The sequence below is a fragment of the Monashia sp. HAY1-11D genome (assembly GCF_056868035.1).
This window is the reverse complement of record NZ_CP200320.1, coordinates 1,879,761-1,991,450: the sequence shown is the minus strand read 5'-3', so window position 1 is coordinate 1,991,450 and position 111,690 is coordinate 1,879,761. Positions and strand designations below refer to the sequence as shown.

Here is a 111,690-nt window from a genome sequence, read left to right as displayed (position 1 = left end):
GAGCGTCGCAGCCGCCACCTCGGTGTCGAGGCGGGTGGCGCCGACGGCCTCGAGGGCGCGGGCCCAGTCGAGGGTCTCGGCGACGCCGGGCACCTTGATGAGCTCGCCCGACGCGCGCAGCCGTTGGACGACGGCCACGACCTGGCCCGCCAGCGCCTCGGATACCTCGGGCAGCCGGGACCGCACGATCTCGAGCTCGCGGGCCAGGCCGGGGTGGTCGATCCAGTGGTAGAGGCAGCGACGCTTCAGCGCGTCGTGCAGCTCCCGGGTGCGGTTGGAGGTGAGCACGACGAGCGGCGGGGTGGCGGCACCGATGGTGCCGAGCTCGGGGACGGTGACCTGCCACGTCGAGAGCACCTCGAGCAGGAACGCCTCGAACTCGTCGTCGGCGCGGTCGATCTCGTCGACGAGCAGGACGCAGGGCGCCGAGCGCAGGGCCTCGAGGACCGGCCGCGCGAGGAGGAACCGCTCGTCGAAGAGCTCCTCCTCCAGGGCCCGGGCGTCGCCGCCCGCGTCGCGCGAGACCGCCTCGACGGCCCGCAGGTGCAGGATCTGGCGCGGGAAGTCCCAGTCGTAGAGGGCCTGGGTCGCGTCGATGCCCTCGTAGCACTGCAGCCGGATCAGCCGCAGGCCGAGCGCCTCGGCGAGGGCCTCGGCGAGGGCCGTCTTGCCCGTGCCCGGCTCGCCCTCGAGCAGCAGCGGACGCGAGAGCCGCCCGGCCAGGAAGGTGACGGTGGAGAGCGCCTCGTCGGCGAGGTAGCCGGTGCGGGCGAGGGCCGACGCGACGTCGGCGGGGCTGGCGAGGGCGGGCTCCATGCCCCGAGCATCGCCGATGAGCGGCCCCGGTGGAAGCGGGGCGGGGCGTCGACGGCCCGGCAGCTGCCGGGGAACGGCGTCAGGGGCTCGCGTCGAGCTCGCTCCAGGTGTCGGCGTCGCGGCCGGTCGCGAGGTCGCCGCACTCGACGAGCTCGTGCGCGTGGGTGCGGAAGTGGTCCCGCGCGCCACGGTCGCCCACCGCGGTGGCGACGACGCTCTCCCAGTGGTCGCGCCCGATGAGGGCCGGGTGGCCGGGCACGCCGTCGTAGACGGCGCGGCGCAGCACCGCCCGGCGGTGCCCGTCCGCGGCGTCCGGGGCCAGGGCGTGGCCGGCACCGACGACGGTGCCCTCGTCGGCGCCGAGGACGCGGGCGACGACCTCGGCCGTCAGGTCCGGCAGGTCCACGAGGCTGACGAGGACCGCGTCGACGACGCCGGCGCCCTCGTGCGCGGCGCGCGCGAGGGACGTGAGCCCGGCCCGGAGCGAGGCGCCCATGCCCTCGTCCCAGTCGGGGCAGCGGACGACGTCGACGTCGTGACCGAGCCTGCCGACGAGGACGGCCACCTCGTCGGCCGCGGCGCCGACGACCACCGTGACGCCCGAGCAGCCGCCCGCGAGGAGCACCTCGACGCCCCGCTCGACGAGCGTCGGCTCGTCGGGCGTGCGGCGCACGAGCGCCTTGGGGCCGCCCATGCGGCGGCCGGCGCCGGCCGCGAGGAGCAGGCCGCGCACGTGCGGGACGGTGCTCATGCCCCGACGCTACGGGACGCGTGCCAGCGACGGGTGCCGTGACGCGTCAGGAGATGGCCGCGAGGTCGACGGTCCACACCGGGTTGGCCGGGACCCGGTGCACGCGCGGCCCGGTCGCCACGTGCGTCATCGGCTGCAGGAGCGGCACGAACGGCCCCCGCTCGTTCATCGCGACCTGCCAGGCTGCGTAGGCGCCCGGGCGGTCGTCACCGACGGACTCGCGCGCCGCCTCGGTCAGCCCGTCGACGAGGGCGTCCTGGCCGCGCTGCCAGCCGGCGCGCAGGCCGACGAGCTCGCCCGGGGCGAAGGCGAGGTAGCTTTCCGGGTCCGGGTAGTCGGGGTTCCAGCTCCACAGGCCGAACGCGCTGCGGCCCGACCGGTACGCGGTGAGGGCGCTCGACGAGGGCTTGGGGTCGAGGACGACGCGGATGCCGACCTCGGCGAGCTGGTCCCGGACCTGCGCCGCGATGGTGCTGCGCTGGATGCCCGCGATCGGCACGTCGACGGCATAGGTGAGCGGGACCGGCTCGCCGCGGTAGCCCGAGCGACGCAGCGCTGCGCGGGCGCCCGCGAGGTCGCGAGGTGCGGCGGTGCGGACGGCGGTCGGCGGCGGGAAGGCACCCGTCCGACCCGGGGCAGGCGTGCCGGTGCCACCGGTGTGACCCGTGTCGCCGGTGCCGGGCGCCGACGGCGTCGCCCCGGGCGGGGCGGGGGTGCCGGTCGGGGTGGAGTCGCCCGTGTGCGTCGGAGCGGGAGGCACCGTCGGGACGGCGCCGTCCTCGAGCGAGCCGACGATGCCCGAGGGCACGAGGCCGGCGGCCGGGTGCGCGTCGCCCGCGGCCCGGGCCAGGGCGTCGACGTCGAGACCCTTGCGCACCGCCTCGACGAAGGACGGGTCGGCGGTCCACCGGTTGACGCGCGGGTTGCGGGAGAGGGAGAGGAAGGCGAGCGTCGAGGACTTCGACGCGGTGACGGCGACGGGACGGGGCGCGTCGCCCGTCGTCCCGTTCGTCGTCGTGCCCGTCGCCGTGCCCGTCGCCGTGCCCGTCGTCCCGTCCGGCCCCGGCGCCGCCGTGCCCGACGCTGGCGCGGTGCCGGTGGCCGCTGTGCCGCCCGTGGAGGTGGACGTGGAGGTGGCGGTCGCCGCGGCCGTCAGGGCCGCGGCCTGCGCCGGTGAGAGGTCGAGGGCGACGTCCGCGCGTCCGGACCGGACGTCCCCGACCTGGTCCCGGGGCGCGACGTCGCGCAGCACGACCTCGGAGAAGGCAGGGGGCGCGCCGGTCCACACGGGGTTCGCCGCGAGCGTGACCCGGCCCGACGTGGCCGAGGTGAGCACGTAGGGACCGGAGCCGGCCGAGTGCCCCGACAGGTAGCGGGCCGCGGTGTCGCCGGGGCCGATGGCGCCGCCGTTGGCCTTGACCGCCGCCGAGTTGAGGATGCCGAACGCCGGGTTGGCCAGGATCGCCGGCAGCGCGAAGTTCGACCGCGGCGAGCTGAGCGTGAAGGTGCGGTCGTCGACCTTGACGATGTTGACGGTGCCGAGGATGGCCGACGCCGTGCCGCCGAGGCCCTGCGCGCGCTGGAGGGTGAAGACGACGTCGTCGGTGGTCACCGGGGTGCCGTCGGAGAACACGAGGCCCCGGCGCAGGCGCATCGTCAGCCACCGGCCCTCGGGCGAGAGGGTGTACTCGGCGATGCCCGGGACGACCTTCGTCGGGTCGGTGCGGTCGAGGTCGGTCAGGGTCTGGTAGACCGCCTTCGACACGAGCAGGCCGCTGCGGTCGAACTGGCGCGTCGGGTCCAGGGTCGCGTGGTCGAAGACGGTGTCGACGACGAGCGGCTCCCGGGTCGTCTCCGTCGGGGCGGGCGCCGTGGCCCGCGACGTGACGGCGGTGCCGGTTGCCGTCGGGCCGGCGCCCGGCGTGGCATCGGTGCAGGCGGACGCGAGCAGCGCGACGAGCCCGGCGACAGCGACCGCTGCGTGGCGGGCGACGCGTCGAGGCACGGGGGTTCCTTCGCTGCTCGAGGGGCCGACCCGTACGGGGACCGGCGAGGCGGTGGACGGTGCCGGCCCGGCCGCCGCGCCTGCCGGACGACGCCCGGTACTGTGCGGCGCAGTCTATCCGGCCCCGCCCACGGCCACCGTCGACGTCTGCGCCGGGCGGCGGACGGACCGGTACGGACCCGGTCCGCTCAGGGCGGCGCCCCGGCGAGGGTGACGGGCCTCAGGCCTGCCCGGTCGCGAACCATCCCGCGACGTCCGCGTCGAGGCCCGGCACGTCGACGGCCCCGCCACCCGAGCGCAGCGACGCCGTCGCGCACACCGCGGCCGCCACGGCCTCGCGGGCGGCGACCGGTGAGGTCATCGTCGGGCCGCCCTCGCGGGCGAACCGGACGAACTCGGCCACGAGCAGCGGGTCGGCGCCGCCGTGCCCGGTCGCGTCGGCCGCCGGGATCTCGATCACCTCGTCGGCGTCCTCGCGGTAGGTGTCGGTGCGCCGGGTCCACACCTTGACGCGCGCGCCGGGGCCGTCGCCGAAGTTCTCGAGGCGGCCCCTCGTGCCGATGACCGTGTAGTTGCGCCAGTAGTCGGGCGTGAAGTGGCACTGCTGGTAGCTGGCGAGCACGCCGCCGTCGAGGACGAGGTTGGCCATCGAGATGTCCTCGACGTCGACGACGGGGTGCAGCTCGCGCTGAGCGGTGGGTGGCCAGCTCTCGAGCGAGTACCAGTCCGCCATCCGCCGGTCGGAGTTGTCGCGCCGGTCGGTGATGGCACCGTAGACGGCGAGGTCACCCACGGCCGCGACGCGTCGGGTGTAGGCCCCGGCGAGCCAGTGGATGACGTCGATGTCGTGGGCGCCCTTCTGCAGGAGCAGGCCCGTCGTGCGGGTGCGGTCGGCGTGCCAGTCCTTGAAGTAGTAGTCGCCGCCGGCCGAGACGAAGTGGCGGCACCAGACCGCCTTGACGGCCCCGATCGTGCCGGCCTCGACGACCTCGCGCATGGCCCGGACCACCGGCAGGTGACGCATGTTGTGCCCGACGTAGAGGCGGGTGCGGCTGCGCGCGGCGGCCGCGAGGATGCGGTCGGCGTCCTCGACGGTCGTCGCGAGCGGCTTCTCGACGAAGGTCGGCAGCCCCGCCTCGAGGGTGCGCACGGCGTGGTCCGCGTGGAGGTGGTCCGGCGTGAGGACGAGGACGGCGTCGACGTCGGGCCGCACCTGCGGCGAGAGCAGCTCGTCGAGGCTGTCGACGAGGCGGACCCCCTCGACGCGCTCGGCGGCGTCGCGGCGTCCGCGCTCGGCCGTGTCGCACACGGCGGTGACGCGGCTGCCCTCGCCGGGGCGGTGGGCGTACCGGACGAGGCTGGCACGCAGGCCGAAGCCGATGACGGCGAGCCGCAGGTCCGGGCCGGACGTCATCGGTTCCGTCATCGGGTGGGCCGCCTTTCGCGGGGCTCGGGTGTGGTGCGCGTTGGTGATCGGCTGCAGATGGTGGCGAGCATAATCCGTCACGGACTGCCCGCCGGTGCGGATCGTCGGAGCCCGCGATCCCGGGTTCCCGCGCGCCAAAGTTTGCGCGCCGGACCCACGTTTCGCGCGCTTCGTTCAGCAGCGCGCGAAACATCCGGGCACGCGGGAGGACTCCTCCTGGATCGACGCCGAAGATCGCCGCCAGGGTGCGGATCGTCACGAGCGCGCGATCCAGGGTTCCCGCGCGCCAAAGTTTGCGCGCCGGACCGACGTTTCGCGCGCTTCGTTCAGCAGCGCGCGAGTCGGGGTCACAATGGCCGGGTGCCGATCCTGCCGACCCAGCGTGACCCGCGGTTCATCACGATCCGCCGCGGCGGCACCCTCACCGACGAGGACCACCGGCTGCTCGCCGAGTGGGCGCTCGCCTGCGCCGAGCACGTGCTGCCGCTCTTCGAGGCCGCCGGTACCGGGGACCGGCGGGTCCACGAGGCCCTCGACATCACCCGGTCGTGGATCCGCGGAGAGGTGCCGATGCGTGTGGCCCACCAGGCCGCCTTCACCGCCAACGCCGCCGGACGCGGGCTGCCCGACCCGGCGCGGTTCGCCGCCCTGTCGGCCGGCCAGGCCGTGGCCGTCGCCCACGTCGCCGCGCACGAGCTCGGCGCGGCCGCCTACGCGATCCGTGCCGCGTCGGCGTCGGTCCCCGGTGACGAGGCGGAGGTCGCGCGGCTGCGAGAGCGGGACTGGCAGCGCGACCGGCTCCCCGATGCCATCCGCGAGCTCGTCCTCGACGACCAGCGCCTGCGCAGCCCGATCTGCTGGAACACCTTCGACGACTGACCGGGCGTGGCCCTCAGGCGCGGAGGACCTTGCCCAGGGGCTTGCCCCTCGCCAGCTCGTCGATGAGCTTGTCGAGGTAGCGGATCTTCTGCATGAGCGGGTCCTCGACCTGCTCGACCCGGACGCCGCAGACGACCCCGGTGATCTTCGCCGCGTTCGGGTTGAGCCGGGCGTCCGCGAAGAACTCCTCGAAGGTCGTGCCGGCCTCGAGGTGCTCGCGGAGCCTGGCGTCGTCGAAGCCGGTCAGCCACTCGATGACCTCGTCCACCTCGGCCCGGGTCCGGCCCTTGCGCTCGGCCTTCGCGACGTAGAGCGGGTACACCGACGCGACGCTCGTCGTGAAGATCCGGCTCACGCTCGTGAGCGTACCGAGGACAGCGTCACGGCGTCACGGCGTCACGGCGTCACGGCGTCACGGCGTCACGGCAGCAGGTCGTCGAGGTAGGTCGGCAGCATCTGCCACCACGTCGGCCAGTCGTGGTCGTAGGTCGGCCCCCAGTCGTCGACCCGGTTCGGGATGCCCTTTGCCCCCAGGACGTCCGCGACCGCCCAGGCCTCGCCGACGTCCTCCCACCGACCGCTGCCCGACGCGAGGACGACCATCCGCTGGCGCAACGCCTCGAGGTCCGGCCCGTCGAGGTCGGGCAGGAAGTGCAGCGGCGAGCTGAAGTAGAGGTCCTCGGTGAAGCGGCCCCCGATGAACTTCTCGATGGCGTAGGTGCCGCTCATGCAGACGGCGGCGTCGACGAGGTGCGGGTAGCGGCACGTGACCGCGAGCGCGTTGAAGGCGCCGATCGAGGCGCCGGCGACGACGACGCGCATCCGGCCGCCGCTGTCGGAGTGGATCGCCGGGATGATCTCGGAGGCGACGGCGTCGTGGAAGGCGTTGAAGAGGGCCATCCGGTACTCGGTGGACCCGCGGCGCTCGGCCATCGCCTGGCCCGCGACGCTGTCGCACGAGTACACCTTGGCGCGTCCGGCGTCGACGAGCGGCATGAGGTGGTCGACGAGCCGGTGCCGCTCGACCTCCTCGGCGTCGCCGCCCGCCGTCGGGAACAGGAGCACCGGCGCACCCCACGTGCCCCAGCGGGCCACCGTGATGTCCTGCCCGAGCCGGTCGGAGTACCAGCGGTCCGTCACCTTCATGCGTCAGCTCCTGCCCTCGGCGTGTGTCGTCACTCGTACACGAACTTCTGCGGCCCCGGGAAGACCCACGTCAGCGCGTCGCCGAGGCGGTCGCGCCAGTTCTCCCAGTTGTGGCCGTCGCGGGCCTCGGTGTACCGCACCCGCATGCCGGTGTGCCGGAACACGGGCACCATCGACCGGTTCGGCGTGATGAGTGGCTCGTAGACGCCGCACGACATGTGGATGCGGTCCACGACCGCCGTCGGCCGGGCCCGGTACCGGTTGACGAACTTCACGACGGGGTCGAACGCCGGTCCGCCGCCGTGGTCGAACCCGATGTCGGTGAAGACGAGGGATGCCGACTGGAGCACCAGAGAGCCGAAGAGCCCCGGGTAGCGCACGGCCGTCGACAGCGACGCGATGCCGCCGAACGAGGAACCCATGAGGCAGCGGGCCTCGGGCGCGTCCTCCAGCGGCAGCCGTTCGGTGAGCAGGGGGACGAGCTCGCGCGCGACGAACCGGGCGTGGGGCGCGTGGTTGGGGTACTCCTTGAGCCGGTCGCGCGGCGCCACGAAGGCGACGACGAGCGGGTCGACGTCGAGCCGGTGGATGAGGTTGTCGAGCACGGTCCGCATCGCCGCGTACTCGAGGTAGTCCGTGCCGTCGTGGACGACGAGGAGCGGGTAGCGCTGCGCCCGGTTGAACCGCGCGGGCAGGTAGATCTGGACGGGCTGGTCGCGGCGCAGGGCCTTGCTGCGCACGACCTCCTCGACGAGGGTGCCCTGCCGCGCCTCGGGGTCGAACGACACCCAGTCCGGGACCCGGTAGCCGACCGCCGCGCACACCGACGAGGACCCCATCGGGCTGTGCGCCATACGGGGGTTGAGCGGGTCGTTGAAGCGCTCGTGGTGATCCCCCTTGCGGATCTCGACCTGGTACTCGACGCGTGAGCCCTCGGGCAGCACGGTCGTGACGGCCCACAGGTCGGACTCGCCGATCCGCTTGAGCGGCAAGGGGTCCGGCAGCCCGACGACGCGGTGGCGGATCCACGCCTCGTCGACGTCGCCACGGTAGAGGAAGGTGGCGCGCTCGCCCTCGATGATCGGGCACCCCCACCGGGCGATGAACCGGTCGATGGCCGGGCCGTCCAGCGGGACGCGGTCGCGCAGGCCGTTGACGGCCAGGCGTGTCGGGGTGCTCATGCGGCCCCCTCCACGGCGACGTGCCCCGTGACGTCGAGGTAGCGCGTCCCCTCCGGCAGCGGGTCGGCCGCCGGGGGCGCACCGGCCTTGAGGCGCACCACCGCGCCGTCGTCGAGCAGCACGAGCCGGTGCTCGGGAAAACGCCGGGCCAGCACGGACATGCGCTCGTGGTCCTCGAGGCGCAGCCGGCGTCGGGCGTGCGGCAGGACGAGCAGGCCGGGGACGCGTCCGAGCCCGGTGTCGTGCACCTCCGGGGCCGTGACGCCGTGCGGGGTGTGGTCGTGGAAGAGCACGACCCGGTCGGTGAGGACCATCGCACCGGCCGACCACGCCACGACGTGCTGCTCGGCCCGCAGCGTCACGTCGAACAGCCGCAGCGTGCGCAGCAGCGTCCGCACGTCGCCGCCGGCGACGACGAGCGCGCCGCATTCGTCGAGGACGGCGCCGATCTCGCCCCGGTGCCAGCCGATGAGCTCGCTCTCCTCGCGCGGCGTGCGCTCGAACGTGGCGGCGTACAGGCCGGCGAGCTCGGCGGAGTACCAGCGGTCGACGTCGCGCACCGCCTCGATCGCCGCCTCGACGGCCACCGGGCCGACACCGTGCAGCGAGGTGCGGTGGGCAACCGCGTGGACGGCGTCGACGGCGCTCTGCAGCCGGATGCCGTAGAAGGCACGCAGCTCGTCCTGGCGGTCGCGGAAGGCGAGCGCGGCGGCGGCGACCCGCCGGTCCTTCGTGAGCACGTCGATCATCCGGTGGTACAGGCGCAGGTTGACACCACGGCCGTCGAGCAGGCCGTTCAGCTCGGCGTCCTCGGACTCGCGCTCCTCCCAGCCGGCGTTGACGACGGCGACGCGCCCGGGCACGTCGAGGGACCGCACGACCGGTTGCACCGTCGTGGTGAACCGCTGCGGTCCGAGGAGGATCGTCTCTGGCACTGGTCTCCGGTCGCCGCGCGCGACGCTCAGCCGGCGTGGACGCGGATGGTGCGCCCCACGTCGTCGAGCATGGCGCGCGTCGTGTCGTAGTCGGGGTGGCGCATCCGTACCCACGCGTTGGCCATGTATCCCGCCTCGACGGGCTGGGTGCCGTGGCCCTGCGGCGGGAAGTGGCCGTCGATGACCCACTCGCCGTAGCGCGCCTGGATCTCGTCGATGCCGGAGTAGCCCCGGATGACGCCGTCGTGGTCGGGCCGGAGGGCGACGATGCCCGCCGAGTAGGTCCGGCGCATCGGATGCTCGGGACGCCCGTGCGTGATGACGTGGGCCCACTCGCGGTAGACGTCGACGTCGTTGGCTGCGGAGTAGAGGTCCCACGCTCCCACGCCGGGTGGCCGACAGCCGATCTCGCTGAACCGCAGGCCCTTCGGGCCGTAGAACCACTCCATGTGGGTTGCCGACGTCTCGATGCCGAGCGCGGCGATGACGCGGCGGCCGAGCTCGCGCACCTCCGCGTAGAACGTGTTGGCGGGGTCGTCGATGCGGTTGGTCGTGATGAACTCCGGCGAGATCCAGCGGTGGCGCATGGCCTCGAGGACGTTCGGGTAGTAGTGCGTGGCCCAGTCGTGCACGACCTCCCCACCGAGCGTGATGGTGTCGTAGAAGCCCTCGTGCCCCTCGACGAACTCCTCCACGGCGATCGAGGTCGACCCCTCGGCCCCGAACGCCCCGAGGGCGGCCTCGAGCTCGCGGTCGTCGTCGACGCGGGTCGTGCCCTGCGCGCCGGCCCCCGCGCGCGGCTTGAGGATGAGCGGGTACCCGACCCGCTCGGCGAACTCCCTTGCCTCCGTAGCGGACTCGACCGCGGCGCTGGCCGCCGTGGGCACCCCCGCCTCGCGCAGCGCGTCCTTCATCGACGGCTTGTCGCGGCACAGCCACGTCGTGCGCACGCTCGTGCCCGGGATGCCGCACGCCTCGCGCACCTGCGCCGCCGGCATCGTGTGCGCCTCGACGACCGCCTCGAGGGCGTCGATCCACACCTTGTCCTGGAAGAAGCGCACGGCGTCGACCATCTGCCCGACGTCGGTGACCGAGCCGACGCGGTAGTACCCCCGCAGCGAGCCGAGGAGGTCGTCGCCGAGGTGCCCCTCCTCCGACTCGCCGATGCCGTAGACGTTCGCCCCGACCGACGCGAGCGCCTGCACGAAGCGGCGCTGGTTGGCCGGGAAGGACGGCTCCACGAAGATGATGTTCACGGGCCCGACGCTAGCGGGCCGGGCGGAGGGGCGCCACGGGTCGACGCGGCGGTCCGGGGGTGTCAGCGCCGGTCGACGCGCGTGGTGTCCCGGCTCAGGCGTCGCGGCTCAGGTCCCGGCTCAGGCGTCGCGGTGGCCCTGGGCCGCGTCGATGACGTGGGAGCCCTGCTGCTCCTGGATGTCCGCGGGGAGGTCCTCGAACTCCATGACGCGCCGCACCTCGACGGACACCTCGGGGAACAGGTCGGCGAAGCGGGTGCCGAGCTCGACGGCCTCGTCGCGGGAGGCCACGTCGATGACGGCGAACCCACCGACGACCTCGCGGGCCTCGGTGAACGGGCCGTCGGTGACCGACGGGGTGCCGCCGGACCGCTTGGTGATCATCGCGCCCTCGTCGCTGCGGTGGACCCCCTCCGCGGCGAGCAGGACGCCGGACTCGGCGCACTCGGTCATGAAGGCGCCCATCTTGTCGATGAACTCGGGGCTCGGGTTCCACGCCTCCGGCCGGGTCTCGTCGAGACGGTGGATGAGCAGGTAGCGCATGGGTTCTCCTCTGGTCGGTGCGATCTGCGTGCGGCCGGGCCGGGTCGGCTCCAGCCTCCACCACGACGTCGCTCGGTGGCGACGCCTTTCGACACGGCAGGCCGTTCGGATCCCGCAGGACCCCGGACACGCGGCGACGCCGCCCACCCGGAGGTGGACGGCGTCGGGGCGTTCGTGCGGTGACGCGTCAGGCCGTCGCCGGGGCGGCGCCGGACTCGATGCCCTTGGGGTCCGCGCCGTACTGGTTGGCGCCGCGGTTGCCCTCGGTGGCGAAGAAGACGATGAGGACGATGGCGCCGACGACCGGGACCAGCCCGATGAGCAGCCACCAGCCCGTGCGGTTGGTGTCGTGCAGGCGCCGGATGCCGACGGCGATGCTCGGCAGCAGCACGGCGAGCAGGTACAGGACGTACAGCACGTAGAAGATCGACGAGTGGGTGGCCGAGTAGAGGACGTTGAGGATGCCGCCGATGATGACGTTGAACAGCGTGAACATCCAGTACTCGGTGCGGCGGGCGCGGCCCGAGAACCCGACGTAGTTCTTGAGCACCTTGGTGTACCAGTCCATGAGTGAGACTCCCTGTGGATTCAGTGGAGCGCAGGATCGCGCGAGCGGACTCTAGCGTCGGCGACCCGCGCCGGAGCCCGTTCCCGGGCACGGGGCCGGACACGAATCGGTCACGGCTTGGTGGCTGCCGTGTGTCCGTCTCGCGTCCGGCCCCGTCGCGGCGTCAGTCGTGCGAGGAGCCGTGGACCGACTCCACGGACGCGATCGTGCCGTCCGTCGGGTCGAGCAGGACCTTCGGGGCCTTGGCGTTCGGGAAGTGGAACAGGTGCTCGAGCGACCCGGCCCGGGCGTCGGCGGAGTGGTCGCCGATGAGGCCGGTGCTCCAGTTGTCCTCGATGAACCGCAGGATCGAGGCCTGGTCGGTCTGGGTGTGGTCCACGAAGTTGGTCCGCGCGTACGGCGACACGACGAGGAGCGGCTGGCGCGGGCCGGGACCGCACCGGTCCAGGTAGCCGCCCTCGACGGGGACCCCGGCCGCCGCGGCGTCGATGCACCAGGCCGCGTCGTCGGTGCCGTCGGACGCGTTGGTCAGCCGCGCGGCGACGTGGTCGTACCAGCCGTCCGAGTCGTCGTAGGCGAGGATGACCGCGGTGTCCTTCCAGTTCGGGGACTGCTCGATCGCGTTGACCTCCCGGATGACGAAGCGCTGCTCGTCGACCGGGTCGGAGTAGTCCGCGTGCCCGTCCTGGTAGTTCGCGGCCTTGAGGAAGCTGACGGCCGGCAGCCGGTCCGTGCCGACGACCTGGTCGAAGTCGGCGAGGTCGTACTGGTGGTTGGCGCGCCCGTCGTGGCCGATCTCGGCGACCGACGCCGGCGCGAGGTGGTGCGGGTTGGCCGTCGACGCGTAGTACTGGAACGGCTCGTGGTGCGGGTTGTAGTCGGTCGAGCTGAGGCCCGCGGCGTTGGTGTGCGTGGCGAGGCAGGCGGCCGGCGTGCCGGTGGTGGGGTCGTAGGGCGTGGTGGGTCGGAAGCCGCCCTGGAACCAGCCCCAGCTGACGCCCTTGGCGCCGAGCAGGTCACCGACGTTCCGGTTCGAGGCCTGCATGCCGGCGAGCGTGTTCCTCGTCGTGTGGCTGGCGTTCGAGCAGTCGTCGTAGACGGGGTCGGGGTCGTTGATCATCGTGCCGACGCCGTTCGCGTCCGGGAAGCGGACCGTGTAGTCGCTCGAGGTGGGCAGGACCGGCGTGGGGTGGGCCGGGTCGCTCGCAGCCGTGTACTCGCGCACCCCGTGCGTCTGCCCCGACACGAGGTTGATGGCGCCGGGTGAGCTGGGTCCGAAGGTGGTGCTGTACGAGCTGTCGCTCATCGCGTACTTCTGCGCGTAGTTCCACAGGGCCGTCACGGTGTTGCCGTCGTAGTAGTCCATGGTCAGGCCGGGGGACGCGAAGTGTCCCGGCTTGCAGGCGTCACGGCTGACGAACTCGACGAACTTGTCCATGGCTCCGCCGTCGTAGGCGCGCTGCTCGTTCCGGTACGTGTGGTCCTGGTCGCACGTGACCGCCTGGCCCGGGGTGAGGCGCGTGGGCTGGTCGGCGTTCGGGTTGTTCGGCGCGAGCAGGCCGTCGTGCGCGAGCGTGGCGATGTCGCGCGGGGTGTTCGGCGCGGCCGTGAACGCGGGTGCGGGGGTCGAGGTGCCCTGGAGGGTCTCGCCGGGCAGGTTGGCCGCGTGCGGGTAGGTGGCGAAGTAGTGGTCGAAGGAGATGTTCTCCCCGAAGATGACGACGACGTGCTTGATCGGCGTCGTCGTGCCGGGGTGGGAGGACGGGGCCGCGGAGACGGCCGCGGAAGCGGTGCCGAGCGCGAGCGCGGACACCGCGAGGGTGGTCGCCGCGCCGCCGGCGAGGGCCAGTCGGGTGGGTCGGGACATGGAGGGTCTCCTGGTGAGAGGACTGTGCCGGTCACGACCGGTCGGCGAGCCCGGCCGCTCTCCCGACGTTAGCGACGCGCAGTCGCCACCGGGCGGTTTCCGGGCGCCGGTTTCGCGCCGTTCTCCCGGTTCCGGCACCCCGGCCCCGGAGGCTGCCTTTCGGACCCCTAGAGCCAGCCGCGGTCCTGCGCGACGCGGGCGGCCTCGGCGCGCGTCGAGGTGCCGGTCTTGCCGATGGCCGAGGACAGGTGGTTGCGGACCGTGCCGGGCGACAGGTGGACGAGCCCGGCGATCGAGGCGACGGTGCCGCCGCGCAGGGCGACGGTGAGGACCTCGCGCTCGCGTTCCGTCAGCGGGTTGGCGCCGTCGACGAGCGACTCGGTGGCGAGGGACGGGTCGACGACGCGCAGCCCTGCGTGGACGCGTCGCACCGCCTCGGCGAGCTGGCGCGCGGGCGTGTCCTTGACGACGAAGCCGGAGGCCCCGGCCTCGAGGGCACGTCGCAGGTAGCCGGGCCGTCCGAACGTCGTGACGACGAGCGTCCGGACGCCGGGCAGCGCGTCGCGCACCGCGGCCGCCGCGGCGATGCCGTCCCGGCCCGGCATCTCGATGTCGAGGAGGCACACCTGCGCGCCCGACGCGCGTGCGGCGTCGACGACCTCGTCGCCGCGCCCGACCTCGGCGACGACCTCGAGGTCGGTCTCGAGCGCGAGCAGGGCGGCGAGCGCCCCACGGACGAGGGCCTGGTCGTCGGCGAGCAGCACCTTGATCGGGTCGCTCACAGCGTCACCTCCAGCACGGTCCCGTGTCCTTCCGGTCCGGTGGCCAGCGAGAGCCGGCCGCCGGCCGCCCCGACCCTCTCACGGATGCCGCGCAGGCCGTTGCCCTCGGGCCGGTCCTCGAGGCCGCGGCCGTCGTCGCGGACGGTGAGCCGGTTGGTGTCGAGCTCGACCCAGCACTCGTCGGCGTCGCTGTGGCGCACGACGTTGGTCGTGGCCTCCCGCAGGACCCAGGCGAGCACGACGCGGTGGCGCGGGTCGACGACGGCGTGGTCGGCAGGGACGTGGCCCTCGATACCGGCGCCCGCGAGCGCAGCTCTGGCCGAGGCGAGCTCGGCGTCGAGGCGTGCCGCCCGGAGCCCACCGACGGTGGCGCGGATCTCGGCGAGGGCCTGGCGACTCAACGCCTGGATCTCGGCGAGCTCGGCGCGGGCTCGGGCCGGGTCGAGGTCGACAAGCCGCTCGGCGAGCTCGGCCTTGACGGTGACGACGGTGAGCGAGTGGCCGAGGACGTCGTGCACGTCGCGGGCGACGCGCTCGCGCTCCTCGACGAGGGCCAGCTCGCGCGACATCGCCTCGTAGGCACGGCCGCGGTCGCTCATGAGCCGGATGCCGGCCGTCATCGCGCTGACGGCGAACACGATGGCGACGACGACCCAGGCGCCCTCGTCGGGCTCGACGAGCACCGCGACGAGGACCGAGCCCACGACGGCGACGACGGCGATGCCGAGCGACCACAGCAGCGGGAGCGCGAACATCGCGAACGAGACGACGAACGGCACGAAGCTGAGGCTGTCGGTGCCGATGATCGCCAGCGTTCCGAGCGTGCAGACCACGAGCCCGGCCAGGTACAGGGCCCCCACGCCGTACTGCGGCAGGCACGCCTTCCGGAGCACGTCGAGGTGGCGTGAGCCCGTCGCGTAGAGCGCGCCGAAGACCACGGTGAGGACGAGGCCCACGACGCGCTGCCACCACGGCCCGTCCGCGGAGACGATGGCGAAGACGGGGAAGAGGAGGAAGACGAGCCACACCGACTGGACGACCCAGCCCCACCGCTCCCACGGGTTGTGGTCCGGCGAGGGCGAGGTGGTCACTGGCGCTCCCGGCCACGCCGGACGAACCACGTCGCCAGGGCGCCGAGGACCAGCGTCCACACGACGACGTTCGCGATCGGCAGCCACAGCGGGTCGCGCGACCCGTCGGTCAGCCAGCCCTCGGTCAGGGGGTAGCGGGCCAGCGCCGCGTACCCGTAGAGCGGCGTGAGCTTGGCGAAGGCGAGGAGTCCACCCGACAGCGGCACGAACAGGTTGCCGAGGAAGGCGAGCACGACGATCGAGCCCGATGCCGCCCCGACCGACGCCTCGGACTGGAACGCGGTACCCATGAGGAGACCGTAGACGGCGAAGACCGCCGAGCCGACGAGCGTCAGGAGGGCACTCAGCAGCCAGGCCGTGGCGGAGCCGTGGGCGCCGGTGGCGGCCCCGAGGAGGTACGTGAGAGCCACCGGGATCGCCGCCACCGACATCGCAACGAGCGCCTTGCCGGCGATGTAGGAGGAGTCGGCTAGCGGCGTCAGCCCGATCTGGCGCCCCCAGCCCTGGACCCGCTCGACGGCGGCGTTGGCGCTGATGCTCGTCGTGGCGGTGACGGCGCCGTAGGCGGCCATGGTGATCATGACGTACATCGCGACGTTGCCGTTGCCGATGTCGGCGCCCTTGGCGTCGACGGTGGCCCCGAAGATGAGGTAAAAGAAGGCGGGCAGGACCGCCGTGAAGAACATCGAGCTCCAGTTGCGCGTGATGCGCCGGAGGTCGAGCAGGACGAAGGTGGCGTTCATCGGACGAGCTCCTGCAGACGGTCTGTGGGGGTCGTGGTGAGCGGGGCGGTCTCCGGTCCGGTGCCGCCGGTCAGGGTCATGAAGGCCTCTTCGAGCCCGGCACTGGTGATCTCCAGGTCGCCGGCACCGAGCTCCACGAGGAGCACGCGGGCGACGGCGTCGGAGTCGGCCGCCGAGACGACGACCCGGTTGCCGCGCTCGACCACCGAGCGGACGCCCTCGAGGGCGCGCAGCCGCTCGACCGAGGGGGCCAGCATCGACGCCGGCAGCGCCGCGGACACCGTGCGCCCGGTGGCGCGAGCGCGGATCTCGGCGGTCGTGCCGTCGGCGACGACCCGTCCGCCGGCGACGAGGACGATCCGGTCGGCGAAGGCGTCGGCCTCCTCGAGGTAGTGCGTCGCGAAGACGACGGTGCGGCCGGTGTCGGCGTCGGCGTGCATGGTGTCCCAGAAGTCGCGGCGGGCCGTGACGTCCATGCCGGCGGTGGGCTCGTCGAGGACGAGCAGGCGCGGGTCGGGCAGCAGCGCCAGGGCGAAACGCAGCCGCTGCTGCTCGCCGCCGGAGCACTTCGAGACGCGCCGGTCGGCGAGCGCCGTCAGGCCGGCGCGCCCGATGACCTCCTCGACGGGCGCGTGGGCCGCGTACGTCGAGGCGATCATCCGGACCGTCTCGCGGACCGTGAGGTCGCGCAGCAGGCCACCGGTCTGCAGCACCGCCGAGACCTGGCCCGAGACGACGGCCGCGCGGGGACGGCGGCCGAAGACCTCGACGGTGCCGCTCGTCGGCTCGGTGAGGCCCAGGACCATGTCGAGGGTCGTCGTCTTGCCGGCACCGTTCGGGCCGAGGAACGCGACCACCTCGCCCTGTCCGATGCGCAGGTCGAGGCCGTCGACGGCCCGGACCTCGGAGTCGGCGCCTCGGCGTGGGGCGAAGACCTTGACGAGGGAGCGCAGCTCGATGGCTGCGGGGTCCGGGTCATCGCCCGGGGACCACATCGCTGATGTCATGCCATCACTGTCGTGCCCGGCACCCCTCGCGCGCAGCGGCAGTCGTCACGAACCGTCCATGACAGGTGTCACGAGCCTCGTGGACCGATGGGCGCGGCAGGGTCGCTGGGTACGGTGACGGCACGGCGTCGATCGGAGCCCCTTGGACCGCTACCAGTACCTCCTCCTCATGGCCGGCTGCCTCGCGGTGACCCTGCCGCTGGAGTTCGTCCTCCGCGCCCGGGTGTACCGCCGGCCGGGCCTGCTCGTCATGGCCCTCGTGCCGGTCGTCGTCGTCTTCTCGGCATGGGACCTCCTCGGCATCCACCGGGGCCACTGGAGCTACAACGCGGCCTACGTCACCGGCATCGACCTGCCCGGTGGGATGCCGCTCGAGGAGCTCGTCTTCTTCGTCGTCGTGCCGGTCTGCGGGCTGCTGACGTACGAGGCGGTCGGGTGGGTGCTGTCCGTGCTGCGACACCGCGTGGGTCGGGCGCGCGATGCCTGAGTACACCGTCCTCGCCGTCGTCGCGGTGCTCGCGACCGTCGCGCTCGAGCGCTGGTCCGGCACGCGGGTCTTCGCGCGGGCGCAGTTCTGGCTCGCCATGGCGATCGTCTTCGCGTTCCAGGTGCTCGTCGACGGCTGGCTGACCAAGCTGTCCGCGCCCATCGTGCTCTACGCGCCGGGACAGCACCTCGGCCTCCGCTGGCCCTGGGACGTCCCCGTCGAGGACTACCTCTTCGGGTTCGCCCTCGTCGCGGGCACCATCGTGCTGTGGGAACGGGCCAAGCGGTCCCGCGCCCGTGCGGAGGAGGAGGACCCGTGGGTGCAGCAGTGACCCGGCCCGACGTCCCCGAGGCCTTCGACGCCGTCGCGGACCGGTACGACCTCATGGTCGGCCTCAGCCCCGGCTACCACCGCCAGCTGCGCTCGTCCGCCGGGCACCTCGTCCGCGGCGCGCGCGACGGACGCGGCCGGTCCGGATCGTCCCCCGAGGCGGCCGGACCCCTCCGGCTGCTCGACCTCGGGTGCGGGTCGGGGGCCTCGACGCGGGCGGTCGTCGACGCGCTCGGGTCGGCCCCGGCGTCGCTCCTCGGCGTCGACGGGTCCGAGGGGATGCTGGAGGTCGCCCGGGCCAAGAGGTGGCCCTCGTGGGTGCGGTTCGCGCGGGGGCGGGCCGAGGAGCTCGCGTCGCAGCCCGAGCTCACGACGGCGCGTGAGGAGGGCGGCCTCGACGGCGTCCTCGCCGCCTACCTCGTGCGCAACGTGCCCGACCGTGACGCCCTGCTGCGGTCGGTGCGCGACGTGCTGCGGCCCGGCGGGCTCCTCGTCGTGCACGACTACTCCGTGCGCGGCCGGCCCGTGTCGACGCTCGTGTGGACCGCCGTCTGCTGGGCCGTCGTCGTGCCGCTCGGCTGGCTCACCTCGCGGCACACGGCGATCTACCGCTACCTCTGGCGCAGCGTCCTCGACATGGACTCCACGGCACAGCTCGAGGAGCGGCTGCGTCGGGCCGGGTTCGAGGAGGTCGCGACGCACCCCGTCCCCGGCTGGCAGCGCGGCACGGTGCACACCGTCGTCGGCCGGCGACCCCGGCGATGACGGCGCGCGCCCGGCGCGGCCCGGGGCCCCGGAGCACGTGGGGACCGTGGCCCCCCTGGGGGCCCGGGCACCCGTGGCGGCCCGGCCTCGACCGGCGCGCCGAGCTGCACCGTGCGGCCTCGGGCTCCCCGGCGCCGCAAGGCCGCCCGGGGCGGGTCCTCGTCGTCGGTGGCGGGATCGCCGGCCTCGCCGCCGCCACCGGGCTCGCCGAACGCGGGGTCGAGGTCGTGCTCGTCGAGCGCGAGGCGACGCTGGGAGGCCGGGTGCGCTCGTGGCCGGTGGGCACCGGTGCCGGTGACGCGGCCGGCGGCGACACGCTGACGATGAGCCGCGGGTTCCACGCCTTCTTCCGGCAGTACTACAACCTGCGCAGCCTGCTCCGGCGGGCCGACCCGGGGCTCGAGCGGCTCGTGCCCGTGCCCGACTACCCGCTGACCCTCGCCGACGGTCCGACCGACTCGTTCGCCCGGATCCCCCGGACGCCGCCGCTGTCGATCGCCGCCTTCGTGGCGCGCAGCCCGAGCTTCCCCTTGTCGGCCCTGCGACGCGTCGACGTCGGGGCGGCCCTGGGCCTGCTCGACGTCCGGTTCCCGCAGACGTACTCCGAGCTCGACGGACGCAGCGCCGCCGACGTGCTCGACGAGCTGCGCTTCCCGGACGAGGCCCGGCACCTGGCCCTCGAGGTCTTCGCCCGCAGCTTCTTCGCCGACCCGCGGGACTTCTCCGGCGGCGAGCTCGTCGCGATGTTCCACACGTACTTCACCGGCTCGGCCGAGGGCCTGCTCTTCGACGTGCCCGACGACGACTACGACACCGCGCTGTGGGGCCCGCTCGCCGGCTACCTCCGGCGGCTCGGCGTCGACGTGCGTACGGGCACCTCGGTGACGCGGCTCGACGACGATGGCGGCGCCGTCCGGGCCCAGCTCGACGACGGCGCGTCGCTCGTCGCGGACGCCGTCGTGCTCGCTGTCGACCGGACCGCGCTCCAGCGTCTCGTCGCCGGTGCCGCGTGGCTGGGCGACGGTCCCTGGCGTGACGCCGTGTCTCGCCAGCGGTCGGCCCCGGCGTTCGCGGTGTGGCGTCGCTGGCTGGATCGACCTGCGGCAGAAAGCAGTCCGCTGTTCCTCGGCACGAGCGGCTACGGCCCCCTCGACAACGTCACGTTCGTCGACCGCATGGAGGCCGGCGCGTCCGCGTGGGCGCGCCGGACCGGAGGGTGCGTCGTCGAGTTGCACGCCTACGCCTTGCCGCCCGGCACGCAGGAGGGCGACCTGCGCGCCGAGCTGGGACGCCAGCTGGACCGGCTGCACCCCGAGCTGTCGGGCGCGGCGGCGCTGCACGAGGAGTGGCTGCTGGCCGACGACTGCCCGCTGGCGGGGACCGACCCGTGGGCGTCCCGTCCCGGCGTCCTGACCCCCGACCCCAGGGTCGTGCTCGCGGGTGACGGCGTCCGTTGCGACCTGCCCGTCGCCCTCATGGAACGCGCGGCGACGACGGGCTGGCTCGCCGCCAACGCCCTGCTCGCGGCGCGCGGACTGCCCGGGCACGACCTCTGGTCGGTGCCGACGCGGGGGCTGGGACAGCCCGTCGTCCACCGGCTCCGCCGCGCCCTCGCGGCGAGGCGTCAGTAGCCGTAGGTCTCCCCGCGGTCGCGCAGCAGCCACCGGCGCTCGGCGTAGGCCATGTCGTCGACCCACAGCCGGCGGGCCGTCGCGGCGACCGCCGGCCGCAGCAGGGCGGCCGCACGCCGGGCCACGGCGAACCCCGGCCGGTCCGAGTGCGCGATCGTCGCCTCGGTCATGACGGTCGTCGGCACGCCCGAACGGTCACGTCCGACGAGGGTTGCATGGGTCTCGACGACGCTGCCCGCGCCCTCTCCCTCCACGATCGTCATGACGATGGACCGGGCGTCGGGACAGGTGAACTCGGCGCGCACGGGGACCGCATGCCGGCGCGTCACGCGGAAGGCGACGTCGACGACGAGGCGGTCGTCGCCGGACGCGTCGTCGTCGACGGTGAGGTGGCTGAAGGCGTACGGGTGGTACCACGTGCCGTGCCAGGGGTCGAGGCGGTTGGCGACGACGTCGGCCGGCTCGCACGTGCCGCGCACCGCGACGACGGTCGCGAACGACCGCGCCGCCGGAGGGCGCACGGGCAGGGCCGGGGCGTCGGTGGCCTCCTCGCCCTCGGTCGGCAGCCGGACCCACAGCAGCACGCCGTCGTCGAGCGCGGGCAGGGTGAGCCAGTCCCGGCGCACCCCGGGACCGAGCGCGAGCCCGTGCCACCGGCAGTACACGCGGTCGTGCATGACCTCGCAGTCGTCGAGCAGGGCACCGAGGTGCGGACAGGCACCCGGCCCGGCGAGCAGCGTCCCGTCGGCGGACCGCCACAGCACGACCTCGCGGCCCGCGACGGTCCGGGTCAGCGACCGCGTCGACCCGACGTCGGCCGACGCGCCGACGACGTGCCACCCCCCGGGGTCGCGGCCCTGGGCGTCGAGGAGGGAGCGGTGGATCCGCGACGGGCGCGCCTGGCGCCACGTGCCGGCGAGGAGGTCGCGCGGCTCCTCCGGGAGCACGCGCAGAGGGTTGACGGGTCGACGCGGCGAGGGCCGGGTGGCGTCGGGGCTGGTGCGCAGGGTGCGGAACGTCATGGGGTGACCGCCGATCGCCGGGTCGGGCCGAGGGTGGGGCCGAGGGTCGGCCCGAGGACGAGGATGCGCGTCGACAGGGCTGCCTTGTGCCACGTGGGCACGCGTGCGCGGCCCGTGAAGACGTCGTAGTCGCGGGCCTCGATCCGGTCGAGGATGCGCGCGTAGAGGGTGCGGGCCGCCGCGACGCACCGTGCCGAGGACGGCGGCAGCATCGGGATGCCGGCGTCGGCCAGCCGGTAGAGCTCGCGGTTGCGGGCGATCTCGAAGCGCATCAGCTCGCGCCACGACGGTGACACGGCGCGCTCGTGCGGGTCGGCGCCGAAGCGACGCAGGTCCTCCCGAGGCACGTAGACGCGGCCGCGGTCGAGGTCCTCGCCGACGTCGCGCAGGAAGTTCGTCAGCTGGAAGGCCAGCCCGAGGGACCGGGCGGGGGCCAGCGCCGCCACGTCGCGCGGCCGCAGCACGGGCAGCATCATCTCGCCGATAACGGCGGCCGAGCCGTCCATGTAGGCGAGCAGGTCCTCCCACGTCTCGTACGTCGACCGGGTGAGGTCCTGGGCCATGGCGGCGAAGAAGCGCTCGAAGCACTCGTCCGCGATGCGGCAGACGCGGACGCTGTGCCGGATCGCGGCGAGGACGGGGTCGTCCGTCGGCTCGCCGCGCACGACCGCGCGGAACCGGTCGGCGAACTCGGCCAGCCGGGTCGTCGTGGCGGCGACCCGGTCGCCGTCGGTGGCGCCCGGGTCGTCGACGATGTCGTCGGCGAGCCGGCACAGGGTGTACACGGCATGGACGTGACGACGCCGTTCGGGCGGGAGCAGCAGCGTGCCCCAGTAGTAGGTCGTGCCGTGCTCCCGGGTGACGCGGGCGCACCGGCGGTAGCCCTCGACGAGCACCGCGTCGGCGGGACGCGACGCCGCAGTCATCGCGCTGCCCCGGCCCGGCTGGCTCGCCGGGGGCGGCCGCCCGGTGCGCCGGCGCGCGGCGGCAGGTACGCGTCGACCCGCTGCGCCGCGAGCTTGCCGCTGACGAGCACCATCGGAACGCCGACGCCCGGAACCGTCCCCGACCCGGCGAACACGAGGCCCGGCACGCGTCGTTCGACGTTCGAGGGCCGGAACGGCCCGGTCTGCATGAAGGTGTGGGCCAGGGCGAACGGCGTGCCGAGGTGCATCCCGAGGCGCTGCCAGTCCAGCGGCGTGACCAGCTCCTCCGTGACGACGTCGCTCGGGTACCCGGCCGACTCGAGGAAGCGCAGCAGGCGCTCACGCGCCGGGCCCCGCTCGCGCCGCCAGTCGATCGGCGCCGACAGGTTCGGCACCGGCTCGAGGACGTAGAGCACCGAGTCGCCTTCGGGTGCCAGGCCCGGCTCGGTGACGGTCGGGACGGTGACGAGGCGCGAGGGGTCCGGCATGAGCCGACCGTCGTCGACCAGGGCCCGGAACGCACCGTCCCAGTCGGCCCCGAAGTGGATGTTGTGGTGCCCGACGCCCGGGCCGGGTTGCCCGAGCGCCCCCACGTGCCAGACGACGGCGGACGGCGAGTACGTCCCCGTCCGGGTGACCCGCGGGGCCCGCAGCTCAGGGAGCAGCCGCTCGTACGCCATGGGCAGGTCGAGGGTGCAGACGACGGCGTCGGCGGTGATGCGCTCGCCGGACTCGAGCTCGACGCCCGCCACCGCGCCACGGCGGTCGAGGACGAGCCGTGACACGGCGGCGCCGAACCGCAGGTCCGCCCCCGCGCGCGACGCCGCGTCCGCCAGTGCTGCCGGCACCGCGTCCATGCCGCCCCGGGGCCAGTACACGCCCTCGACGGTGTCCATGTACGTGATCACCGCGTAGAGGGCGAGGGCGCTCTCCGGCGACAGCCCGGCGTACAGGGCCTGGAAGGAGAAGAGCCGGTGCAGCCGCTCGTCGCGGAACCGTTCGCGCACGACCGGTCCGAGGCGGCGGAAGGCCCCGAGCCGGACGAGCTCGAGCGCGGCGCGGGGCGAGGCGAGCAGGTCGAGCGGCGAGTCGAAGTTGGCGTCGATGAAGTGCGGCATCTCGACGCGGTAGAGCCGCCGCAGCCACGCGACGAAGTCGACGAAGGCCGCCGCGTCACGCGGCCCGCACATGGCGGCGATCTCGTCGCGCATCGCCTCGACGCCGTGGCGCACGAGGATCCGGCTGCCGTCGGCGAAGCACGCACGGTAGGCGGGGTCGAGGCGACGCATCGGCAGGGCGTCCTCGAGCGAGCTGCCGGCGGCCGCGAGCGCGTCGCCGACGAGGCCCGGCATCGTCAGCACGGTCGGTCCCGTGTCGAACGTGAACGCGTCGCGCACGAGCCGGAGCCCGCGTCCGCCCGGGGCGTCGTGGCGCTCGACGACGGTGACCTCGTGGCCCCGCCCGAGGAGGTGGCAGGCGGCGGACAGCCCCGAGAGCCCGGCGCCGATGACGACGACGCTCACGAGTCCCTCCAGGCGATCGACGCTGCGACCTCGCGCAGCCCGGCCGCCGCGTCCGCGTCCAGCGACGCGTCGTCGAGGGCGGCGTACGCCTGCTCCACCTCGGCACGGATGCGGTCCTCGACGCGGGCCTGCACGCCCGCCTCGCGCATCAGCTGCTGGACGACGGGCACGTCGTCGGGGGTGATGGAGCCCGCGTCGCCGAGGTAACGGGAGACGACGTCGGCGGGCAGGAGCTGCGTCGCCTCGGCGAGCAGGACGGTCGGCTTGGCCGACAGGAGGTCGTCCCCGACGGGTTTGCCCGTGCGGCGGGGGTCACCCCAGACGCCGAGGACATCGTCGCGCAGGGCGAACGCCTCGCCGAGGTGGGCCCCGAAGGTCGACAGCGCGGCGACGGCCTCGGGCCTCGCCCCGGCGGCGAGCGCGCCGAGATCGAGCGGCCGCTGCACCGTGTAGGCCCCCGACTTGAGCCGGGCCACGAGCCGGGCGCGTCCGAGGTCGCGGCTGCGCCCCGCAGCACCGGTGACGTCGAGCAGCTGGCCCTGCACGAGCTCGCGCAGCATGTCGGCCCAGGCGTGCCGGACCCGGGCACCGACGCCCGCGACGAGCGCCCAGGCCTCGCTCAGGGCCAGGTCGCCGAAGAGGATGGCGACGCTGTCGCCGAAGAGGACGGGGTCGCCGAGCGCGCCGGCGCCGGCATGGGCCTTGGCCGCCTCGACGTGCACGGCGACCCGGCCCCGGCGGGTGTCCGACCGGTCCATGACGTCGTCGTGGACGAGCGCGAAGAGGTGGACGAGCTCGAGCGCGGCGCAGGTGGCGACGAGGTCGTGGCGGGTCGCCGTCGAGCCGCCCGCGGCCGTCCACCCCCAGTGGCACAGCACCGGGCGCAGGCGCTTGCCGCCCGGCGGGGACAACCACGCGAGCAGCACCTCCGGCAGGTCCTCGTGCAGGACCGGCACGGCCTCCGGCGACCGACCGCGCCACTGCTCGGACAGCCGAGCACAGACGTCCGCGAGGAGCGCGTCGGCGGCAGCGAGGGTGCGGGCGACGTCGGCTGGCGCGACGTCGGTGCGGGTCGGCGACACCCTCCCACCCTCGGTCACGGGAGGGCCCCGGGCAAGGGGGCTGTCGAGGGTTGCCGGCCGCTCGAGGTCGACGCGTCCGGAGCCGTCACGCCGCTGGTCCGGGCCGGGACGTGCGGGGGCCGCAACGCCGGCGGAAGCCGGCGGGCGTCACCGCGCCACGACGCCGGCTTGCCGAGGTCGGCGAGTCGTGCGACCTGCTCGACGCACCACGGCGACACCGTGCGTCGGCCCGCGACGACCTCGTCCGCGAACTCCCGCCACGGCACCCACTCCCACTCCTCGACCTCGCCGGCCAGGGGAACGAGGGGCACGTCGGCCTCGACCCGGACCGTCGTCACCGGGCACAGCTCGAGCTCGACGACGCCGCCCGTCTCCGCGCGGTACCGGAAGTCGGGCAGGACGACCGTCACGGGACCGGCCTCGAGGCCCAGCTCGTGGGACGCCCGCCGTCGCACCGCCGCGGCGAGCGGCTCAGCGGGCAGTGGGTGGCCGCAGAACGAGTTGGTCCACACCCCGGGGAAGGTCTGCTTCGACGTGGCCCGGCGCGTGACGAGGAGGCGGTCGTCCGCGTCGAGGACGTAGCAGGAGAACCCGAGGTGCAGCGGGGTGTCGGCGTGGTGCACGTCGCGTTTCGGCGCCGACCCGACCGGTTCACCTCGCTCGTCGAGCAGGACGACGCACTCCAACCCCACAGCACGTCCTCCCATCGGATCACGACAGGCCTTCAGTACCCGCGGGGGCCTGCCGGGTCACATCCTGCCTGCGGCGCAACCTCGGGCGGTCCGCTCCGTCGTGGGCCACACTGGCGGCATGGCCCGGTTCGAGGTGACCATCGACTCGCCACTGCCCGCCCCCGAGGCCTGGCGACGCGTCCTCGACCTGCGGACGCACGGTGCCGTCATCCCCCTGACGACCGTCTCCGGCGAGGTGCTGGAGCCGACCCGGCTGAGGGCGGGTGCGCGCTTCGTGGCCCGCACCGGGCTCGGTCCGATCGGGTTCGACGACCCCATGGTCATCGAGAGCTACGCGCCGCCCACTGCGCACGACCCCGGCATCGCGCGCATCCGCAAGGAGGGCAACGTCGTCACCGGACGGATCACGCTGCGCGTCACCCCGAGCGCCACGGGCAGCGTCGTCGGCTGGCGGCAGCGGATCCGCGTTCGGGGTGTGCCGGACGTGTTCGGGCCGGTCGTCGCGCGGTTGGCCGAGGCGGCGTACCGGCGGGCCCTCGAGGAGCTGCTGCGCCGCTCCTGACGAGCGGCGCTCGAGGACATCTCCTCCTAGGGTGGGGGCCATGCGCGTGGACGACGTCGTGCGGGTCGGGCTCGGCACCTTCGTGCGTCCACCGGAGGAGACGGGAACGGGCAGCCCGCGGGTCGAGGCCGTGTACGGCTACCTCGCCCGGACGCCGGCGGGGCTGCTGCTCCTCGACACCGGGCTCGGCGCGGCGGACGCCGAGACCGACGCGTGGTACCGGCCGCGCCGCGTGCACGTGGCCGACGCGCTCGCCACGGTCGGCGTCCGGGTCGACGACGTCGCCATCGTCGTCAACTGCCACCTGCACTTCGACCACGTCGGCGGCAACCCGATGTTCGCGGGCCGACCGATCCACTGTCAGCGACGCGAGCTCGAGACGGCCCGCGCCGGCGACTACACCGTCGATGCCCTCGTCGACTTCGAGGGCGCCCGCTACGAGCTGCTCGACGGCGAGGCCGAGATCGCTCCCGGCGTGCACGTCGTGCCGACGCCGGGGCACGTCGACGGGCACCAGTCGGTCCTCCTGCGCTGCGACGACGGCACCGTGGTCCTCGCCGGTCAGGCCCACGACACGGCCTCGGCCTGGTCGGCCGACGCGCTCGCCGCGCAGGCCGCCACGCTCGGGCACGAACCCCCTCTGCCGGAGCCGAGCCCGTGGATGGCGCGCATCCTCGAGCTCGACCCGCGGCGCGTCGTCTTCGCCCACGACGCCGCTGTCTGGGAGCCCTGACGAGGAGCTCGACGCGGATCTACCTCAGCGCCAACCGAGTCCGGGCGCCACGTGCGTCAGCACGCTTTCGATGACGTGTGCGTTGTAGTCGACGCCGAGCTGGTTCGGCACGGTCAGCAGCAACGTGTCGGCTGCCGCGATCGCCTCGTCCTCGGCGAGGTCGCGGACGAGCTGCTCCGGCTCGCCGGCGTACGTCTTGCCGAACCGTGCCGTGCCGCCGTCGATGACCCCGACCTGGTCGCGGCTGGCCGACTCGCGGCCGAAGTAGGCACGGTCCAGGTCGCTGACGATGGGGAACACGCTGCGGCTCACCGAGACCCGCGGCTCGCGCTCGTGACCGGCCGCCTTCCACGCGTCGCGGAAGCGCTGGATCTGCTCGGCCTGCAGCTGGTGGAACGGCACCCCGGTGTCCTCGGTGAGCAGCGTCGAGCTCATGAGGTTCATGCCCTGCTGGGCGGTCCACTCGGCCGTGGCCCGGCTGCCGGCACCCCACCAGATGCGCTCGCGCAGCCCCTCGGAGTGTGGCTCGACGCGCAGCAGGCCCGGCGGGTTGGGGAACATCGGACGCGGGTTCGGCTCGGCGAAACCCTTGCCGGACAGGACGTCGAGGAAGATCTCGGTGTGCCGGCGCGCCATCGCGGCGTGGTCGCCGCCCTCGGGCTCGTGGCCGAAGTAGCGGAACCCGTCGACCACCTGCTCGGGTGAGCCGCGGCTGATGCCGAGCTGGAGCCGGCCGCCGGCGATGAGGTCGGCCGCGCCGGCGTCCTCGGCCATGTAGAGCGGGTTCTCGTAGCGCATGTCGATGACGCCCGTGCCGATCTCGATGCGGCTCGTGCGGGCACCGACCGCCGCGAGGAGCGGGAACGGCGAGGCGAGCTGGCGGGCGAAGTGGTGGACCCGGAAGTAGGCGCCGTCGGCGCCGAGCTCCTCGGCGGCCACCGCGAGGTCGATCGACTGGAGCAGCGCGTCGGACGCCGACCGCGTCTGCGAGTGCGGCGTCGGGCTCCAGTGGCCGAAGGACAGAAAGCCGATCTTCTTCACGTGCCGTCCAACGCGTGGGAGGCGCAAAGCCTTCCACGCCGCCCGGACCGTCTCGGCGTCGGCGCGTCAGGCTGCGCTTCCGGGTCCGGGGAGCACGTCGACGTCGCGGGCGTGCATCGCCTCCCCGCAGTGCGCGCAGCGCAGGTCGACGCTGCTGACCTCGCCGCACGCGTGGTGCCGGTAGAGGACCGGGGGGCCCGCTGTCCCGGCGAGCCACCGGTCCCCCCAGCCCACCATGACCATGAGCAGGTCGACGAGCTCCACGCCCCTGTCGGTGAGGACGGCTACATCACCGGGCGCGACCCGGAACCGGTCTTCGTCGGCGCGCAGGGCGACGCGGTCGTCGTCTTCACCGGGCCGGACTCGCGCAAGGCCCGCAACCTGCGCCGCGACGCCCGGGTCGCGCTGTCCGTGGCACCGGCGGACGACGCATTCACCCCGGTCGCCATCCGGGGCCGGGTCGTCGAGTGGCTCGAGGGTGACGAGGCGTGGACGATCATCGACCGCCTCGCCGTCGCCTACACGGGCCAGCCGTACGATCGGCGCCTGCGCCGCGTCGTCGCGCTCATCGAGGTCGAGCGCCAGACCGTCAGCGTCCACTGACCGGGGGGGTTCGAGGCCCCTTCGCTACGTCACTGCTCACTCAGGGTGAGCAGTGACGTAGCGAGGGAGGGACCACCGCCGCCCCGGTGGCCCGGTGGCCCGGCGGCCCGGTCGCCCTGAGGCCCGGTCGCCCGGCGGCCCGGTCGCCCGGCGGCCCGGCGGCCCGGCGGCCCGGTCGCCCTGAGGCCCGGTCGCCCGGCGGCCCGGTCGCCCTGGCGCCCGGTGGCCCGACGCCAGCGGCGCCGGTCCTCGCTGCGAGACTGCCGACATGCTGGAGCTGCGACCGAACTGCGAGTGCTGCGACGTCGACCTGCCACCCGAGTCGACCGAGGCGATGATCTGCACCTACGAGTGCACCTGGTGCGCGCGGTGCGTCGACGCCTGCCTGGGTGGGACGTGTCCGAACTGCGGCGGTGACCTCCAGCCCCGACCGCACCGCCCCTCAGCCGGGCTCGAGACGCATCCGGCGTCGACCCGCCGCGTCGTCCAGCCCGGGCTGCACCGCGGCTGACCGCAACCCGCGGGGGAGGATGGGGCATGGCCGTCCGGTCGCTGTCCGAGGAGCGCGCAGCCGCCCTGCGGGCTGCCGACCTCACCTACCCGCGAGACGTGGTCGTCGCCGACCGGCCTCCACCGGGCTACCACGCCCTCGAGGTCTCGCGGTGCCTGCGGCGTCGGGACTTCGACGCCGCGGTCACGGACCTCATGGGATGGCGGGTTCACGACCGGGCCGGCCTGCGCGTGCGGGCGTCGGAGCCGTTCGCGCAGCTCGACTCCGTCGTCGAGCTGCGCCTGGGAGCGGGTTGGCTCGGCATCCGGATCCCCTGCCGGGTCGTCGAGGTCTTCGACGAACCCGGGAAGCGCGGTTTCGCGTACGGCACGCTGCCCGGGCACCCCGAGAGGGGCGAGGAGCGGTTCGTCCTCGAACGGCACGCCGATGGCAGCCTCCGGTTCACCGTCTCCGCGGTCTCCCGGCCCGGCTCCTCCGCGGCGAGACTGGGCGGCCCCGTGGCGCGGGCGGGTCAACGGTGGATGGCGCGGCGCTACGTCGCGGCCCTCGACCACATGGGGCCGGACGACTAGCCCCACCTCTTGCGGTGCCGCAGTAACTGCGCCTACCGTGGGTGGATGAGCGACGACCGGCGCCCACCCCTGCCGATGGAGACGGAGCAGGCCCTGCGCACGACCATCGAGGCCGCGCGCGAGGCGCTCGACCGCACCGACGCGTCCCGACCGCTCGAGGCCCTGCCCCTGCTGCGGGCCGCGCAGGAGCACCTGACCGCCGCCGTCGACGAGGCGATGGCCGCGGTGCTCGTCGCCGAGGGCGGCACCATCCGGACGGCCGGCGCACTCGCCGGCCTGTCCGAGAACGCCGTGGGCCCCCGCCTGGCCCGCACGCACCTGCTCGGCGCGTACGGGTCCGCGGCCGGACGCGTCACCGCCGCCGGCGTCGAGCGCGCCCGCTACGACCTCGAGGAGGGACGCCATCGTCCCGCCCCCGACGCGTCCGCCGGCCCCCTGCGGTTCCGCGCCCGCCGCAGCACCGACTGAGGGGACCACCCGACCACCCGACATCGAGCCGAGGAGCCCGCCATGACGAACCCGACCCTCACGCACCTCTACTTCCTGCTCGACCGCAGCGGGTCGATGCAGTCGATCAAGGACGACACCGAGGGCGGATTCGACGCGTTCATCGCCGAGCAGCGCGCCCAGCCGGGCGAGTGCCGGGTCACCCTGGCGCAGTTCGACGACCGGTACGAGGAGGTCTACCGCGACGTGCCGGTGGCCGACGTGCCGTCGCTGCGGCTCCAGCCGCGCGGCTCGACGGCGCTGCTCGACTCCATCGGGCGGCTGCTGGGCGAGGCCGGCGAGCGGCTCGCGGCGCTCCCGGACGACCAGCGTCCCGGCGTCGTCATCGTCGGGATCATGACCGACGGGCACGAGAACTCCTCGCGCGAGCTGACCCACGCCCAGGTCAAGGCCCTCATCGAGCGGCAGACGTCCGAGTACTCGTGGCAGTTCCTCTACATGGGCGCGGACCAGGACGCCATCGAGGTCGGCTCGAGCATCGGCGTGGCGGCCACCCACTCGATGACCTACGGCCGCGGGCGGGTGGCCGCCGCGATGGCCGCGACCTCGCGCAACATCGGGCTGACCCGGTCGGCCGTCGCGGCGGGCGCCTCGGCCAAGGAGGCGGGTCTCCACCTGGCCTTCGACGAGGAGCAGCGTCGCGCCGCCACCGAGTGAGCCGCCGGAGGTACGTTGAGCGCATGAGCGACGCCGGCGACCGGCCCGACCGCACCACGGCCGTGTGGGACGAGCAGTTCACCGTGCCGGTGCCCGCCGGACCGGCGGCCCCACCCGCGCCGCCCAACCCGTACGCCGGCCGCCCGGCCTGGCCGGCGGACCCGGCGCGTCCTGCAGCCCGCACGGCAGGCCCGACCGCCGACCCGCTCCTCGGGCAGCTCGGCGTGGCCCTGTTCTGGATCGCGGTCGGCTGGTGGGTGTTCGTCATGCTCCGGGTGCTCGGGCAGTTCACCCGGCACGGCATGACCGACACGATCCTCATCCGCACCATCGACGACGGCCCGGAGGAGACCGTCGTGGCCGCCGTCCTGTCCGTGCTCGCTGCTGTCCTGCTGCTGCTCGGTCGAGGCCGTGGTGGGCGCACGCCGCTCGGCTGGTCCTCGCTCGGGCTGGCGGTGGCCACGGTGTCGGTCGCGGTCTGGCGACTCGTCCCCTGACCGTCCGACCAGCCTGCGGCACAGGGGGATCGCCATGATCGAGGGCTCCGAGGGTGACGCCATCGCGGCAGCGTTCGGGCTCGCGCGTGCTGGCGAGCCCGTCACCCTGAACGGCCCGGTGGCCCGGGGACGGCTCGGCCGCGTCTGGCGGCTCGACGCCGGGGCGCGCTCGTTCGCCGTCAAGGAGTGGTACGCCGCGCCCAGGCTCAACGACGTCGGTCGGGACGCCGAGTTCGTCGACGCCGCAAGGGCACTCGGCGTCCGCACACCCGAGGTGCTGCGCACCACGGACGGTCGGGTGGCCGCCGAGGTGGCGGGCACCGTGGTGCGTGTCTTCGAGTGGGTCGGCCTGCGTCCGAGGACGCGCTCGCTCGACCCGGGCGCGGTCGGGCGGACCGTCGCGCTCCTGCATCGGGCGGCACGGCGCACCGAGGACCCGGTGGACAACTGGTTCGCCACCGGAGCCGGTGAGCAGAGCTGGCGCGACCTCGCCCGACGCGTCGCCGACGCGGGCGCCCCGTTCGCCGGTGAGCTGCACGCGCTCCTCGACGACCTCGTCGCCGTCGAGCGGGTCATCGAGCCGCACGAGGCGCCACGGGTCTGCCACCGGGACCTCTGGGCCGACAACGTGCTCGCGACGACCGACGGCGACGTCTGCGTCATCGACTTCGAGAACCTCGGCCCGGCCGACCCGAGCCAGGAGCTGGCCATGGTGCTGTTCGAGTTCGGCGCCGACGACCCGACCCGGGCCCGCCTGCTGCACGACGCCTACCGCGCGGCCGGTGGCCCCGGCAGGGTCACGCGTCGGGGCCACTTCTCGATGCTCGTGGCCGAGCAGGCGCACATCGGACAGCTGGCGTGCTCGCGGTGGGTCGGGGCCGGTGAAGGGCCCGAGCGCGACCGCCTCGCAGCGTGGTTCCTCGAGATCCCCGAGGACCCCGTGACCCTCGCCCGGATCGACCGGATCCTCGCCGCCGTCAGCTGATCGACGTGGTGAGCGGGTGGCCGGCGTTGGTCAGGCTGCGGCTCGTGAACCCGCCGCGGCCGTTGCCCGGGTAGAGCCAGAGCCGTCCCGCGGTGTCGAGTGCGAGCAGGTCGGCACTGCCGTCGCGGTCGAGGTCACGCCCGGTGAGCAGCGTGCGCATCGGTCCCCAACCGGTGCCGACCCGCACCGGCGCGGCCAGGCCACCGTTGCCCTTGCCGGCGTAGAACCACAGGGTGCCGTCGGGCCGGACGACGTGGAGGTCGGCGAGCCCGTCGCCGTTCGCGTCACCGAGCGTCACGATGAGCCGCGCAGAGCGGAAGGCACTCGTGGCAACGACCTTGCCCGCGGCCAGGCCCTGCCTACCGCGGCCGGCGTAGAACACGAGCTCGCCGGTGGAACGCCGCGCGAAGAGGTCGGCCGAGCGGTCGCCGGTGAAGTCGCCGCCGGCGACGAGCAGGTTCATCGCGTTCCAGCCGCTCGCGCCGATCCGGACCCGGTTGCGCACGAACGGGTAGAGCCAGAGAGCTCCCTTCGAGTCGCGGGCCAGGAGGTCGTCGCGCCCGTCGTCGTCGAGGTCCCCGGCGAGCGAGATCATGCTCATCGACCGGGTCGGCAGGTACGACGTGCTCAGGGGTTCGCCGAAGGAGAAGGAGCCGGGCCGGCCCCGGTTCAGCCAGAGGTCGGGCATCCCCGGCCAGAACTCCCCCAGGTCTCGCAGCGCGTCGTTGCCGAGCAGGGACACGAGCGCAGGAACGCCCGGGACGGTGAGCTTCGACGACCAGAACGTCTGCGACAGGTAGCCCGGGCTCGAGCAACGCGTCCGCACCTGCAGCGTCGTTCCGCGCTCCATCGTGTGGACGTAGTGGTACTGCCCCGTCTCGCCGTAGAGGGCCGCGCCGTCGCGGTACCACTGGTGGTCGCACGTCAGCTCGGGGACGACGGTCGGGTCGCCCGGGTACCAGGAGGTCGGTCGCACCTCGACGGCGAGCGTCTGGCCGGAGGCGCCGGAGCCCGTGGCGGCGTAGGCCGCCTTCACCACGCCCACCGGTGGCGTCGGTGCAGCCGCCCACGTGCTGCCGGCCCCGGTGGCTGCCTGGTGCGAAACCACCGCGACGCCGAGCGTCTGACCTTCATCTGCCGCGACCCGGGCGTGCACCCAGGGGTCGACGCCGGGGTCGGCGGGGATCGGAGTGCCCGACCGCGACCACTGGTACGAGACCGAGACCGTGCCGAGCTCCGCGTCGAAGGTGGCGGGCAGCTGCGGCGAGTACCAGACGAACCGGCGGTCGGTGGCGTCGTACTGCAAGCCACCGACCAGCCATCGGGTGGCGACCACGGGCGCGCTGTTCTCGGTCTCGGTGGCCCCGCCCGGGGCGGTGGCCGTGATGCTGAGACCGATCGTGCGCCCGAACTTGGCCCGTCCGATGGGCGTCTGGGCGACGTTCGCGGTGGTGGTGGTTCGGGCCAGCTCGCCCGTCTCGTCCGACCACACGTAGGTGTACGACGTGCCCGCCGGGGTGTCGGGCTGCGGGACGACCGCCCCCGTCGCCTGCGCGTCGAGAACGACGTACAGCTTGACGCTGGAGATGAGGTCGGCGGTGTCCGCGGCATCGGCGACCGGGGCGGGCACCACCAGGGCGAGGACGGCGGCCACCATCGCGGCGCGGCGCCACCGGATGCGCCGTTGCGTCCCGCCGGCGCGGTGGTGGGCAGGGCGCGGTGCGGACGAGCTCATGTGGTTCCCCTGTCGGACGAGCCAGCTTCGGCACCGGCGGTTCGCACTCTAGGACCAGGCGGACTGCTCCGGGGCGGTACAGCCCCGACGCGTCGGCGCCGAGATGCGAGGATCGGTCCGTGACCAGGGGTTCGGGAGCACGGACGGACGACGAGCAGCGGCGACGCGACCTCGCGCTGCTGCGACGCGTACGGGACCGCATCGACCGCGAGTACGCGCAGCCGCTCGACGTCGAGGCGCTGGCCCGCGGGGTCAACGTGTCGGCCGGCCACCTGAGCCGCCAGTTCAAGCTGGCCTACGGCGAGTCGCCGTACCAGTACCTCATGACGCGCCGCATCGAGCGGGCCATGGCGCTGCTGCGCCGCGGCGACCTCAGCGTGACCGAGGTGTGCTTCGAGGTCGGCTGCTCCTCGCTCGGCACGTTCAGCACCCGGTTCACCGAGCTCGTCGGGGTCCCACCGAGCGTCTACCGGCAGGAGCAGGCAGGCGCCACTGACGGCCTCGTCCCGTGCGTCGCCAAGCAGGTGACGCGACCGGTCAGGAATCGAGAAGCATCCGCGTCGCCGCGGGCCTAGCGTGGGCGCCATGGACCTCAGCATTCACTCGAGCTTCCTCCCACAGGACGACCCCGACGCCGCCATCGCCTTCTACCGCGACGCGCTCGGCTTCGAGGTGCGCATGGACGTCGGTCACGCCGGCATGCGGTGGATCACCGTCGGCCCGCCCGGCCAGCCCGGCACGTCGGTCGTGCTCTACCCGCCCGAGGCGACGCCCGGCCTCACCGACGACGAGCGGCGCACCATCGGCGACATGATGGCCAAGGGCACCTACGGCTCGCTCCTGCTCGCCACGCCCGACCTCGACGAGGCGTTCGCGAAGATCGAGGCGACCGGTGCCGAGGTCGTGCAGGAGCCGACCGACCAGCCCTACGGCGTTCGCGACTCGGCCTTCCGCGACCCGGCGGGCAACCTCGTCCGGATCCAGGAGCGACGCTGAGCGCGCCGGAGTCGGCGGCGCCCGCCCGGGACCGGGCCACGCGCGTCGCCGACACCCGTCGCCGGCTCGAGCAGGACGTCGACCTCTGGGTCGCCACGGCCGACGCCGGTGGTGGCGTGCCGGGGCTCGTGCCGCTGTCCTTCGACTGGGACGGCACCGAGATCATGGTCGTGACGCCGGTCGGCTCCCCGTGCGGGCGCAACCTGCGCGAGACCGGCCGGGCCCGCCTGGGAATCGGGGAGTTCCGCGACGTCGTCATGGTCGACGCGTCGGCCCGCGAGGTGTCGACCGACGACGTCCCCGAGGAGCAGTGGCAGCGGTACATCGTCCGCACCGACTGGGACCCGCGCACCGAGCGACCGGACTACGCGGTGTACCTCCTGCGCCCGGAGCGCGTCCAGGCCTGGCGCGAGGCGAACGAGATCCCCGGTCGCACCCTGATGCGCGACGGCGTCTGGCTGGCCTGACCGGAGGGTCCCGAGCGGGAGCGATGACGGACCTTCGCCGGTCCGACGCGGCCGGTCCGTGCTCAGCAGGTGGGTGCCGGCGCGCGAAGCTCCGTCATCGGTCCCGGTACGGTCCGGGGAAGGTGTGCCTGACGCGTCAGGCGGGCTCGCCGGCCCACGCGGGTGCGAGTCGCACGACGTCCCCGACGACGACGACTGCGGGCGCCTCGACGCCGACCTCGGCGGCCCGCGCGGCGATCGTCGCGACCGTGCCGACGGTGACGCGCTGGTCGGGCGCGAACCCGCGCTCGACGACGGCCACGGGGCACTCGGGCGAACGGCCGTGGGCCGCAAGGAGATCCATGGTACGAGCCAAGTTGGTCACGCCCATGAGGAGCACGAGCGTGTGGTCGCCACCGGTCGGCAGGACGGGGACGTCGTCGTGGCCGGTGACGACGGTGAAGCCGCGGGCGACACCCCGGTGGGTCACCGGGATCCCGGCGGCCGCGGGGACGGACACCGCCGACGTGACGCCCGGGACCACCTCGACGGGGATGCCGGCGGCCTCGCACGCGGCGCGCTCCTCACCGCCGCGGCCCAGCACGTACGGGTCGCCGCCCTTGAGCCGCACGACGCCGAGGCCGCGCTGCGCCTCCTCGACGAGCACGTCGTTGATCCGCGACTGCGGCACCGGGTGGTGGCCGGGCGTCTTGCCGACGTCGATGACGCGCACCGACGCGGGCAGCCGGTCGACGACACCACGCGGCGCGAGACGGTCGAGCACGACGACGTCGGCCGACGCGAGCAGCTCGTACCCGCGGGCCGTGAGGAGCCCGTCGACGCCGGGGCCACCGCCGACCAGCGCGACCCAGCCGAGGCGTCCGTGCGTGCGGGTGCGGCGAAGGTCGAGGCGCCCGGTGGCGAGCGCCTGCTCGACGCCGTCGCGGACGGTCACGGCCAAGCCCGGGTCACCGGCCGCGTAGGCCGACACCGTGACCCGACCGTCGGGAGTGGTGACGTCGGTACGGGCCGCGACGCTGGCCGTCGTGCCCGCGGCGTCGGTGGCATCGACGCACCACAGGCGCAGGGCCTCGGCGTCGGCGGCGACCTCGCGGTCGACGGACGGCTCGCCCGTCGCGGTGTGGACGAGCCAGGCGCCGTCGAGGTCGGCCGGTCCGGCGTAGTCACGCTCGACCCACTCGACGCGGCCCGACGCCGCGGCACCGGCGGCGGACACGGCGCGAGCGCGAACGAGGTCCCGCAGGTCCTCGCAGACCCACGGGGCGACGACGCGCACGACCGCGCCCTCGTCGAGGAAGGCGCGGACGCGTCGGGCCGCGACCGGACCACCGCCGACGGCCACGACGAGCCGGCCGGTGAGGTCGAGGACGACCGGCAACGCGGACTTCACCGACGCCACGGCCCGGGCCTCAGATGTCCCAGTCCTCGTCGCCCTCGGGCGACGACGGCGCCTCCGGCGCGGTGGGCAGGGTCGCGCCGACCATGCCCGCGGCGAGCGTCCGGCCGTCGTGCGCGTCGATGAGCAGGAAGGCTCCGCTGCGACGTGACACGGCGTACGGCTCTACCGGCAGCGGCTGCGACACGCGTAGCGTGACCAGGCCGATGTCGTTGAGCGACAAGGACTCTGCCGGCACGGCGTGCAGGTCGTCGAGGTCGAGGGCACCGTCGATGCCACGCACCGCGGTCTGGACCGTCCGCGAGCCGTGCTTGAGGAGCAGCCGCTGACCGGGGCGCAGCGGCGCGTCGCCGAGCCAGCAGACGACAGCCTCGATGTCCTGCGTCGGCTCGGGGGCGTCCGCTGCGGCGGCGATGACGTCACCTCGGGAGATGTCGATCTCGTCGGCGAGGCGCAGGGTCACCGACTGCGGCGCGAAGGCCTCCTCGAGGGAGCGGTCACCGAGGTCGATGCCGACGACGGTCGTGCGGCGGCCGGACGGCAGCGCGACGACCTCGTCGCCCACGCGGACGACGCCCGAGGCCACCTGACCGGCGTAGCCGCGGTAGTCGCGGTGCGCGGCGTCGAGGGCCGCGCCCTGCGGGCGGATGACGAGCTGCACCGGCAGGCGGAACGACTCGTGGGCGGGGTCGTCGGACGGCGGGAGCGCCTCGAGCAGCTCGAGAAGGCTGGGGCCGCCGTACCAGTCGGTGCGGGCCGAGCGGTCGACGACGTTGTCGCCGTCGAGCGCGCTCACCGGGATCGTCGTCACCTCCTCGACGCCGAGCTCGCGGGCGACGGCGCGCACCTGCGCGTCGACCCGCTCGTAGACCTCCTGGGAGAAGTCGACGAGGTCGATCTTGTTGACCGCAACGACGACGTGCGGGACGCGCAGCAGCGCCGTGACGGCGAGGTGCCGACGCGTCTGCTCGAGGACGCCCTTGCGGGCGTCGACGAGGAGGACGACGACGTCGGCGGTCGAGCTGCCGGTCACGGTGTTGCGCGTGTACTGCACGTGCCCGGGGCAGTCGGCGAGGACGAAGGAGCGGCTCGCCGTCGCGAAGTAGCGGTAGGCGACGTCGATGGTGATGCCCTGCTCGCGCTCGGCGCGCAGGCCGTCGGTGAGGAGGGCGAGGTCGGCGGCGGTGAGGCCGCGGTCACGCGACACCCGCTCGACGGCGGCCAGCTGGTCGGACAGCACCGACTTCGTGTCGTGCAGGAGGCGGCCGACGAGCGTCGACTTGCCGTCGTCGACGGAGCCCGCGGTCGCGAGGCGGAGCAGGGTCCCTGCGGTCGTGGGGGCGGTGGCGGTGGCCATCAGAAGTAGCCCTCCTTCTTGCGGTCCTCCATGGCGGCCTCGGAGATCCGGTCGTCGGCGCGCGTGGCACCGCGCTCGGTCAGGGTCGAGGCGGCCACCTCGACGACGATCTCCGCGTTCGTTGCGGCCGGCGACTCGACGGCACCGGTGCACGACATGTCACCGACGGTCCGGTACCGCACGAGGCGCGTCTCGACGGTCTCGTCCTCGCGCGGCTGGCTGTACGGACCGACGGCGAGCCACATGCCGTCGCGGTGGAACACCTCGCGCTCGTGCGCGTAGTAGAGCGGCGCGAGCGGGATGTCCTCGCGCTCGATGTAGCGCCAGATGTCGACCTCGGTCCAGTTGCTGATCGGGAAGACGCGCACGTGCTCGCCGGGGCGGTGCCGCGGGTTGAAGAGGTTCCACAGCTCGGGGCGCTGGTTCTTCGGGTCCCACTGGCCGAACTCGTCACGGAGGGAGACGATCCGCTCCTTGGCGCGGGCCTTCTCCTCGTCGCGCCGGCCGCCGCCGAAGACGCCGTCGAAGCGGTGCTCGTTGATGGCGTCGAGCAGCGGGAGGGTCTGGAGCGGGTTGCGGGTGCCGTCTGCCCGCTCGCGCAGGCGGCCGTCGTCGATGTAGTCCTGGACGCTGGCGACGACGAGCCGCAGGCCGAGCCGCGCCACCGTCTCGTCACGGTAGGCGAGCACCTCGGGGAAGTTGTGTCCGGTGTCGACGTGCAGCACCGGGAACGGGATCGGCGCCGGCCAGAAGGCCTTGGCCGCGAGGTGCAGCATGACGACGGAGTCCTTGCCGCCGGAGAAGAGCAGCGCCGGACGCTCGAGCTCGGCGGCCATCTCGCGAATGACGAGGATCGACTCGGCCTCGAGCGCGTCGAGGTGGCCGAGGCGGCGCTCCGACGCGTCCGGCGAGGCGGGCGTCACGGCATCGGTCTGGGTGTCGAGGGTCGTCGTCATGTGTGGAGTCCGCACTCGGTCTTGGTGAAGCCGGCCCAGCGGCCGGCGCGGGGGTCCTCGCCGGGCTCGACCCGGCGGGTGCACGGTTCGCAGCCGATGGACAGGTAGCCGTCTGACAGGAGCGAGTTGACCTCGACCTGGTTGTCGACCGCGTAGGTCTGCAGCTCGTCGAAGGTCCAGGCGGCGAGCGGGTTGATCTTGACGAGCCCGTTCTTGTCGTCCCACGTGACGAGCGGCGTGTTCGTGCGTGTCGGTGCCTCGTCGCGGCGGACGCCGGTCACCCACGCCTCGTAGGTCGGCAGCGTGCGGGCGAGCGGCTCGACCTTGCGCATCTGGCAGCACAGGGCCGGGTCGCGCTCGTAGAGGCGGGCGCCGTACTTCTCGTCCTGCTCGGCGACGGTGAGCTCGGGCGTGACGTTGACGAGCGTGATCGGCAGGTCCTCGGCGACGATGTCACGCGTGACGAGGGTGTCGGAGAAGTGGTAGCCGGTGTCGAGGAACAGCACGTCGACGCCGGGCGCGAACCGCGAGATGACATGCGGCAGAACGGCATCGGCCATCGAGCAGGCCACCGCGAGGGATCCCTCGAAGTGGAAGGCGGCCCAGGCCGCGACCTCGTCGGCGGTCGGCTCGCGCTCCGGGTCGGCACCGAGCGTCGCGTTGAAGTCGTCGACGATCGCCTTGAGCTCGGCCTCGGAACGACGCCGGCGCGGCACCTTCGGGGTGGCGAGGGGGACGGCGGTCACTGGAGGGCTCCTTCCTCGGCGCGGTGCGCCCACGCGGCGAAGGTCTCGCCGGCGGCACGCTGGGCCACGTAGGTGCGCACGACCCGCTCGACGTAGTCGGGCAGCTCGGTGGACGGGACCTTGAGACCGCGCACGGTGCGCCCGAGGCCCGGCTCGTCGCGGTCGGCTGAGGCCAGGCCGCCGCCGAGGTGCACCTGGAAGCCCGGCACCTGCACCGGGCCGTCCGGGCCGTCGACGGTGATGATCTGGCCCTTGAGCCCGATGTCGGCCGTCTGGATGCGGGCGCACGAGTTCGGGCAGCCGTTGACGTTGAGCAGGATCGGCGTGTCGAGCGAGCCGTCGGCGACGAGGTCGGCCAGGCGCGTCTCGAGGGCGGTGATCGCGGCCGCCGCGGTGTCCTTGGTGTCGACGATCGCCAGCTTGCAGAACTCGATGCCGGTGCAGGCCATCGTCGTGCGGCGGAAGGGGCTCGGCCGGGCGCTGAGGCCGAGGCCCTCGAGGCCGGCCACGAGGGTCTCGACGCCGTCCTCGGGCACGTCGAGGACGACGAGCTTCTGGTGGGCCGTGAGGCGGACGCGACCGGCGCCGACCGACTCGACGAGGTCGGCGAGGCCGGTGAGCGTGTGGCCGCCGACGCGTCCGACGACGGGGGCGGCGCCGACGTAGAAGCGGCCGTCCTTCTGCGCGTGGACGCCGACGTGGTCGCCGGCCCCTGTGGCGGGCGCGGGCGCCGGTCCGTCGGGCAGCGCGTACCCGAGGTACTCGGTCTCGAGGACCTCGCGGAACTTCGCCGGACCCCACTCGGCGAGAAGGAACTTCAGGCGCGCCTTGTTGCGCAGGCGCCGGAACCCGTAGTCGCGGAAGATCGAGACGACGCCGTACCAGACGTCGGCCGCCTGCTCCTCGCGGACGAAGACGCCGAGGCGCTCGGCGAGGCGCGGCGTCGTCGAGAGGGCGCCACCGACCCAGAGGTCGTAGCCGGGCCCGAGCTCGGGGTGCACGACGCCGACGAGCGACACGTCGTTGATCTCGTGGACCACGTCGAGGCTGGGGTGCCCGGTGATGGCGGTCTTGAACTTGCGGGGCAGGTTGGCGAGCTCGGGGTCACCGATGTAGCGGCGCTTGATCTCGAGGATGACCGGCGTCGGGTCGATGATCTCGTCGGCGGCGATGCCGGCCACCGGGCTGCCGAGGAAGCCACGGGGGGTGTCGCCGCAGGCGGTCGTCGTCTCGAGCCCGACCGTCTCGAGGCGCCGCCAGATCTCGGGCATGCTCTCGACGTCGATCCAGTGGTACTGGATGTTCTGCCGGTCGGTGATGTCAGCGCTGCCTCGCGCGAAGTCCTCGGAGATGCCGCCGAGGACCCGGAGGGCCGCGGGGTCCAGGGCCTGGCCGTCGGTGCGGACCCGGAGCATGAAGTAGCGGTCCGACAGCTCGTCGTCGCTCAGCTGGGCCGTGCGGCCGCCGTCGATCCCCGGCTTGCGCTGGGTGTACAGGCCCCACCAGCGGAACCGGCCGGTGAGGTCCTGCGGCGGGATCGAGTCGAAGCCCTCACGGGCGTAGATCGTCTCGATGCGCTCGCGGACCGCGAGGCCGCCCTCCTCCTGCTTCCACACCTCGTTGGCGTTGAGCGGTGCCGGGCCGTCGACCTTCCACTGGCCGTTGGAACGGTCGCCGCGGGGCGGGCGGGCAGCCGGACGGGCGGCGGGCCCGGTCGACGTGTCGGTGACGGTCATGTAATCGAATGTATAACCACCGATTATTCGACGTCAGGGCCGGTCCAGAATCCGGCCCATTCCCACCGGCCGCGTGGGAATGCGGGACGCGGAAGCCCTTGCCGCACGCCGCCTGCCGCCTGCCGCCGTGAGCACCGTCAGCGCCGGGCCCAGCGCAGCCGGACACGGTCGCCCGGACGGAGCTGGGCCGCCCGGTCCAGGTCACGACGCGTCACGACCGCGACGACAGGGTAGCCGCCGGTGACCGGGTGGTCGCAGAGGAAGACCACGGGCTGACCACCGGGCGGCACCTGGACCGCACCCGCCACCATGGGCTCGCTCGGCAGCTCGGCCTCGGCGAGGGCGTCGACCCGCCGGACCGGGTGCCCCTCGAGGCGCAGCCCGACGCGGTTGCTGCGCGAGGACACGGTGAAGGTCACCTCCGGCAGGTCGCCGAGCTCGCACCAGTCGACGCGGGGGCCCGGCGTCACCTCGAGGAGCGCCTCGACACCGGTGGGCGCGAGACCCTGCGGCGCCTCGTCGACGACGGGGAACAGGGCCGGCGCCGGGCCGACCGGCAGGACGTCGCCCGGGGCCACCGGCGCGGGACCGAGCCCGGAGAGCGTGTCGCTCGAGCGCGAACCGAGGACGGGGGCGACGTCCAGGCCGCCGCGCACGGCGAGGTACGTGCGCAGCCCGGCCGACGGCGTCGCGACCTCGAGCACCTGTCCGTCGGCGAGCCGCACCGGCGCGGCGAACCCGACCGTCCGTCCGTCGACCGTCGCAGCCGCCGGCGCGCCGGTCAGCGCGACGAGGAGGTCGCCGCGGGCGCGCACCGCCAGTCCCCCGAGCAGCACCTCGAGCGAGGCCGGCTCACCCGGCGAGGCCGGCGCACCCGGAGACGCCCTCGACGTGGGGTCCGGGTCGTCGACCGCGTGACCGACGAGACGGACGCCGAGCAGGTAGGCGCTGCGGTCGGCCGCGCCGGACCGGCCGACGCCGACGTCCCCGAAGCCGGGACGGCCCAGGTCCTCGACGAGCACGAGCGGCCCCGTGGCGCGCACCTCGAGGGCGCGCCCACGGTCCTCCGCGACCGCGCCTGCTCGGGGTGAGGTGGCTGAGGGGGAGGCGCCTGACGTGGAGTCGGCTGGGTGGGAGGGGGCGGCGGGCGGGGCGTCCGACGCGTCGAGGAACCGGACGGTCGTGCCCGGGCGCAGGAGCGCGGGCGGGTCACGGTCGGGGTCCCAGAGCACGGCGTCGGTCCTGCCGACCAGCTGCCAGCCGCCGGGGGAGTCCTGCGGGTAGACGCCGCTGAACTCACCGGCCAGACCGACGGACCCGGCCGGTACGCGAGGTCGCGGCTCGGACCGCCGCGGCACCCGCAGGCGCGGGTCGCCGCCGACGAGGTAGGCGAAGCCGGGCGCGAAGCCGCCGAAGCCGACCCGCCACGGGGTGCCGGTGTGCGCGCGCACGACCTCCTCGCGGGTCAGGCCCGTCAGCTCGGCCACCTCGTCGAGGTCCGGGCCGTCGTAGACGACCGGGAGGTCGACCACGCCGCCCGCGTCCGACGCGCCCGCCGCGTCCGACGCGCCCGCCGCGTCCGACCCGTCCCGGCGCTCGTCCGCGTCGACGTCGAGCGACCCCGCGAGGTCGAGGCAGGCCCGCCGTACCGCGTCCAGACGCGGGGCATGGGCCCGGACGAGCACCGTCCGCGCGGCCGCGACGACCTCCCGCACGCCGTGCCACGGCCCCTTGCCACCCTGGACGAGGATGCGGGCCCGGTCGCGCAGGGCGACCGCCTCGGCGGTCCTGCTCACCTCGACGAGGACGGCGTCCTCGCCCATCGGCAGCAGCCGGGCCCGCACGCGTCAGCCCGCGAAGGGGCGGATCTCGACGCCGGCCGCCTCGAGCGCGGCCCGGACGCGGCGCGCCATGACGACGGCCCCGTGGGTGTCGCCGTGGAAGCACACCGACGAGGCCGCGACCTCGATGTCGCGCCCGTCGACCGCGGTGACGACCCCTTCGAGCACGAGCCTCAGCACCCGTTCGGCGACCGCCTCCGGGTCGTGCAGGACGGCGCCCGGCTCGGTCCGCTGGAGCAGCCGGCCGTCGGGGGTGTACGCGCGGTCGGCGAAGGCCTCGGTGACGACGGGCAGCCCCGCCTCGGCGGCGAGGTCGAGCAGGACGCTGCCGGGCAGGCCGAGCAGCGGCAGGGTGGGGTCGTACGCCGCGACCGCCTCGACGACGGCCGCCGCCTGGGCCTCGTGGTGCACGACGGCGTTGTAGAGCGCCCCGTGGGGCTTGACGTAGGCGACACGCGTGCCGGCGACGCGGGCCATCGCCTCGAGCGCACCGAGCTGGTACAGCACGTCGGCGGCGAGGTCCTCGGGCGCGACGTCGAGGAACCGGCGCCCGAACCCGGCGAGGTCGCGGTACCCGACCTGCGCGCCGACCACGACGCCACGCTGCACGGCCTGGCGGCACGTCGTGCGGAGCGTCAGCGGGTCGCCGGCATGGAACCCGCAGGCGACGTTGGCGCTCGTGACGACGTCGAGCACGGCGGGGTCGTCGCCGAGGGTCCACGCGCCGAACGACTCCCCGACGTCGGCGTTGAGGTCGATCCGCATGCCACCGATCCTGCCCGATCCGGCACGGTTCGTGGACCGCTCGCGGGGATCCGCCCGCACCGCGGCGAACGGGGTGCGGGTGCTCCCCTCCCCTCCTGGGGAGCACCCGCCCGTCCACGGTCGAGGCCCCGTCGGCGCCCGACCGCGCGGTGAGCCCGGGCGCAGTCCCCCAGCGCCACGGGCTCACACCGGGAGGGACGCCGCACCTGCGGGACCATGTCGCGAAACACCGTGAACGGCCCGAATCGGTCGCGGCCTCTGGTCAAGGTCGGCGAACCGCGACATGATCCGGTCCCTCGGGCGTCTTCCCACCTGGGCCCTCGGACGAGCGGCGGCCCCGGAGACGCGGGACAGGGAGCGGCGCAGGACGTGGCAGGACCTCAGGAGGAGCACCGCGAGGAGCCGACCGACGCCGTGCTCGTCGACCGGGTCCGGGCCGGTGACGACGCCGCGTACGAGGCACTGTGGCGCCGGCACGTCGACGCGGCCCGGCAGCTCGCCGGCCGCGTCGCGGGCCCGAGCGACGCCGACGACCTCGCCAGCGAGGCCTTCACCCGGACCCTCCGGGCCATCCGGTCCGGCGGTGGGCCCGACGCCGCGTTCCGGCCCTACCTGCTGAGCACCGTGCGTCGCCTCGCCATCGACCTCGGCCGCCGCTACCGGGCGCGCGTCGTCCTGAGCGGGGAGGAGCAGGACCTCGACGCCCCGGACGAGCCCTCCGCCGAGGAGCTGGCCGTCGGCGCCGCCGACCGTGACGCCGTCTGGGCCGCATGGCAGTCACTCCCGGGCGAGGCCCGCGACCTGTTGTGGCGCCTCGTCGTGCACGAGCAGCGCCCGGCCGAGCTCGCGCCCGTGCTCGGCACGACCGCGAACGGCGTCGCCAGCCGGGGCAAACGGGCCCGCGAGCGCCTGCGCCAGGCCTACCTCGGTGAGCTCCTGGTGCGGGCCCCCGAGGGCGAGTGCCGTGCCGTGCGACGCCTGCTCGGCGGGTACGTCCGCGACGGGCTGTCGGCCCGCGACCGTGCCCGGGTCGATGACCACCTCGACACGTGCGAGCGCTGCCGGGCGGCGGTCGTCGGGCTCGTCGACGTCAACGAGACGATCCGTTCGGGCGTCGGTCCGCTCCTGCTGCCGGGTGTCTTCGGCGCCGCCGGTGTCGTCGGTGCCACCGGTCGAGGCGCCGCCGGTTCGGGAACGGGGGCCGCCGGGGGCGCCGCCTCCGGCGCCGCCGGGGCTGGGACTCTCGCCGCCCAGCACGGGGTCGAGGGCCGGCCGGCGGCCGCGCCGTCGGCGTCCGACGCGTCGGAGGCCTCGGGCACCCGACGCGTCGACCTGCCCCTCGCCCTCGTCGGGGGCGCGGCAGCGGTGGTCGTGGCCGGCCTCCTGGCCGTGCTCGGGCTGCTCGGACGCGGCACGCCGCCGGCCCCGATGGCCGCAGGGGTCCGGCCGCCGGCGTCGGCCTCACCCCCGGTCGCCGACTCGGCCACGCGGGCGTTCCCCGGCATCGTCCTCGGCGTTCCCGGCCCCCGGGCCGGGCGCACGGCGGCCGCGGCAGCCGTCGAGACCATCAGCGAGGCCGAGCTGCTGGTGGGCTCGCGGGGAGCCGTCGTCGACGCGTCGAGGCTCGCCCTCGCGACGCGGCCGGCACGCCAGCCGCGGGGCACGACGACCGGCCCGACGATCCCGACGTCTCCGCCGACGACGCGTCCGGGACCGGGGACCCTGTCGACGACCCCGTCGACGACCCCGGCGACGGCCCCGCCACCCACGACCGTGGTCGCCGGCGTGACCGTGGTGCTGACGTTCGAGCCGAGCGCCGATCGCGGGTACCGGGCCTCGATCGTGGCGCCCACCGGCTGGCTGGTCACCTCCGTGCGCGACCTCCACGGTGGGCGTCCGTTCGAGCACGTGTCCAGCCCGGTGAGCACCTTCGACCACACCCTGCGTCCGGGACTGCTCGTCGTGGAGGTGACGCCCCAGCCAGGTGCCGCGCCCGCGACACTGCTCGTCTCGTTCACCGAACGCAACGGCGTTCTCCTGCCGGGCTCGGGCACCTACCGACTGCCCTGAGAGCCGACGGCAGCGGACGAGAACGGGCGGCGGTCAGCGCAGCGCGTCGTAGAAGCGGGGAAGCCGGCGGCGGTAGCCGTCGAGCAGCTGCCACGCCACGGTGACGGAGTCGACGAGCGGGTGCAGCGCGAACGCCTCGACGGCGAGCCGCGCCGACCCCTCGCGAGCGGCCCGCACGACGAGCTCGTCGACGGCCTTGACCTGCTGGGCCAGGCCGAGCGCCGACCCGGCCAGCGGCGTCACGGGCAGCGGCCGCGGGCCGGACGCGTCGACGGCGCAGGGCACCTCGACGACGGCGTCCTCGGGCAGGCCGGGCAGCGTCGTGCCGTTGCGGACGTTGAGGATGAGCCGGGCCGGCTCGTCGCGGGCGATCGCCGCCATGAGCGCGAGGGCCACGCCCTCGTAGCCGCCGCCCTCGACGTCGGATTCGTCGCGCTCGTCGCCGTCCTCGGTGCGGGTCTCCTGCATGTACGTGGCGTTGCGCTCGCGTCGAACGGCATCCCAGACGGCGAACGGGTCCACCGACTCGCTTGCCGCCGTGTAGAACTGCGCCTGCTGACGGACGAGGTACTCGCCGCGCGTCTCGGTCGCGGCCGTGATCAGCGCGACGGCGTCGCGGGTGAAGTAGTAGTACCAGAGGTACTCGTTGGGCAGGGCCCCGAGCGTCTGGAGCCAGTCGACGCCGAAGAGGTGGCCCTCCTCGATGCCGCCGAGGCGCGCCGGGTCGGCGAGGAGGTCGGGCAGCACGTCACGCCCGTCGACACGCAGGCCGGCGAGCCAGCCGAGGTGGTTGAGGCCGGCGTAGTCGATCTCGACGTCGTCGAGCCGGTGCCCGAGCGCCCCCGCGGCACGCTTGGCGAGGCCGAGCGGGGAGTCGCAGATGCCGACGACGCGCTCGCCGAGCACCTGCTGCATGGCCTGGGTGACCAGGCCGGCGGGGTTGGTGAAGTTGATGACCCAGGCGTCCGGCGCGAGGCGGGCCACGCGCTGGGCGACGTCGACCGCGACCGGCACGGTCCGCAGCCCGTAGCCGACGCCGCCCGGACCGGTGGTCTCCTGGCCGAGCAGCCCGAGGTCGAGGGCGATGCGCTCGTCGGCGGTGCGCCCCTCGAGCCCGCCGACCCGGATCGCCGAGAACACGAAGTCGGCGCCGTCGAGCGCGGCGTCGAGGTCGGTGGTCGCCCGGACGGTCGGCGGGGGCGCGCCCTCGGACGCGCCGGACCCGCCGGACGCAGCGGTGACGCCCGCGCGGCCCCGCGCCTGGGCGTCGAGGACGCGGCGCACGACGTCGAGGCGCGAGGCGTCGGTGTCGTGCAGGACGACCTCGGTGACGCGTCGGGACGCGTCGGCCGTGCGGTCGCCGAGGAGCGCGCCGTGGACGAGCGGGACGCGGAAGCCCCCGCCACCGAGCACGACCAGCCTCATCGCGTCCTCACCGAACCGACGCTAACAGGGTCGCCGTGGATGGCAGCATGGTTCCGATGCCGACGAGCTCCGCCTTCGACCCGCTCGCCGCCCGGCGCGCCGCCACCGGGCCGGACGTCGACGTCTTCGTCTGGGGGACGGTCTTCCTCGACATGATCTTCGCCGGCCTGCCGACGGCGCCCGCGCCGGGCACCGAGGTGTGGGCCGAGGGGCTCGCGTCGTGTCCCGGCGGCATCGCCAACCTCGCGGTCGCGACCCGTCGGCTCGGCCTGCGCACGTCGCTGGCCGCCGCCTTCAGCGACGACGACTACGGCGACTTCTGCTGGCGCACCCTCGAGGAGCAGGAGGGCATCGACCTGTCGCGCAGCCGGCGGTTCGCCGACTGGCACAGCCCGGTCACGGTGTCGATGTCGATGGACCGCGACCGCAGCATGGTCTCGCACGGCCACCCCTCGCCCGTGCCCGCGAGCGAGCTCATCGGCACCCCGCCGCGGACGCGCGCCGTCATGGTCGACCTCGCCGAGGACGAGGCGTTCGGCGCGGCGAGCACGTGGGTCGACCGGGCCCGCGCCGACGGCGCGCTCGTGTTCGCCGACGTCGGCTGGGACTCCAAGGAGCGCTGGTCGCCCGAGGTGCTCGAGCGGCTGGGCCGGTGCGACGTCTTCATGCCCAACGCCGTCGAGGCGATGGCCTACACCGGCACCCGGTCGACCGTCGAGGCCCTCTACGCGCTCGCCGACCGCGTGCAGGTCGCGGTGGTCACCGACGGGGCCAACGGGGCCGTCGGCATCGACCAGCGCACCGGCGAGGAGGCGCGCGTGCCGTCGCTGCGCGTCGAGGAGGTGGACCCGACCGGCGCCGGCGACGTCTTCGGCGCGGCCCTGCTCGTCGGGACGCTCGCGGAGTGGCCGCTCGAGCAGCGGATGCTGTTCGCGACGCTGTGCGCGGGCCTCGCGCTGCAGCAGTACGGCGGCTCGCTCGCGGCCCCGGGCTGGGGCGACCTCGCCGACTGGTGGACCGCCCTGGCCGCCGACGCGACCGACGACGCGTACCACCGGTCGCTGCGGCGCCGGTACGGCTTCCTCGACGACATCGTGCCGCGGGTGCCGACGATGGCCTGCCGCCGGGCGACCGCGACGATCGCCCGCCGCGCCGACGTCCACGACCTCGACTGACGCCGGCCCCCGTTCCCCGTCCGTGCACCGGTTCCACGCCGGTGCCTCGGTGCATTCTCCGGAAGCGGTGCACCCTCGACGCAGGAGTGCACGCTTCCCGCAGGGGTGCAGCTCGCAACGCACATCGCTGGAGGATGCGCGCCCCTCTGGGGAAGGCGGACCGTCGACGCCAGGGCGCAGCGGTGACAGGGTGTGCCCATGGAGAAGTCGTCGCTGACCGCCCTCGCCCGGGAGCTGCTCGAACGCGCCGCCCAGGCCTCCAACGGCCGCAGCGCCGACACGGTCTACGGCGGCCACGAGCACGTGCTGCGCCAGACCGTCATCGCCCTGACGGCCGGGCAGTCGCTGGCCGAACACGAGAACCCCGGCGAGGCCACGGTGCACGTCCTGCGCGGACGCGTGCGCCTCAGCACCGACGGAGCCGCGTGGGAGGGGGCGCCCGGTGACCTGCTCGTCGTTCCGGACGCGCGGCACTCGCTCGAGGCGCTCGAGGACTCCGCGGTGCTCCTGACCGTGGCCAAGGTCGGCTGAGGCCGACGGCCCCCGAGGTCAGTCCAGGCAGAACTCGTTGCCCTCGACGTCCTGCATGACCTGGCACGACTCGTTGAAGCCGTCCGCGACGAGCAGCTGCACCCGCGAGGCCCCGAGGGCCTCGAGCCGCACCGCCTCGGCCTCGAGCGCGTCGAGGCGCTCCTGCCCGACGAGACCGGTGCCGACGCGCACGTCGAGGTGCACCCGGTTCTTGACGACCTTGCCCTCGGGGACCTTCTGGAAGAACAGCCGCGGGCCCACGCCCGTGGGGTCCTGGACGGCGAACGCCGACCCCTGCCGCTCGGGCGGCAGCGACCGGTCGAACGCGTCCCACGAGTCGAACCCCGGCGGCGGGTCCGGCACGACGTAGCCGAGCACCTCGCACCAGAACCGGCCCACGCGCTCGGGGTCCGCGCAGTCGAAGGTCACCTGCACCTGCCTCACCGATGCCATGGCCCCACCCTAGGGCGGCGGTCGGTCTCTCGCTCTGCGCGCGAGCGCCTCAGGCGTGGCTGCCGCGGTGCGCCGGGGAGTGCATCACCTCGCCGCGCTGGCGCACGAGCAGGGCGGCACCGATGACGATGCACACGATCTCGGCGATGGCGGCCGCCCAGACCGACCCGCCGCGCCACTCCGTGTGGACCCCGAGCAGGCCGACCGTCGAGGCGATCGTGAACGCGCCGAGCGTCGCCGCCCCGAAGCCGAGCGTGAGGAAGGCCGCGAGCCAGTGCCGCCACCAAACGAGCAGCCCGGCGATGACGATGCCGGCCACGACGTTGACGAGGAACATCGGCCCGACGGTCTGGTCGCGCACACCGTTGAACCACAGGTAGAGGTGCACGGCGGCGGAGACGAGCAGCGCCACGGCACCCACGAGTCGCAGGGTCATGCTGACCCTCCCTTCTGCGTCGCAGCCAGCCGTCGGCTCGGCCCGCTGTTCGGTGGTCATAGGTGAGGACGTCCCGTGCCGCGGGTCGGTTCAGTCGCCGGTCCGGTCCCTTGGGGCGGTCAGCGGAACGAGGTGAGGACGCGGTCGCGCACCACGCTCATCGGCCAGACCGGCGCGCTGTCCGCGGGGCGCAGGCCGTCCTGCCAGCCCCACGCCGCCACGCGGTCGATGACGCCCCGGTCGCGGGTCAGCAGCGCGACGGGGACGTCGTGGGACGCGTCGTCGCCCGAGACGACGCTGGCCGGCTGGTGGTCGCCGAGGACGAGGACGACCAGGTTGTCGTCACGGGTGTTGGTCAGCCACGACACGACGCTGTCGAGGGAGTAGGCGACGCTCTGGGCGTACGCGTCGCGGACCCCGGCGTCCGTGCGCCACACCACCTCCCGCGGCGTGGCCTGCCCGACCTGCGCGGCGAGGACCGAGCCGTCGCCGAGCGTCGACCACTCGACGAGCCGCGGCAGCGGAGCCCACGGGATGTGGCTCGTCACGAGGTCGACCTCGGCGAGGACCGGCCGCCGCGGCGACGGCGCGAGCTCGAGGCGGTCGAACGCCGACAGCGTGTACTGGTCCGGCATCGGCGCGTAGCCGAACCCGGGGCCGCGGTAGCCGAGCGTCCGGGCGTCGTAGACGCGGTCGTAGCCGTAGAAGTCGCGCCCCTCGGGCCAATCGTGCCGGTTCGCGGGGATGACGTCGACGGTGCGCCACCCCGCCCGGGAGAAGACGCGGCTCAGGGTGAGGCGGTTCGTCGTCACGAGCTGGTCGTAGCGGGGCTGGCTGTCGACCCACAGCCCGGACTGGATGCTCGAGTGGGCCAGCCAGCTGAAACCCCCGAACGTCGGTGACGTCAGCCACGCGGTGCGCATCGAGTAGCCCTGCGTGGCAAGGGTCTTCGTGCCGGACACCAGCGCCTGCTCGACGAGGGGGGCGTCGACGGCGACCTTGCCGTAGCTCTCGACGAAGACGACGACGACATCCTTGCCGTGAAGGGCACGGAGCATGGTGGACGGGTCGGCGCCGGCCAGCGGGTCGGTGCGGATGTCGGTCGCGAAGGCGGCGCGGTCGCGCAGGTCGTGGACGGCCTTGCGGGCCTGCTCGTCGGCGAGCGCCGCCGAGCTCGACGCCGCGACCGGCAGCCCGGGGCCGAGTGCCGCGCCGGACACCGCGGCCACGACCCAGACTCCGGTCAGGGCCACGAGGACGCGGCGCGCGGCGGTGCGGTGCCCGTCGGCGATGCGGGCGACCCGGCGCAGCGCCAACGGCACGGTGAGGAGCACCCCGACGAGCAGCAGCCCGGTCCCGACCGTGGCCAGCGTCGCGACGACGGGGCCGGACGCGTCCTGCACGAGCTCGACGCCCGACGACGCGTAGCGCCAGTCGCTGAGGAGGTTGAAGGGGCGGTAGAAGAAGACGTCGCGGAAGACGAGGTCGAGGGCCCGGACGAGCAGGAGCACCGCGAGGAGCACCCCGACCGGCGGGAGGATCCAACGGCGGACCCACCGCCCCGTCCGGCGGGGCACGGCGAGCACGAGGGCCCCGAGCACCAGTCCCTCGACCGGCACGCGCAGCAGGGCCCACGGGCTCACGTGGACCAGCGACGGCGGGGCGGTCAGGGCGACCCAGACGACGAGGACCGAGACGAGCGTCAGCGCAGCGCGGGCGACTCGCGCGACGCGTCCACCGGCGCCGAGGCGAAAGCGTCGGCGACGCTGCGGCACGTCTTCTCTCATCGGGTCGTCCGCGGTGGCAGGGGGATCCCCGGGTCGGCTGCCCCGACGAACGTCAGAGGCGACTCGGGGACGACCGGGCGGCTGACGGGCACCTCGGTGCGCCGACGCCAGAGCGTGCTCGCCTCCGTGCCGAACGACACGGCGAGCGCGGCCAGGCCCACGCCGACGACGGCGGCGGCGACCGCCTCGGGGAGCAGGCCCGAGGCCGCAGCGGTGAGTCCGATGCCCTGCTGGGCGGCGACGGCCTTGCGCCACCGGCGGGCCGGCACGGCGCCGCGCAGCCACGGCGCCAGCCGCTGGGCCGCGAGCAGCAGGTAGCGCGCCGCCCCGACGGCGAGCACCCACCAGCCGAGGCCGCGGGCGACGTGCACGGCGAGGACGAGGATGAGGAACGCGTCGGCCTCCATGTCGAACCGCGCGCCGAACGTGCTGACGGTGCCGGTTCGGCGGGCGACGCGTCCGTCGAGGGCGTCGAGGACGAGCGCGAGCGAGGCCAGCCCCACGAGGGTCGCGAGGGCCAGCGGGCCGCTGCCTGCTGCCTCACCCGCGGTGGCCGCGTCGGCGACGAGGGCGGCGACGGCGCAGATCAGCACCGCGCGGGCCAGGGTGACGCGGTCCGCGGGCCCGGGCGTCCGTCGTCCGGTCCGCGTGAGCCCGTCGGCCACGAGGACGAACAGCCCGGTGGCACAGGCTATCCCGACCCACGTGCCCGCCGCGCCGAGACCCAGGACGGCCCTCAGGACGCCGACGAGGACGACGGCGCTGACGAGCCCGACCATCGGGCCCGGGGGAACTGTGCGTCTCACGCCACCTCCGGCTCGTCGGGCGAGCACCCGGCTCGCGTCGCACGCAAGGACGCCGTCGACACCGGCCGGGTTCACCCGCTCTCGAGCGCCATCCTGCGCCGCGCGGCCGGTTCGCGCGCGTCGTGCCGGGCGGCCGTGGTTAGTCTGACGCCGTGACGACGCAGGCACGGGCGTTCTGGCTGGCCGAGCCGGGCAGGGGCGAGGTCCGGCCCGAGACGCTGTCGGCCCCCGGGCCCGAGGAGGTGCTCGTGCGCGCGCTGTGCTCCGGGGTCAGTCGCGGCACCGAGACGCTGGTCTTCCGTGGCGCCGTGCCACCCAGCCAGCGGGACGCGATGCGGGCGCCGTTCCAGGCCGGAGACTTTCCCGCGCCGGTCAAGTACGGCTACCTGTCCGTCGGCATCGTCGAGGAGGGACCAGCAGCCCTGCGCGGCCGCACCGTCTTCTGCCTGCACCCGCACCAGACCGCGTACGTCGTGCCCGCGTCCGCGGTCGTCGTCGTGCCCGACGGGGTGCCGGCGCAGCGAGCCGTCCTGGCCGGCACCGTCGAGACCGCGGTCAACGCGCTGTGGGACGCACCGCCCCTGCTCGGCGACCGGGTGGCCGTCGTCGGCGCGGGCATGGTCGGCTGCAGCGTCGCCCGGCTGCTCGCCCGCTTCCCGGGCGTGGACGTCACGCTCGTCGACGTCGACGCGTCGAAGGCCTCGACGGCCGAGCGGCTCGGTGTCGGCTTCGTCCGACCGGAGGAGGGTCTGCCGAGCGGTTCCTGCGACCTCGTCGTGCACGCGAGCGCCACGTCGGCGGGCCTGCAGACCGCCCTCGACCTGCTCCGGCCGGAGGGCACGGTGCTCGAGCTGAGCTGGTACGGCGATGCGACGGTGCAGGTGGCGCTCGGCGGCGCGTTCCACTCGCGACGGCTCGGCATCCGGGCCAGCCAGGTGGGCGTTGTCGCGCCGGCGCGACGCTCGCGGTACACGACGTCCGAGCGCCTCGCCCTCGCCCTCGGCCTGCTGCGGGACGACGCCTTCGACGCCCTCGTCTCCGGCAGCTCGCCGTTCGAGGACCTGCCCGAGGTGCTCCCGCGACTCGCCGACGGCAGCCTCGCGGCCCTCTGCCACGTCATCACGTACGCGACCACCGGCTCGACCACCAGCGCGACCACCAGCTCCACCGACAGCTCCACCACCAGCTCCACCGACAGCTCCACCGACCAAGCGGGGTAACGATGTTCGGCGTCACCGTCCGCGACCACATGATGGTCGCCCACAGCTTCGAGGGTGAGCGGTTCGGCCCGGCGCAGCGGCTGCACGGCGCGACGTTCGTCGTCGACGCGACCTTCCGCGGCCCCGAGCTCGACGCCGACGGCATCCTCCTCGACATCGGCCTGGCCACCGAGCAGGTGCGCGAGGTCGTCGGTGCGCTGAGCTACCGCAACCTCGACGACGACCCCGGCCTCGGGCGCAACACCTCGACCGAGGTCCTCGCGCGGCTGGTCGCCGACCGGCTCGCCGAGCGGGTGGCGTCCGGTGCGCTCGGCACCGAGCCTTGCCGGCTCACCGCCCTCGTCGTGACGCTGCACGAGTCGCACGTGGCCTGGGCCTCGTACGAGCGCTCCCTGTGAGGGGCTGAGGGTGCCCGCCCTCCACGTCGTCGTGCCCGACGCCGTGCGCGACCCGGCGCGACCCAGCGGCGGCAACACCTACGACCGGCGCCTCGTGGCCGGTATGACCGCCCTCGGCTGGACCGTCGAGGAGCATCTCGTGGCCGGACGCTGGCCCGAGCCCGACGCCGTGGCGCGGCGGTCGCTCGCCGACGCCGTCGGACGCGTCCGGTCCGGTGCACCGGTCATCGTCGACGGCCTGCTCGCGTCGCGCTCGCCCGAGGTCCTCGTCCCGCTCGCCCGTCGAGCGCCCCTCGTCGTCCTCGTCCACCTGCCGCTCGGCGGCGAGCCCGAGCGTGCGGTGCTCGCGGCGGCCTCGGCCGTCGTGGTGACGAGTACCTGGTCGCGCGACCGGCTGCTCCGGCTGCACCGACTCGACGCGGCGCGCGTCCACGTCGCAGAGCCGGGGGCCGACCCGGCGGCCCTCGCGCTCGGCACGGCCGGGGGCGGGTCGCTGTTGTGCGTCGGTGCGGTGACCGCGCTCAAGGGCCACGACGTGCTCGTCGAGGCGCTCGGGTCACTCGCCGGCCTGTCCTGGGACTGCGTCGTGGCGGGTTCCCGCGAGGTCGAGGCGTCGTTCGCCGCGGAGGTCCGCCGCCGGGCGCGCGAGCTGGGGATCGGCGACCGCGTCGCCTTCACCGGTCCGCTCGGGCCCGACGACCTCGAACGGACGTACGCCGCGGCCGACCTGCTCGTGCAGCCGTCGCGGCTCGAGACGTACGGCATGGCCGTCACCGAGGCCCTCGCCCGTGGCCTGCCCGTCGTGGCCACCGACGCCGGCGGCCTGCCCCGGACGCTGGCCGGCACGGACCGAGCCCGAGAGCGGGCCCGGGACCTGCCCGGGCTGCTCGTGCCCGTCGGCAACGCGTCGGCCCTCGCCCGCGCGCTGCGGACCTGGCTGACCGATGCCGCCACGCGCGACCGGCTCAGGCGGGCGGCGGTGGACCGCCGCAACGCCCTGAGGCCGTGGTCGGACACCGCGCTGACGGTCGCCGACGCCCTTGCGACGCTGACGCCCTGACCGTCGCGGGACGCGTCGGCGCTGAACCCGGCAGGCCCGGGCGGCGTCCTCGGGGGTGGCGCCGCCACGGCGTCGACGACCTCGGTGTGCGGAGGAGACGCAGATGGTGCGAGCGCGGCGGTGGGTGCGGCCGCTCGGTGTGGCCGTGCTCGTGGCGGTGCTCGCGTGGCGCGTCGGTCGGGGACCGGTCGCCGACGCCGTCCGTCACGTCGACGCCGCCGCCCTGGTCCCCGCCGTCCTCGCGGCGGTCGCCGTCACGGTCGTGACGACGGTGTGCGCGGCGTGGCGGTGGGTCCTCGTGGCGCGGGGCCTCGGGCTGCACCTGTCGCTCCCGCACGCCGTCGCGGCGTCCTACCGGGCGCAGTTCCTCAACGTGACGCTGCCGGCCGGCGTCGCGGGTGACGTGCACCGTGCGGTGTCGCACGGCCGGTCGTCCGGGGACCTCGGCCGCGGCGTCCGCGCCGTGGTGTGGGAGCGGGCCGCCGGGCAGGTGGTGCAGGCGGGGCTGGCCGTCACCGCCCTCGTCGCCGTGCCGTCACCGCTGCGGGCGTGGGTCGAGGGGCACGTCGTGCTCCTGGCGCTCGCGGGTGGTGTGGCCGCGGCGGCCGTCCTGCTCGTCCTTCGGGTTCGGCTGCCCGGCAGTGCCACCCGTGCGGCACGGATCGTCCGGGCCGCGCGCTCCGACCTCCGCCGTGGGCTCCTCGCCCGACGGGTGTGGCCGGGCGTGGTGGCTGCCTCGGCCCTCGCCGTCGCGGGCCACGTCGGCACGTTCGTCCTGGCCGCGCGCGCCGCGGGGGTGGCCGTGCCGCCGGTGCGGGTCGTGCCCGTGGCGCTCGTCGTGCTGCTCGCGGCCGCGGTGCCCCTCAACGTCGCCGGCTGGGGACCGCGCGAGGGTGCCGCCGCGTGGGCCTTCGGCGTGGTCGGGCTCGGCGCAGGGCAGGGCGTCGTGGTCGCCGTCGTCTACGGTGGACTGGTGCTCGTGGCCAGCCTGCCGGGCGCAGCGGTCCTGCTGCTCCGAGGACGTGCCCACCGGACGCGTCGCGTCGACGCCGTCGCGGGAGGCGCGCATGCCTGAGGCCCTCACCCCCGCCGCCGAGACCAGTCGTGGGCCGACGCCCGCGGGGGCGCAGGCGCCGGCGCGTCCGTACGTCGTGCTCAGCTGCGGCATGTCGATCGACGGCTACCTCGACGCCCCGTCCCCGCAGCGTCTGCTCCTGTCCAACGACGCCGACTTCGACCGGGTCGACGCCGAGCGCGCCGCGTCCGACGCGATCCTCGTCGGGGCCGGCACGATCCGTCACGACGACCCCCGCCTGCTCGTCCGCTCGGCGTCCCGCCGCGCCGAGCGCGTCGCCCACGGGCTGCCCGCGTCACCGACGAAGGTGACGCTGACCCGCTGCGCCGACCTCGACCCCGGGGCTCGCTTCTTCGCCGACGACGGCGCCGAGAAGCTCGTCTACTGCACGTCACCGGTCGTCGAGGGGGCCCGTTCGCGGATCGGCCACCGCGCGACCGTCGTCGACGCGGGCAACTCGTGCGACCTCCACGGTGTCTGGGCAGACCTGGCGGCGCGTGGCGTCCGGCGGCTCATGGTCGAAGGCGGCGGCACGGTGCACACCCAGGTGCTGGCCGCCGACCTCGCCGACGAGCTGCAGCTGGTCGTCGCGCCGTTCTTCGTCGGCAGCTCGCGCGCCACCCGGTTCGTCGGCGACGCCGCCTTCCCGTTCAACCCGCAGCGGCGGGCCGAGCTGGCCGAGGTGCGCCAGATCGGCGACGTCGTGCTGCTGCGCTACGGGCTGTCGTCACGTCCCGACCCCGCCCGGACGGAGGATCCGTGAGCGAGGCCATGGGCAGCGACCCCCTCCTGGGTCCGACGCCCCCACCCGCGACCGTCCGCACGGCGGTCGTGGTGCCGCTCGCGCTCGCTGACGGGTTCACGACCACGGCTCTCGCGCACACCTTCACCGGCCTGGTGGACGGGCTCGAGCACGTCGCCCTCGCCCTCGGCGACCTCGCCGACCCGGCCGCCTCCGCTGGACCGCACCGCCCGCACTCGGCCCCGCTCGTCCGGCTACACAGCGAGTGCCTGACGGGTGACGTCTTCGGCAGCCAGCGCTGCGACTGCGGGCCGCAGCTGCACGAGGCGGTCCGCCGCCTCGCATCGAGCGGCGGTTACCTGCTCTACCTGCGCCAGGAGGGGCGGGGCATCGGGCTCTACCCGAAGCTCGACGCCTACGTGCTGCAGGACCGCGGCCTCGACACCTACCAGGCCAACCTCGCCCTCGGCTTCGGCGCCGACGAGCGCGACTACACCGTCGCCGCCCAGATGCTGCTCGCCCTCGACGTGCCGCGCGTCCGGGTGCTGACGAACAACCCCGACAAGCCGGCCCAGCTCGAGCGTCTCGGCATCGAGGTGACCGGGCTCGTGCCGACCGGCGTCCACCTCTCGCCGGCCAACGTGCACTACCTGGCGACGAAGGCCAGCCGGGGCGCGCACACGCTCGACCTCCCCGACCGGATGCCGTAGCTCGCCGGACGCGTGCCCCGCGGGCCGCGTCGCCCCGCGGACGCGTAGCTCGCGGGACGCGTCGGCCCGCGGGACGCGTCAGTCGCCGGACGCGTCAGTCGCCGGCGATGCCGGTGCGCTCGACACCCTCGACGATCCAGCGCTGCAGGAACAGGAACATGAGCAGCAGCGGCAGGATGGCGACGAGCGCGGCCATGAACAGCTGGCTCACCTGCACCGACTGCGCGGTGAGGAACGTCGACAGGGCGATCTGCACGGTCCACGACTCCTGGTCGCGGCCGATGACGAGCGGCCAGAGGAAGGCGTTCCACGAGCCGATGAAGGTGATGGTGCCGATGGCGGCGACGAACCCCATCGAGTTCGGCACGACGATGCGCCAGAACGTCCCCCAGTAGGACAGGCCGTCGATGAAGGCGGCCTCCTCGATCTCCCGGGGGAAGTTCAGGAAGAACTGCCGGAACAGGAACGTCGCGAGCGCCTGGAACAGCCCGGGGATGATGAGGCCGCGCAGCGTGGAGATCCAGCCGAGCGTCGAGACGAGGACGAAGCTCGGCACGAAGGTCACGGCCGCGGGGATGAGCAGCGTCGCGGTGATCGAGTAGAAGACGGCGTTGGACCAGCGGTACGGGATGCGGGCGAGGCCGTAGCCGGCCAGACCCGATACGACGAGGACCCCGATGGTCTGGGTCACGGCGATGAGGCCGGAGTTGAGCAGCGAGCGGGCCATCGGGATGGCGGGGTTGGCGAACAGGTCGGTGAGGTTGGCGGTGTTCCAGTGCGGCGGCAGCCAGTGGAAGTCCGGCGAGGACAGGTCCTGCTCGCGCATGAAGGCGCTGCGGACGACGAGGTAGAACGGCACGAGGAACAGCAGTGCCGCGATGACGAGCGCGCTGTAGCGGGCCCACCCGGTGGCGCGGGACCGGCCCCGGCTGCGGACGACGGCCATCAGGCCTCCACGTCCCCGATGCGCAGCAGCCGGCCCTGCACGACGGCGACGACGGCGATGATGAGCGTGAGGATGACGGCGCCGGCCGACCCGTGGCCGAAGTCCTGGCCCGAGCCGAGCGCCGTGTAGTAGAGGTAGACGAGCGGCGGCCGGGCGTACGGCGGGTAGGTGCCGAACGTCGAGAGGATGTTGTAGAACTCGTCGAAGGCCTGGAACGCGTTGACGAGCAGGAGCAGCAGCACCGCCGTCGACGTCGCCCGCAGCTGCGGCAGGGTGATGTGGCGGAAGACCTTCCAGCCCTCGGCGCCGTCGATGGCCGCCGCCTCGTAGAGCGTCGGGCTGATCCGCTGGATGCCGGCGAGGAACAGGATCATGTAGAAGCCGACCTGCAGCCAGAGCCGGGCCGTGACGATGACGAGCCAGTACCAGGGCGGGTCGGCGAGGCTGAGCCACGGGATCGTGTCGACGCCGAACCAGCCGAGGACCGCGTTGGCCAGGCCGGAGCGGATGCCGCTGAAGATCGACATCTTCCACACGAGGGCCGCGACGACGTACGAGCAGGCCGTCGGGAGGAAGAACACCGAGCGGAAGAACGCCTGCATGACCCGCGTCCGGGCCACGAGCAGTGCCGCCCCGAGCGAGAGGACGAACGTCGTCGGCACGATGAAGACGGCGAACGCGACGAAGGTGAGCAGGCTGCTGCGGAAGGCCGGGTCGCGCAGCATGTCGAGGTAGTTCGCGGCGCCGACGAACGTCGTCGGGGTCACCGTGTTGTACGCGTCGAAGAACGACAGGTAGATCGACCAGGCGATCGGCACGTAGACGAAGACGACGAGCCCGAGGACGAAGGGGCCGACGAAGAGCCAGAACCACACGTTGCGGTTCTGGTATCCGCGCAGCCGCTGGGCCAGGGGCGGACGCGTCGGCAGGGGGCCGGACGCGTCCGCCCGGCTCGTCGTGGCCGGCGCGCTCAGGCGAGCACCCGCTTCAGCTCCGGCTCGGCGACGGCCTTGACCTTGGCGATCTCGCCGGCCGGGTCGGCCCCCTCCTTGACGATGCGGTTCATCGCGTCGCCGAAGGCGGTGGCGCACTTCGGCGTCCACAGCAGCGGGCTCTGCGCGTGACCGACGTCCGTGGCGAGCTTGGCGGCGTCGGCGGCCTGGCCCTCCTTGAGCGTCGAGGCCTGGCTGATGAGGCTGGTGCGCGACGGGATGTGGAAGCCGTAGGCGGTGGCGAAGTCGAGCTGGTCCTGGGTCTGGTCGACCCACAGCCACTTGACGAACTTCTTGGCCGCGTCGACATCCTTGGCCTTGGCGCTGACGCACGAGCCGTACGCGCCCACGGGCACCGACGGCTTGCCGCTGCCGTCGAGGGCAGGCCAGGCCATGACGCCGAAGTCGTCGCCGAGGCCCTTCTTGATGTCGGGGAAGGTCCACAGGCCGGTGAACTGCATCGCGGTCAGGCCGGCGGTGAGGGCCGACGCGTCGAACCAGTCCTTCGGTGCGCCGAGGAGGAGCACCTTGGCGTCCCACATCTCGCGCAGCTTGCCGAGCGCGGTGGCGGCGCGGGGGTCGTCGAAGCCGAACTTGTTGTCCTCGGTGAGGTAGTCCAGACCCGCGGACCACAGCATCGGGCCGCCCATGAGGCCGGCGCCGCCGTCGTTGCCGAGGAAGAGGCCCTTGACGTCGCCCTGGGTCAGCTTCTTGGCGGCCGCGACGAGCTCGTCGATGGTCTGCGGCGGCGTGACGCCGGCCTTGTCGAGCATCGACTTGCGGTAGACGAGCAGCTGCATGTCGATGACCTGGGGGATCGCCCAGACCTTGTCCTGGTAGGTCATCCGCTTGAGGATGCCGGGGTTGAAGTCGCTCCTGGCGTCGCCGAGCAGGTCCGTGAGCTCGACGACCTGGTTGCCCTTGATCATGTCGATCGTCGGGCCGTTGCCGTACTCGAAGACGTCGGGGCCGGCGTTCGTCAGCAGCGACGCGGCGGTCGACTGGTCGTAGTCGCCGGGTTTCCAGCTGACCTTGACCGTGGCGTCCTTGTACGCGGCGGCGTAGCGCTCGACGGCCTGCTGGGTGCCCGCCTCGCCGTACTGGTGGTACCACTGCTGGATCGTCGTCCCGCCACCACCGCCGCCCGACGCCCCACCCGACGCGGCCGGCTGGCGGCCGGTGTTGCTGCCGCACGCGGCGAGTGCGCCGGTGACGACCGCCGCGCCGCCGAGGCCGAGGAGGGTCCGGCGGCTGAACGCGCCGGAGAGCTGGCTGTGCTGGGTGTGCTGGTCCGACATTCCCCTGAGTCCTTCCTGCCCGCCACACGGGCACCGACGTCGGTGGCCGGGCCCCGGCGTGACAGGTACCCGCCCGCTGTCGATCGTATGCCGCCCACCTTCGGTCGGCCCTGTGAGAGTGGGCGACTCACGAAGCTGGGCGGTGGAGCGGCGGGGCGGGACCGGCGGCGAAGGGGCGCGTCGGGCATCACCGCGCCCGCTCGTGCGTTGTCGCTAGGGTCGGCACGCAGCCTTGGCGGACGACCCCTCGGGACGACCCCTTGGAAGACCCCTCGGGACGACCCCGCCGCACGACCCCCCGCCGCACGACCCCCGAGAGGCCACCCATGGACCAGCTCCCCGACCTCACCGGCCGGCACGTCGTCGTCACCGGCAGCAACAGCGGGACCGGCAAGGAGGCCGCCCGGCGACTCGCCGGGGCCGGAGCCGACGTCGTCATGGCGGTCCGCTCGACGGACAAGGGCGACGCGGCCCGCGCCGAGATCCTCGACGCCGTGCCCGAGGCCTCGGTGACCGTCCGACGTCTCGACCTCGCCGACCTGTCGTCAGTGCGTGAGTTCGCGGACTCGATGGTGTCGCAGGGACGCCCGGTCGACGTCCTCGTCAACAACGCCGGGGTCATGGCGCCGCCGCGCCGCTTCGAGACGGTCGACGGGTTCGAGCTGCAGCTCGGGACGAACTTCCTCGGCCCGTTCGCCCTCACCAACCGCCTGCTGCCGCTCCTGCTCGCCGGCGACCGGCCGCGGGTCGCGACGATGACGAGCGGCGCCGCCGCGATGGGCCGCATCGACTTCGCCGACCTCCAGTGGACCTCGCGTCGGTGGAGCCCGTGGCGCGCCTACGCCCAGTCCAAGCTGGCCGACAGCCTCCTCGGGATCCATCTCGCGCGGGTCGCCACCGAACGCGGCTGGCCGCTGCTCAGCACCCTGGCCCACCCCGGCTACACGCGCACGAACCTCCAGATCGCCGGGGCGAGCATCGGCCGTGACGGCAGCAAGCCGCCGCTCTACACGCGCCTGGGCTTCTTGCCGGTGCAGGAGGTCGAGCAGGGGACCGAGCCACTGCTACGCGCAATCGCGGACCCGACCGCGACCCAGGGTGCGTTCTACGGGCCGAGCGGACGCTTCGGGCTGGCTGGTTCAGCCACGCTCGTCACGCACCCGCGCTCCGCCCGCCGTCCAACCCTCGCCGAGTCACTCTGGGCCGTGGCGGAGAACCTCACCGGGACCCGCCTGCCCCACTGATGTGCGAAACCCGTGATCGCTGCCGCACCCACAGAAGTGCCACCCTCTGACCACCGCGCGGCCGGCTTCTGGGTCGCCCACGGGGTGACGCGCCGCCGCCCCCATACGCCCCGGGCTCGCATCCTCCGAAGGACGCCCATTCCGCCCACTATGAATCACCGCAAGCGCCTACTACGAACATGTGCCCCACGCACTGCTGGCCGGCAAACCGCGACAACCAAACTCGCCAGATCACATCTCGGCTGAGGTCTTCGCGGTTCATGGCTGGACAACCGCACTGAGGCGTACGTACGGCGAGGCTGACGAGCTCAGCGCCCATCGCGGCAAACAGTTCCCTGAGCCTAAGCCCCCTCGACTCGTTCGAGCCCAGTCCAAGACGCGGCCTTTTGGAGCGCGAGAACACTCGATGAGTGTTAACGACACGGCGTCCCCAACGTGCTCCGCCCTTGATGCTCGCATCTCGGCGGCAGATAGGCAGGCGATGTGCGACCGGTGGGTGATTCAAGGTCGCTTTGTCCACCGACCCAGTGTTAGGTCAACGATTGGCGCTCTCGGCTTGCGAGAACGTCGTATTGCTCGGCCCAGCCCCCGAGCGTTTCCAACGATCCGAAACAGCGTTGCCCGTCAACCAACCCATCAGCGCTCAGAATAGGTTCGCTCGAAATATGACCGAACTCAGCAACGAGTTCGTTGACCAATTGGGCGGCGACGCTGACAAGCTCCCGTGGGTCGCTGCCAACAACCGCGGAGACAGGCAGCTGGAAGGGCGTGAGTTCGGTCCGCCACTGCGTGCCCGAGACCATGTACTCCGCCGTCTCTGGGCGCCAAGGCCGCTCGGCGACCACGTGCTGAACCGGAACGGGCTCGCTGTAGGACCCGAGCACATCTTCGTCTCGTTCGACGGCAGTGACGATTCCACACCGCAGCTCAAGATCACCAGATCCGCCGGCGTCCGCTGCGTGTCCAGCCGTAATCCCAGTCAGATTTATGGCCCAGGTCGTGAGGCTTCCTACCTGGATGCACTGCACGTCGGCCCTGAGCCCAGGCGAGTTGGACCTGATGATGGTCTCTGGGTTGGCGGTTCCGAGAACGACGGCGGCGAACGCACTGCCGTCCGTGTACAGGTGGAGAACATGGTCTTTCGCGTTCGTCCCCGGGCGCGAGTCGCGGAGCACCACTCGGCCCCTGCCGTAGGACGCAACATGCCCGAGCGGTGCACCAGGCAGCTTGGCTTGCCGCGCTTCGGTTTGTGCCTTGAACTCGTCGAGCAAGCCCTGATTCAGGTGTCGCGGCACCGCCGCCTTCGCGGGGGCCACTGCGACCGCCAGCCACGCCCGACCCTCGCGATCTAGCTCTAGCAAACCCTGGCGGAACACATCACGAACCCTCTGGTCGACATCACCGCGTCCGGCGAACCTCTCGCGGTATGCCACCGCCACTTGCGCCTCACTCAGTGACGCCACCCGCGCGCCATCACGCACGAAGTACGTAAGACGACGCTCGTTGGCCTCTACGACAGCGTGCGGACTGTCCGCGCTCGCTGGGACAAATATCAACACACAGCCCGACCCGTCACGCGCCGGTGCCTTAAGGTGCCCGACCTCGAGTCCGGCGAGGAACGGCGCTGTCGCGTTTCTGATGACGTCCAGATACAGCAGCCGCGTCTTGTCATCAAGAGCCACGCCAGACAACCCTGAGGCGCGACCACTCGACTCATCAACCCCAATAAGCAGAAGACCACCAGCCGCGTTCGCAAATGCGGACACGTCCTTCGCTAACTCTCGCCGGCTCTTCGAGATCCGCTCCTCGAGTTCCTTCGGCTGAGCTTTTGGGAGAGCAGCCTTCGCAAACGCCTTGTCCAGGATGTAGTGGCTCCCTTTGAACTCCAGACTTAGGTCCTCCGCGGCCTGGCGGGCGACTAGACGTTCAAGGTGCTCCCATTCGATGTCAGCTAGTCGAGCGCCCACAACAGCCTCGAGTCGTGGGTGACGAATCCACTTCGGTATCGACCAGTCGGCGAGACCGCCCACAGAGCGTTCATCGACGATGGTCTCCCCCCTTCCGAGCTCAGCACTTGACGCTCCCGATCTGCCAGTCGCAGGCTGCGGCTCGGCAGCCGCAGACGACGGGTCGTCGTCAGGAGTACGCACAGGATCGGGAGCAGCGTTCATGTCACCATCTCAGGGTGCGACGCACCGATGATGCAACTCTGATTACCTTCGAGGAACCACTGCACATGGCGGCGCGACGTTCACCTTCTGCGCCGTAGCAGCGGGCGTAGCCCCCATCCGTCGGGCCGGGGAAGCTCGTCTGGCCTGGTAGGTAGCGCCATGCCACGTCGCCTGCATCAACTTAAGCTCGTTCAGCGTGGTGGCACTAGTGTCTTGCATGGCGAGCAACACGTGTGGGCGGTAGAGGCATTGAGCGCCTGCGAGAGGTCATGATGTGCGCATGACTGAACGGCCCCCTACACCGTCCGCGGAGACTGCCGCAGGAGCCGAGTTCGTGGACGAAACTCCAGAGTCCAGTGACGCTGTGTCAACGGAGGCAGGCGAGGATCCGGGGGCCGAGAGTCAAACGGCGTCCGACAAGGCCGATAGCCCGAACGCTCCGTTGGCTGAGGGGCCGGGCTGGACCGCTCTAAGCGAACGCCAGGACCTGGCGAAGTACAGCGACGGCAACGCGATCGGACTCTTTGCCGCCGAACTCAAACTGGGCATCGATGATATCGACACGTTCGCCGCGGATACTCTCACCGATCACGGTAACGACAAGAGTTGTGACATGGTGGCTGTGCTTCGTGACAGTGGCCAGATCATCGTGGCGCAAAACTATGCAGCGAAAGTTCCGAACAATAAGGCCGCCGGACCGGCGAGAAAAGCCAGCGACCTCAACGGCGCGGCCTCCTGGCTCTTCACCGGCGGCCTGGAAGGACTGCCTGAGGTTCTTCGAGACGCTGCCATCGAGGTTCGCGACGCTCTCAAGAACGGCGAAATATCTGATATTCAATTCTGGTCAGCGCACAACTTGCCGGAAGGGGTCAACGTCCAGACGGAGCTAGCTCAGGCCGTTAAGACCGCCAATAGCGTGCTGGCTACCTACTTCCCGGAGGTTCAAGCCAACGTCTCCTTCGCCGAGATTGGAAGAGACACGATCAATAATCTGTATCAGCGAACGCAGCTGCCCATTTTGGTCGATGGCAAGTTGGAGTTTCCGACTGCCGGCGGTTTCGAGACTGCTGGTGACGGCTGGACCGCCTATAACACTGCAATCCAGCTGAGTGCTCTTCGAACCTACTGGCTTGAGCACGGGACCGACCTCATGTCGCCAAATATTCGCGACTACTTGGGTATCCGCCGGTCCGAGCGAAACATCAATTTCGGTATCAAGACGACGGCCAAGGAGAACCCCAAAGACTTCTTCGTTTACAACAACGGGATCACAGCCGTTGTGCACTCGTATGATGCGGATGAAGACGGGAAAAAGATCACTGTGACCGGCATGGGCATCGTCAACGGTGGTCAAACGACAGGGTCAATCGGCACGCTCAAAACGGAGGAAGCAAGTCTGGAGGACGCCTGGGTACAGACCCGGTTCGTGAAGAGCGTCGACTCGGTGGTTCTGGAGAACGTCGTGCGGTTCAATAATACGCAAAATAAGGTCGAGGCTACGGACTTCCGAAGTAAAGATGCGGTGCAGGAGCGCCTCCGCAGCGAGTTTGAGTCCATCCCACACGCGGTCTACCGCGGCGCTAGGCGGGGAGGCGCCAATGATGCGATCAAGCGCGAAAAGCAACTCCTGTCCGATAGTGCGGTCGCTCAATCCCTTGCGTCCTTCCACGGCTTTCCAAACCTTGCATACAACGAGTTGCGACAGATCTGGGAAAATGACCCGATCTACTCAAGGTTCTTCAACGACAATCTGCACGCACGCCATGTGGTGTTCTGCTACTCGCTGTTGAAGGCCGTCGAGGAAGCCAAGATGACCTTGATGGCCTTACCTGAAGACAAGCGCACAGCTTCACAGCAAAAGCAGGCGTCCTTTTTCCGTTCCCGCGGTGGCGTCCACCTGCTCACGGCAGCGATTGGCGCATCGATTGAGACGGTGCTTGCAGAAGCCGTGCCAAATCGCTTTGCCTTGAGGTTCAAGGGCAAGGTTTCGCCAGCGAGTGCGACGTCCAGCTGGAAACCGATAATTCAGACGGGGCTTCCATTCGTAAATCAGCTCACGGTCGCCACGAACCTGGGACTGAAGTCCCCGGAGAAGGTGGACGAAAGCTTGGGAATTTTCGGTTCGATGATTGAATCTATGCGGGACACGAAGCAGGAGACCTTTGATGCTTTTGCGAAGAAGGTTGAGCAGTCGACCAGCTGACCGGCAAACGGAGGCTCTCCTCATGCGCGGGTGCCGTGTCGGTGCCGCGTACGACGGAGGATGCGACAGGCGACGGGAGGTTTGCTGAGACCTGCAGGCGCGTCTATCCGCCGCGACCGGGCGCTCCTCCCCCGAGGGCGGGTGTGGAGGAGGGCTGCCTCGGCGGGTTCCTGGGTCACCGAACGAAGGCAAAGTCCAGTTATACGCCCTGATGCGCACCAACCGGGGACGGACGTCTGGATCGGTCGAGACGCGTCTGTGTCGCAGGCGTTGTCAGGTGATGTTCACGCGGCGCACCGTGCTGTAGTCGGTGGGTTGGGTGGTCGTGCCGACTCGCTGGACGCGGCACCTCCGACGTGCGCCGTGACCAGAGTCGCGCGGTGGCTTTGGAGTATCCGCTGGTCCCGACCGTGCTGGACCCGAAGGTGGTCCATGTGGTGGTTCCGAACTTGCGCCCTTGGGAACGCAGGTTGGTCGTCTATTCGGGCTTGGCATACACGGTTGTGCTGACAATTGAGCCGGAGCGCGCCGGGGTGGGGAGGAACGACCACGCAACGAACAACTTCACCGGATGTTCCGGAAAGGCAGATGGGAATACGAGGGCGGCGCTACGTTGGCCCTGTTTTGTCATCCTGTCGCAGCCCTCGGAGGAACTGTGGAGACCACCCGCCTTGCCCGCACGTCGACTTCTCGCCAGATTGGTTGGGGCATCTTCCTCTGGTTCCTAGGCAGCCTCGCCTTCGGTATCTCTCTGCCCATCTCCATGCAACGGACCTACAGCTACTCAAGTAGTTCGTCCACGGCCGTCGTCTTCGTGCTCGTCGGCGCCGTCACGGCATTGATTGGATTCCTTGTCTTCGCCAACGGTCTAACCTCGATGGCCGAGAAGATCGACGTCTTGCACCGCCGTCTCCCTCAAGAGCCTGACCGCCAGCAGAGCGTTCCAACCTCCTGACGAGCAAGCGTTGAACCGCCTGCCAGTTCCCAATCCGCCACCACCCAGCGTGAGGGGGCTGCCAGCGGCATCCTGACACAGAGGGGAGGTAGGTCCGGTAGATCACGACCGTCGAGCTCGCTGGGCTCCCCCAGGATCTAGGAGGAAGCGTCTTTCCGCCGCTTGAGGACGCCTGTCGACTCGGCCGGTGAGCGGCCGGCTAGCGTCAGTCAAGATTCCTCACAGTCTGCGGGGCGATCCGTGGCTCTGACCTGGTCGTCAGATCGCCGGCGAGCATGCCCATGTCGAACACCAACCTCCTGCCATCTCGACCGGATTCAATGACGGCGACCCAACTGGCGGCGGTCTGTCCGACTCCGCCAATGTCCTCGACGAGCCAGACCAGTCCGCGCCACAGGGCGGGAACTGGAAACGCCGTGGGCTGGTTTGTCCATCGACAACGTCTTCGGCCCGAGCGTAGCGTCGAGACGCCCCGCCGAGACTTTCCCGGGCCGCCCCTATCCGGGCCGGGGTGCACCCGAAGAAGCGAGGGCAGCCTCATGAGTTACGGCGTCGTTCACCAGTTCAAGGGTGGTACGAAGGATCAGTACGAGGCCTCGATCGCGGCGGTTCACCCGGCCGACGGGAGCCTACCGGCCGGGCAGGTGTTCCACGCGGCCGGCCCGTCTGCAGATGGCTGGACCATCGTGGCCGTGCACGACACGAAGGAGAGCTGGGAGACCTTCCGCGACTCGACCCTGATGCCACGCATGCAGCAAGGCATCCCCGGCGGGTTCACCGAACCCCCGCAGGAGACGGTGTTCGAAGTGGTCAACGAGGTCAGGGCACCTACGCATGCCTGAACTGCACCGGCCGCGATGACCCCAAACCGAGCGAGGTACCGGAGTCCGCACCGGTGACCTGTGACCCGGACTGCCTGGCAGTCCGGGTCACAGTCGTCGCGGGCTGGCCAGCTAGATCGGGCCAGGTCATACCGCCGCCACTCGAAGGGGCCGGCCCCGGGCACCCGGGACTGGCCGTGCGACGCGCACTTCAGCAGCCAGCTGCCTGAAGCATCTGGTCGTACTCGCTCGAGCAACTGTCGGCGAGCCGTCAGCATTGAGGGGAATGACCGACTTCTGAGCCTCGATCTGTGCGCAAGCTAGAGCCGCGAGCCGCGAGCCGGGGCCGCCGGCGCCTCCGCTGCAGGCGGTGTGTAGGTGAACGTAACCGCAGGAGTGGGCGCTTCGGGTCCACAAGCGGAAAGGAAGCCAAGGCTGAACAGGGCAACGAAAGCGGTGGCGACTCGTCTCAGGGGGCAGTGTTCCCGACGGTGCGTGGATTCGTGGCATAGCCGCCCACGGAGGTGGGGCTCATGCTGCGGCACTTCGCGGCCTGCCGACCCGGGAGCACCGACGTCCCCGGCATCGATGTGCCCCACACGTCCGCGCGCATCGGTGGCGAGCGGGGTTCTCCCTCGGCGGTCAGACGTCGGCCGGCTTCCAGTCGGGCGCCTCGACGAGCGCCACCCGCTGGAGGAGCCGCGCCGCCCTACTGACTCCCTCGACCGAGTTGACGAGCACGTCCTCGTGCTCGATGTTCAGGGTGCCCTCGTAGCCAACCGAGCGCAGCGTGTAGACGAACTCGGCCCAGAAGGTCTCCCCGGCCGGGTGCCCCAGACCAAGGGTCACGTAGTTCCACGAGCGCAGGTTCGCCCTTTCCATCGGGTGCGAGGTCAGCAGTCCATCGCGGGCGGTGACGACGCTGTCGACCCGGGTGTCCTTGGCGTGCACATGGAAGATCGAACCGCCCAGAGCCCGGATGACGGCCGGCACGTCCGCGCCCATCCCCATCAGATGCGATGGGTCCAGGTTGGCGCCGATCACGTCGTCGCCCACAGCGTCGACCAGCCGTAGCAGCGTGGACGGGTTGTACACCAGCTGGTTGAAGCAGGCCTCGATCGCCAGGCGGACCCCGCGGTCACGGGCGAAGCCCGCCAGCTCTCTCCAGTACGGGATGGCGACCTCGTCCCACTGGTACGCGAGCACCTCGAGGTTCTCCGGCGGCCACGATGAGGTGATCCAGTTGGGCACCGAGTCGCCCCGCCCTGCGGGCAGGCCGGACATGCACACCACGGTCGACACGCCGAGCGCGCTCGCCAGGTCAATGGTGTCGCGTAAGACCTTGTCGTGTGCCGGCCCGCTGACCGGGTGCAGCTGGTTGCCGTTTGCGTTCAGGGCGCTCAGGCTCAGACCCCGATCCGTGACCTTGCCCGCGAATTCCTGCCGCGCCCCTTCGGAGGCCAGCACCGCCGCAAGGTCGATGTGCGGGGCCTCCGACCAGTTGCCGGTGGCCACCTCCACGGAGTCCAGACCCAGCCGCTGCGCCACGTCCAGCGCGTCCTCGAACGAGAGGTGACCCAGCGAGTCGGTGATGAGCCCGATCTTCATGCAAGCCGTCCTTCCAGTGATCGTCAGCCGCGGCCCATCCGCGAGCTCATGTCAGCATGTCAGGACAAACGATGGATGGGAAGACCCGGCCAGGACGCGACCCATCTGGGCGGTCTGGTGACCCGTTCCTGCGACCCGGCACTGGCCGTCCCGCCGAACCGCAGCGCAACGAACCCAACATCACATTCGGGGGGACCGATCTGGGGAGGAAATGTCTTGTCCACGACACCGCCGAATCCCGCACGAGCGCGGCGTCACGCGAAGAACCGCGAGCAGTTCCTCGCATGCATGCGACGTCGCGATGTCGCATCCGTACCTGCGTCACACCGCCGGGAGCCGGTCACGTTGCACGGTCTCGCCTGTGACGCAGATCCTGCCCTGCTGCCCGCGTGCACGCTCACGAATGGCGCCGCCCCAGGGTCTTCGGGTCCCGCAGCCAGTTGAGGCTGAGGTTGAGCAGGTCGTCGACCCCTTCTTGCCACGTGGACCTCAGGGGACTGTTCAGCTTCGTCATGACCTCATCGATCACGGTGTACAGCGCCGGATGCGTGGCCTCGACGATGTTGCCGAGCCGCCCAAGTCGAATCTGCAGCTCTACGAGGACGCCGGGGTCGAGCCGGGGGCCGTCGATGTGGACGCTCTTGAGGGCATTGTGGATCTTCTCGATCTCGTCCCAGATGGCGCGCTCCTGTCGAGCCGCATCTTCCCGCCCCCACTGCGCCTTGAGCAGGCGCCAAGACGTCACCGCCGTGATGAGCCCGCCGACGACGGCACCAGCGAGGGCCGCCAGGAACTCGTTCATGCCGTGAGAGTAGGCGACCGTGCCCGACGTTCATAGGACCGCGCGCTCCCACCCCGCCTCACGACCGCCTCGAGTCACCCGCCATGGCCTTTCAGCGTGGATGGTCTGCGACGTGGATTGCTGCGCTCGTCTTAGTGGCTTGGGTGCGTTCGGGTCTGCTGCACGGATAGGGGACATCTGATCTGCGTCGATGTGTGTCGGCGCTGGAAGGACGTGCACCATGCCGAAGGCGATTTCCGAGGATTTCCGCGAAGACGCGATCCGGGTGCTTCCGGGACTCGGATGCCTCGCCCGGGCTCGGACGCCGCCGATATTCAAGGACCCACTCGCAGGAGCCTGCGCCTGACGCCAACTCGGAACGCCGAACCACTCTCATGAACCGCGCGTCTCACCGCCGCTAGCGACGGCCCGTCTCGTCTGGGAAGGGGACTCGAATGGTCTAAGCAGTCTTCCCACGCATCTGGCTCTTCAAGGCGCCGAGGTCCATGGATGTCCAGTGTTCGACGAGCAGGCCATCGGAGATGCGGAAGATGTCGATGAACTCGAACTCGATGTGGTTGCCGGTCGGCTCCAGTCCCCAGAGCTCGCCGCGATGAGTACCGCGCAACGTCTTCCGCGTACTGACCAGATCGCCCTCGGCGATCTGGTCGTTGATCTGCATGCGGGCATCCGGAAAGGCCTGTAGCAGCTGCCCGTAGAAGGCCTGGAACCCGCTCGCTGGTCGCTCCGTGCTCGGAATGGTCCGCCCCTCGGGCCGGTAGTGGTTCACGAACCCCGGGTGGAAGACCTCGTCGGCGTAGGCCAGGTCATGCTGATCTTGGCAACGTCGGACGAACTCGACCACGACCCGCTTGTTGTCGTCGGTGGACATCGGCATCATCCCCGTCGGCAGCCATGATGCCGCCAATCTAACCCTGACCCCGGACTCGCGCACCCACATCGGCGTGCCTCCGCTGGGTCAGTCAGAGGGGGTCACGTGACCGCATCAGACGTAATCTGAAGACGTGTCTGGTCCGCGGAGTGAGCCCGAGGCAGACCTGTCTCACCTGAGCATCCAAGAGTTGATCCTCGAGTTGACTCGGACAGAGGACCGCCTACGTGAGGAGGCAAGGTCTGGGTCGAGGCCGCTGCCTGGCCAGACCGCTCGGGTGGCTGACTTGCGCCGCCACGAGCGGCGATTGCGAGCAGAGCTGGCAGAGCGCCGCGAGAGGCCCGACCAGGACATCGACACGTGACGCCGACGTCCTCTTGCTCACGCAGATGGTGGCGCGGAGCCGGGATAGGCAATCTTCCATGCGCTAGGTCCTGATGCGGCCAGGGAAACGCCTGATATGGCTCAGCGGCGGAGACCATCAGCCGTAGTAATGGTCCCGAGCTCCTTTGATCGGCCGTGGTCAGCTGCCATTGCGGCGCTTACAAGCTCGTGACCCTCCCGACTGAAACAATGCGCAACGCTGTTGGCTGGCATGCAAACCCGCATGCCGGCACGATGGCCAGCGAACCTGCCGGAGCAATCTGCATGCGATTCGACATGGCCCACATGGGGGCGCACAATGCGAAGCACCATTTTCCGGTTCGGTTCTCTCCCATCCGATCGAGCGAACGGTGTCGCTCAATCGGTCGCGTCGCTGCCAGATGCAGACCTTGTCGTTGAGGCAAGAAGCCTCCGGGCTCGACGGCCAAGGTCGCTCAGATCCACCCGGCCCTCTTTAGCCGCAGCCGCCAAACGTGCGGCTAGGTCCAAGGCTTCGTCTAACTCGGGGCCGACGACAGCAGTTTCCTGGCCCATGTCTCGAAGGATGGTGCCCTCAGTCCGTGAGGCGATCAACGGATCAGCGATGCCATCGATCCACACCCGGGTGCGGCGACCATCACCACGTCCCTCTCCGGTGATTCGCTCGAGGGCAAAGATGCGATCCGCCCGCGCGAACTTGCCGAAACCCAAGGCCACCATCCCAGTGTCTGACGCCACCCTCACATCTTGGCACCGCGCAGCGACCCCATGCTTCGGGTTGAAGCCGCCTTCCCGAAACGTCGGCGTCGAAGGCTCGACAGTGACGTTCGGTCCTGATCCCTCACCAATCAGCCCACGTCATTCCGCCTCGCGTCGGCCACCCTCACGGTGACAAGTGCCGTCCGTGGTGAACGACACACCGTACGGTCTACGGCCGACCTTCGGCTGGGAAACGCCGCACCCCGAGGCCGGCGAAGGCCGCACTGACAAGCGCGACTCCGGCGACGGCCACCAGCGTCGATCGGGAACCGAACCCGGCCACCAAGCCAGCCAGAGCCGTCCCGGCGGACGAGAAGGCCACCTTCGTCCCCGCGACGGTCACGAAGACAGAGCCGCGGGCACTCGGCGGGGCATATTCGCCTCTGGCGGCGAGGCTCAGCACGGTCTGTGCTGCCATGACGAGGCCAAGGACTGCGTACGTCGCCAGCAGCACCGGGAACCACCCGCCGAGGAGGACGACCGCGAAGAGCACCGGAGCCATCAGGGTGACAAGGAGAGTCATCCCACGGTCGGGTGACATCCGGGGCGGGTGGAGAGTCAGGGCGAGCCCGCCGGTCAGGCTGCCGAGCCCAAAGGCCGCGGCCACCCACCCGCCATGTCCGCTGGCGTGCTTTTCGCCCAGGCTCATCCCTGCAAGCAGGGCCGCGGCGATCAGAAACGCGCCGACCCACGTGAGCAGCGCGACGCGGCGCAGTTGGACGTGGCGAAAGACTGCGGCCGGTCCGGCGCGGACCCCGGGCCCCGACGGGTCGGCGCCGTGGAGCAGCTCGGTCTCGGCGTGCTGGCGGGCGCGCGGAACCCGAGCCGGTGACGTCCGCGCCGCCGGCAAGCCCAGGACCAGGAAGGCGCCCACGAGGCCGAGGGCACTCAGCGCGAGCAGCCCGCCGCGCGGTGAGGCGGCGGCGGCCAGGACGGAGACGACAACCGGCGCGCCGGCCCCGGCCACGCCGTAGGTGAGAGCATCGAGTGCGCGCAGGCGGCGGGTTCGGTCGTCGGTGGTACGGCCCTCCGCGAGGCTGCTCAGGCCACCGGTGAGCATCGGACCGGCCGCGCCGGCACCGAGCGCCAGGAGCAGTACGAGCGGCAGCGGCGTGGCACCGAGCCACGTGGTGACCAGCGCCAACAGGGCGGCGAAGACGGTTGCTGCCACCGCCACGACACGGCGCGGGTCGGCGACGCGGTCCAGCAGCGGAGCGGACAGGAACCCGAGGGCGTGGGGAGCGGTAAGCGCGGCGCCGATGAGCCCGGCAGTGCGCAACGGCGACGGCACGTGCGAGGCCGCGCACAGCAGCACCAAACCGACGGTCGCGCCGGCGTCCATGCACCGGACCAGCACCGCAGCCAGCACATACGTACCGATGCGTTTGTCACTCATATGACACTCCTTCGACCGGTTACACCGTCGACGTTGCCACCAACCGTGTAACCGGTCAAACTAGTGACATGGCTATGTTGCATGTCGCCGGCAATGCCGCGTTGGACTTCGTCGGCACGCTGAGCGAACGCGGAACCGCCGACGAGGAGGGCCTGGCCAGCGGTGCGGCCCTTGCGAGGTGGTACGTCGAAGCGGGACTCGTCGACCGTCAGCCGAAGGTGGACGCCGCCCACCTCGCGCAGGCGCGCCGGTTCCGTGAACACCTGCACCTCCTGGTGCGCTCACTGGTCGACGAGACGCCGCTACCCGAACAAAGCCGATTGGCGCTCAACCGCGTCGCTCGCCGGCCGCGACCGGTGCAGACTCTCGATCCGGACGGGCGACGGGTACGCCGAGGAGACGCCGGCGCCTGTCTCGCCGCGGTGGCCCAGGCCGGAGTGGAACTGTTCGACCGCACCGATGGGGCCGTCGTGCGCTTCTGCGCCGATGACCGCTGCACGCACCCCTTCCTCGACCGTTCCCGCAGCAAGCTGCGGCGCTGGTGCGACATGGGCACCTGCGGCGACCGCGCCAAGGTGCGCCGCTACCGCGGCAAGCCCTCGGCCTGACCAGCCGGGCAGCCTTCAGCCAATCCGCCGGGACACTGGAGGTGTACCGGCGGCGATGACCCTGTGCCTCCTCGTACTCAGACTCGCGAATCGGCCATAACACTCCACTCGGGCGCAGGGCCCCTACGAGGCCTCGCGCGAGGCCCTGAGAGGCCGCACTGGCGCCGCGGTCGCGTCCCTGCTCTCCGCCGCATGGCTCTGGTGGAACCGGGGCAGACGTATCTCGCCGAGGGCAACAAGTCTCAGGCACGCAAGGACTTCGAGAAGGTGCTCGCGGAGGGTTGCGGATGTCGCACGCAACCACGGCCTGGTCGGCCGACAAGAGGTCTGCCCGGGTTGCCAGAGCCCCTACGCCGTCCGCCGCTAGGTTCGGCGACATGACCCAACCCGACAGCGTTGTCCGGCTGATCCGTTCGGACGCCCTCACCGACACCGCCCCCTACGCGTATGCCGCCGGCCAGCCGCTGACGGGCTTAGGCGCGGCAGGCCAGCCCAGAGGGCCCTTCATCACGAGGACGATCGACCGGGCGCCATCGGCGGCATGAGCGTGCGAGTCAGGCGGATGCTCGAGCCCTCAGCAGTCGGATGAGGCCCCAGATGACGCAGCCAGCGGATACCGCGAACAAGAAGACCACCAGTTCGACGGGAGTGCCGCCGAACATGGTGACAGTGGCGAGCATGCCCAAGGTCAGCCCGAGCCAGATGAATGCCACGATGCCGCCTCACTTTCTCTTGACTGGCGTTGGAACGATACGCAGTGTCCGTGATCCCTGCGGCATTTGCGGATGCTCTTGCTTGGGGGAGAAGGTGCGGTCCTGCTCAATGAGGCACTTGGCGATCGGTGGTGGCGTCCACAGGCGCCGTGAGCCGAGCGGCTTCTTGAGGCGCACCGCCACCAGATGGCTGCACGCTGGGAACGGCGGGCCCTCGGGTGTGGCGGCGGCCAGTGCGATACGGACCTCGCGAGCCGACTCCGAGATCCTCACCTGATAGGGCTGGCTCTTGCACGAATCGGCCGACAGCCTGATGAGGGTCGCATCCCCACGCACGACCCTCGCGTCGTGGAAGCTCACCGGCGTCATGATCGCGTCAGCCCCGCAACCTGCTACGGACGTTCCCAGCAGCACGGCGCAGATGCCGCGCGTCAGCCGGCCAGCACGATTCGATGCCACAACTATCCCGACACCGGCCGGCCCCCAATCCGTTCCCCGACTCTCGATAGCTCGCCTGGACCGCGCCCAGTCAGCGGCAAGAGAGGACGTCTGCTGGGGTGGATTCTGCACTGGGGGCTTCCAGCACGTGACGACGTCGGCGACCGAGCGTCAGCACAGTTGTCCCTCAATCGTGAGCCGTGAGTGGCATGGTGGGACCGAAGGTGGCCCGCAGCTCTGGACGAGCGGACATGGCGCCCACCGATCCAGTGCGCGAAGGGTGAACACCCCTGTCAAACGGAGGTGCGCAGGATGAACGACGACGAAGTGGCCATCCGGAGCCTCATCGAAGGGTGGGCTATCGCTGCGCACGAGGGCGATTTAGAGGCTGTCCTGGCGCATCACGCTCCGGAAATCGTGATGTACGACGTCCCGCCACCCGAGGATGGGGTACGCGGGTTGGCCGCATACGAGCAGACGTGGCCGGGGTTCTTTAAGTGGCAGGAGAGGGCCACCTTCGATCTCTTGTCGTTGGAGGTTGTTGCCGGCCCAGACGTGGCATTCGCATACGGCTTGCTTCGGTGCGGGACTCCTGAGGAGCTTGCGGCCATCCCGGACCGACGTCTACGCCTTACTGTGGGGCTGCGCAAGGTGGGCGATCACTGGACAGTCCTTCACGAGCACCACTCCTTCACCGCTCGCGATTAAGGCCGACGGTTTCCCAGCCTCCACCCGTTGCGCCTTCTTGACTGGCCAGCCCGCTCCTGGCGACCGAGGACGGGATGAGACCGACGCCCTCAACCCGGACGATCGAACGCGCCATCCGCGGCAAATGCGGACGTCCGTGCTAGCAGTTGTCGGGAGCAAGCGCGGCTGCTTACGCTCGTCTGATGCCTCCTGCGCCCCGCCCTCATCGACGTGCAGACGTAACGATCGCCGAGCTAGTCGGTGGCGTCGAGAAGCGCGAGCTCGTCGTCGTCGATCCTGACCCCGCTTGGCCCCAGGCCTACCAACGTCACGAGGACTGCATCCACACAGCGCTCGGACCGCGGGGCGCCGTAGCGATTCAGCACATCGGATCGACCTCCGTACCCGGCCTCGCCGCGAAACCCATCGTGGACATTCTCGTCGTCGTCAATGACATCACCGCCGAAGAGGACTACCTGCCCCAACTCCTCGCCGCCGGTTACGTCCTGCGGGTCCGCGAGCCCGGCCACCGCCTGGTGCGTACACCCGAGCGTGATGTCCACGGACACATCCTCGAGACCGACGATCCCAGATCCGCGAGTACCTTCTCCGCCGCAATCACCTACGCCGCGACGAAGCCGACCGCGAGCTCTACGCGCGCACCAAACGTGACCTCGCCGCCCAGGACTGGCCCGACATGAACGCCTACTCCGACGCCAAGACGGACGTCATCACCCAGATCAAGGAACGCGCACGACAGCAAACGTGACACCACCCCTCGAAGACGCTCGACCGCCCAGCGCACCGTCTGTGGTCACCACGTTCTTGTGGCGGTCGGGTCTTCTCGCGACGGCTGCATGGCGGCCGGGGAGAAGGTCTGGCTTCCCAGGACGCCGAGCAGACGTAGGCGCTCGGCGGACTCGCTGCCCGGCGTCGCGGTGAAGACGAGCAGGATCTGGACATCGCTGTCCGTTGACATGCTTTCGCAGTCGAGCTCCATCCGGCCGACCTGCGGGTGCAGGAACGTCTTGCGCTCCGGCCCCGGCCTCCAGGCGACATCGTGACCCGCCCACAGCGCGTCGAACTCCGGCGAGGCGCGGAGGCGATCGACCAGGGCGCGGGCACGGGGATCGTCCGGGTGACGTCCAACGGCCAGGCGGAGCATTGCCACGTAGGAACGGGAGTAGGTCGGCTGTTCCTCGACAGGGTGGAGCGCGCGTTCGCGCGGATCGGTGAACCAGCGGTGGAAGCGGGACCTGTTCGGGTCCTCAGGGGCGAAGCGCGACTCGTCGCCGAACAGTGCGATGGCGAAGGGGTTCTGTGCCAACACCTCGCCGAGGTCGTTGGTGACCATGGCCGGCGTGTCGAGTCTGTCGAGCACCCGTTGCACGCCTGGTGACACGTGGTCGCTGCGCATGTCACTGCGCGGAGGGACGTGACCGGCCAGCCGGTACAGGTGGTCGCGCTCGGTCCGGCTCAGTCGCAGCGCTCTACTGATCGCCGTGAGCATCGGAGGTGAGGGCTGCGGACCACGCTGCTGCTCGAGGCGGGTGTAGTAGTCGGTCGACATGCTCGCGAGCAACGCGACCTCTTCACGGCGCAAGCCGTCGGTGCGGCGTCTGGGACCACGCGTCAGCCCGACGTCCTCGGGCTGCAGCGCCTCGCGGCGCCGGCGCAGGAAGTCGGCTAGAAGTTCACGATCCATGGGGCCCATTCTCGGTGAGGGATCGTGCCTCATCCAGAGACCGGGAGTCCGTGGATGAACGGGTCTCTTTCACCGAGTCGTGCCAGGCACCACGTTGGGACTCATGACGAATGACAACAACAACCACCCCACCACTGCCCTGGTCACCGGCGCCAGCCGCGGCCTCGGGCGCGCCACCGCACTGGCACTCGCCGATGCAGGTCTCGACGTGGTCATCACCTACAAGAGCAGCGAGGCCGAAGCGCGCGACGTCGTCGCGTCCATCGAGTCCAGAGGTCGGCGCGGTGTCGCGCTGCACCTCGACACCACCGACATCGCCTCGTTCGCCGCCTTCGTGGAGACGCTGCGCAGCGAGCTGCCCGACGGGCGGTTCGACATCCTGGTCAACAACGCCGGCACCGCGCTGTACAGCCTGCTCAAGGACACGACCGAGGCCGAGTTCGACCAGGTCTTCGGGGTGCACGTCAAGGGCCCGTTCTTCCTCACTCAGGCCCTGGAGCCGTTGCTCGTCGACGGCGGCCGCATCGTCAACATCTCCAGTGCCCTGACCCGGATGGCATTCGCCCGTTCTGGCCCGTACGCCACCGCCAAGGGAGCCATCGAGGTGCTCACCCGCTACCAGGCGCTGGAGTACGGCGATCGCGGGATCACCGCCAACGTCCTCGCCGTCGGCGCCGTGCCGACCGACTTCGGCGACGCTCACCTGCGCTCAGACCCCGACCTGCAGAAGACCATCATCGGGCTGACCGCCCTGCAGCGTCTGGCCACTCCTGAGGATGTCGGCCAGGCCGTCGTCGGTCTCACGACCGCCTCCGGCAGCTGGATCACAGGCCAGCGCATCGAAGCCTCCGGCGGCCTGCGGCTCTGACCCAGAGTCCCCGCGGCGGTGGGCTTCCGTCCACCGCCGCGGTGGCACTCCGCATCCGTACCCGGCCGGTCGCGGTCCCAGGTTGACGCTGTCCCGTGCGCGGCCGTGCCGCGCGACGCTCAGCCATCCGGTTAGAGCGTCACGCCTTTGGCTTTGAGGTGTTCACCGATCGGGCCTGTCGCCCAATCTCCGTCGTAGAAGTTGACCTGCACCCGGCGGATGGCGGGATGGCCTTCCAAACCTGGGGGCAACGTCGTCCTTCGGCCGCGGTAGTCAACGGCGCTGATCCGGCTATCGGCCAAGAGCAGCTCGTCGGCCCTGAGAAGCCCTCGCCGGCGGCCCCGCTCGAGTCCTACGACCGCGTCCCAAGAGGCGTCCAGCCGGTACTTGTCGCGTTGAAGCTCGATCCCGTCGGTTGTGATGGTCAGGGACCGGTGCGATGCCCGGATGAGGCCAGGAATCCCGAAGGCCAGGAGTGCGGCCGCGAGCGGAACGGCAAGGGGGAGCGGCCGCAGGACTAGCAGCAACAGAGCGGCCGCGACGAGCGGCATGAGGAAGGCTTCGAGCAGCACGATCGGCTTACGGACGCGGTGGGTGATCACGGGCGGCACGTTAGTGGGAAGGGATGCTCGCGAGGCTGATCGACGCGGAGGACGGGCCGCGTCGAGGGAAGGTGGAGGGCACGCTTGGTCGAAGGGCAGATCCACCGATCAGACCGCGGCTCTCGTCGTCAGCGTCACTCCGCCGCGAGCCGCCTCGCTTACCGCTCAATGGATTCCACAAGGCCGCATGAGCTGAGGTGGCTAGCCTTGTAGCCGGGGGTCGGAACCTCGATTGGACAGAATCCCCGCCTGGCCGGTGGAGCGCGGCCTACGGGCCGCTGGCAACCGTCCCGGCGCGACTGTGCGCGGAGGCGGCAGCACAGTGTGGGTGGTGACGGGTGTTCGTCGATCCAACTTGTGAAGTCCTTGTCTCAGGCAGCGGCGACAAGACCGCGTGGTCGTCACGTGGTCAGCGGGTGATGACGACCTTGCCGTGCGCTTTGCCCTCCTCCACGTAGGTGACCGCGTCGAGAGTCTGGTCGAAACCGAAGGTGCGGTCGGGGACCGGGCGGAGGTCTCCGGCCTCGTAGAGCCGGGCCAGGTTCGTCAGCTGGGCGCCGTCGGCGTGCATGAAGAAGAAGCGGTAGCGCACCCCGAGTCGCCGGGCCCTCCGGTGGATCTTGCGGCTGAGCAGTGCCATCACCGGCTTGAGCAGCGGCTTGCTGATCTGGGTGGCGAAGGCGGGGTCGGGCGGGCCGACCACGCTGATTGCCAGCCCGCCGGGCCGTAGCACGGTCATCGACTTGTTCAGGCTGTCGGTCCCGAGCGAGTCGAGGACGACGTCGTAGTCGCTGAGCACGTCGGTGAAGTCGGTGGTGGTGAAGTCGATGACCTCGTCAGCGCCGAGCGCCGTGAGTGTCTCGGCGTGGGTCCCGCGCGCGGTGGTCGCCACGTGGGCGCCGAGGTGGTGCGCGAGCTGGATGGCGGTCGATCCCAAGCCGCCGGCTCCGGCGTGCACGAGCACGCGCTGGCCCGGCCGGAGGTGAGCGAGGTCGACGAGCGCCTGCCAGGCCGCGAGCGCTACGAGGGGGACGGCTGCTGCCTGGGCAAAGGAGAGTGAGGCCGGCTTCAGCGCGATGTCCGCGGCGTCGATGGCGATGGACTCGGCGAAGGTGCCGATGCGGTGGTCGCGGGGTCGGGCCCAGATTTCGTCGCCGACCTTGAAGGCGCTGACGTCGGGGCCGACCTCGGCGACGGTGCCCGCGACGTCGTGGCCGAGGATGAACGGTCGCGGGTAGCTGAGGAGCTGCTTGAACTCGCCGTTGCGGATCATCACGTCGAGTGGGTTGACGCTTGCCGCGCGTACGTCGACCAGGACATCACTGGGACCGACGGTCGGCGCCGGCGCGTCAGCCTCGCGCAGGCCGTCGGGGCCGTAGTGGTCGACGGCGAAAGCCCTCATGCTGACTCCTGGTCCGTGTTCGCGCGGTTGCCGGCGGGCGCCAGCAGCTTCAGTGCGTTGGTGTGGGCGGCGGCCAGCACGCGGTCGGACAGCTCGCGGTCCTGGACGGCGCGCGCCAGCTGCAGGGCGCCTGCGAGCAGTCCCACGAGACCGATGGCCTGCTCCTCCGCACGCGAGGTGTGGTCGTCAGCGTCATCAAGGTGTCGGGCGATGGCGGTCAGGACCGAGCGGATGCCGGTGGTGTAGGCCTGCCTGCTGGCCGCGTCGCAGCGGCCGATCTCGTCGAGAAGTGCCGCGGAGCAGCAACCGGCGGCTGGGTCGTCCCGGTGAGCGGCCGAGAGGTAGTCGCGGATGAACGCCTCCAGGCCGGATCCTGCGGGAAGTGAGTCGAGCAGGGCGACCTGGGTGTCCAGCTGGTCGGTGACGACGGCAGCGACCAGATCACCCTTTGACGAGAAATGACCGTAGAACGCGCCGTTGGTCAGGCCGGCGTCGGCCACCAGGGTCGCGATGCCCGAACCGTCGATGCCATCAGTCTTGAACCGGCGACCTGCCGTCTCGATCATCCGCCGCCTCGTCGCCTGCTTGTGCTCGGCGCCGTACCTGGCCATGGGCTCACTCCTTCACCGTTGCGTCTGCGCCCACCATAGCAGTACGGTCATAATCCTATGGGCGCGTGCGTGCTCCTTGGCGTACGAGACCATCCCCGACGCGCCGCCCCGCGCCACGGAGCAGGAGCAGGAGCAAGAGATGACGACCCCGAACTCATCCGACATCGGAACCCGAGCACCCATCGCCTATCGCGATGCGGCGAACCGCTCGATCGTCGCCGACGGCGTTACATACGCCTACCGCGAGCTGGGCCCGACGGGCGGTGTGCCCGTCGTGTTCTTCGTCCATCTGGCTGGCAACCTCGACAACTGGGACCCCCGGGTCATCGACGCGATCGCCCAGGAGCGCCACGTCATCGCGTTCGACAACCGTGGGGTCGGTGGATCGCCCGGAACGGTCCCGCACACCATCGAGGAGATGGCCGCTGACGCCGTCAGGTTCATCGGGGCGCTCGGTCACGACCGGGTCGACGTCTTCGCGTTCTCCCTCGGCGGGATGGTCGCCCAGGCGCTCGTGCTCGCCAACCCCGACCTGGTCCGCCGGCTCGTCCTCACCGGCACCGGGCCCAAGGGCGGCAAGGACATGGACAAGGTCGCGCGCGTCACCTACTACGACATCCTCCGCGCCACGCTGACCCGCTCTGACCCGAAGGAGTTCCTCTTCTTTAACCGCGACGAGACCGGCAAGCAGGCAGCCAAGGCCTTCGTCCGCCGCCTCGGGGAGCGCACCACCGACCGCGATCGGAAGGTCTCGACCCCTGCCTTCCGCACCCAGCTGAATGCCATCAAGACCTACGGGCGGTCGGCCCCGGCCGACCTGTCACGGATCACTCAGCCCACACTCATCGCGAACGGCGACAACGACCGCATGGTCCCCAGCGCCCTCTCCCACGACCTGCACCGACGCATCCAGGACTCGGAGTTGATCATCTACCCCGACTCTGGCCATGGCGGGATATTCCAGTTCCACCAGGACTTCGCACCCGTCGCAGTGAAGTTCCTCGGCCCCGCCTGACCACGCGGCCGCCTCGTGGTCACCCGGTCCTGCGGGTCGGCGGCTCAGCGCTCCAACGAGCCCGCACGCCTGACCGCCCGAACGGCTCGAGGAGGCCCGAGCAACCGCGCACACATGCGCAGCGGCTCCCGCGACGCGGACAGCAGTTTCCCGAGCACATCGGCGGCCAGACCTCGGCAGCTCCGGCAATTAACGACCTTCCGCAGCGCTTGCCGACCACCTTGAACCAGCGTCATACCGCCGCGAGCGCACTCATGGGGCCAAGCCCAAATTCCAAGTTTCTGGCTGGTCCGGGGTGTAGCTCCAGGGCGGTAGCTGATATCGGGTTCCAAGGATGGGATTGAGAACCGTCAGCAGTTCCCCAGTGTGTTGCCGCGCGACGCTGTACGTCGCGAGCGCGCCGTCTACGTCTTGGGGCAGTTGATCCCCTGCCTTGGCGTAGAAGTCACGGAGTGTTGTGACTGTGGCGTAGTAGGTGGCTTGGTCGGCCACGCGTGGCATGCCGCAGTTCAGCAGGTCCTCCATGTCAGTGGAGAGGAAGCCCATCGTGGTGGCGGCCCCGAGGTCGGGACGGTCCATGAACCGCGCGTCGCCGGTGGCGACGTCTTCGACGACGCGCCCAGCGATCACTTTGGCGCATGCCTTGTCGAATGCGTCCGTCGCGGGCGGCGGGTCCACCGGGTAGCCCGAGATATTGGGTGTCGCCGTGATGAACCGCCCGTGAGGGATGCTGGGAGGCGGTGTCACAGCCAGTTTGGGCGCAGCTGGTGGGACGGGCGCCGGAGTCAGGTGGCGTGCCGCAGGCGGCTTCGGAGCGGTCGGCCGCGATGAACGGTTCGATGTCGAGGTCGACGGCTCCAGCGACATGACTGGATCCGGTGTGGACGGGGTCGGTTGCGGCTCCGCGCCAGGGGGCGCCCCGGCCACCGTCGCATGGGCATATGGTTGCCCGTCAAGCGGACCACCGCTCACGAGGCCATCAACGCCGAATCCGAATAGGAGCACGCCGCAGGCACCGACGGCCAAGATGGGAAGGGCTCGTTTCCGAGGCTCTGACGGGGCCGTGGCCGCGGGCGATTCCGCAGCGTGTGCCGTGCTCTCGACGTCGGCGACGGGTGCGGCCGGCGGGTCATCGAGGTTGCGGTACTGCCCGGTCCAGCCTTCGCCGTCGTGATACCGCAAGCGCTGCTCGCCCGGCTGGTAATACCACCCTGTCTTGATGTCGGCCTCCCCTGCCTCGCGAGTGTCGCAACATGGTCACAGCCGAAGCGAGGGCGCGGAGATGAAATCGCCAGATCCGGTTGCGCCCCCAACTCAGGTGGAGCCCTTGCACGCATGGAGTCGCTCACCTTTGCCGCGAAATCGCCGCGCACCATTCGGACTCGCGCCTACCATCGCCCCGAGTATTCGAGCCACAGGTCAGGGGCAGCAGGTGACGGACGATCACGGCGACGACCGGGAGATCTGGCCTGCGTTCCAGACGCACTCGCAAGCTCCCGCGCGCAAAGACCCGGGTCGCGCCTATCGGGCGCTGGGGATCGGCTTCGCCATCGCGTTGCTGCTGGCGAACACCGCTGGCGCCGGCTATCTCATCGTGCGCCAACAGGCCGACTCACAACAGATCACCCAACTTTCTGCAGACCTGGCCGCTGCCGACTCGAAAGTTCAACAGCTGAAGACGTCCGTGGCCAGCGCGCAACAGGAGGCAGCTAGCGCCAAGACGGTGGCGGAGGCGGCCAAGGTGGCCGCCGGAGACGCTGGCAGCCGCGCTGCGACCGCGAATGAGACCGCCAGCAAGGCGGCCAAGGCGCAGGAACAGGCCAAGGCGGCAGCCCTGGACACCAACGCGGTCGTGGAGAAGGTGAAGTCCTCCGTGGTCACCGTGCATTGTGGCGACGCGCTGGGCTCGGGGTTCGCTATCGGCGCCGGCTCAGTCCAGGGCTACGACACCGCGATCATCACGAACCACCACGTGATCGAGGAATGCACGGTCCAGGGCGGCCCCAACGCCTACGCCTCCCAGGGAGACCGGAAGTTTCCCTCGAAGCTGTGGACCTGGGACGAAGAGCACGACGTCGCCCTTCTCTATCTCAGCGGCGGCCTGACGCCTCTTCAGGCGGCGCCGCCGGCGAAGGTCGGAGACCCAGTCGTCGCCATCGGCTCGCCGTACGGGCTGGAGGGCACAGTGACAACCGGCATCATCTCCCGCATCGAAACCAGTTGGTACCAGACCTCAGCGTCGATCAACCCCGGCAACTCTGGCGGGCCGCTGCTTGACCGGCAGGGCCGCGTCCTGGGCATCAACAGCATCACCATCGGCGGCGGCGGCTCCGGTATCGGCGGTTCGATGCGTATGAGGGTCACCTGCTCGGGGATCTTCAGTACGGGCTGCCCGTTCAACAACTGATCGGCTTAAGGCTGCTGCAGCACGCGACGTCGCGCACATCAAGGTCTCGTCAGCCCGCGTCACTTCGCCGCGTATGGCAATCGTGCGGTAGGGCGGCGGAGGGGGCCGGTCCCACCCTCGACGGCTGTCTCCGGGCGTCAGCGGAATCTCAGGCGGGGAACACGCCGCTGGACAGGTACCGGTCGCCGCGGTCGCAGACCACGAAGACGATCGTCGCCCCCTCGACCTCCTCGGCTACTTGCAGGGCGGTCCAGCAAGCGCCGCCCGCCGAGACACCTCCGAAGATGCCTTCTTGGCGGGCCAGCTGGCGGGCCGTCTCCTCGGCGTCGGTCTGGGTGACCTCCACGGTCCGATCCACCGCCGAGGGGTCGAAGATCTTCGGCACGTACTCCGGGGGCCAGGCGCGGATCCCGGGGATCTTCGAGCCCTCCGCGGGCTGTGCCCCGACGATCTGGACACCGGGGTTGCGTGACTTCAGGAACCGCGAGACCCCGATGATCGTGCCAGTGGTGCCCATCGCGGACACGAAGTGTGTGATCCGTCCGTCGGTCTGTCGCCACAGCTCCGGGCCCGTCCCGTCCTCGTGGGCACGGGGGTTGTCCGGGTTGCCGAACTGGTCCAGGACCCGGCCGCGGCCCTCCCGCTCCATCCGCGTCACGACGTCGCGGGCCTCTTCCATGCCGCCGCGCGCCGAGGTGAGGACCAGGTCGGCTCCATACGCCTTCATCGTCTGGATCCGCTCGGTGGAGGCGTCCTCGGGCATCACGATGACCAGTGGGTAGCCGCTGATCGCCGCCGCCATCGCCAAGCCGATCCCGGTGTTGCCGGACGTGGCTTCCAGCAGGGTGTCGCCGGGAGAGATCTCCCCTCGCGCCTCGGCGCCGCGGATCATGCTGATCGCCGGCCGGTCCTTCACCGAGCCGGCCGGGTTGTTCCCCTCGAGCTTGGCGAGCAGCACGTTGCCGCGGCGTTCGTTCTCCAGCCCCGGAAGGCGCTGCAGACGCACCAGCGGCGTGCCGCCGATGACGTCCTCCATCGTGGGGTACGGCGGAGGTTTGCTCACCCGCCGCAGTCTATGGCGGCGGTCCCCGAAGAACCGCAGCCGGCTGCTCGACCTCCACGCATCCAAAGAGCACGAAGAGGTCCGCGACGATGACGTTCGTCCGGGAGGCCAACCACCCCTGCCAGAAGGGTCCGAGGCGCGTCCTTTCGCCGCGAGGCGACGAGGATCGGCCTCTCCCGAGGTTCGCGGCTATAGGTCCCTGGGGTGCGCTGCCCCCTCCATGCCGACCACGCGTCGCTGCCGTGGGGAGCGGCATCGACCAGCCGCGCCAGCCGCCAATATCAGATGCTGTGGGGGTGGTTGAGGATTAAAATACAACTTGTGCGGCACCCTTGCCGAAAACTCTCGGAGGAGGCTTCATGGACGTGGTTTTCCTCATCGGTCGCATCCTCTACGCCTACCTGTTCCTCGGATCCGCGGTGGGGCACCTGACGAAGGCCGACACCATGGGCGGCTATGCCGCCTCCAAGGGCATCCCGGCCGCCAAGGTCATGGTCCGCCTCTCCGGGGTGCAGATCCTCGTCGGCGGACTGATGATCCTCCTCGGCGTCTGGGGCGACCTTGGGTCGCTGCTCATCGCACTTTTCCTGCTCGCCACCGCCTTCCTGATGCACCCGTTCTGGAAGGAGACCGAGCCGATGGCCAAGCAGATGGAGATGATCCAGTGCAACAAGGACGTGGCGCTGGCGGGCGCCGCGCTCGCGTTCTTCTGGGTCTTTCAGAACGGTGTGGGCCTGACCATCACCGACGGGCTTTTCTCCTAGGGAGCAGCGCGTCAAAGCCGTGCGCTGAGGCGTCCGCCACGCCGGTCAGGGTTCGAGTGTCCGTGTGTCGGTGCGGAGGTCCCGGGCTAATCGTGCTCGCCGACGTGAGGGCGACCGCTGCCCGCCAGTCGTAGGCTCGCGCCATGAGCGAACGGGTGGCGGTCTACCTCGACTTCGACAATGTGGTCATCTCCCGTTACGACGACGTCCACGGCAAGCAGGCGTGGCGGCACGACGATCCGCGCAAGCATGGGTGGTCGACAACGTCGAAGGACCCGCTCGACGCGAAGCTGGCTGCGGCGCGAGTCGACATCGGGGCGATCATCGACTATGCGGCTTCCTTCGGCAGCGTGTCGCTCAGCCGGGCCTACGCCGACTGGTCGGTTCCTGCGAACGCGGCGTACAAGGAGGAGCTGATGGGACGAGCTCTTCACCTCGTTCAGCTGTTCACCGCCTCCGGGGTCAAAAACGGAGCCGACATCAGGCTCGCCGTCGACTCCGTCGAAGACCTCATGCGCCACCCCGAGATCACGCACGTGGTCCTTGTTGCTGGAGACTCCGACTACGTTCCACTCGCCCAGAGCTGCAAGCAACTCGGTCGCTACGTGGTCGGCATCGGCGTTGCCGGGTCGACCAGCAGGGCGTTGGTGTCAGCCTGCAACGAGTTCATCGACTACGCCCACCTGCCAGGGGTCACTCCGCCGCCGGTGGCCAAGCCGGTAGAGACCGCGGCGCCGGCCAAGAAGGCCGTCGCGAAGAAGACTTCCCGGAACTCTACGTCTGCGGACCTCGCGGCAGAGGAGGCGACCAGCCTCCTCGTCCGTGCCATTCGGGTCGGACTACAAAAGGGCGATGACGACTGGGTCTACGCGGCGGGGGTGAAGAGCCAGATGCAGCGAATGGATCCGGCCTTCACTGAGAAATCGCTGGGGTTCACCAGCTTCCGAGCGTTCGTGGAGTCGCGGAGCGACAAGGTGGAGACCAGACAACTCGCCAACGGGCAGTTGAGCGTACGGCTGGCCTGAGCTGCCGCCCCAGGCCATGGCGGCTGCCTGACGGTGCGTCACTTCGCCGCGTGACGCTCGGCGCCCTGCCGGATGGGCACAGTCAGTCGAGGTGGGCGCCGGTCTCTCAGGGGAGGAGGGCCGCTACCAACGTCTCAACCAGCCAGTCCCGGTACTCCCTCTCCGTCCAGCCGCACTGGGTGACGAGCGCCTCGTAGTTGGCTTGGCCGCACACGGCGTAGACGATGTCGCCCGCCCGCTCGGCGGTCAGCCCGGGGCGTAGCACTCCGCGCTGTTCGAGCATCTTCCCCAGGCCAGCGCGCAGGCCGTGCCGCCGCTCCGCCGCGATCTGCTCGCGCAACTCGATCAGCGATGTATCGCTGGTCGAGGCCGCGTCGAGCACCCGTAGCAGGGGACCGACCCGCGACCAGATTCCTGGCTGGGTGGCCGCATACAGCTGCAGCTGCCGCACCGGGTCCGGTTCGTCGATGATCCGCCGGATCGCCGGGCGTTCGATCACCGGAACGTCAGCACGCTCCGCGCCCCCAGCCACGGCTGCCCGCACCGCGTCACCGAGGAGGCCGGCCTTCCCGTTGGCCGAGCGGTAGACAGTCTCCACCGCAACGCCGGCCTCAGTCGCGATCGCCGGGATGGTCGCCCCCGCGAACCCCCGCTCCACGAACAGCCGGTGGGCAGCCTCGACGATGCGCGTGCGGGTGCGGGCGGCCTGCGCCCTGCGCAACTGCGAGTCGTACTTGCGTCTTGCGTTGCTCGACATTGAGGAGAACGATACTGGCATCAATATGGGCGACGGGGGGCTCCCCCGCCATCGAGAACAGGTGGAAGTCATGTCCAAGCTCATCGAAGCCAGCGCCGACATCGCCCGGACGCCGCACGATGTTTTCGACTACGTCTGCGACCCGGAACGGCTGCCGGACTGGCAGCCGTCGGTGGAAGTCGCCGCGTTCGAACCGCCCGGAGTGCCCGCGGCGGTGGGCGTGCACGGGCACGAGGTCCGGCGGGTTCCGGGCGGAGGGCGGACGTTCCGGTGGGAGGTCACGGAGTGTGAGCCAGGGCGGCGTTGGAGCATCAGAGGCATCGACGGTGCCGTCCGCGCGCACGTGACGCTCGCGTTCGCTCCGACGAGTGCGGGCACCGGCACGCACGTCGACTACCGGCTCTGGTTCGAAGGGCATGGCATCGGCAACCTGATCCGGCTGCTCGCGAGCAAAGGCGCGCGCAAAGAGGTCCCTGCGAACTTGGCGCTGCTCAAGCAGCGGCTGGAGGCGACCAGCGCGCGGCGCTCGAACGGATCGGACCTCTAGCGACGCAACCGGCACTCAGGTATCTCCAACAGTCGGCCGTCTACGGACGTGCACCGCGCCGCGAGGAGCGGCGCGTGAGGGGCTTATGTCCGCCGCGTCGACGACCAGGTCCGCAAGGTTGCCCGCGTCTCCCGCCGGTTCACGGCACTATCCGGCCACCAGACCACACAGGTCGCGCTCAGGCGAACCAACAGCCAGTACAGCGTGAACGTGGGCTCGCCGGCAGGCAGCTCGTTCCGAGAGCGCCTTCCTCGCGGTGTGCGCGAAAATGCCCTCGTTCCGCTTGTGATCGGGTACGGCTGCGACATGGCAGTCCCCGATCTCCTGGCCCGCGTCGCCTCGTCCGCTGGTGGACAGATACTGCGCGTCGCAACCCAAATCGCCGCCGCCCGGCCGGCTACCAAGCCCCTCCACCCGCGCGGCTCCGTCGTCCCAGGCACACTGCACCGGTTCGGCGCCGAGGAGGAGACCGGCGCCGCATGGCTGGACCAAGTCGGTGAGGACCACGTGCTGGTACGGCAGTCACGAGCGGTCGGTACGCCTGCCCCCGTGCCAGACATATTCGGGCTCGCAGTCCGGGTCCCGAGCGACGGCGGCCGGCACGGCGATCTGCTGTTCGCCTCGACCGGGCTTGGACCGCTGACCCGTTACACGCTCACGCCGGCCCGGTCGCCCTACCAGAGACCGCTGACGACATTGCTGCCATATCGGACGCCCGCCGGTGGAGTTCTGCTTTCTGCGGTCTTTCACGACGCGACGACGGTGGCGCTTGCCTGGGCCATCGGCTCGGGCCGGTGGCACCCATTTGCGCAGCTGGTCCTTCACCCCGCCCCGGTCGGTGAGGAAGACGCCCGGCTGTCATTCGACCCCATCCGCAACCCCTTGCCCGGCCTGGACACCTACGCCTGGGTTCGCCGGCTCCGCGAGCCGGCCTACGCCACCGCTCGACGTTCCCGCGGGTCTTGACCGCTTGAGCCGCAGTCGCGACGCGAATCGGGTCGGCACCGTCCACCTGACGGCACTCGACGCCAGCGACGAGTGCCCCACTCCGCCCGTGTGTGTCGCGGACGCCGCACTGGATACCGCAGCTGCTGAAAGACTCGCGTCATGGCAGCAGGCCGCCCTGGTGACCACTGGCGCACGACATCTTCGTCTGGAATCGGCCGGCGTCCGGCGAACCGGCTGACTCGCTGATCCGCGAGATCGCGGCGTCGGGGCGCCCAACGACTGGAGGACGACGACGCCTTGGGCAAGCGCCTCGGAACCTGTGGCCCCAATGGGGTCAGGTCGACGATGAGGCAGCCCGCTCATGGCCGTGGTGCGCAAGGGGCCGGCCGGTGGCATTCTTCGTCTGAGGGCTAGGTGAGAGGCAGATGTAGATGGCCCGCGATGCTTCCGTCGACGACAAGTGGCCAGCGAAAAGGTTCCACGTGGGCCGCGTACAGCGCGTCGCGAACACGGTGATCGGGACTCTCGCTTCCTGGGGCCTCGTACCGCACACGTACACGCTGTCCGTCCGCGGCCGGAAGACCGGTCGCTTGCACTCGACACCGGTCACCGTGGTCGAGACGGGCGACGAGAAATGGCTGGTCGCACCGTACGGGCCGGTGCACTGGGTGCTCAACGCCCGCGCCGCCGGCAGGGTGACTCTCAGCCGGCGCCGCACCTCGACCGAGTACGACGTGCGGGAGCTTCCGCCGGCGGAGGCGGCGCCGGTGCTGCGGCAGTACCTGCAGGTGGCTTCGGCCACACGGTCCTACTTCACCGCGTCCAAGGACGCCCCTGTTGAGGACTTCCTCAAGGAGGCGGGTCGGCATCCCGTGTTCGCCCTCGTTCCGACGACGCGCCCCTGAGGACTGTGTGACCTGCCAGGCGCGACCTCGGGTGCAGCCGCAGTCCGGATCAGGCGTCAGTTTCCGCAAGGTTTCGATCGCTGGGAGGGCCCGCCTGAACCGGGACTCCGGCGACGAGGACGGCGACGGGTCGGCTCAGGGCGGACAGATCTCGGGAGAGGTCGCCATCCACGACGAGCACGTCGGCGACATGGCCCGGCGCCAGCCGGCCGGTCACTCCCGGCAGGCCACAGGCTCGAGCGGTGACAGAGGTCGCCGCGGCCAGTGCCTCAGCGGGGGAGTACCCGGCTTGGACCATCTCCTCGACGACACGCCAGACGTTGCCGTGCTGCTTGGCGGGGGCCATCCCCGAGTCGACGCCGGTGATCACCTGGATGCCGTGCTGCCGGAAGCTGGTCAAAGCCGTGATGCGAGAGGCGTAGAACTCATCGAAGTCCTTGACGCCGAACCGTTTCATCAGCTCCGCGAGCGGTGGCGGCGGCGCAGGCATCAAGGCGTGGAAGCTGCGGTCGTTGCCCATCGTCAGATCCACGTACACGCCTCGGCGAGCCACCTCGTCCAGGAGCTGCTCACCGATGCTGGACCCGTGCGCCGCCGAGAGCCCGCTGAAGTGCTCGATCCCGTCGACGCCGGCCGCCGCCGCATTCTCCATGGCGACCAGCGAGTGGGCATGCGCCACGAGTGGAAGCCCGGCCCGGTGTGCCTCATCGACCAGCACGGCCAGCTGCGCTGCGGTGAACTGCGCGCCCAGCTGCGTCACGCCGTCCGGAAAGACGGCTCCATGGGCTTTCGCTCCCGCTACCCAGGGGTAACACTGGGTTAGGAGGCGAGGCCAGTGAGCAGTGACGTCAGGGAGGACCCGTCCACCGAGCAGGCCGACCGCACCGGCCGTGTCGACGCCAGCGAGCAGGAGTCCCGCGCGGTCGTCGAGGCGGCGCGCGAGAAGGGGTGGGAGCGACCGAGCTTCGCCAAGGGCCTCTACCTCGGCCGCTTCGACCTCGACCTTGTCCACCCCCATCCCCGTGCCGACCCGGCCGACGACGCCCGGGGTGAGGAGTTCCTGACCCGGCTGCGCGAGGTCTGCACCCGCATCGACGGCAGCCGCATCGAGCGCGAGGCACAGATTCCCGACGAGGACGTCAAGGCACTGGTTGATGTGGGCGCCTTCGGCATGAAGATCCCGCGCGAGTACGGCGGGCTCGGTCTGACCACGTCGTCGTACGGCAAGGCGCTCATGCTGGCCAGCTCCGCCCACCCGAGCCTCGGCGCGCTGCTGTCGGCCCACCAGTCGATCGGCGTCCCAGAACCGGTCAAGCTCGTCGGCACCTCCGAGCAGAAGGAGGCGTTCCTGCCCCGCTGCGCCGCCGGTGCCATCTCCGCCTTCCTGCTCACCGAGCCCGACGTGGGCTCTGACCCGGCCCGGCTGGCAACCACGGCCATCCCCACGGCGGACGGCACGGCATACCTCCTCGACGGCGTGAAGCTGTGGACCACCAACGGCGTCGTTGCCGAGCTGCTCGTGGTCATCGCGCGGGTGCCCACGCATGACGGCCGGAAGGGAGGCATCACCGCGTTCGTCGTCGAGGGCGGCTCCCAGGGGATCACCGTCGAGCGACGCAACTCCTTCATGGGGCTCAAGGGAATCGAGAACGGTCTGACCCGCTTCCACGAGGTGAGGGTCCCCGCCGAGAACCGGCTCGGCAACGAGGGCGACGGCCTCAAGATCGCGCTCACCACCCTCAACGCCGGGCGGCTGGCCATCCCGGCGATGTGCGCGGCGGCGGGCAAGTGGGCTCTGAAGATCGCGCGCGAATGGTCCTCCGAGCGGGTGCAGTGGGGCCGGCCGATCGGCGAGCACGACGCCGTCGCCGAGAAGATCGCCTTCATCGCCGCCACGACGTACGGCCTGGAGTCGGTGCTGGAGCTGTCGGCGCAGCTCGCCGACGCGGGCAGCAAGGACATCCGGATCGAGGCCGCGATCGCCAAGCTCTGGGCCAGCGAGATGGCGTGGAAGATCGCCGACGAGCTCGTGCAGATCCGTGGAGGACGGGGATACGAGACCGCCGAGTCGCTGCGCGCCCGCGGGGAGCGAGCCGTGCCCGCCGAGCAGATGCTGCGCGACGTGCGGATCAACCGCATCTTCGAGGGCTCGAGCGAGATCATGCGCCTGCTCATCGCCCGGGAGGCCGTCGACGCCCACCTCAAGGCGGCCGGCGCGCTGGCGGACAAGGACGCGACGGTCCAGGACAAGGCACGGGCCGCGGTGGGCGCCAGTGGGTTCTACGCGAAGTGGCTGCCGCACCTCGTGGCCGGCCGCGGCACCGCGCCGATGTCGTACGCCGACTTCGGACCTCTCGCCGAGCACCTGCGGTTCGTGGAGCGGTCCAGTCGCAAGCTGGCGCGGCACACGTTCTACGGCATGTCCCGCTGGCAGGCCAAGCTGGAGTACCGGCAGGTGTTCCTCGGCCGGGTCGTGGACATCGGCGCCGAGCTGTTCGCCATGACGGCCGCATGCAGCCGGGCTGAGATGCTGCGCGTCGACGACGACGTGCGCGGCCGCCACGCCTACCAGCTCGCCGACGCGTTCTGCGACCAGAGCCGGCTGCGCGTGGAGACGCTCTTCGCCGCCCTCTGGACCAACACCGACGTCACCGACTCGCGGCTGGCGCGGAGTGTGCTGGCCGGCGACTACACCTGGCTCGAGGAGGGCGTGCTCGACTCGAGCGAGGGCACCGGACCGTGGATCGCCGCGTGGTCGCCGGGGCCCAGCGAGGCGGAGTCGGTCTGGCGCCCCCTCCGGTGACCATCGGCCTTGACACCTCGCACGCCATCATCCGCGAGAGGTGATCTCTCGCAATGCCTGCTCGGTTTGCCGGGCGATCGCGTCCCCGTCGTCCGATTCCAACACCTGCACCGCGTCGGCCGCCCAGTGGCTCCAGTCCTGGATGGCCTGGTGCACATCGCAGATCAGCCGCATGGAGAGCACGTTCGTGTGCATCCGCTCGGGAAACGGCTGCTCGCCGCCGGCCATCGCTCCGAGCTGTCGGAGAGACTCGGTCGCCTGTTCGCCGATCAGGTCGATCGAGGCGCGCAGCTCGGCCAACCCGGTCTGGTCGCCGAAGAACACCTTGAGGGCGGCTTCGGACTCGACCTGGGTCGGTGCGCTCGGTTCGGCCAGCCACGCCCGCAGCGCCTTTCGGCCGGCTCGGTTGATTCGATAGACGGTGCTGGCCCGCTTGCCGGTCGCAGTCTTCTCGGCATCGGCCCAGCCGAGGGCGACGAGCCGCTTGGCCTCCAGGTACACGGCGCGCTCGGCGCGCGGGAAGAACCAGCGCAGGCTGCGCTCCGACTGGCGGGCGAGCCGTAGGTCGTCCAGGGACGGACGGCCAGCAGGCCGAGCACCGCGTAGGAGGTGGAGGTGGGGCGAAGGTCGGCCATGGGCTTGACCATACTGCATGATGCAGTATATCAATACTGCATCATGCAGTAACCGCCTTGGAGGAACGCCATGATCACCACCGTCCCCCCGCTCGCCCGCACGGACCTCGGCGTCGGCGACCCGGCCCTTCTGCACCTGCCCGGCTGGTGCGGCGGTCGCGAGGTCTTCGATCCGCTGCTGGAACACGCAGCGCGGCACCACCGCTCGATCTCGGTCGACCTGCCCGGCCACGGCGACTCGCCCCGACCTGCGACGGACTTCGGTGCCGCTCAGGTGGCCGACGCCGCTGTGGCGCTCATCGCCGCCGAGCAGCTGACGCGCGTCGTGCCGGTCGCCCTCTCGCACGCCGGCTGGACGGCCTTGGAGGTGCTGCGTCGGCTCGGCCCCGATCGCGTACCGGCCGTCGTGCTTCTGGACTGGATGCCGCTGGGCGCGCCCCCGCAGTTCGGCGATGCCCTCGCCGCGTTGCAGGATCCGCAGGCGTGGCTCGCGGCGCGGGCCGGCCTGTTCACCATGTGGGGTGAGGGCGTCGACCACCCGGCGGTGCTCTCGTACATCGCCTCGATGGGCGGCTACGGCTTCGAGGCGTGGTCACGCGCGGGACGGGAGATCGCCCGAGCCTTCGTCGCGGAGCCCGTGCCGTTGGCGGCCTTCGGCCGCCTCCCCCGGCCGGTGCCGGTCCTGCACGTCTACGCGCAACCGCGCGACGACGCGTTCCTCACTGCGCAGCGTGCGTATGCCGTGCAGCACCCGTGGTTCAGCGCCGCCCGGCTCGAGGCGAGCAGCCACTTCCCGTCACTCGAGGTGCCGGAGCAGGTGATGGGCGCGATCGGCGACTTCCTGAGCGGGCTGCGATGAGCGGACTGCTCGTCACCGTCGCGCACCCCGACGACGAGACCTTCGGCACCGGCTCCGTCATTGCACTGGCAGCCGAACGCGGCCTCGACGTCACCGCGTGCTGCGCGACGCGCGGCGAGGCGGGCGAGGCACCGGGCGTCGAGGCAGACCTGGGCGCCCTTCGCGAGGCCGAGCTGCGAGCGGCGGGCCGCGTGCTCGGCGTCTCCCGCTTCATCCTTCTCGGATATCGCGATTCGGGAATGGATGGTGCTCCGGCACCCGGCACCCTGACCGCTGCACCTTTCGAGGACGTCGTCGCCGACCTCGACCAGGTGATCGACGACGTCCAACCCGATGTGGTCGTCACGACCGATCCTGACCACGGCGACGGCCACCGTGATCACGTGGCGATCGGCCGGGCCACCGTGGCCGCGGCGTCCCGGCGGGCGGACCTTCGCGTGTACGGCTGGGCCCTGCCCCGCGACCTGCTCGCGCGCTGGTTCGCCGAGCTCGAGCGCGTCCGTCCCGAAAGCGCCCACTTGGACCTTGACCGGCAGGGGCTCGGCCGACCGGAGGAGCAGATCACCGCGGCCCTGGACGTCACACACCTGCAGCCGCTGCGCGAGCGGGCGATCGCGATGCACCGCAGCCAGCGCTCGCCTTATGAAGGGATGCCACCCGGTCTGCGCGACGACTTCCTGCGCACCGACCGCCTCGTCCGGTTGCACCCGAAGTGGCCGATCGGCGAACCGGACCACGACATCTTCTGAGCCGGCGTCCGGGCGTTGAAGTGCTGTTGCCATGTCACCGCGGGTGTCAGATCGGGCGGTAGACCACCTGGCTCAACGGTGTGCCAGCCAGTCTCCGTAGAACAGCGCGAGGCCCGCTGAGGCGCAGAGGCCGGCGATGATCCAGAAACGCGCCACGATCGTCACTTCGGACCACCCGACCATCTCGAAGTGGTGGTGCAGCGGCGCAATCTTGAAGACGCGCTTGCCGGTGAGCTTGAAGCTGACGACCTGGATGATCACCGACGCCGTGATGATGACGAAGAGGCCGCCGAGGACGACGAGAAGCAGCTGGGTGCGGGTCATGATGGCGAGCCCGGCCAGCGCTGCACCCAGCGACAGGGAGCCGGTGTCGCCCATGATGATCTCGGCCGGGGAGGTGTTCCACCACAGAAACCCGAAGCACGCGCCGGCGATGGCGCAGGAGACGACCGCGAGGTCGCGTGCGTCGGTCACGTCGTAGCAGCCCGGCCCCGGCGCGACCGTGCAGCCCTGGTTGTACTGCCAGAGCGCGATGGCTGTGTAGGCGCCGAAGACCATGACCGATGCGCCGGGCGCCAGACCGTCCAGGCCGTCGGTGATGTTGACGCCGTTCGAGGCGCCCGCGATGAGAACGCTCGCCCACACGATGAACAGCAGCAGGCCCCCGACCGGGCCGGCGACGGCGAGGTCGAGACCGGTGTCTCGGATGAAGGAGACCGCCGTCGATGCCGGTGTCCGTCCGCCTGAGGTCGTCAAGAGCAGGGCGCCGAGCGCGAAGACGACGGTGACGAGCGTCTGACCCAGGAGCTTCTGTCTGGACGTGAGGCCGAGGCTGCGTTCCTTGCGGATCTTGATGTAGTCGTCGAGGAACCCGACGACGCCCAGTCCGACGAGCAGGAACAGTACGAGCAGGGCGCTCAGCGACATGCCGCGGTGGCTCGCCTTGAAGACCCCGGACGCGCCGAGCGCCGCCAAGATCGCGTGCGAGGCGAAGTAGCCGGCCAGGGCTGCCCCGATGATCACCGCGCCCCCCATCGTGGGCTTGCCGCGCTTGACGTGGTGGTGCACGAGGTCGTCTCGGATGAACTGACCGTACCGATGCCGGACCAGGAGCCGGATGAACGGCTTCGTGCAGAGCAGCGCCACCGCCATCGAGATCGCGCCGGCCAGCAGAACGTTGACCATCGTCCCTCTTGCCTGTCCTTTCCTCCACGGTCGGGTTGCGTCGTGGCCGAGCCCTGCCGGCATGCGTTGGCCGCGTGGCCGGTCAGGTGCCCGTCAACCTTAGGCGCCATGACGACGCCGGCCCAGGATCCGTACGTCTCGGGCATTCTGGTGGTCCGTCCAGGACCGACTGCACAGCGCCAACATCAGCCGAGGAGCGCGCGGATGTCACTCACACGGATCCACAACCTGTCCATCTCGCTCGATGGGTTCGCCACCGGCGAGCCGCAGTCCGCCGAAGCACCCTTCGGGCATGCGGGCGAGCGGCTGCACGAGTGGATGTTCGGCACTCGGTTCTGGGACGCGGGCGGAACTGCCGGGGTCGACGACGCCTTCGCTCAGCGCCATGGTCCCGGCATCGGCGCCGAGATCATGGGCGCCAACAAGTTCGGCCCACCCGGATGGCGGGATGACCCGGACTGGCAGGGCTGGTGGGGCCCCAACCCGCCCTTCCACACACCGACCTTCGTTCTCACGCACCATCCGCGGTCCTCGATCGAGATGGAGGGCGGAACGACGTTCCACTTCCTCGACGCTGCCCCAGCCGACGCACTCGACATCGCCAGGGAAGCAGCCGGCGGCCAGGACGTGCGGGTCGGCGGCGGCCCCACCGTCGTCCGTGACTTCCTCGCCGCAGGGCTCGTCGACCACATGCATCTCGTCCAGGTCCCGATCGTGCTCGGTCGCGGCGTCCGTGTCTGGGACGGCCTGGAGGCGCTCGAGGATGCCTACGACGTCGAGGCGGTCTCCTCTCCCAGCGGCGTCACCCACCTCACCTTCACGCGCAAGGCCTCGTGACCGTCGCCTCAACGGAAAGCCCACAGGGCAGACGAGCTCAGCCGCGACGAGGCGGGGCCGTGCTTCCTCGGACGACCAGCTCGGTGGGAAGCGTGGTGGACGCGCTGGGCGCGGTGCCGCCGTTGAGGAGGTCGAGGAGCAGCCGGCCGGCGAGGACGCCCTGTTCTGCCGGTCGTTGCCGCACCGTGGTGAGATCGCTCAGCTCGGCCACGGGGTGGTCGTCGATTCCCACCACCGACACGTCATGCCCAGGCTGGAGCCCGGCGCGTCGCAGGGTGCGGATCGCGCCGAGAGCCACCTCGTCGGAATGGGCGAACACCGCGGTCGGAGGCTCGGGGTGCCCGAGGAGCCGGCTCATCGACGCGGCTCCATGCTCGCCCCCCCAGGGCGCGGTGACGACAAGGGTGGGGTCGACCTCGATGCCGGCGCGCTCGAGCGCCTCGTAGTAGGCGGGTGATCGGGTCGAGCTCAGCCCCGGTTGGTCCGGGTCGAAGGCCTCGAGCATCCCGATGCGGGTGTGGCCGAGATGAAGCAGATGGTCGACGGCCTGCCGGCTCGCTTCGTGGTCGTCGATGTGCACGCAGGGGTAGGCGGCCGACTGTCCGCCGGCTGCGACGATGTGGACGCCCATGGTCTCCAGGCGGGCGCGCTCGGCGTCCTCCACCTGGAAGCCGATGACGACGACCGCGTCGACCTTGCGCCGGGCCGGGAGGCGCTCGAAGAAGTCGTGCCGGTCCCGGACGCCGCCGACCTGGTAGAGCAGCACGTCCAGCTCGGCCCCGCGCAGGACCGAGTCGAGGCCCTCCACGACCGAGCCGAAGAACCACCGGGAGAGGTGGGGCACCACGAGGGCGACCCGCCCGGTGTTGCCCTTCGCCAGCCGTGAGGCCTCGGGCGACACGACGTAGTGGTTGTCCTCGGCCACGCGTAGCACGCGTGCGCGGGTCGCCGGGGCGACGTTCTTCGCGTTGCTGAGGGCGCGTGACGCTGTGCCCACGCCGACGCCGGCCATGCGGGCGATGTCGGCCAGGGTCACCTTCGCCGGTGTCACGTCTGCCACGGCGACAGGATAGACGACTGGAAACGCTTTCACCATCACCTTGGTCCCAGTGGTTGGAGGCTGCGCCTTGAGACTAGGGGCGTTTCGAATCGCGTACTGCTCTCTTGACATGCGTGACCAGTCGGCCTCATCATCGTGACTGGAAGCGTTTCCAGTGCTTCCCGCTCACTGTTCGAGTGACTGTCGGCGACACCAGGTGGCCGGCCCCCTTCAACGGCGCAGGAGGAACTCCCATGCACTTCGCAGGTCACCGTTCGCGTTCAACCCGCCTCTGCCTGGCGGGTGCACTGGGCGCCCTGTCCGCGGCGGGCGTGGCCGCCTGTTCGGCCCCCGGCCCCGCCTCCTCCAACGTCGCCGCGGTCGACTCGATCCCGACGTCCGTCAGCACCTCGGTGGGCACCCAGCCGGTGACCCTCAAGCTCTACGACGGCCAAGGGCTCAAGGCGGTCGACGACGCCCTCATCGCAGCCTTCACGAAGAAGTACCCCAACGTGACGATCACGCCGACCTACGACCCGGACAACGTCACGACGCAGAACCAGCCTCGGCAGATCGCCTCGGCGACGCCCCCGGACCTCGTCCGCGTCATCTCGGTGACGGCCGGCACGAAGAACCACCTGCTGACCAACCTCGACGCGTACGCGGCGGCCTACGGATGGGACCAGCTGCCCGCCTCCCAGCTCGCGCAGTTCCGGGAGAAGGACGGCGTGGCCGGTTCGGGATCGCTCTACGCCAAGGCCAGCGGGTTCACCATGACGGGCCTGTACTACAACAAGAAGCTCGCCGGGCAGGTCGGCATGACGGCGCCGCCCACGTCGGTGGAGGCACTCACCGGCCTGATGACCAAGGCGAAGGCGGCAGGCCTGACCGGCATGGTCGTCGCGAACAAGGAGGGCGGCGGGGTGTTCCCGTTCCAGCTGCTGCTCAACTCCTCGATGGGCCCGCAGAAGGTCGCTCAGTGGGTGTTCAACGCGCCGGGGGCCACCATCGACACACCAGAGGCGGTGGCGGCCGCCAAGCAGGTCCAGGAGTGGAACCAGGCCGGCCTGTTCCCGCCGTCGGTCAACGCCCTGGACGCCACCGCCGCAGACGCCCTGTTCGCCGGCAACAAGGGTCTGTTCTTCCCCTGGGGCAACTGGGACGCCGCCAACCTCGACAAGACGATGCCAGGCCAGGTCGGCTTCTTCCCCATGCCTCCAGTGACCACCGGCGGCCAGGTCGCCGCGATGTCCGACGCGGCCACCGCGTTCGGCATCCCGTCGAAGTCGAAGAACAAGGACGCCGCCGCCGCCTTCCTGAACTTCCTCTCGAGTGACGAGGCCCGCCAGATCGCCGTCGACAACGGCTTCATGCCCACGGGCACCACCTCGCAGAAGGCCCCGACCATCAAGCCCGACTCCGTGCTCAACGACGTCAGCAAGGCCTTCGCCACCGTGTCGGCGGCCGACGGACAGGTGCCCTTCGTGCAGAACGCCACGGCCGGCATCTCCAACCAGGCCTGGAACCCGGAGAGCCAGCTCCTGCTCGGCGGCAGCTCCACGCCGGAGCAGTTCGTCAAGAACGTCCAGACCACGTACGACGACGAGCTGAAGCGATGACCACCGTCGACGGCCTCACCGGCCGCGTCGACGCCACCGGCACTGTCCCCCCGACCTCGCGCCGTAACCTGCGGCCGGGGACTTCGGACCGAACCGCAGGCCACCGCACCCGCTCACGCGCTCGGTGGGCCGGATGGCTCTTCGCCCTGCCTGCCCTGGTCATGTACGCCGTCTTCGAGCTGTACCCGATCTACACGGCGTTCCAGTACTCGTTCTTCGACTGGGACGGCATCAGCGTGGCCACCCCGGTCGGGCTCCAGAACTACACGCGGGTCTTCACCGAACCGCAGCTGCTGGCCTCGATCGTCCACTCCTTCATCCTCATCGCCTTCTTCACCTTCCTGCCGGTGCTGCTCGCCCTCGTCATCGCCTCGATCGTCCGGGAGATCAGGTCCACGTGGGCCGGCGGCGCCGCCCGGACGTTGATGTTCCTGCCGCAGATCATCCCCGGAGCAGCGTCGGCGATCGCCTGGACGTGGATGTACTCCCCGGACGGCGCGGTCAACCAGATCCTGCGTGCGGTCGGCCTGCAGTCCGCCACTCGCGCCTGGCTCGGCGACTTCACCTGGGCCCTGCCGGCAGTGGGCATCATCGGCACCTGGCTCGCCACCGGCCTGTGCACCCTGTTGCTCATGGCGGGCATCGGCAAGATCGACGCCAGCCTCTACGAGGCGGCCTCGCTCGACGGCGCGAACCGGATCCAGCAGTTCCGAGCCATCACGCTGCCCGGCCTGCGCTCCGAGATCGGGGTCTGCGTGACCATCACGATCATCGCCGCCCTCGCCAGCTTCGACGTCGTCTTCATGTCCACCCAGGGCGGCCCCGGCTATGCCACCCAGGTCCCCGGCGTTCAGGTCTACCAGCTGGCCTTCACCGAGAACCGCATCGGCCAGTCGTCGGCTCTGGCCATCGTGCTGAGCTTGATCGTGCTGGCCGTCATCCTGCCCATCCAGCGCTTCTTCCGAGAGCGGTGACCAGTGATGCTCGCCTCCTTGCGTGACAACGCGCCCAAGACGGTCCTGCTCGGCGCCGCCGCCCTGTTCTCCGTCTTCCCGCTCCTGTCGATGTTCTCCGCCGCGCTGCAACCCCAAGGCAGCGCCCCGGCCGGCATCTCCTTCCCCGTGCACCCGCAGTGGCACAACTTCATCGACGCCTGGAACGTCGCCAACATCACGACCCTCGTGCGCTCCAGCGTCGTGCTGGTCATCGGTGTCGTCCCGATCGCCATGCTCATCTCCGCGATGGCCGCCTACGCCATCGCGCAGCTACGGATCCCGTTCGGCAACGTCTTCTTCCTGCTCCTGCTCCTCGGACTGACGCTGCCGTACGAGATCGTCGTCGTCCCGCTCTACTACCAGATGCAGCAGTTCGGACTGCTCAACAGCCAGCTCGGGCTGATCCTGCCGCTCATCGGCCTGAACATGCCCTTCGCCGTGTTCTGGATGCGCACGCATTTCCAGTCGGTGCCCGCCGAGCTGTCCGAGTCCGGCTCCATCGACGGCGCCGGCCCGTGGAAAGCCTTCCGCCACATCCAGCTTCCGCTGGCCGTCCCCGCCCTCGCATCGCTGGGGGTCCTGATGTTCCTCAGCACGTGGAACCAGTTCCTGCTCGCCATCGTGCTCATCGACGACCCGAACAAGCGAACCATGGCGGGCGCCCTCCAGGGCTTCGTGGGGGCCCACTCCACCGACGTGGTGCTGCTGAACGCCGGGGCGCTGCTCATCATGGCCCCGACGATCGTGGTGTTCCTGGTCTTCCAGAGGTACTTCATCCAGGCGATGCTGGCCGGCTCAGTCAAGGGCTGAGACATGACGAACGCGACCACCGCACTCCCAGAAGGCAACCCACTCATGGTGACCCACACTCTCCCCAGCACGCCGGACCAGGACTGGTGGCGACGCGCTGTGATCTACCAGATCTACCCCCGCAGCTTCGCCGATGCCGACGGTGACGGCATCGGAGACCTCCCCGGGATTCGGAGCCGGCTGACCTACCTGGCCGAGCTCGGGGTCGACGCCATCTGGCTCAGCCCGTTCTACCCCTCGCCTCTGGCAGACGGCGGCTACGACATCACTGACCACCGCGCCGTCGACCCGCGACTCGGAACTCTCGACGACTTCGACGCCCTGGTGACCGACGCGCACGGTCTCGGCATCAAGGTCATCATCGACATCGTCCCCAACCACACATCCGACCAGCACCCGTGGTTCGTCGAGGCACTGCGGTCCGGGATCGACTCCGCCGCCCGCGAGCGCTACATCTTCCGCGACGGCGCCGGAACCGACGGCAGCCAGCCTCCCTCGGACTGGCGCTCCCACTTCGGCGGAGCCGCGTGGCAACGCATCGAGGACGGACAGTGGTACTGCCACCTCTTCGCGCGGGAACAGCCCGACCTCAACTGGGACAACGAGGAGGTGCGCCAGTACTTCCTGGACACCCTGCGCTTCTGGGCCGACCGAGGCGTCGACGGCTTCCGCATCGACGTCGCGCACTCCCTCGCGAAGGACCTCTCCCACCCGCTGCGCAGCCAGCCGAACCTCGATGGCCTGCTGCCCCTGGACGGCTCGGACCCGCTCTACGACCGTGACGAGGTCCACGAGATCTACCGCTCGTGGCGCAAGGTGTTCGACGAGTACGACCCGCCGAGGATGGCCGTCGCCGAGACGTGGCACCCCGCCTCCAGCCGCACCTACCTGTACGCCCGCCCGGACGAGCTCGGCCAGATCTTCGACTTCTCCCTGCTCAAGGCAGAGTGGCACCCCGACCAGTTCAAAGCCGTCATCACCCGCTCCATCCAGGAGCACGCCGACGTCGGGGGAGCACTGACGTGGGTGCTCTCCAGTCACGACGTGCCACGTCATGCCACCCGGTACGCGCTGCCCATCGGAACCGACCTCGACGCGTGGCTGCGCAGCGACGGCAAGCACTTTCCGCTCGATCCGCAGACTGCCGCACGCCGAGCGCGCGCCGCGACCGTCATGATGCTCGCCCTGCCGGGGTCTGCCTACCTCTACCAGGGGGAGGAGCTCGGGTTGCTCGAGGTCGCCGACCTGCCGACGGCGGCCCTGCAGGACCCCGTCTACGAGCGCACCGGTCACCGCCTCAAGGGCCGCGACGGATGCCGGGTCCCGATCCCCTGGACGCCGACGGGACCATCGTTCGGCTTCGGCAGCAACGGGTCCTGGTTGCCACAGCCGCATTGGTTCACCGACCACGCGGCCTTCTCCCAGCGGGACGTTCCCACCAGCTCGCTCGAGCCTCATCGAAGAGCGCTGACGCTGCGTCGTGACCTCGCGCGATGCGAGGACTTCCGGTGGACCCAGACCGGCGACCCACAGGTGCTGTGCTTCGCTCGCTCCGATCGGTGGCACTGCGCCATCAACTTCTCGGCACACCCGACCACCGTTCACGGGCGGCTCATCCTGAGCAGCGAGATACACGGAAACCCCTCCGCGCCAACGACGTTCACCCTCGCTCCGGAGTCCGCGGCCTGGTTCGAGCCTCTGCCCCCGCCGTAGCGCGCCCTGGTCACGTCCTCGAGCGTGTGGACCCGCACCTGCGACCAGTCAGGCGAACACCTGGACCCCAGCTCGTTCGACCACGAAGGCCCACACGGTGCCCCGGCCTCTCCCCTCAGATTGGGGCTTGCCGGGGGACAGGGCGCAGGTACGTTGGGTAGATGCAGACCATCAATCTGGGAAAGGCGGATGGGCTGCCGCCGGTGGATTGGGACGCGGTTGTTGCCAAGCTCGACGCGGGTTCGGCGCCGGCTCCCGACGCAGCGAACACGCGGACGACGTGGCTGTGCACCATCAACGAGGACGGCAGTCCACACGTGACCGCCGTCGGTGCGGTCTGGGTGGACGGCGCGTTCTGGTTCCAGACTGGCGGCGGTACGCGCAAGGGCCGCAACGTCGCGCGCGATCCTCGGTGTTCTGTTGCGGTGTCGATCCGTGACGCGGACGTGGTGATCGAGGGTGTCGCAAACCGGGTGACCGAGCCGGGCCAAGTGGCACGCATCGCGAAGGCCTGGGCGGACAGCGGTTGGCCGGCGGAGCCCGACGAGAGCGGGTCGGGCATCACCGCGCCGTTCAACGCGCCGTCCCAAGGACCGCCGCCGTGGAACGTCTATCGCATCGAGCCCCGCTCGGCCACGGTGGTCCTCGCGACGGAACCGGGCGGCCTGACCCGCTTTCAGTTCTGAAGCGTCACCGCCGAGGTTGACCATCTTGCGGGACGGGCATGCCTTGGCTGAGTGCGTCACTTCTCGTCGTCAGCGCGTACAGCGGCCAGAGCCGTCCCCGCGATGCTGCGCCGTTTCCGCCACGCCGTGCCAGGACACGCGCGTCGCACACGAGGCCAGGTGATCGCGGACCGGCAGTCTCGCCAGTGGGCGACAATGCTCGGTGTCGATCCTCTTCCGGTTGGAGGCCTGGTCGTGCCGCTCAGCGATTTTCCCGTCAGAGCGTCCATCGCGGTATCTGACATCGGACGCGCCATCGCGTTCTACGAGGGCCGACTTGGCCTGCGGGCGGTGGAGTCCGGCCCCAGCGCGACGATCCCGGACGGCAGCCGCGTGTACGCCTGCGGTGGCGGCTGCCTGCTCAACGTGTACCAGTCGGCAACAGCGGGAATGTCGTCGGCGACTGTGGCCACGTGGTACGTCGACGATCTGGCCCGGGTGGTCGACGAACTGGCGGCGGCCGGTGTCGAGATGGTCCGGTACGACGAGTACGAACATGACGCGAACGGGATCGGCCCTCGAGCCGGTGGCGGTCACATCGCGTGGTTCCAGGACCCCGACGGCAACACGTTCGCGATCGAGGCCAGCGCCTGAGGCCCCAGCGCGAGGGCCCGCGGGTTCCGGCCCGTGCCAAGACGCCGCCTCCTCCGCAGCTGCGCTGCTACCGGCCCGAACCGGTCGATCAGTGCAATGCGACATGGGCGACCCATTTGACTTCAACTTTGATTGAGGTTCGAGGGTGGGAGCTGAACGGGCGGGCTCCGCCGCCTGTGACCCGAGAGTTAGGGGACGAGCGATGCGCGCAGTTCGGGTAGCCGAGTTCGGAGGACCCGAGGTCCTGGTGCCTGTGCAGATGCCAGATCCCGTGGCCGAAATCGGGGAGGTCGTCATTCGGGCCGAGGCCATCGACACCATCTACCTCGAGACGCAGATCCGCGGCGGCTGGGGCGAGGCGTTTGGGATCGAGCCACCGTACGTGCCGGGCGGCGCGGCCGCCGGGACGGTGGTGTCGGTGGGCCGTGGCGTGGATCTGTCATGGGTGGGTCGTCAGGTCCTGGCCGGGGCCGGGACCAGGGGGACGTACGCCGAGCTGGTCCGCACCAGCATCGATCGGCTGGTGCCCGTGCCGCACGGTCTCGGCGTGCGGCCGGCGGCTGCCTTGGCCCACGACGGCGTGACCGCCATGGGAATCCTGGAGGGGCTGACGATCAAACCGAGCGACCGGGTACTCATTCTGGGTGCGGCGGGCGGCATGGGGACTCTGCTGGTCCAGCTTGCACACGCAGCGGGTGCTCAGGTCGTGGGGGCCGCCCGCGGGCCGGAGAAGCTGGATCTCGTCAGTCGACTGGGCGCCGACGCGGTGGTCGACTACTCCGGCGACACCTGGCGTGAGCACGTACTCGAGGCCCTCGGCGGGCTGCCCGTCGACGTGTTGCTTGACGGGGTCGGAGGCGAACTAGGGACCGAGGCGTTCGAGCTGGTGGCCCACGGTGGCCGCGCATCGGTCCATGGCGCAGCGAGCGGCGGCTTCGCCGAGCTGGATCCTGCGGATGTCGAGGCACGGGGCATTGTGGTGCGGGGCATCGCCGGCCTGCAGTTCGAGCCGGCAGACATGGTTCGGCTGGCCACGAGCGCACTCGCGAAGGCAGCGGCCGGTCGACTGTATCCGTCGATCGGGCGGGAGTTCCCTTTGTCCGAGGCAGCCGATGCGCACCGGGCGATCGAAGCTCGTGCGGTCCCCGGTAAGTCTCTGCTCATCCCATAGGCAGACGTCGCGGAGCGGTGCCCATCCGGGGCATCCAGGTGTGTACGGTGTGAACACAGCTGGGCTGATCCGCTTTCCCGGGCGGACCCCGGCCGGCTGGCCCCTGGGTCCGCCCATCACACATGGAGGCAGGCAATGAGGCTTCTGCTCACCTCTGGCGGCGTCACCAACCCGAGCATCCGCGATGCGTTGGTGGATCTGCTGGGCAAGCCGATCGCCGACTCGAGCGCCCTGTGCATCCCGACCGCGCAGTACGGACACCCGTGGGTCGGCCCTGGCGTCAAGGCGTGGCAGTTCATCAGCGGTAACTCCGAGAACCCGATGGTCGACCTGGGGTGGAAGTCCGTCGGTGTTCTGGAGCTCACCGCACTGCCGAGCATCGACGAGGAGCGGTGGGTGCCCCTGGTCCGGGACACGGATGTGCTGCTCGTGGCGGGCGGCGACGTTCTCTACCTCTGCTACTGGATGCGGCAGTCTGGTCTTGCCGACCTGCTTCCGTCGTTGAGCGAGACGGTCTGGGTCGGGTTGAGCGCCGGGAGCATGGTGCTGACCCCCGAGGTCGGGGAGGACTTCATCCAGTGGCGACCACCGAATGGGGACGCCAGCACCTTGGGCATCGTCGACTTCTCGATCTGTCCCCACCTGGCTCCGGACGGCATGCCTGGCAACTCCATGGCCGAGGCGGAGCAGTGGGCGGCCGGCATCTCGGGTCCGGCCTACGTCATGGACGACCAGACGGCCATCACGGTGCTCGACGGTACGGTCCGGGTCGTCTCAGAAGGGCAGTGGAAGCTGCTCGCATAGCCGGCCGTCGACCTCCTGGCTGCGGAGGGCGTTGTTGCCCATGGCCTGCTGGATGGGTCTATCCGCCGGTTGTCGGCACTCGTCCGTGCGGATGACCGGACGCGGTGCGTAAGGTTCACCGCGACAACGCCGGCAGGAGGCAGGGCATGGATTCGTCGGGTGAACGCGAGCTCCTGATGTTCAGCATCACGCCCCCACGGGCCTCGACGCCGCCTGAAGAGGCTCATCGAATCGCACAGGTGACCATCGATCGACTTCGCCATCTGAACCTCGACGCTCTCATCGTCTACGACATCGACGACGAGAGCGACCGCAATCGCGACGAGCGCCCGTTTCCCTACCTGCCGACGCAAGACCCCGGTGACTTCCACGCGCAGCACCTCACGGACTGGGACCGCCCCGTCGTCGTCTACCGCTGCGTCGGCAAGTACGCCAAGAGCGACCTCGAGGCGTGGCTTGCTGCACAGGACCCTCGGCAGGTGAGAACGGTGTTCGTGGGAGCGTCCTCGAGCTCGAAGCGGGTTCTGACCACTCTCTCGGAGGCGCATGACGTGTGGCGCAGCGTTCGGCCCGAGCTGCTGTTGGGCGGAGTGGCGATACCGGAGCGACATTCGAGCACCGGCCGGGAGCACGAGCGGATGCTGCGCAAACAGCACGACGGCGCCTCCTTCTTCGTCACGCAGGTCGTGTACGACGCACCCGCAGCCATGAGCATGGTCTCCGACTACCACTACGCCTGCGTCGATGTCGGGCAGGAACCGGCGCCGGTGATCTTCACGCTCTCGGTCTGCGGCTCGCTGAAGACGTTGGCGTTCCTGGAATGGCTCGGAGTCGACATTCCGCGCTGGATGCGCAACGAGCTCGAACGGTCCGACGATCCCCTGTCGGCCTCGTTCGACTACTGCTTGGCCACCGCCAGGGAGCTGGCAACCTTCTGCCGCCGTCTCGGCACCCCGTACGGGTTCAACGTCGAGACCGTCTCCATCAGGCGCACCGAGATCGACGCCGCCGTGCGCCTTGCCGAGCGCCTTGCCGAGCGCCTTGCCGAGCGCCTGCAGGCATAGATCACGGAAACAGTCCCCCGGTCACCGAGCGATCCCCGAGCGTCACTCGCACAGGGACCTGAGGCGATGCCAGCCTCGTCGCCTCTGAACCAGCCGCGCGGGCACGACGTACTCGTTCCATCACGGTGGGTCACTCTGCGCCGCCGCAGGGACGCGAGCGACGTCCGAAGGGAGGGAGCTCGGTTGGGAACGGGCACGGATCGGCTGCACCTGAGAGCCTCGCCCCCAGGTTCTCCTCGCACGCCCGGTCCGACCGCGTTCGAGCAGCCGACGCCGCCCATCTTTCTGAGGGCGGCTGCTGCGCGACCAGGTAACCAGCCCGCGCTGGACGGGGTCCGTGGGGTGGCAATTCTCCTGGTCCTCGGTCAGCACGCCCCCACCAGGCCCTTGATCGACGGGTTCGTCGGCGTGACGGTGTTCTTCTGCCTGTCGGGGTACCTCATCACCAGCCTGCTGGTCCGCGAACTCCACACGGGAACCATCGACGTCCTGGCGTTCTACCGCCGGCGCGCGGCGCGCCTCTACCCGGCCTTGATGACTGTCACGGCGGCGACCATCGTGGTGCTGCTCGTAGGTCAGCACGAATTGAGTGTCGGGCAGGTTCTCGCACCCGCCGGAGCAGCTGCAACCTATACGACAAGCCTCTTCGACTGGGTCGGCCACCCCTTCGCCACTCAGGACTACTTCAACTACACCTGGACGCTGTCCGTCGAAGAGCAGTTCTACCTGTTGTGGCCGTTCGCGCTGCTCTGGGTCTATCGCCGCAGTCCACGGCTGTTCGCCGCGCTCACCGTTTCGCTCATCGGGATCACCCTGGCGCTCGACCTCGTCCTCGGCCTGACTCAAGACATCCATTTCGACCCGCACGAGTATTTCGGGACCGACACGAACGCGCTGCCGATCCTGGTCGGCTCGGTGCTCGCCGTCGTCCTTCACAACGGCTGGCTGTCCGGAGCGGTAGAGCGGCTTGCACCCTTCGCGATGCTGGCGGTTGCCCTCCTGCCTGCCCTGGCCTATCGCAACGACACGAACCACACCTCATTGGCGATCGTCGCGGGGACCGGGCTGACGCTGGTGATCCTGGCCGGTGTCGTGACGCGGCCGGGCTCGGCGGTCGGACACCTGCTGGCGAGCGCTCCGCTGCGGTTGCTCGGCGAGCGGTCGTACTCGGTCTATCTCTGGAATGTCCTGGCGAGGATCGCAGTACTCGATCTGTTCGGACACTCGGTGGTCGGTGACGTCGTCTGGGTCGCCATGTTCCTCGTCCTGGCCGAGGCGAGCTTCAGGTTCGTCGAGCGCCCGCTACGCGCGAGGTTTGCGCTGCGGCCTGCTGCATCCGGGGCGGCGTGACCCCGACAGGATGGGCGGTGACGGCCTTGGTCGCCCTGGCAACCGGGTTGGCCGTCGCTGCGATGACGCTGGTGCCCTGGCGGGTGGCACACCCGAGCGACGCCGCGCGAGCGGCGGCGCTGGGCGACATACCCGCCGACGTGGTCACCAGAGGTCGGGCACTGCACGCTGCACTTCGCCCGAGCTCCTACGGTTCTCTGCTGGCCGGACTGGCGGCGGCGTTGCTGCTCGGTCTCACCCCGGCCGGTGCCCGCATCGTCGCCTGGGCGGCGCGGCCGTTCGGCGGACACTGGCTGGCCGAGGCCGTGCTGGGCGGCCTCGTCGTCCTGATGCTGCTCTGGCTGGCGCCGTTGCCCTTCGCCGCGTGGCGCCACACCGTCCTCCGCGACTACGGGCTGTCCACCCAGACCTGGCGCGGCTGGGCGGTGGACCTGCTCAAGAGCGGTGCGGTCGGCGTCGTGACGGGAGCGGTCGTCCTCGCCGGGTTCTACACGGTGACCCGGCTGGCGCCGGACTGGTGGTGGGCGTTCGGCGCCGCGGGTGCCGCGGCCCTGGTGGTCCTGCTGTCCTTCGTCTTCCCCATCCTCGTCGAGCCGGTGTTCAACAGGTTCACCCCGATGCCGGCAGGGCCGTTGCGTGACGAGCTGCTCCTCATGGCGGGCCGGGACGGCCTGCCGGTGCGAGAAGTGCTCGTCGCCGACGCGTCCCGACGGACCACCGCGCTCAACGCGTACGTCTCCGGCTTCGGTGCCACCCGACGCATCGTCGTCCACGACACCTTGCTGCGCGAGGCACCTGCTGGCGAGGTGCGCAGCGTCGTCGCCCATGAGCTGGGTCATGCCAAGCGCCGCGACCCCGAAGGGGGCACGTTGCTGGGTGCGATCGGCGCCGCGGCGGCGGTCGTGGCGCTCTACCTCGTGGGCCACTGGGATGCCCTGCTTCGCCGAGCCGGAGTGGACGCCATCGCCTCACCGCGAGCGATCGGCCTGGTCCTCGCCGTCGGGGCGCTGGTGGGCCTGGTCACCGGCCCCCTCCAGGGCCTCGTCTCCCGCCGGGTCGAGGCTCGTGCCGACCGGCACGCGCTACGGCTGACCGGTGACCCCGCCGCCTTCGCTGCGGTGCAGCTGCGGCTGGCGACCGTCAACATCGCCGATGTCCACCCGCCCCGCATCGAGTACGTGCTGTTCGCCACGCACCCCGACACCCTGGAACGCCTCGCCGCCGTCAGGAAGCCAGCGG

General features: G+C 71.3%; 113 protein-coding genes and 2 pseudogenes (2 of these 115 running past the window's edge). 57 read left to right on the top strand and 58 right to left on the bottom strand.

All coding sequences use genetic code 11. The features are described from left to right. The 4 genes from AC1VM9_RS09255 to AC1VM9_RS09240 form a co-directional block, all read right to left on the bottom strand. Positions 1–816: the 5' portion of an AAA family ATPase gene (locus tag AC1VM9_RS09255; protein WP_481340224.1), read on the bottom strand. It extends 72 nt beyond the left edge of the window; only the first 816 of its 888 coding nucleotides appear in the window; it begins with the start codon at positions 814–816; its stop codon lies beyond the left edge, outside the window. A gap of 79 nt (positions 817–895) precedes the next feature. Further along, on the bottom strand, positions 896–1,567 hold the full coding sequence (locus AC1VM9_RS09250; RefSeq protein WP_483122405.1) for a nucleotidyltransferase family protein: 672 nt from the start codon (positions 1,565–1,567) through the stop codon (positions 896–898). 46 nt (positions 1,568–1,613) lie between these two features. Next, on the bottom strand, positions 1,614–3,572 hold the full coding sequence (locus tag AC1VM9_RS09245; protein ID WP_483122404.1) for an ABC transporter substrate-binding protein: 1,959 nt from the start codon (positions 3,570–3,572) through the stop codon (positions 1,614–1,616). Between the two features lie 220 nt (positions 3,573–3,792). Then, a complete protein-coding gene (locus tag AC1VM9_RS09240) occupies positions 3,793–4,998 on the bottom strand; it encodes a Gfo/Idh/MocA family protein (protein ID WP_483122403.1) in 1,206 nt (401 codons plus the stop codon). 360 nt (positions 4,999–5,358) lie between these two features. On the opposite strand from AC1VM9_RS09240, the gene AC1VM9_RS09235 reads away from it, so the two are divergent. Further along, a complete protein-coding gene (locus AC1VM9_RS09235; protein ID WP_483122402.1) occupies positions 5,359–5,877 on the top strand; it encodes a putative immunity protein in 519 nt (172 codons plus the stop codon). Between the two features lie 13 nt (positions 5,878–5,890). Here AC1VM9_RS09235 and AC1VM9_RS09230 read toward each other — a convergent pair whose 3' ends face one another. The 12 genes from AC1VM9_RS09230 to AC1VM9_RS09175 form a co-directional block, all read right to left on the bottom strand. Further along, positions 5,891–6,232 (bottom strand): DUF2200 domain-containing protein, encoded by a 342-nt coding sequence (locus tag AC1VM9_RS09230; RefSeq protein WP_483122400.1) that lies wholly within the window; start codon positions 6,230–6,232, stop codon positions 5,891–5,893. 65 nt (positions 6,233–6,297) lie between these two features. Next, the gene (locus tag AC1VM9_RS09225) at positions 6,298–7,023 is read right to left on the bottom strand and encodes an esterase family protein (RefSeq protein WP_481342956.1); all 726 of its coding nucleotides are present in this window, start codon (positions 7,021–7,023) and stop codon (positions 6,298–6,300) included. Positions 7,024–7,052: 29 nt separating this feature from the next. Continuing rightward, entirely contained in the window at positions 7,053–8,204 is a 1,152-nt protein-coding gene (locus AC1VM9_RS09220; RefSeq protein ID WP_483122399.1) for an alpha/beta hydrolase, read from the bottom strand. Further along, positions 8,201–9,139, bottom strand: a complete 939-nt coding sequence (locus tag AC1VM9_RS09215) for a type 1 glutamine amidotransferase family protein (protein ID WP_483122398.1) — start codon at positions 9,137–9,139, stop codon at positions 8,201–8,203. The genes AC1VM9_RS09220 and AC1VM9_RS09215 overlap by 4 nt, the downstream gene beginning before the upstream one ends. 26 nt (positions 9,140–9,165) lie before the next feature. Then, a complete protein-coding gene (locus tag AC1VM9_RS09210) occupies positions 9,166–10,395 on the bottom strand; it encodes an ATP-grasp domain-containing protein (protein ID WP_483122397.1) in 1,230 nt (409 codons plus the stop codon). 120 nt (positions 10,396–10,515) lie between these two features. Further along, positions 10,516–10,938, bottom strand: coding sequence for a YciI family protein (locus AC1VM9_RS09205; RefSeq protein ID WP_483122395.1), 423 nt, complete (start codon positions 10,936–10,938; stop codon positions 10,516–10,518). Between the two features lie 187 nt (positions 10,939–11,125). Continuing rightward, entirely contained in the window at positions 11,126–11,506 is a 381-nt protein-coding gene (locus tag AC1VM9_RS09200) for a DUF805 domain-containing protein (protein WP_483122394.1), read from the bottom strand. A 163-nt stretch (positions 11,507–11,669) separates the two neighbouring features. Further along, positions 11,670–13,373, bottom strand: coding sequence for a phospholipase C (locus AC1VM9_RS09195; protein WP_483122393.1), 1,704 nt, complete (start codon positions 13,371–13,373; stop codon positions 11,670–11,672). A 167-nt stretch (positions 13,374–13,540) separates the two neighbouring features. Beyond that, positions 13,541–14,155, bottom strand: coding sequence for a response regulator transcription factor (locus tag AC1VM9_RS09190; RefSeq protein WP_481341493.1), 615 nt, complete (start codon positions 14,153–14,155; stop codon positions 13,541–13,543). Beyond that, entirely contained in the window at positions 14,152–15,246 is a 1,095-nt protein-coding gene (locus tag AC1VM9_RS09185; RefSeq protein WP_483122392.1) for a sensor histidine kinase, read from the bottom strand. The genes AC1VM9_RS09190 and AC1VM9_RS09185 overlap by 4 nt, the downstream gene beginning before the upstream one ends. Next, positions 15,243–15,989 carry an ABC transporter permease gene (locus tag AC1VM9_RS09180; RefSeq protein ID WP_481341491.1) on the bottom strand — a complete coding sequence of 249 codons (747 nt, stop codon included), beginning with the start codon at positions 15,987–15,989 and terminating at the stop codon, positions 15,243–15,245. Before AC1VM9_RS09180 ends, AC1VM9_RS09185 begins: the two co-directional genes overlap by 4 nt. Next, a complete protein-coding gene (locus AC1VM9_RS09175; protein ID WP_483122391.1) occupies positions 15,986–16,996 on the bottom strand; it encodes an ABC transporter ATP-binding protein in 1,011 nt (336 codons plus the stop codon). The genes AC1VM9_RS09180 and AC1VM9_RS09175 overlap by 4 nt, the downstream gene beginning before the upstream one ends. A gap of 142 nt (positions 16,997–17,138) precedes the next feature. Between AC1VM9_RS09175 and AC1VM9_RS09170 the strand changes: the two genes are divergently transcribed. The 4 genes from AC1VM9_RS09170 to AC1VM9_RS09155 are packed head-to-tail and all read left to right on the top strand — an operon-like array spanning position 17,139 to position 20,209. Next, positions 17,139–17,483, top strand: coding sequence for a lycopene cyclase domain-containing protein (locus AC1VM9_RS09170; protein WP_483122389.1), 345 nt, complete (start codon positions 17,139–17,141; stop codon positions 17,481–17,483). After that, positions 17,476–17,814 carry a lycopene cyclase domain-containing protein gene (locus AC1VM9_RS09165; protein WP_483122388.1) on the top strand — a complete coding sequence of 113 codons (339 nt, stop codon included), beginning with the start codon at positions 17,476–17,478 and terminating at the stop codon, positions 17,812–17,814. The genes AC1VM9_RS09170 and AC1VM9_RS09165 overlap by 8 nt, the downstream gene beginning before the upstream one ends. After that, on the top strand, positions 17,799–18,578 hold the full coding sequence (locus AC1VM9_RS09160; RefSeq protein WP_483122387.1) for a class I SAM-dependent methyltransferase: 780 nt from the start codon (positions 17,799–17,801) through the stop codon (positions 18,576–18,578). Before AC1VM9_RS09165 ends, AC1VM9_RS09160 begins: the two co-directional genes overlap by 16 nt. After that, positions 18,575–20,209, top strand: a complete 1,635-nt coding sequence (locus AC1VM9_RS09155) for an FAD-dependent oxidoreductase (protein WP_483122386.1) — start codon at positions 18,575–18,577, stop codon at positions 20,207–20,209. Before AC1VM9_RS09160 ends, AC1VM9_RS09155 begins: the two co-directional genes overlap by 4 nt. Here AC1VM9_RS09155 and AC1VM9_RS09150 read toward each other — a convergent pair. Genes AC1VM9_RS09150 through idi form a run of 5 tightly spaced genes read right to left on the bottom strand, consistent with a single transcriptional unit; the run spans position 20,203 to position 25,469 of the window. After that, entirely contained in the window at positions 20,203–21,231 is a 1,029-nt protein-coding gene (locus AC1VM9_RS09150; protein WP_483122385.1) for a Rieske (2Fe-2S) protein, read from the bottom strand. The two genes, AC1VM9_RS09155 and AC1VM9_RS09150, sit on opposite strands and share 7 nt — an antisense overlap. Beyond that, positions 21,228–22,157 (bottom strand): phytoene/squalene synthase family protein, encoded by a 930-nt coding sequence (locus AC1VM9_RS09145; protein ID WP_483122384.1) that lies wholly within the window; start codon positions 22,155–22,157, stop codon positions 21,228–21,230. Before AC1VM9_RS09145 ends, AC1VM9_RS09150 begins: the two co-directional genes overlap by 4 nt. Next, on the bottom strand, positions 22,154–23,680 hold the full coding sequence (crtI, locus tag AC1VM9_RS09140; protein ID WP_483122383.1) for a phytoene desaturase family protein: 1,527 nt from the start codon (positions 23,678–23,680) through the stop codon (positions 22,154–22,156). The genes AC1VM9_RS09145 and crtI overlap by 4 nt, the downstream gene beginning before the upstream one ends. Further along, positions 23,677–24,762, bottom strand: coding sequence for a polyprenyl synthetase family protein (locus tag AC1VM9_RS09135; RefSeq protein ID WP_483122382.1), 1,086 nt, complete (start codon positions 24,760–24,762; stop codon positions 23,677–23,679). Before AC1VM9_RS09135 ends, crtI begins: the two co-directional genes overlap by 4 nt. 14 nt (positions 24,763–24,776) lie before the next feature. Beyond that, complete coding sequence (gene idi, locus AC1VM9_RS09130) at positions 24,777–25,469, bottom strand: isopentenyl-diphosphate Delta-isomerase (RefSeq protein ID WP_483122381.1); 693 nt, start codon at positions 25,467–25,469, stop codon at positions 24,777–24,779. 103 nt (positions 25,470–25,572) lie between these two features. On the opposite strand from idi, the gene AC1VM9_RS09125 reads away from it, so the two are divergent. Continuing rightward, entirely contained in the window at positions 25,573–26,016 is a 444-nt protein-coding gene (locus tag AC1VM9_RS09125) for an SRPBCC family protein (RefSeq protein ID WP_483122380.1), read from the top strand. Positions 26,017–26,056: 40 nt separating this feature from the next. Then, entirely contained in the window at positions 26,057–26,749 is a 693-nt protein-coding gene (locus AC1VM9_RS09120) for an MBL fold metallo-hydrolase (protein WP_481341479.1), read from the top strand. A 24-nt stretch (positions 26,750–26,773) separates the two neighbouring features. Here the strand turns inward: AC1VM9_RS09120 and AC1VM9_RS09115 are convergent, their stop codons facing one another. After that, positions 26,774–27,790: an LLM class flavin-dependent oxidoreductase gene (locus AC1VM9_RS09115; protein WP_481345540.1), complete on the bottom strand. Its 1,017-nt coding sequence runs from the start codon at positions 27,788–27,790 to the stop codon at positions 26,774–26,776. 129 nt (positions 27,791–27,919) lie between these two features. On the opposite strand from AC1VM9_RS09115, the gene AC1VM9_RS09110 reads away from it, so the two are divergent. The 7 genes from AC1VM9_RS09110 (at position 27,920) to AC1VM9_RS09080 (ending at position 32,122) form a co-directional block, all read left to right on the top strand. Continuing rightward, positions 27,920–28,393, top strand: coding sequence for a pyridoxamine 5'-phosphate oxidase family protein (locus AC1VM9_RS09110; RefSeq protein WP_483122379.1), 474 nt, complete (start codon positions 27,920–27,922; stop codon positions 28,391–28,393). Positions 28,394–28,661: 268 nt separating this feature from the next. Next, positions 28,662–28,904 (top strand): DUF1272 domain-containing protein, encoded by a 243-nt coding sequence (locus AC1VM9_RS09105; protein ID WP_481341473.1) that lies wholly within the window; start codon positions 28,662–28,664, stop codon positions 28,902–28,904. A gap of 26 nt (positions 28,905–28,930) precedes the next feature. Beyond that, positions 28,931–29,476 carry a DUF1990 family protein gene (locus tag AC1VM9_RS09100; RefSeq protein ID WP_483122378.1) on the top strand — a complete coding sequence of 182 codons (546 nt, stop codon included), beginning with the start codon at positions 28,931–28,933 and terminating at the stop codon, positions 29,474–29,476. A gap of 45 nt (positions 29,477–29,521) precedes the next feature. After that, positions 29,522–29,944 carry a hypothetical protein gene (locus AC1VM9_RS09095; RefSeq protein WP_483122377.1) on the top strand — a complete coding sequence of 141 codons (423 nt, stop codon included), beginning with the start codon at positions 29,522–29,524 and terminating at the stop codon, positions 29,942–29,944. A gap of 42 nt (positions 29,945–29,986) precedes the next feature. Further along, positions 29,987–30,640 carry a VWA domain-containing protein gene (locus AC1VM9_RS09090; protein ID WP_481345544.1) on the top strand — a complete coding sequence of 218 codons (654 nt, stop codon included), beginning with the start codon at positions 29,987–29,989 and terminating at the stop codon, positions 30,638–30,640. 23 nt (positions 30,641–30,663) lie between these two features. Beyond that, positions 30,664–31,137 carry a hypothetical protein gene (locus tag AC1VM9_RS09085; RefSeq protein ID WP_483122376.1) on the top strand — a complete coding sequence of 158 codons (474 nt, stop codon included), beginning with the start codon at positions 30,664–30,666 and terminating at the stop codon, positions 31,135–31,137. A 34-nt stretch (positions 31,138–31,171) separates the two neighbouring features. Next, positions 31,172–32,122, top strand: coding sequence for a phosphotransferase enzyme family protein (locus tag AC1VM9_RS09080; protein ID WP_481341468.1), 951 nt, complete (start codon positions 31,172–31,174; stop codon positions 32,120–32,122). On the opposite strand, the gene AC1VM9_RS09075 is transcribed toward AC1VM9_RS09080, so the two are convergent. Next, complete coding sequence (locus tag AC1VM9_RS09075; RefSeq protein WP_483122375.1) at positions 32,115–33,857, bottom strand: FG-GAP repeat domain-containing protein; 1,743 nt, start codon at positions 33,855–33,857, stop codon at positions 32,115–32,117. The genes AC1VM9_RS09080 and AC1VM9_RS09075 overlap by 8 nt on opposite strands. Before the next feature lie 119 nt (positions 33,858–33,976). On the opposite strand from AC1VM9_RS09075, the gene AC1VM9_RS09070 reads away from it, so the two are divergent. The 3 genes from AC1VM9_RS09070 to AC1VM9_RS09060 are packed head-to-tail and all read left to right on the top strand — an operon-like array spanning position 33,977 to position 35,320. Further along, positions 33,977–34,432 carry a helix-turn-helix transcriptional regulator gene (locus tag AC1VM9_RS09070; RefSeq protein ID WP_481345549.1) on the top strand — a complete coding sequence of 152 codons (456 nt, stop codon included), beginning with the start codon at positions 33,977–33,979 and terminating at the stop codon, positions 34,430–34,432. A gap of 10 nt (positions 34,433–34,442) precedes the next feature. Further along, positions 34,443–34,853 (top strand): VOC family protein, encoded by a 411-nt coding sequence (locus AC1VM9_RS09065; protein ID WP_481341465.1) that lies wholly within the window; start codon positions 34,443–34,445, stop codon positions 34,851–34,853. Next, positions 34,850–35,320, top strand: coding sequence for a pyridoxamine 5'-phosphate oxidase family protein (locus AC1VM9_RS09060; RefSeq protein WP_483123986.1), 471 nt, complete (start codon positions 34,850–34,852; stop codon positions 35,318–35,320). Before AC1VM9_RS09065 ends, AC1VM9_RS09060 begins: the two co-directional genes overlap by 4 nt. A 136-nt stretch (positions 35,321–35,456) precedes the next feature. Here the strand turns inward: AC1VM9_RS09060 and cobA are convergent, their stop codons facing one another. From cobA to AC1VM9_RS09025, 7 genes are all read right to left on the bottom strand, one after another. Then, positions 35,457–36,710 carry a uroporphyrinogen-III C-methyltransferase gene (gene cobA, locus AC1VM9_RS09055; RefSeq protein WP_483123984.1) on the bottom strand — a complete coding sequence of 418 codons (1,254 nt, stop codon included), beginning with the start codon at positions 36,708–36,710 and terminating at the stop codon, positions 35,457–35,459. Between the two features lie 19 nt (positions 36,711–36,729). Then, positions 36,730–38,073 (bottom strand): sulfate adenylyltransferase subunit 1, encoded by a 1,344-nt coding sequence (locus AC1VM9_RS09050; protein WP_481345550.1) that lies wholly within the window; start codon positions 38,071–38,073, stop codon positions 36,730–36,732. Beyond that, entirely contained in the window at positions 38,073–39,029 is a 957-nt protein-coding gene (cysD, locus tag AC1VM9_RS09045; protein ID WP_483122374.1) for a sulfate adenylyltransferase subunit CysD, read from the bottom strand. The genes AC1VM9_RS09050 and cysD overlap by 1 nt, the downstream gene beginning before the upstream one ends. Continuing rightward, entirely contained in the window at positions 39,026–39,775 is a 750-nt protein-coding gene (locus AC1VM9_RS09040) for a phosphoadenylyl-sulfate reductase (protein ID WP_481345552.1), read from the bottom strand. Before AC1VM9_RS09040 ends, cysD begins: the two co-directional genes overlap by 4 nt. Next, positions 39,772–41,511 (bottom strand): nitrite/sulfite reductase, encoded by a 1,740-nt coding sequence (locus tag AC1VM9_RS09035; protein WP_483122373.1) that lies wholly within the window; start codon positions 41,509–41,511, stop codon positions 39,772–39,774. Before AC1VM9_RS09035 ends, AC1VM9_RS09040 begins: the two co-directional genes overlap by 4 nt. A 137-nt stretch (positions 41,512–41,648) precedes the next feature. After that, a complete protein-coding gene (locus AC1VM9_RS09030) occupies positions 41,649–43,355 on the bottom strand; it encodes a 5-oxoprolinase subunit B/C family protein (RefSeq protein ID WP_483122372.1) in 1,707 nt (568 codons plus the stop codon). A 3-nt stretch (positions 43,356–43,358) separates the two neighbouring features. Then, on the bottom strand, positions 43,359–44,117 hold the full coding sequence (locus AC1VM9_RS09025) for a LamB/YcsF family protein (RefSeq protein WP_481343285.1): 759 nt from the start codon (positions 44,115–44,117) through the stop codon (positions 43,359–43,361). A gap of 369 nt (positions 44,118–44,486) precedes the next feature. Here AC1VM9_RS09025 and AC1VM9_RS09020 point away from each other — a divergent pair, with 369 nt between their 5' ends. After that, positions 44,487–46,187: a sigma-70 family RNA polymerase sigma factor gene (locus AC1VM9_RS09020; protein WP_483122371.1), complete on the top strand. Its 1,701-nt coding sequence runs from the start codon at positions 44,487–44,489 to the stop codon at positions 46,185–46,187. A gap of 33 nt (positions 46,188–46,220) precedes the next feature. On the opposite strand, the gene AC1VM9_RS09015 is transcribed toward AC1VM9_RS09020, so the two are convergent. Continuing rightward, on the bottom strand, positions 46,221–47,612 hold the full coding sequence (locus AC1VM9_RS09015; RefSeq protein WP_483122370.1) for a 6-phospho-beta-glucosidase: 1,392 nt from the start codon (positions 47,610–47,612) through the stop codon (positions 46,221–46,223). A 56-nt stretch (positions 47,613–47,668) separates the two neighbouring features. Between AC1VM9_RS09015 and AC1VM9_RS09010 the strand changes: the two genes are divergently transcribed. Further along, the gene (locus AC1VM9_RS09010) at positions 47,669–48,787 is read left to right on the top strand and encodes a carbohydrate kinase family protein (protein ID WP_481343281.1); all 1,119 of its coding nucleotides are present in this window, start codon (positions 47,669–47,671) and stop codon (positions 48,785–48,787) included. Between the two features lie 198 nt (positions 48,788–48,985). Continuing rightward, a complete protein-coding gene (locus AC1VM9_RS09005) occupies positions 48,986–49,318 on the top strand; it encodes a cupin domain-containing protein (protein WP_481343280.1) in 333 nt (110 codons plus the stop codon). A gap of 18 nt (positions 49,319–49,336) precedes the next feature. Here AC1VM9_RS09005 and AC1VM9_RS09000 read toward each other — a convergent pair whose 3' ends face one another. From AC1VM9_RS09000 to AC1VM9_RS08985, 4 genes are all read right to left on the bottom strand, one after another. Beyond that, complete coding sequence (locus tag AC1VM9_RS09000) at positions 49,337–49,771, bottom strand: VOC family protein (RefSeq protein ID WP_481343279.1); 435 nt, start codon at positions 49,769–49,771, stop codon at positions 49,337–49,339. A 49-nt stretch (positions 49,772–49,820) separates the two neighbouring features. After that, a complete protein-coding gene (locus AC1VM9_RS08995; protein ID WP_481343278.1) occupies positions 49,821–50,207 on the bottom strand; it encodes a hypothetical protein in 387 nt (128 codons plus the stop codon). Between the two features lie 119 nt (positions 50,208–50,326). Continuing rightward, positions 50,327–51,994, bottom strand: a complete 1,668-nt coding sequence (locus AC1VM9_RS08990) for an alkaline phosphatase family protein (protein WP_483122369.1) — start codon at positions 51,992–51,994, stop codon at positions 50,327–50,329. After that, a complete protein-coding gene (locus AC1VM9_RS08985) occupies positions 51,991–52,800 on the bottom strand; it encodes a CDP-alcohol phosphatidyltransferase family protein (RefSeq protein WP_483122367.1) in 810 nt (269 codons plus the stop codon). Before AC1VM9_RS08985 ends, AC1VM9_RS08990 begins: the two co-directional genes overlap by 4 nt. Before the next feature lie 152 nt (positions 52,801–52,952). Between AC1VM9_RS08985 and AC1VM9_RS08980 the strand changes: the two genes are divergently transcribed. The 6 genes from AC1VM9_RS08980 to AC1VM9_RS08955 all read left to right on the top strand — a co-directional run bounded on the left by AC1VM9_RS08980 (position 52,953) and on the right by AC1VM9_RS08955 (position 58,005). Then, positions 52,953–54,020 (top strand): zinc-dependent alcohol dehydrogenase, encoded by a 1,068-nt coding sequence (locus AC1VM9_RS08980; RefSeq protein WP_483122366.1) that lies wholly within the window; start codon positions 52,953–52,955, stop codon positions 54,018–54,020. A 2-nt stretch (positions 54,021–54,022) separates the two neighbouring features. Continuing rightward, positions 54,023–54,418, top strand: coding sequence for a 6-pyruvoyl trahydropterin synthase family protein (locus tag AC1VM9_RS08975; RefSeq protein WP_483122365.1), 396 nt, complete (start codon positions 54,023–54,025; stop codon positions 54,416–54,418). A gap of 10 nt (positions 54,419–54,428) precedes the next feature. Next, entirely contained in the window at positions 54,429–55,478 is a 1,050-nt protein-coding gene (locus AC1VM9_RS08970) for a glycosyltransferase (protein WP_483122364.1), read from the top strand. A 103-nt stretch (positions 55,479–55,581) separates the two neighbouring features. After that, positions 55,582–56,553, top strand: coding sequence for a lysylphosphatidylglycerol synthase domain-containing protein (locus tag AC1VM9_RS08965; protein WP_483122362.1), 972 nt, complete (start codon positions 55,582–55,584; stop codon positions 56,551–56,553). Then, a complete protein-coding gene (locus AC1VM9_RS08960; RefSeq protein ID WP_483122361.1) occupies positions 56,546–57,316 on the top strand; it encodes a RibD family protein in 771 nt (256 codons plus the stop codon). The genes AC1VM9_RS08965 and AC1VM9_RS08960 overlap by 8 nt, the downstream gene beginning before the upstream one ends. Further along, positions 57,313–58,005, top strand: coding sequence for a GTP cyclohydrolase II (locus AC1VM9_RS08955; RefSeq protein WP_481347201.1), 693 nt, complete (start codon positions 57,313–57,315; stop codon positions 58,003–58,005). The genes AC1VM9_RS08960 and AC1VM9_RS08955 overlap by 4 nt, the downstream gene beginning before the upstream one ends. A 94-nt stretch (positions 58,006–58,099) precedes the next feature. Here AC1VM9_RS08955 and AC1VM9_RS08950 read toward each other — a convergent pair whose 3' ends face one another. From AC1VM9_RS08950 to AC1VM9_RS08940, 3 genes are all read right to left on the bottom strand, one after another. Next, the gene (locus AC1VM9_RS08950; RefSeq protein WP_481347202.1) at positions 58,100–58,951 is read right to left on the bottom strand and encodes a carbohydrate ABC transporter permease; all 852 of its coding nucleotides are present in this window, start codon (positions 58,949–58,951) and stop codon (positions 58,100–58,102) included. Next, the gene (locus AC1VM9_RS08945) at positions 58,951–59,826 is read right to left on the bottom strand and encodes a carbohydrate ABC transporter permease (RefSeq protein WP_483122360.1); all 876 of its coding nucleotides are present in this window, start codon (positions 59,824–59,826) and stop codon (positions 58,951–58,953) included. The genes AC1VM9_RS08950 and AC1VM9_RS08945 overlap by 1 nt, the downstream gene beginning before the upstream one ends. Positions 59,827–59,921: 95 nt before the next feature. Then, positions 59,922–61,241 (bottom strand): ABC transporter substrate-binding protein, encoded by a 1,320-nt coding sequence (locus AC1VM9_RS08940; RefSeq protein ID WP_483122359.1) that lies wholly within the window; start codon positions 61,239–61,241, stop codon positions 59,922–59,924. Positions 61,242–61,567: 326 nt separating this feature from the next. Between AC1VM9_RS08940 and AC1VM9_RS08935 the strand changes: the two genes are divergently transcribed. Next, a complete protein-coding gene (locus AC1VM9_RS08935; protein ID WP_483122357.1) occupies positions 61,568–62,485 on the top strand; it encodes an SDR family oxidoreductase in 918 nt (305 codons plus the stop codon). A gap of 530 nt (positions 62,486–63,015) precedes the next feature. On the opposite strand, the gene AC1VM9_RS08930 is transcribed toward AC1VM9_RS08935, so the two are convergent. After that, positions 63,016–64,656, bottom strand: coding sequence for an AlbA family DNA-binding domain-containing protein (locus AC1VM9_RS08930; protein ID WP_483122356.1), 1,641 nt, complete (start codon positions 64,654–64,656; stop codon positions 63,016–63,018). A 280-nt stretch (positions 64,657–64,936) separates the two neighbouring features. Here AC1VM9_RS08930 and AC1VM9_RS08925 point away from each other — a divergent pair, with 280 nt between their 5' ends. The 3 genes from AC1VM9_RS08925 to AC1VM9_RS08915 all read left to right on the top strand — a co-directional run bounded on the left by AC1VM9_RS08925 (position 64,937) and on the right by AC1VM9_RS08915 (position 68,656). Continuing rightward, positions 64,937–66,859 (top strand): AIPR family protein, encoded by a 1,923-nt coding sequence (locus AC1VM9_RS08925; RefSeq protein WP_483122355.1) that lies wholly within the window; start codon positions 64,937–64,939, stop codon positions 66,857–66,859. 655 nt (positions 66,860–67,514) lie between these two features. After that, complete coding sequence (locus AC1VM9_RS08920) at positions 67,515–67,814, top strand: hypothetical protein (RefSeq protein WP_483122354.1); 300 nt, start codon at positions 67,515–67,517, stop codon at positions 67,812–67,814. A 539-nt stretch (positions 67,815–68,353) separates the two neighbouring features. Continuing rightward, entirely contained in the window at positions 68,354–68,656 is a 303-nt protein-coding gene (locus AC1VM9_RS08915; protein WP_481341968.1) for a hypothetical protein, read from the top strand. Between the two features lie 621 nt (positions 68,657–69,277). On the opposite strand, the gene AC1VM9_RS08910 is transcribed toward AC1VM9_RS08915, so the two are convergent. From AC1VM9_RS08910 to AC1VM9_RS08890, 5 genes are all read right to left on the bottom strand, one after another. Further along, the gene (locus AC1VM9_RS08910) at positions 69,278–70,243 is read right to left on the bottom strand and encodes a sugar phosphate isomerase/epimerase family protein (protein ID WP_483122352.1); all 966 of its coding nucleotides are present in this window, start codon (positions 70,241–70,243) and stop codon (positions 69,278–69,280) included. A 397-nt stretch (positions 70,244–70,640) separates the two neighbouring features. Continuing rightward, positions 70,641–71,045 (bottom strand): hypothetical protein, encoded by a 405-nt coding sequence (locus AC1VM9_RS08905; protein ID WP_481341966.1) that lies wholly within the window; start codon positions 71,043–71,045, stop codon positions 70,641–70,643. A gap of 439 nt (positions 71,046–71,484) precedes the next feature. After that, positions 71,485–71,916: an ester cyclase gene (locus AC1VM9_RS08900; RefSeq protein WP_481346645.1), complete on the bottom strand. Its 432-nt coding sequence runs from the start codon at positions 71,914–71,916 to the stop codon at positions 71,485–71,487. Positions 71,917–72,657: 741 nt separating this feature from the next. Continuing rightward, entirely contained in the window at positions 72,658–73,017 is a 360-nt protein-coding gene (locus tag AC1VM9_RS08895) for a hypothetical protein (RefSeq protein ID WP_483122351.1), read from the bottom strand. A 190-nt stretch (positions 73,018–73,207) separates the two neighbouring features. Then, positions 73,208–74,434: an MFS transporter gene (locus AC1VM9_RS08890; protein WP_481346644.1), complete on the bottom strand. Its 1,227-nt coding sequence runs from the start codon at positions 74,432–74,434 to the stop codon at positions 73,208–73,210. A 74-nt stretch (positions 74,435–74,508) separates the two neighbouring features. Here AC1VM9_RS08890 and AC1VM9_RS08885 point away from each other — a divergent pair, with 74 nt between their 5' ends. Both AC1VM9_RS08885 and AC1VM9_RS08880 read left to right on the top strand, forming a co-directional pair. Next, complete coding sequence (locus tag AC1VM9_RS08885) at positions 74,509–75,042, top strand: CGNR zinc finger domain-containing protein (RefSeq protein WP_481341960.1); 534 nt, start codon at positions 74,509–74,511, stop codon at positions 75,040–75,042. Positions 75,043–75,419: 377 nt separating this feature from the next. Then, complete coding sequence (locus tag AC1VM9_RS08880; RefSeq protein WP_481341959.1) at positions 75,420–75,587, top strand: hypothetical protein; 168 nt, start codon at positions 75,420–75,422, stop codon at positions 75,585–75,587. Positions 75,588–75,596: 9 nt separating this feature from the next. Here AC1VM9_RS08880 and AC1VM9_RS08875 read toward each other — a convergent pair whose 3' ends face one another. Then, positions 75,597–75,755 carry a hypothetical protein gene (locus tag AC1VM9_RS08875; RefSeq protein ID WP_481341958.1) on the bottom strand — a complete coding sequence of 53 codons (159 nt, stop codon included), beginning with the start codon at positions 75,753–75,755 and terminating at the stop codon, positions 75,597–75,599. Positions 75,756–75,764: 9 nt separating this feature from the next. Further along, entirely contained in the window at positions 75,765–76,115 is a 351-nt protein-coding gene (locus tag AC1VM9_RS08870; protein ID WP_483122350.1) for a hypothetical protein, read from the bottom strand. A gap of 390 nt (positions 76,116–76,505) precedes the next feature. On the opposite strand from AC1VM9_RS08870, the gene AC1VM9_RS08865 reads away from it, so the two are divergent. Together AC1VM9_RS08865 and AC1VM9_RS08860 are read left to right on the top strand one after the other, a co-directional pair. After that, entirely contained in the window at positions 76,506–76,901 is a 396-nt protein-coding gene (locus AC1VM9_RS08865) for a YybH family protein (RefSeq protein ID WP_483122349.1), read from the top strand. Between the two features lie 182 nt (positions 76,902–77,083). After that, positions 77,084–77,649 (top strand): annotated as a pseudogene (locus tag AC1VM9_RS08860) (GrpB family protein). Positions 77,650–77,694: 45 nt separating this feature from the next. Here AC1VM9_RS08860 and AC1VM9_RS08855 read toward each other — a convergent pair. After that, the gene (locus AC1VM9_RS08855) at positions 77,695–78,585 is read right to left on the bottom strand and encodes a helix-turn-helix transcriptional regulator (RefSeq protein WP_481341955.1); all 891 of its coding nucleotides are present in this window, start codon (positions 78,583–78,585) and stop codon (positions 77,695–77,697) included. A gap of 103 nt (positions 78,586–78,688) precedes the next feature. On the opposite strand from AC1VM9_RS08855, the gene AC1VM9_RS08850 reads away from it, so the two are divergent. Continuing rightward, positions 78,689–79,453 (top strand): SDR family NAD(P)-dependent oxidoreductase, encoded by a 765-nt coding sequence (locus tag AC1VM9_RS08850; protein WP_483122348.1) that lies wholly within the window; start codon positions 78,689–78,691, stop codon positions 79,451–79,453. Positions 79,454–79,584: 131 nt separating this feature from the next. Here AC1VM9_RS08850 and AC1VM9_RS08845 read toward each other — a convergent pair whose 3' ends face one another. From AC1VM9_RS08845 to AC1VM9_RS08835, 3 genes are all read right to left on the bottom strand, one after another. Then, positions 79,585–80,055: a hypothetical protein gene (locus AC1VM9_RS08845; RefSeq protein ID WP_483122347.1), complete on the bottom strand. Its 471-nt coding sequence runs from the start codon at positions 80,053–80,055 to the stop codon at positions 79,585–79,587. Between the two features lie 409 nt (positions 80,056–80,464). Continuing rightward, positions 80,465–81,457: an NADP-dependent oxidoreductase gene (locus AC1VM9_RS08840; RefSeq protein WP_483122346.1), complete on the bottom strand. Its 993-nt coding sequence runs from the start codon at positions 81,455–81,457 to the stop codon at positions 80,465–80,467. Beyond that, positions 81,454–82,068, bottom strand: coding sequence for a TetR/AcrR family transcriptional regulator (locus tag AC1VM9_RS08835; protein ID WP_483122345.1), 615 nt, complete (start codon positions 82,066–82,068; stop codon positions 81,454–81,456). Before AC1VM9_RS08835 ends, AC1VM9_RS08840 begins: the two co-directional genes overlap by 4 nt. Before the next feature lie 139 nt (positions 82,069–82,207). Here AC1VM9_RS08835 and AC1VM9_RS08830 point away from each other — a divergent pair, with 139 nt between their 5' ends. After that, a complete protein-coding gene (locus AC1VM9_RS08830) occupies positions 82,208–83,083 on the top strand; it encodes an alpha/beta fold hydrolase (protein ID WP_483122344.1) in 876 nt (291 codons plus the stop codon). Between the two features lie 252 nt (positions 83,084–83,335). Here AC1VM9_RS08830 and AC1VM9_RS08825 read toward each other — a convergent pair whose 3' ends face one another. Further along, positions 83,336–83,950 carry a hypothetical protein gene (locus tag AC1VM9_RS08825; protein WP_481342120.1) on the bottom strand — a complete coding sequence of 205 codons (615 nt, stop codon included), beginning with the start codon at positions 83,948–83,950 and terminating at the stop codon, positions 83,336–83,338. Positions 83,951–84,214: 264 nt separating this feature from the next. Beyond that, positions 84,215–84,304 (bottom strand): annotated as a pseudogene (locus tag AC1VM9_RS08820) (DUF2510 domain-containing protein); the annotation flags it as partial. A gap of 211 nt (positions 84,305–84,515) precedes the next feature. Here AC1VM9_RS08820 and AC1VM9_RS08815 point away from each other — a divergent pair. Next, positions 84,516–85,490, top strand: a complete 975-nt coding sequence (locus AC1VM9_RS08815) for a trypsin-like peptidase domain-containing protein (protein WP_483122343.1) — start codon at positions 84,516–84,518, stop codon at positions 85,488–85,490. A gap of 148 nt (positions 85,491–85,638) precedes the next feature. Here the strand turns inward: AC1VM9_RS08815 and cysM are convergent, their stop codons facing one another. Beyond that, positions 85,639–86,553 (bottom strand): cysteine synthase CysM, encoded by a 915-nt coding sequence (gene cysM / locus AC1VM9_RS08810; protein ID WP_483122342.1) that lies wholly within the window; start codon positions 86,551–86,553, stop codon positions 85,639–85,641. A gap of 359 nt (positions 86,554–86,912) precedes the next feature. Between cysM and AC1VM9_RS08805 the strand changes: the two genes are divergently transcribed. Further along, positions 86,913–87,317, top strand: coding sequence for a DoxX family protein (locus AC1VM9_RS08805; RefSeq protein WP_483122341.1), 405 nt, complete (start codon positions 86,913–86,915; stop codon positions 87,315–87,317). A gap of 143 nt (positions 87,318–87,460) precedes the next feature. Further along, positions 87,461–88,342: an NYN domain-containing protein gene (locus AC1VM9_RS08800; RefSeq protein WP_481342116.1), complete on the top strand. Its 882-nt coding sequence runs from the start codon at positions 87,461–87,463 to the stop codon at positions 88,340–88,342. Positions 88,343–88,448: 106 nt separating this feature from the next. Here AC1VM9_RS08800 and AC1VM9_RS08795 read toward each other — a convergent pair whose 3' ends face one another. Then, positions 88,449–89,099 (bottom strand): TetR/AcrR family transcriptional regulator, encoded by a 651-nt coding sequence (locus tag AC1VM9_RS08795; protein ID WP_483122339.1) that lies wholly within the window; start codon positions 89,097–89,099, stop codon positions 88,449–88,451. A gap of 70 nt (positions 89,100–89,169) precedes the next feature. Here AC1VM9_RS08795 and AC1VM9_RS08790 point away from each other — a divergent pair, with 70 nt between their 5' ends. The 3 genes from AC1VM9_RS08790 (at position 89,170) to AC1VM9_RS08780 (ending at position 91,499) form a co-directional block, all read left to right on the top strand. Continuing rightward, positions 89,170–89,646, top strand: coding sequence for an SRPBCC family protein (locus AC1VM9_RS08790; protein WP_481342112.1), 477 nt, complete (start codon positions 89,170–89,172; stop codon positions 89,644–89,646). 306 nt (positions 89,647–89,952) lie between these two features. Then, complete coding sequence (locus tag AC1VM9_RS08785; protein WP_483122338.1) at positions 89,953–90,612, top strand: hypothetical protein; 660 nt, start codon at positions 89,953–89,955, stop codon at positions 90,610–90,612. 464 nt (positions 90,613–91,076) lie between these two features. Beyond that, complete coding sequence (locus tag AC1VM9_RS08780; RefSeq protein WP_483122337.1) at positions 91,077–91,499, top strand: nitroreductase family deazaflavin-dependent oxidoreductase; 423 nt, start codon at positions 91,077–91,079, stop codon at positions 91,497–91,499. Positions 91,500–91,548: 49 nt separating this feature from the next. On the opposite strand, the gene AC1VM9_RS08775 is transcribed toward AC1VM9_RS08780, so the two are convergent. Continuing rightward, positions 91,549–92,373, bottom strand: coding sequence for an amidohydrolase family protein (locus AC1VM9_RS08775; RefSeq protein ID WP_483123983.1), 825 nt, complete (start codon positions 92,371–92,373; stop codon positions 91,549–91,551). Between AC1VM9_RS08775 and AC1VM9_RS08770 the strand changes: the two genes are divergently transcribed. After that, complete coding sequence (locus tag AC1VM9_RS08770; protein WP_483122335.1) at positions 92,335–94,302, top strand: acyl-CoA dehydrogenase family protein; 1,968 nt, start codon at positions 92,335–92,337, stop codon at positions 94,300–94,302. The genes AC1VM9_RS08775 and AC1VM9_RS08770 overlap by 39 nt on opposite strands. A gap of 27 nt (positions 94,303–94,329) precedes the next feature. Here AC1VM9_RS08770 and AC1VM9_RS08765 read toward each other — a convergent pair whose 3' ends face one another. Then, positions 94,330–94,803 (bottom strand): hypothetical protein, encoded by a 474-nt coding sequence (locus AC1VM9_RS08765; RefSeq protein WP_483122334.1) that lies wholly within the window; start codon positions 94,801–94,803, stop codon positions 94,330–94,332. Positions 94,804–95,007: 204 nt separating this feature from the next. Here AC1VM9_RS08765 and AC1VM9_RS08760 point away from each other — a divergent pair, with 204 nt between their 5' ends. Together AC1VM9_RS08760 and AC1VM9_RS08755 are read left to right on the top strand one after the other, a co-directional pair. Continuing rightward, entirely contained in the window at positions 95,008–95,796 is a 789-nt protein-coding gene (locus tag AC1VM9_RS08760) for an alpha/beta fold hydrolase (protein WP_483122333.1), read from the top strand. Then, entirely contained in the window at positions 95,793–96,545 is a 753-nt protein-coding gene (locus AC1VM9_RS08755) for a PIG-L deacetylase family protein (RefSeq protein ID WP_483122332.1), read from the top strand. The genes AC1VM9_RS08760 and AC1VM9_RS08755 overlap by 4 nt, the downstream gene beginning before the upstream one ends. 72 nt (positions 96,546–96,617) lie before the next feature. On the opposite strand, the gene mraY is transcribed toward AC1VM9_RS08755, so the two are convergent. Next, positions 96,618–97,730 (bottom strand): phospho-N-acetylmuramoyl-pentapeptide-transferase, encoded by a 1,113-nt coding sequence (gene mraY / locus AC1VM9_RS08750; RefSeq protein WP_481342105.1) that lies wholly within the window; start codon positions 97,728–97,730, stop codon positions 96,618–96,620. A 204-nt stretch (positions 97,731–97,934) separates the two neighbouring features. On the opposite strand from mraY, the gene AC1VM9_RS08745 reads away from it, so the two are divergent. Beyond that, positions 97,935–98,567 (top strand): dihydrofolate reductase family protein, encoded by a 633-nt coding sequence (locus AC1VM9_RS08745; RefSeq protein WP_481342104.1) that lies wholly within the window; start codon positions 97,935–97,937, stop codon positions 98,565–98,567. Positions 98,568–98,604: 37 nt separating this feature from the next. Here the strand turns inward: AC1VM9_RS08745 and AC1VM9_RS08740 are convergent, their stop codons facing one another. Further along, positions 98,605–99,627, bottom strand: coding sequence for a LacI family DNA-binding transcriptional regulator (locus AC1VM9_RS08740; protein WP_481342103.1), 1,023 nt, complete (start codon positions 99,625–99,627; stop codon positions 98,605–98,607). A gap of 233 nt (positions 99,628–99,860) precedes the next feature. Here AC1VM9_RS08740 and AC1VM9_RS08735 point away from each other — a divergent pair, with 233 nt between their 5' ends. The 11 genes from AC1VM9_RS08735 to AC1VM9_RS08685 all read left to right on the top strand — a co-directional run. After that, the gene (locus tag AC1VM9_RS08735) at positions 99,861–101,225 is read left to right on the top strand and encodes an ABC transporter substrate-binding protein (protein WP_481344607.1); all 1,365 of its coding nucleotides are present in this window, start codon (positions 99,861–99,863) and stop codon (positions 101,223–101,225) included. Continuing rightward, entirely contained in the window at positions 101,222–102,199 is a 978-nt protein-coding gene (locus tag AC1VM9_RS08730) for a carbohydrate ABC transporter permease (RefSeq protein ID WP_481344608.1), read from the top strand. Before AC1VM9_RS08735 ends, AC1VM9_RS08730 begins: the two co-directional genes overlap by 4 nt. 18 nt (positions 102,200–102,217) lie before the next feature. Next, entirely contained in the window at positions 102,218–103,030 is an 813-nt protein-coding gene (locus AC1VM9_RS08725) for a carbohydrate ABC transporter permease (RefSeq protein WP_481344609.1), read from the top strand. Between the two features lie 45 nt (positions 103,031–103,075). Then, on the top strand, positions 103,076–104,743 hold the full coding sequence (locus AC1VM9_RS08720) for a glycoside hydrolase family 13 protein (protein WP_483123981.1): 1,668 nt from the start codon (positions 103,076–103,078) through the stop codon (positions 104,741–104,743). Between the two features lie 161 nt (positions 104,744–104,904). Then, positions 104,905–105,429, top strand: coding sequence for a pyridoxamine 5'-phosphate oxidase family protein (locus AC1VM9_RS08715; RefSeq protein ID WP_481344610.1), 525 nt, complete (start codon positions 104,905–104,907; stop codon positions 105,427–105,429). 159 nt (positions 105,430–105,588) lie between these two features. Next, entirely contained in the window at positions 105,589–106,062 is a 474-nt protein-coding gene (locus tag AC1VM9_RS08710) for a VOC family protein (protein WP_481344611.1), read from the top strand. 271 nt (positions 106,063–106,333) lie between these two features. After that, positions 106,334–107,233: a zinc-binding dehydrogenase gene (locus AC1VM9_RS08705; protein ID WP_483122330.1), complete on the top strand. Its 900-nt coding sequence runs from the start codon at positions 106,334–106,336 to the stop codon at positions 107,231–107,233. Positions 107,234–107,368: 135 nt separating this feature from the next. Next, the gene (locus AC1VM9_RS08700; RefSeq protein ID WP_481344613.1) at positions 107,369–108,037 is read left to right on the top strand and encodes a Type 1 glutamine amidotransferase-like domain-containing protein; all 669 of its coding nucleotides are present in this window, start codon (positions 107,369–107,371) and stop codon (positions 108,035–108,037) included. A 146-nt stretch (positions 108,038–108,183) separates the two neighbouring features. After that, positions 108,184–109,101: a methylenetetrahydrofolate reductase gene (locus AC1VM9_RS08695; protein WP_481344614.1), complete on the top strand. Its 918-nt coding sequence runs from the start codon at positions 108,184–108,186 to the stop codon at positions 109,099–109,101. Between the two features lie 66 nt (positions 109,102–109,167). Next, on the top strand, positions 109,168–110,451 hold the full coding sequence (locus AC1VM9_RS08690; protein WP_481344615.1) for an acyltransferase family protein: 1,284 nt from the start codon (positions 109,168–109,170) through the stop codon (positions 110,449–110,451). 140 nt (positions 110,452–110,591) lie between these two features. Then, positions 110,592–111,690: the 5' portion of a M48 family metalloprotease gene (locus tag AC1VM9_RS08685; protein ID WP_483122329.1), read on the top strand. Its footprint extends 20 nt past the window's final position; the window shows 1,099 of its 1,119 coding nt (coding positions 1–1,099); it begins with the start codon at positions 110,592–110,594; its stop codon lies beyond the right edge, outside the window.

Bases quoted from the DNA above. Each gene is read 5' to 3' on its own strand.
- AC1VM9_RS09050 (WP_481345550.1), bottom strand. From the start codon at position 38,073: ATGGCCACCGCCACCGCCCCCACGACCGCAGGGACCCTGCTCCGCCTC.
- AC1VM9_RS08760 (WP_483122333.1), top strand. From the start codon at position 95,008: ATGATCACCACCGTCCCCCCGCTCGCCCGCACGGACCTCGGCGTCGGC.
- AC1VM9_RS09000 (WP_481343279.1), bottom strand. From the start codon at position 49,771: ATGGCATCGGTGAGGCAGGTGCAGGTGACCTTCGACTGCGCGGACCCC.
- AC1VM9_RS09075 (WP_483122375.1), bottom strand. From the start codon at position 33,857: ATGAGCTCGTCCGCACCGCGCCCTGCCCACCACCGCGCCGGCGGGACG.
- AC1VM9_RS08990 (WP_483122369.1), bottom strand. From the start codon at position 51,994: ATGAGAGAAGACGTGCCGCAGCGTCGCCGACGCTTTCGCCTCGGCGCC.
- AC1VM9_RS08720 (WP_483123981.1), top strand. From the start codon at position 103,076: ATGGTGACCCACACTCTCCCCAGCACGCCGGACCAGGACTGGTGGCGA.
- AC1VM9_RS08700 (WP_481344613.1), top strand. From the start codon at position 107,369: ATGAGGCTTCTGCTCACCTCTGGCGGCGTCACCAACCCGAGCATCCGC.
- AC1VM9_RS08890 (WP_481346644.1), bottom strand. From the start codon at position 74,434: ATGAGTGACAAACGCATCGGTACGTATGTGCTGGCTGCGGTGCTGGTC.
- AC1VM9_RS09180 (WP_481341491.1), bottom strand. From the start codon at position 15,989: ATGAACGCCACCTTCGTCCTGCTCGACCTCCGGCGCATCACGCGCAAC.
- AC1VM9_RS08825 (WP_481342120.1), bottom strand. From the start codon at position 83,950: ATGTCGCTGGAGCCGTCGACCTCGACATCGAACCGTTCATCGCGGCCG.
- AC1VM9_RS09025 (WP_481343285.1), bottom strand. From the start codon at position 44,117: ATGCGGATCGACCTCAACGCCGACGTCGGGGAGTCGTTCGGCGCGTGG.
- cysD (WP_483122374.1), bottom strand. From the start codon at position 39,029: ATGACGACGACCCTCGACACCCAGACCGATGCCGTGACGCCCGCCTCG.
- AC1VM9_RS08910 (WP_483122352.1), bottom strand. From the start codon at position 70,243: ATGAAGATCGGGCTCATCACCGACTCGCTGGGTCACCTCTCGTTCGAG.
- mraY (WP_481342105.1), bottom strand. From the start codon at position 97,730: ATGGTCAACGTTCTGCTGGCCGGCGCGATCTCGATGGCGGTGGCGCTG.
- AC1VM9_RS09085 (WP_483122376.1), top strand. From the start codon at position 30,664: ATGAGCGACGCCGGCGACCGGCCCGACCGCACCACGGCCGTGTGGGAC.
- AC1VM9_RS09175 (WP_483122391.1), bottom strand. From the start codon at position 16,996: ATGACATCAGCGATGTGGTCCCCGGGCGATGACCCGGACCCCGCAGCC.
- AC1VM9_RS08960 (WP_483122361.1), top strand. From the start codon at position 56,546: ATGCCTGAGGCCCTCACCCCCGCCGCCGAGACCAGTCGTGGGCCGACG.
- AC1VM9_RS09120 (WP_481341479.1), top strand. From the start codon at position 26,057: ATGCGCGTGGACGACGTCGTGCGGGTCGGGCTCGGCACCTTCGTGCGT.
- AC1VM9_RS09205 (WP_483122395.1), bottom strand. From the start codon at position 10,938: ATGCGCTACCTGCTCATCCACCGTCTCGACGAGACCCGGCCGGAGGCG.
- AC1VM9_RS08905 (WP_481341966.1), bottom strand. From the start codon at position 71,045: ATGAACGAGTTCCTGGCGGCCCTCGCTGGTGCCGTCGTCGGCGGGCTC.
- AC1VM9_RS08690 (WP_481344615.1), top strand. From the start codon at position 109,168: ATGCCAGCCTCGTCGCCTCTGAACCAGCCGCGCGGGCACGACGTACTC.
- AC1VM9_RS09155 (WP_483122386.1), top strand. From the start codon at position 18,575: ATGACGGCGCGCGCCCGGCGCGGCCCGGGGCCCCGGAGCACGTGGGGA.
- AC1VM9_RS09165 (WP_483122388.1), top strand. From the start codon at position 17,476: ATGCCTGAGTACACCGTCCTCGCCGTCGTCGCGGTGCTCGCGACCGTC.
- AC1VM9_RS08715 (WP_481344610.1), top strand. From the start codon at position 104,905: ATGCAGACCATCAATCTGGGAAAGGCGGATGGGCTGCCGCCGGTGGAT.
- AC1VM9_RS08930 (WP_483122356.1), bottom strand. From the start codon at position 64,656: ATGAACGCTGCTCCCGATCCTGTGCGTACTCCTGACGACGACCCGTCG.
- AC1VM9_RS08830 (WP_483122344.1), top strand. From the start codon at position 82,208: ATGACGACCCCGAACTCATCCGACATCGGAACCCGAGCACCCATCGCC.
- AC1VM9_RS09095 (WP_483122377.1), top strand. From the start codon at position 29,522: ATGAGCGACGACCGGCGCCCACCCCTGCCGATGGAGACGGAGCAGGCC.
- AC1VM9_RS09125 (WP_483122380.1), top strand. From the start codon at position 25,573: ATGGCCCGGTTCGAGGTGACCATCGACTCGCCACTGCCCGCCCCCGAG.
- AC1VM9_RS08900 (WP_481346645.1), bottom strand. From the start codon at position 71,916: ATGTCCACCGACGACAACAAGCGGGTCGTGGTCGAGTTCGTCCGACGT.
- AC1VM9_RS09090 (WP_481345544.1), top strand. From the start codon at position 29,987: ATGACGAACCCGACCCTCACGCACCTCTACTTCCTGCTCGACCGCAGC.
- AC1VM9_RS08850 (WP_483122348.1), top strand. From the start codon at position 78,689: ATGACGAATGACAACAACAACCACCCCACCACTGCCCTGGTCACCGGC.
- AC1VM9_RS09105 (WP_481341473.1), top strand. From the start codon at position 28,662: ATGCTGGAGCTGCGACCGAACTGCGAGTGCTGCGACGTCGACCTGCCA.
- AC1VM9_RS09150 (WP_483122385.1), bottom strand. From the start codon at position 21,231: ATGACGTTCCGCACCCTGCGCACCAGCCCCGACGCCACCCGGCCCTCG.
- AC1VM9_RS08950 (WP_481347202.1), bottom strand. From the start codon at position 58,951: ATGGCCGTCGTCCGCAGCCGGGGCCGGTCCCGCGCCACCGGGTGGGCC.
- AC1VM9_RS09240 (WP_483122403.1), bottom strand. From the start codon at position 4,998: ATGACGGAACCGATGACGTCCGGCCCGGACCTGCGGCTCGCCGTCATC.
- AC1VM9_RS08925 (WP_483122355.1), top strand. From the start codon at position 64,937: ATGACTGAACGGCCCCCTACACCGTCCGCGGAGACTGCCGCAGGAGCC.
- AC1VM9_RS08940 (WP_483122359.1), bottom strand. From the start codon at position 61,241: ATGTCGGACCAGCACACCCAGCACAGCCAGCTCTCCGGCGCGTTCAGC.
- AC1VM9_RS09145 (WP_483122384.1), bottom strand. From the start codon at position 22,157: ATGACTGCGGCGTCGCGTCCCGCCGACGCGGTGCTCGTCGAGGGCTAC.
- AC1VM9_RS08805 (WP_483122341.1), top strand. From the start codon at position 86,913: ATGGACGTGGTTTTCCTCATCGGTCGCATCCTCTACGCCTACCTGTTC.
- AC1VM9_RS08745 (WP_481342104.1), top strand. From the start codon at position 97,935: ATGTCACTCACACGGATCCACAACCTGTCCATCTCGCTCGATGGGTTC.
- AC1VM9_RS08855 (WP_481341955.1), bottom strand. From the start codon at position 78,585: ATGGATCGTGAACTTCTAGCCGACTTCCTGCGCCGGCGCCGCGAGGCG.
- AC1VM9_RS08840 (WP_483122346.1), bottom strand. From the start codon at position 81,457: ATGAGGGCTTTCGCCGTCGACCACTACGGCCCCGACGGCCTGCGCGAG.
- AC1VM9_RS09035 (WP_483122373.1), bottom strand. From the start codon at position 41,511: ATGACCGTCACCGACACGTCGACCGGGCCCGCCGCCCGTCCGGCTGCC.
- AC1VM9_RS08865 (WP_483122349.1), top strand. From the start codon at position 76,506: ATGAACGACGACGAAGTGGCCATCCGGAGCCTCATCGAAGGGTGGGCT.
- AC1VM9_RS08935 (WP_483122357.1), top strand. From the start codon at position 61,568: ATGGACCAGCTCCCCGACCTCACCGGCCGGCACGTCGTCGTCACCGGC.
- AC1VM9_RS09250 (WP_483122405.1), bottom strand. From the start codon at position 1,567: ATGAGCACCGTCCCGCACGTGCGCGGCCTGCTCCTCGCGGCCGGCGCC.
- AC1VM9_RS08730 (WP_481344608.1), top strand. From the start codon at position 101,222: ATGACCACCGTCGACGGCCTCACCGGCCGCGTCGACGCCACCGGCACT.
- AC1VM9_RS09195 (WP_483122393.1), bottom strand. From the start codon at position 13,373: ATGTCCCGACCCACCCGACTGGCCCTCGCCGGCGGCGCGGCGACCACC.
- AC1VM9_RS09005 (WP_481343280.1), top strand. From the start codon at position 48,986: ATGGAGAAGTCGTCGCTGACCGCCCTCGCCCGGGAGCTGCTCGAACGC.
- AC1VM9_RS08790 (WP_481342112.1), top strand. From the start codon at position 89,170: ATGTCCAAGCTCATCGAAGCCAGCGCCGACATCGCCCGGACGCCGCAC.
- AC1VM9_RS09010 (WP_481343281.1), top strand. From the start codon at position 47,669: ATGCCGACGAGCTCCGCCTTCGACCCGCTCGCCGCCCGGCGCGCCGCC.
- AC1VM9_RS08800 (WP_481342116.1), top strand. From the start codon at position 87,461: ATGAGCGAACGGGTGGCGGTCTACCTCGACTTCGACAATGTGGTCATC.
- AC1VM9_RS08975 (WP_483122365.1), top strand. From the start codon at position 54,023: ATGTTCGGCGTCACCGTCCGCGACCACATGATGGTCGCCCACAGCTTC.
- AC1VM9_RS09080 (WP_481341468.1), top strand. From the start codon at position 31,172: ATGATCGAGGGCTCCGAGGGTGACGCCATCGCGGCAGCGTTCGGGCTC.
- AC1VM9_RS08915 (WP_481341968.1), top strand. From the start codon at position 68,354: ATGAGTTACGGCGTCGTTCACCAGTTCAAGGGTGGTACGAAGGATCAG.
- AC1VM9_RS09200 (WP_483122394.1), bottom strand. From the start codon at position 11,506: ATGGACTGGTACACCAAGGTGCTCAAGAACTACGTCGGGTTCTCGGGC.
- AC1VM9_RS08885 (WP_481341960.1), top strand. From the start codon at position 74,509: ATGTTGCATGTCGCCGGCAATGCCGCGTTGGACTTCGTCGGCACGCTG.
- AC1VM9_RS08835 (WP_483122345.1), bottom strand. From the start codon at position 82,068: ATGGCCAGGTACGGCGCCGAGCACAAGCAGGCGACGAGGCGGCGGATG.
- AC1VM9_RS08695 (WP_481344614.1), top strand. From the start codon at position 108,184: ATGGATTCGTCGGGTGAACGCGAGCTCCTGATGTTCAGCATCACGCCC.
- AC1VM9_RS08755 (WP_483122332.1), top strand. From the start codon at position 95,793: ATGAGCGGACTGCTCGTCACCGTCGCGCACCCCGACGACGAGACCTTC.
- AC1VM9_RS09100 (WP_483122378.1), top strand. From the start codon at position 28,931: ATGGCCGTCCGGTCGCTGTCCGAGGAGCGCGCAGCCGCCCTGCGGGCT.
- AC1VM9_RS08795 (WP_483122339.1), bottom strand. From the start codon at position 89,099: ATGTCGAGCAACGCAAGACGCAAGTACGACTCGCAGTTGCGCAGGGCG.
- AC1VM9_RS08995 (WP_481343278.1), bottom strand. From the start codon at position 50,207: ATGACCCTGCGACTCGTGGGTGCCGTGGCGCTGCTCGTCTCCGCCGCC.
- AC1VM9_RS09065 (WP_481341465.1), top strand. From the start codon at position 34,443: ATGGACCTCAGCATTCACTCGAGCTTCCTCCCACAGGACGACCCCGAC.
- AC1VM9_RS08785 (WP_483122338.1), top strand. From the start codon at position 89,953: ATGGCAGTCCCCGATCTCCTGGCCCGCGTCGCCTCGTCCGCTGGTGGA.
- AC1VM9_RS09225 (WP_481342956.1), bottom strand. From the start codon at position 7,023: ATGAAGGTGACGGACCGCTGGTACTCCGACCGGCTCGGGCAGGACATC.
- idi (WP_483122381.1), bottom strand. From the start codon at position 25,469: ATGGGAGGACGTGCTGTGGGGTTGGAGTGCGTCGTCCTGCTCGACGAG.
- AC1VM9_RS08735 (WP_481344607.1), top strand. From the start codon at position 99,861: ATGCACTTCGCAGGTCACCGTTCGCGTTCAACCCGCCTCTGCCTGGCG.
- AC1VM9_RS09015 (WP_483122370.1), bottom strand. From the start codon at position 47,612: ATGAGGCTGGTCGTGCTCGGTGGCGGGGGCTTCCGCGTCCCGCTCGTC.
- AC1VM9_RS09220 (WP_483122399.1), bottom strand. From the start codon at position 8,204: ATGAGCACCCCGACACGCCTGGCCGTCAACGGCCTGCGCGACCGCGTC.
- AC1VM9_RS08965 (WP_483122362.1), top strand. From the start codon at position 55,582: ATGGTGCGAGCGCGGCGGTGGGTGCGGCCGCTCGGTGTGGCCGTGCTC.
- AC1VM9_RS08880 (WP_481341959.1), top strand. From the start codon at position 75,420: ATGACCCAACCCGACAGCGTTGTCCGGCTGATCCGTTCGGACGCCCTC.